Source organism: Paenibacillus sp. FSL W8-0187, from assembly GCF_037969755.1.
Lineage (GTDB): Bacteria > Bacillota > Bacilli > Paenibacillales > Paenibacillaceae > Paenibacillus_AQ.
Genome location: NZ_CP150206.1, coordinates 2,529,385 through 2,644,727 on the forward strand (window position 1 = coordinate 2,529,385; position 115,343 = coordinate 2,644,727).

At 49.1% G+C, this 115,343-nt stretch carries 119 protein-coding genes, 1 riboswitch and 1 other annotated feature (2 of these 121 only partly in view); of the genes, 106 read left to right on the forward strand and 13 right to left on the reverse strand.

All coding sequences use genetic code 11. The features are described 5' to 3' along the window. The 7 genes from MKY48_RS11190 to MKY48_RS11220 form a co-directional block, all read left to right on the forward strand. Nucleotides 1–180: the 3' portion of a ThuA domain-containing protein gene (locus MKY48_RS11190; RefSeq protein ID WP_339272084.1), read on the forward strand. 543 nt of this gene lie to the left of the window's left edge; only the last 180 of its 723 coding nucleotides appear in the window; its start codon lies off the left edge, out of view; its stop codon occupies nucleotides 178–180. A 176-nt stretch (nucleotides 181–356) separates the two neighbouring features. Beyond that, entirely contained in the window at nucleotides 357–1,025 is a 669-nt protein-coding gene (locus MKY48_RS11195) for a uracil-DNA glycosylase (protein WP_213645198.1), read from the forward strand. Nucleotides 1,026–1,172: 147 nt separating this feature from the next. After that, nucleotides 1,173–1,493, forward strand: coding sequence for a helix-turn-helix domain-containing protein (locus MKY48_RS11200; protein ID WP_076320841.1), 321 nt, complete (start codon nucleotides 1,173–1,175; stop codon nucleotides 1,491–1,493). Between the two features lie 181 nt (nucleotides 1,494–1,674). Further along, a complete protein-coding gene (locus MKY48_RS11205) occupies nucleotides 1,675–2,352 on the forward strand; it encodes a hypothetical protein (protein WP_339272085.1) in 678 nt (225 codons plus the stop codon). 178 nt (nucleotides 2,353–2,530) lie between these two features. Then, entirely contained in the window at nucleotides 2,531–4,969 is a 2,439-nt protein-coding gene (gene nirB, locus MKY48_RS11210) for a nitrite reductase large subunit NirB (RefSeq protein WP_339292932.1), read from the forward strand. Nucleotides 4,970–5,063: 94 nt separating this feature from the next. Further along, nucleotides 5,064–5,381, forward strand: coding sequence for a nitrite reductase small subunit NirD (gene nirD / locus MKY48_RS11215; RefSeq protein WP_339292933.1), 318 nt, complete (start codon nucleotides 5,064–5,066; stop codon nucleotides 5,379–5,381). Between the two features lie 47 nt (nucleotides 5,382–5,428). After that, nucleotides 5,429–6,217 carry a formate/nitrite transporter family protein gene (locus MKY48_RS11220; RefSeq protein ID WP_339272088.1) on the forward strand — a complete coding sequence of 263 codons (789 nt, stop codon included), beginning with the start codon at nucleotides 5,429–5,431 and terminating at the stop codon, nucleotides 6,215–6,217. 518 nt (nucleotides 6,218–6,735) lie between these two features. Here MKY48_RS11220 and MKY48_RS11225 read toward each other — a convergent pair. Next, nucleotides 6,736–7,851, reverse strand: a complete 1,116-nt coding sequence (locus tag MKY48_RS11225; protein WP_339292934.1) for an IS110 family transposase — start codon at nucleotides 7,849–7,851, stop codon at nucleotides 6,736–6,738. Between the two features lie 577 nt (nucleotides 7,852–8,428). On the opposite strand from MKY48_RS11225, the gene MKY48_RS11230 reads away from it, so the two are divergent. Further along, on the forward strand, nucleotides 8,429–8,854 hold the full coding sequence (locus MKY48_RS11230; RefSeq protein ID WP_339292935.1) for a transposase: 426 nt from the start codon (nucleotides 8,429–8,431) through the stop codon (nucleotides 8,852–8,854). Between the two features lie 161 nt (nucleotides 8,855–9,015). On the opposite strand, the gene MKY48_RS11235 is transcribed toward MKY48_RS11230, so the two are convergent. Then, entirely contained in the window at nucleotides 9,016–9,174 is a 159-nt protein-coding gene (locus tag MKY48_RS11235; RefSeq protein ID WP_071223816.1) for an asparagine synthase, read from the reverse strand. A gap of 88 nt (nucleotides 9,175–9,262) precedes the next feature. Next, a complete protein-coding gene (locus tag MKY48_RS11240) occupies nucleotides 9,263–9,991 on the reverse strand; it encodes a Crp/Fnr family transcriptional regulator (protein WP_098742928.1) in 729 nt (242 codons plus the stop codon). Between the two features lie 276 nt (nucleotides 9,992–10,267). Here MKY48_RS11240 and adhE point away from each other — a divergent pair, with 276 nt between their 5' ends. From adhE to MKY48_RS11340, 20 genes are all read left to right on the forward strand, one after another. After that, nucleotides 10,268–12,877, forward strand: a complete 2,610-nt coding sequence (gene adhE / locus MKY48_RS11245) for a bifunctional acetaldehyde-CoA/alcohol dehydrogenase (protein ID WP_076320847.1) — start codon at nucleotides 10,268–10,270, stop codon at nucleotides 12,875–12,877. Between the two features lie 319 nt (nucleotides 12,878–13,196). After that, a complete protein-coding gene (gene pflB, locus MKY48_RS11250) occupies nucleotides 13,197–15,443 on the forward strand; it encodes a formate C-acetyltransferase (protein WP_339272092.1) in 2,247 nt (748 codons plus the stop codon). A 43-nt stretch (nucleotides 15,444–15,486) separates the two neighbouring features. Next, nucleotides 15,487–16,230, forward strand: a complete 744-nt coding sequence (pflA, locus tag MKY48_RS11255) for a pyruvate formate-lyase-activating protein (RefSeq protein ID WP_213645194.1) — start codon at nucleotides 15,487–15,489, stop codon at nucleotides 16,228–16,230. 205 nt (nucleotides 16,231–16,435) lie between these two features. Continuing rightward, entirely contained in the window at nucleotides 16,436–17,794 is a 1,359-nt protein-coding gene (locus MKY48_RS11260) for an extracellular solute-binding protein (protein ID WP_339292936.1), read from the forward strand. Nucleotides 17,795–17,885: 91 nt separating this feature from the next. Continuing rightward, nucleotides 17,886–18,770: a sugar ABC transporter permease gene (locus MKY48_RS11265; RefSeq protein ID WP_076320851.1), complete on the forward strand. Its 885-nt coding sequence runs from the start codon at nucleotides 17,886–17,888 to the stop codon at nucleotides 18,768–18,770. Further along, the gene (locus MKY48_RS11270) at nucleotides 18,770–19,597 is read left to right on the forward strand and encodes a carbohydrate ABC transporter permease (RefSeq protein WP_213645192.1); all 828 of its coding nucleotides are present in this window, start codon (nucleotides 18,770–18,772) and stop codon (nucleotides 19,595–19,597) included. Before MKY48_RS11265 ends, MKY48_RS11270 begins: the two co-directional genes overlap by 1 nt. Before the next feature lie 22 nt (nucleotides 19,598–19,619). Then, entirely contained in the window at nucleotides 19,620–21,476 is a 1,857-nt protein-coding gene (locus MKY48_RS11275) for a sensor histidine kinase (RefSeq protein WP_098743108.1), read from the forward strand. Beyond that, nucleotides 21,454–22,239 (forward strand): response regulator, encoded by a 786-nt coding sequence (locus MKY48_RS11280; protein ID WP_076320853.1) that lies wholly within the window; start codon nucleotides 21,454–21,456, stop codon nucleotides 22,237–22,239. The genes MKY48_RS11275 and MKY48_RS11280 overlap by 23 nt, the downstream gene beginning before the upstream one ends. Nucleotides 22,240–22,338: 99 nt before the next feature. Next, on the forward strand, nucleotides 22,339–23,979 hold the full coding sequence (gene nagZ, locus MKY48_RS11285; protein ID WP_339293497.1) for a beta-N-acetylhexosaminidase: 1,641 nt from the start codon (nucleotides 22,339–22,341) through the stop codon (nucleotides 23,977–23,979). A 155-nt stretch (nucleotides 23,980–24,134) separates the two neighbouring features. Beyond that, nucleotides 24,135–26,864 carry a copper amine oxidase N-terminal domain-containing protein gene (locus MKY48_RS11290; protein WP_339292937.1) on the forward strand — a complete coding sequence of 910 codons (2,730 nt, stop codon included), beginning with the start codon at nucleotides 24,135–24,137 and terminating at the stop codon, nucleotides 26,862–26,864. Nucleotides 26,865–27,095: 231 nt separating this feature from the next. Beyond that, nucleotides 27,096–27,566 (forward strand): Fur family transcriptional regulator, encoded by a 471-nt coding sequence (locus tag MKY48_RS11295; protein WP_076320855.1) that lies wholly within the window; start codon nucleotides 27,096–27,098, stop codon nucleotides 27,564–27,566. Next, nucleotides 27,563–27,820, forward strand: a complete 258-nt coding sequence (gene yidD, locus MKY48_RS11300) for a membrane protein insertion efficiency factor YidD (RefSeq protein WP_076320856.1) — start codon at nucleotides 27,563–27,565, stop codon at nucleotides 27,818–27,820. The genes MKY48_RS11295 and yidD overlap by 4 nt, the downstream gene beginning before the upstream one ends. 126 nt (nucleotides 27,821–27,946) lie before the next feature. Then, nucleotides 27,947–28,206: a binding site (T-box leader), on the forward strand. Nucleotides 28,207–28,294: 88 nt separating this feature from the next. Beyond that, entirely contained in the window at nucleotides 28,295–30,283 is a 1,989-nt protein-coding gene (gene metG / locus MKY48_RS11305) for a methionine--tRNA ligase (protein WP_339292938.1), read from the forward strand. Between the two features lie 395 nt (nucleotides 30,284–30,678). After that, nucleotides 30,679–31,737 (forward strand): zinc ABC transporter substrate-binding protein, encoded by a 1,059-nt coding sequence (locus MKY48_RS11310; protein WP_339292939.1) that lies wholly within the window; start codon nucleotides 30,679–30,681, stop codon nucleotides 31,735–31,737. Between the two features lie 101 nt (nucleotides 31,738–31,838). Beyond that, complete coding sequence (locus tag MKY48_RS11315; protein ID WP_076320859.1) at nucleotides 31,839–32,588, forward strand: metal ABC transporter ATP-binding protein; 750 nt, start codon at nucleotides 31,839–31,841, stop codon at nucleotides 32,586–32,588. A 45-nt stretch (nucleotides 32,589–32,633) separates the two neighbouring features. Next, the gene (locus MKY48_RS11320; RefSeq protein WP_076320860.1) at nucleotides 32,634–33,440 is read left to right on the forward strand and encodes a metal ABC transporter permease; all 807 of its coding nucleotides are present in this window, start codon (nucleotides 32,634–32,636) and stop codon (nucleotides 33,438–33,440) included. 17 nt (nucleotides 33,441–33,457) lie between these two features. Next, nucleotides 33,458–34,171: a cytochrome c biogenesis protein CcdA gene (locus MKY48_RS11325; RefSeq protein ID WP_076320861.1), complete on the forward strand. Its 714-nt coding sequence runs from the start codon at nucleotides 33,458–33,460 to the stop codon at nucleotides 34,169–34,171. A gap of 153 nt (nucleotides 34,172–34,324) precedes the next feature. Then, nucleotides 34,325–34,750: a transcriptional regulator MntR gene (mntR, locus tag MKY48_RS11330; RefSeq protein ID WP_076320862.1), complete on the forward strand. Its 426-nt coding sequence runs from the start codon at nucleotides 34,325–34,327 to the stop codon at nucleotides 34,748–34,750. 116 nt (nucleotides 34,751–34,866) lie between these two features. Beyond that, nucleotides 34,867–36,426, forward strand: a complete 1,560-nt coding sequence (locus tag MKY48_RS11335) for a family 10 glycosylhydrolase (RefSeq protein WP_339292940.1) — start codon at nucleotides 34,867–34,869, stop codon at nucleotides 36,424–36,426. A gap of 78 nt (nucleotides 36,427–36,504) precedes the next feature. Next, a complete protein-coding gene (locus MKY48_RS11340; protein ID WP_339292941.1) occupies nucleotides 36,505–37,428 on the forward strand; it encodes a patatin-like phospholipase family protein in 924 nt (307 codons plus the stop codon). 48 nt (nucleotides 37,429–37,476) lie between these two features. On the opposite strand, the gene MKY48_RS11345 is transcribed toward MKY48_RS11340, so the two are convergent. After that, complete coding sequence (locus MKY48_RS11345; protein WP_339272100.1) at nucleotides 37,477–37,809, reverse strand: hypothetical protein; 333 nt, start codon at nucleotides 37,807–37,809, stop codon at nucleotides 37,477–37,479. Between the two features lie 6 nt (nucleotides 37,810–37,815). Continuing rightward, a complete protein-coding gene (locus tag MKY48_RS11350; RefSeq protein WP_076320866.1) occupies nucleotides 37,816–38,808 on the reverse strand; it encodes a DUF1385 domain-containing protein in 993 nt (330 codons plus the stop codon). Between the two features lie 163 nt (nucleotides 38,809–38,971). On the opposite strand from MKY48_RS11350, the gene MKY48_RS11355 reads away from it, so the two are divergent. The 31 genes from MKY48_RS11355 to spo0A all read left to right on the forward strand — a co-directional run bounded on the left by MKY48_RS11355 (nucleotide 38,972) and on the right by spo0A (nucleotide 65,222). After that, on the forward strand, nucleotides 38,972–39,469 hold the full coding sequence (locus MKY48_RS11355) for a YqhR family membrane protein (protein WP_215156068.1): 498 nt from the start codon (nucleotides 38,972–38,974) through the stop codon (nucleotides 39,467–39,469). Nucleotides 39,470–39,546: 77 nt separating this feature from the next. Then, nucleotides 39,547–39,993, forward strand: coding sequence for a type II 3-dehydroquinate dehydratase (aroQ, locus tag MKY48_RS11360; protein WP_076320868.1), 447 nt, complete (start codon nucleotides 39,547–39,549; stop codon nucleotides 39,991–39,993). Nucleotides 39,994–40,023: 30 nt separating this feature from the next. Continuing rightward, nucleotides 40,024–41,094 (forward strand): Xaa-Pro peptidase family protein, encoded by a 1,071-nt coding sequence (locus MKY48_RS11365; protein WP_339292942.1) that lies wholly within the window; start codon nucleotides 40,024–40,026, stop codon nucleotides 41,092–41,094. Between the two features lie 91 nt (nucleotides 41,095–41,185). Continuing rightward, on the forward strand, nucleotides 41,186–41,743 hold the full coding sequence (gene efp / locus MKY48_RS11370; RefSeq protein WP_076320870.1) for an elongation factor P: 558 nt from the start codon (nucleotides 41,186–41,188) through the stop codon (nucleotides 41,741–41,743). 241 nt (nucleotides 41,744–41,984) lie between these two features. Beyond that, complete coding sequence (locus tag MKY48_RS11375) at nucleotides 41,985–43,238, forward strand: aspartate kinase (RefSeq protein ID WP_076320871.1); 1,254 nt, start codon at nucleotides 41,985–41,987, stop codon at nucleotides 43,236–43,238. Between the two features lie 202 nt (nucleotides 43,239–43,440). After that, nucleotides 43,441–43,707, forward strand: a complete 267-nt coding sequence (locus MKY48_RS11380) for a YqhV family protein (RefSeq protein ID WP_076320872.1) — start codon at nucleotides 43,441–43,443, stop codon at nucleotides 43,705–43,707. 98 nt (nucleotides 43,708–43,805) lie between these two features. Next, complete coding sequence (gene spoIIIAA, locus MKY48_RS11385; protein WP_076320873.1) at nucleotides 43,806–44,804, forward strand: stage III sporulation protein AA; 999 nt, start codon at nucleotides 43,806–43,808, stop codon at nucleotides 44,802–44,804. Continuing rightward, complete coding sequence (gene spoIIIAB / locus MKY48_RS11390) at nucleotides 44,797–45,315, forward strand: stage III sporulation protein SpoIIIAB (RefSeq protein ID WP_076320874.1); 519 nt, start codon at nucleotides 44,797–44,799, stop codon at nucleotides 45,313–45,315. Before spoIIIAA ends, spoIIIAB begins: the two co-directional genes overlap by 8 nt. A 16-nt stretch (nucleotides 45,316–45,331) precedes the next feature. Then, complete coding sequence (gene spoIIIAC / locus MKY48_RS11395) at nucleotides 45,332–45,535, forward strand: stage III sporulation protein AC (protein ID WP_007129715.1); 204 nt, start codon at nucleotides 45,332–45,334, stop codon at nucleotides 45,533–45,535. Between the two features lie 10 nt (nucleotides 45,536–45,545). Next, on the forward strand, nucleotides 45,546–45,935 hold the full coding sequence (spoIIIAD, locus tag MKY48_RS11400; RefSeq protein WP_071223846.1) for a stage III sporulation protein AD: 390 nt from the start codon (nucleotides 45,546–45,548) through the stop codon (nucleotides 45,933–45,935). Nucleotides 45,936–45,950: 15 nt separating this feature from the next. Further along, entirely contained in the window at nucleotides 45,951–47,159 is a 1,209-nt protein-coding gene (gene spoIIIAE, locus MKY48_RS11405) for a stage III sporulation protein AE (protein ID WP_076320875.1), read from the forward strand. Nucleotides 47,160–47,200: 41 nt separating this feature from the next. Next, nucleotides 47,201–47,923 (forward strand): stage III sporulation protein AF, encoded by a 723-nt coding sequence (gene spoIIIAF / locus MKY48_RS11410; RefSeq protein WP_339272105.1) that lies wholly within the window; start codon nucleotides 47,201–47,203, stop codon nucleotides 47,921–47,923. A gap of 14 nt (nucleotides 47,924–47,937) precedes the next feature. Beyond that, nucleotides 47,938–48,582 (forward strand): stage III sporulation protein AG, encoded by a 645-nt coding sequence (spoIIIAG, locus tag MKY48_RS11415; RefSeq protein ID WP_339292943.1) that lies wholly within the window; start codon nucleotides 47,938–47,940, stop codon nucleotides 48,580–48,582. A 65-nt stretch (nucleotides 48,583–48,647) separates the two neighbouring features. Next, a complete protein-coding gene (locus tag MKY48_RS11420) occupies nucleotides 48,648–49,520 on the forward strand; it encodes a SpoIIIAH-like family protein (protein WP_339292944.1) in 873 nt (290 codons plus the stop codon). Between the two features lie 169 nt (nucleotides 49,521–49,689). Then, nucleotides 49,690–50,193 (forward strand): acetyl-CoA carboxylase biotin carboxyl carrier protein, encoded by a 504-nt coding sequence (accB, locus tag MKY48_RS11425; RefSeq protein WP_076320879.1) that lies wholly within the window; start codon nucleotides 49,690–49,692, stop codon nucleotides 50,191–50,193. A gap of 54 nt (nucleotides 50,194–50,247) precedes the next feature. After that, a complete protein-coding gene (gene accC, locus MKY48_RS11430) occupies nucleotides 50,248–51,591 on the forward strand; it encodes an acetyl-CoA carboxylase biotin carboxylase subunit (protein ID WP_339292945.1) in 1,344 nt (447 codons plus the stop codon). A 118-nt stretch (nucleotides 51,592–51,709) separates the two neighbouring features. Further along, on the forward strand, nucleotides 51,710–52,123 hold the full coding sequence (locus MKY48_RS11435) for an Asp23/Gls24 family envelope stress response protein (protein ID WP_009591235.1): 414 nt from the start codon (nucleotides 51,710–51,712) through the stop codon (nucleotides 52,121–52,123). Between the two features lie 72 nt (nucleotides 52,124–52,195). Further along, the gene (gene amaP / locus MKY48_RS11440; protein WP_076320881.1) at nucleotides 52,196–52,735 is read left to right on the forward strand and encodes an alkaline shock response membrane anchor protein AmaP; all 540 of its coding nucleotides are present in this window, start codon (nucleotides 52,196–52,198) and stop codon (nucleotides 52,733–52,735) included. Between the two features lie 15 nt (nucleotides 52,736–52,750). Then, entirely contained in the window at nucleotides 52,751–52,984 is a 234-nt protein-coding gene (locus tag MKY48_RS11445) for a DUF2273 domain-containing protein (protein WP_076320882.1), read from the forward strand. Between the two features lie 175 nt (nucleotides 52,985–53,159). After that, a complete protein-coding gene (gene nusB, locus MKY48_RS11450; protein WP_076320883.1) occupies nucleotides 53,160–53,618 on the forward strand; it encodes a transcription antitermination factor NusB in 459 nt (152 codons plus the stop codon). Between the two features lie 61 nt (nucleotides 53,619–53,679). Continuing rightward, nucleotides 53,680–54,540 carry a bifunctional methylenetetrahydrofolate dehydrogenase/methenyltetrahydrofolate cyclohydrolase FolD gene (gene folD / locus MKY48_RS11455; RefSeq protein ID WP_076320884.1) on the forward strand — a complete coding sequence of 287 codons (861 nt, stop codon included), beginning with the start codon at nucleotides 53,680–53,682 and terminating at the stop codon, nucleotides 54,538–54,540. Nucleotide 54,541: 1 nt separating this feature from the next. After that, entirely contained in the window at nucleotides 54,542–55,912 is a 1,371-nt protein-coding gene (xseA, locus tag MKY48_RS11460) for an exodeoxyribonuclease VII large subunit (protein WP_339272108.1), read from the forward strand. Further along, the gene (gene xseB / locus MKY48_RS11465) at nucleotides 55,902–56,162 is read left to right on the forward strand and encodes an exodeoxyribonuclease VII small subunit (protein WP_076320886.1); all 261 of its coding nucleotides are present in this window, start codon (nucleotides 55,902–55,904) and stop codon (nucleotides 56,160–56,162) included. Before xseA ends, xseB begins: the two co-directional genes overlap by 11 nt. Nucleotides 56,163–56,184: 22 nt before the next feature. Beyond that, nucleotides 56,185–57,060: a polyprenyl synthetase family protein gene (locus tag MKY48_RS11470; protein WP_179090584.1), complete on the forward strand. Its 876-nt coding sequence runs from the start codon at nucleotides 56,185–56,187 to the stop codon at nucleotides 57,058–57,060. Nucleotides 57,061–57,169: 109 nt separating this feature from the next. Continuing rightward, nucleotides 57,170–59,077, forward strand: coding sequence for a 1-deoxy-D-xylulose-5-phosphate synthase (gene dxs / locus MKY48_RS11475; RefSeq protein WP_339272109.1), 1,908 nt, complete (start codon nucleotides 57,170–57,172; stop codon nucleotides 59,075–59,077). 19 nt (nucleotides 59,078–59,096) lie between these two features. Next, nucleotides 59,097–59,969, forward strand: coding sequence for a TlyA family RNA methyltransferase (locus MKY48_RS11480; protein ID WP_339292946.1), 873 nt, complete (start codon nucleotides 59,097–59,099; stop codon nucleotides 59,967–59,969). Between the two features lie 68 nt (nucleotides 59,970–60,037). Further along, nucleotides 60,038–60,529 carry a hypothetical protein gene (locus MKY48_RS11485; protein ID WP_339292947.1) on the forward strand — a complete coding sequence of 164 codons (492 nt, stop codon included), beginning with the start codon at nucleotides 60,038–60,040 and terminating at the stop codon, nucleotides 60,527–60,529. A 17-nt stretch (nucleotides 60,530–60,546) separates the two neighbouring features. Further along, nucleotides 60,547–60,996: a transcriptional regulator ArgR gene (argR, locus tag MKY48_RS11490; RefSeq protein ID WP_076320891.1), complete on the forward strand. Its 450-nt coding sequence runs from the start codon at nucleotides 60,547–60,549 to the stop codon at nucleotides 60,994–60,996. Nucleotides 60,997–61,047: 51 nt separating this feature from the next. Then, entirely contained in the window at nucleotides 61,048–62,787 is a 1,740-nt protein-coding gene (gene recN, locus MKY48_RS11495; RefSeq protein WP_339292948.1) for a DNA repair protein RecN, read from the forward strand. A 100-nt stretch (nucleotides 62,788–62,887) separates the two neighbouring features. Further along, nucleotides 62,888–64,222: a SpoIVB peptidase gene (gene spoIVB, locus MKY48_RS11500; RefSeq protein ID WP_339292949.1), complete on the forward strand. Its 1,335-nt coding sequence runs from the start codon at nucleotides 62,888–62,890 to the stop codon at nucleotides 64,220–64,222. 196 nt (nucleotides 64,223–64,418) lie between these two features. Continuing rightward, complete coding sequence (gene spo0A / locus MKY48_RS11505) at nucleotides 64,419–65,222, forward strand: sporulation transcription factor Spo0A (RefSeq protein ID WP_076320894.1); 804 nt, start codon at nucleotides 64,419–64,421, stop codon at nucleotides 65,220–65,222. Nucleotides 65,223–65,467: 245 nt separating this feature from the next. Here the strand turns inward: spo0A and MKY48_RS11510 are convergent, their stop codons facing one another. Beyond that, nucleotides 65,468–66,370, reverse strand: a complete 903-nt coding sequence (locus MKY48_RS11510) for an ArsR family transcriptional regulator (protein ID WP_076320895.1) — start codon at nucleotides 66,368–66,370, stop codon at nucleotides 65,468–65,470. Between the two features lie 286 nt (nucleotides 66,371–66,656). On the opposite strand from MKY48_RS11510, the gene MKY48_RS11515 reads away from it, so the two are divergent. From MKY48_RS11515 to MKY48_RS11540, 6 genes are all read left to right on the forward strand, one after another. Beyond that, on the forward strand, nucleotides 66,657–67,895 hold the full coding sequence (locus MKY48_RS11515; RefSeq protein ID WP_339292950.1) for an extracellular solute-binding protein: 1,239 nt from the start codon (nucleotides 66,657–66,659) through the stop codon (nucleotides 67,893–67,895). Nucleotides 67,896–67,977: 82 nt separating this feature from the next. Then, on the forward strand, nucleotides 67,978–68,853 hold the full coding sequence (locus MKY48_RS11520; RefSeq protein WP_213645168.1) for a sugar ABC transporter permease: 876 nt from the start codon (nucleotides 67,978–67,980) through the stop codon (nucleotides 68,851–68,853). 54 nt (nucleotides 68,854–68,907) lie between these two features. After that, complete coding sequence (locus MKY48_RS11525; RefSeq protein ID WP_339292951.1) at nucleotides 68,908–69,819, forward strand: carbohydrate ABC transporter permease; 912 nt, start codon at nucleotides 68,908–68,910, stop codon at nucleotides 69,817–69,819. Nucleotides 69,820–69,898: 79 nt separating this feature from the next. Then, the gene (locus MKY48_RS11530) at nucleotides 69,899–70,873 is read left to right on the forward strand and encodes a family 43 glycosylhydrolase (RefSeq protein WP_339292952.1); all 975 of its coding nucleotides are present in this window, start codon (nucleotides 69,899–69,901) and stop codon (nucleotides 70,871–70,873) included. 243 nt (nucleotides 70,874–71,116) lie between these two features. Continuing rightward, nucleotides 71,117–72,004, forward strand: coding sequence for an NAD-dependent epimerase/dehydratase family protein (locus MKY48_RS11535; RefSeq protein ID WP_076320900.1), 888 nt, complete (start codon nucleotides 71,117–71,119; stop codon nucleotides 72,002–72,004). 67 nt (nucleotides 72,005–72,071) lie between these two features. After that, nucleotides 72,072–72,284, forward strand: a complete 213-nt coding sequence (locus MKY48_RS11540) for a hypothetical protein (RefSeq protein ID WP_098742967.1) — start codon at nucleotides 72,072–72,074, stop codon at nucleotides 72,282–72,284. Nucleotides 72,285–72,458: 174 nt separating this feature from the next. Here the strand turns inward: MKY48_RS11540 and MKY48_RS11545 are convergent, their stop codons facing one another. Continuing rightward, complete coding sequence (locus MKY48_RS11545; protein WP_339272118.1) at nucleotides 72,459–72,764, reverse strand: DUF2627 domain-containing protein; 306 nt, start codon at nucleotides 72,762–72,764, stop codon at nucleotides 72,459–72,461. Nucleotides 72,765–72,921: 157 nt separating this feature from the next. On the opposite strand from MKY48_RS11545, the gene lpdA reads away from it, so the two are divergent. The 5 genes from lpdA to lipB all read left to right on the forward strand — a co-directional run bounded on the left by lpdA (nucleotide 72,922) and on the right by lipB (nucleotide 78,759). Further along, on the forward strand, nucleotides 72,922–74,343 hold the full coding sequence (gene lpdA, locus MKY48_RS11550; RefSeq protein ID WP_339292953.1) for a dihydrolipoyl dehydrogenase: 1,422 nt from the start codon (nucleotides 72,922–72,924) through the stop codon (nucleotides 74,341–74,343). Between the two features lie 179 nt (nucleotides 74,344–74,522). Then, nucleotides 74,523–75,551 carry a thiamine pyrophosphate-dependent dehydrogenase E1 component subunit alpha gene (locus tag MKY48_RS11555; RefSeq protein WP_339292954.1) on the forward strand — a complete coding sequence of 343 codons (1,029 nt, stop codon included), beginning with the start codon at nucleotides 74,523–74,525 and terminating at the stop codon, nucleotides 75,549–75,551. A 3-nt stretch (nucleotides 75,552–75,554) separates the two neighbouring features. After that, a complete protein-coding gene (locus MKY48_RS11560; RefSeq protein ID WP_339292955.1) occupies nucleotides 75,555–76,541 on the forward strand; it encodes an alpha-ketoacid dehydrogenase subunit beta in 987 nt (328 codons plus the stop codon). 17 nt (nucleotides 76,542–76,558) lie between these two features. Then, nucleotides 76,559–77,965 carry a dihydrolipoamide acetyltransferase family protein gene (locus tag MKY48_RS11565; RefSeq protein ID WP_339272121.1) on the forward strand — a complete coding sequence of 469 codons (1,407 nt, stop codon included), beginning with the start codon at nucleotides 76,559–76,561 and terminating at the stop codon, nucleotides 77,963–77,965. A 113-nt stretch (nucleotides 77,966–78,078) separates the two neighbouring features. Continuing rightward, entirely contained in the window at nucleotides 78,079–78,759 is a 681-nt protein-coding gene (gene lipB, locus MKY48_RS11570; protein ID WP_339292956.1) for a lipoyl(octanoyl) transferase LipB, read from the forward strand. Nucleotides 78,760–78,785: 26 nt separating this feature from the next. On the opposite strand, the gene prli42 is transcribed toward lipB, so the two are convergent. Then, nucleotides 78,786–78,887: a stressosome-associated protein Prli42 gene (gene prli42, locus MKY48_RS11575; protein ID WP_144023401.1), complete on the reverse strand. Its 102-nt coding sequence runs from the start codon at nucleotides 78,885–78,887 to the stop codon at nucleotides 78,786–78,788. A 109-nt stretch (nucleotides 78,888–78,996) separates the two neighbouring features. On the opposite strand from prli42, the gene MKY48_RS11580 reads away from it, so the two are divergent. Further along, the gene (locus MKY48_RS11580) at nucleotides 78,997–80,127 is read left to right on the forward strand and encodes a tripeptidase T (protein WP_339292957.1); all 1,131 of its coding nucleotides are present in this window, start codon (nucleotides 78,997–78,999) and stop codon (nucleotides 80,125–80,127) included. Nucleotides 80,128–80,206: 79 nt separating this feature from the next. Here MKY48_RS11580 and MKY48_RS11585 read toward each other — a convergent pair whose 3' ends face one another. Further along, on the reverse strand, nucleotides 80,207–81,418 hold the full coding sequence (locus tag MKY48_RS11585; protein ID WP_339292958.1) for a tetratricopeptide repeat protein: 1,212 nt from the start codon (nucleotides 81,416–81,418) through the stop codon (nucleotides 80,207–80,209). Nucleotides 81,419–81,521: 103 nt separating this feature from the next. Further along, on the reverse strand, nucleotides 81,522–81,680 hold the full coding sequence (gene mciZ / locus MKY48_RS11590) for a Z-ring formation inhibitor MciZ (RefSeq protein ID WP_076320910.1): 159 nt from the start codon (nucleotides 81,678–81,680) through the stop codon (nucleotides 81,522–81,524). A 93-nt stretch (nucleotides 81,681–81,773) separates the two neighbouring features. Here mciZ and MKY48_RS11595 point away from each other — a divergent pair, with 93 nt between their 5' ends. The 7 genes from MKY48_RS11595 to MKY48_RS11625 all read left to right on the forward strand — a co-directional run bounded on the left by MKY48_RS11595 (nucleotide 81,774) and on the right by MKY48_RS11625 (nucleotide 87,224). After that, nucleotides 81,774–82,355, forward strand: a complete 582-nt coding sequence (locus MKY48_RS11595) for an NUDIX hydrolase (RefSeq protein ID WP_076320911.1) — start codon at nucleotides 81,774–81,776, stop codon at nucleotides 82,353–82,355. Between the two features lies 1 nt (nucleotide 82,356). Continuing rightward, the gene (locus MKY48_RS11600) at nucleotides 82,357–83,574 is read left to right on the forward strand and encodes an endonuclease Q family protein (protein ID WP_339292959.1); all 1,218 of its coding nucleotides are present in this window, start codon (nucleotides 82,357–82,359) and stop codon (nucleotides 83,572–83,574) included. Nucleotides 83,575–83,660: 86 nt separating this feature from the next. Next, nucleotides 83,661–84,284, forward strand: coding sequence for a stage II sporulation protein M (gene spoIIM / locus MKY48_RS11605; RefSeq protein WP_076320913.1), 624 nt, complete (start codon nucleotides 83,661–83,663; stop codon nucleotides 84,282–84,284). A 109-nt stretch (nucleotides 84,285–84,393) separates the two neighbouring features. Next, nucleotides 84,394–84,858 carry a Fur family transcriptional regulator gene (locus MKY48_RS11610; protein ID WP_006209405.1) on the forward strand — a complete coding sequence of 155 codons (465 nt, stop codon included), beginning with the start codon at nucleotides 84,394–84,396 and terminating at the stop codon, nucleotides 84,856–84,858. 335 nt (nucleotides 84,859–85,193) lie between these two features. Next, nucleotides 85,194–85,427, forward strand: coding sequence for a YqzK family protein (locus MKY48_RS11615; protein ID WP_098742979.1), 234 nt, complete (start codon nucleotides 85,194–85,196; stop codon nucleotides 85,425–85,427). Nucleotides 85,428–85,469: 42 nt separating this feature from the next. Next, nucleotides 85,470–86,354, forward strand: a complete 885-nt coding sequence (locus MKY48_RS11620; protein WP_339272127.1) for a site-specific tyrosine recombinase — start codon at nucleotides 85,470–85,472, stop codon at nucleotides 86,352–86,354. Nucleotides 86,355–86,399: 45 nt separating this feature from the next. Further along, nucleotides 86,400–87,224: a purine-nucleoside phosphorylase gene (locus MKY48_RS11625; RefSeq protein WP_339292960.1), complete on the forward strand. Its 825-nt coding sequence runs from the start codon at nucleotides 86,400–86,402 to the stop codon at nucleotides 87,222–87,224. A 107-nt stretch (nucleotides 87,225–87,331) separates the two neighbouring features. On the opposite strand, the gene MKY48_RS11630 is transcribed toward MKY48_RS11625, so the two are convergent. Both MKY48_RS11630 and MKY48_RS11635 read right to left on the reverse strand, forming a co-directional pair. After that, nucleotides 87,332–87,559: a transposase gene (locus MKY48_RS11630; RefSeq protein WP_339272128.1), complete on the reverse strand. Its 228-nt coding sequence runs from the start codon at nucleotides 87,557–87,559 to the stop codon at nucleotides 87,332–87,334. Continuing rightward, entirely contained in the window at nucleotides 87,537–87,719 is a 183-nt protein-coding gene (locus MKY48_RS11635) for a transposase (protein WP_339273477.1), read from the reverse strand. The genes MKY48_RS11630 and MKY48_RS11635 overlap by 23 nt, the downstream gene beginning before the upstream one ends. 519 nt (nucleotides 87,720–88,238) lie before the next feature. Between MKY48_RS11635 and MKY48_RS11640 the strand changes: the two genes are divergently transcribed. The 10 genes from MKY48_RS11640 to MKY48_RS11685 all read left to right on the forward strand — a co-directional run bounded on the left by MKY48_RS11640 (nucleotide 88,239) and on the right by MKY48_RS11685 (nucleotide 97,983). After that, nucleotides 88,239–89,354, forward strand: a complete 1,116-nt coding sequence (locus tag MKY48_RS11640; protein WP_339292961.1) for an IS110 family transposase — start codon at nucleotides 88,239–88,241, stop codon at nucleotides 89,352–89,354. Nucleotides 89,355–90,128: 774 nt separating this feature from the next. Further along, nucleotides 90,129–91,319, forward strand: coding sequence for a D-alanyl-D-alanine carboxypeptidase family protein (locus MKY48_RS11645; RefSeq protein WP_339272129.1), 1,191 nt, complete (start codon nucleotides 90,129–90,131; stop codon nucleotides 91,317–91,319). Between the two features lie 88 nt (nucleotides 91,320–91,407). Further along, nucleotides 91,408–91,761 carry an anti-sigma F factor antagonist gene (gene spoIIAA / locus MKY48_RS11650; RefSeq protein ID WP_076320918.1) on the forward strand — a complete coding sequence of 118 codons (354 nt, stop codon included), beginning with the start codon at nucleotides 91,408–91,410 and terminating at the stop codon, nucleotides 91,759–91,761. Next, on the forward strand, nucleotides 91,758–92,216 hold the full coding sequence (gene spoIIAB, locus MKY48_RS11655; protein ID WP_339272130.1) for an anti-sigma F factor: 459 nt from the start codon (nucleotides 91,758–91,760) through the stop codon (nucleotides 92,214–92,216). Before spoIIAA ends, spoIIAB begins: the two co-directional genes overlap by 4 nt. Nucleotides 92,217–92,227: 11 nt before the next feature. Beyond that, entirely contained in the window at nucleotides 92,228–92,983 is a 756-nt protein-coding gene (gene sigF, locus MKY48_RS11660) for an RNA polymerase sporulation sigma factor SigF (RefSeq protein ID WP_006209412.1), read from the forward strand. A 180-nt stretch (nucleotides 92,984–93,163) separates the two neighbouring features. Further along, nucleotides 93,164–93,808: a stage V sporulation protein AA gene (locus MKY48_RS11665; protein ID WP_339272131.1), complete on the forward strand. Its 645-nt coding sequence runs from the start codon at nucleotides 93,164–93,166 to the stop codon at nucleotides 93,806–93,808. Beyond that, nucleotides 93,805–94,233: a stage V sporulation protein AB gene (locus MKY48_RS11670; RefSeq protein WP_339272132.1), complete on the forward strand. Its 429-nt coding sequence runs from the start codon at nucleotides 93,805–93,807 to the stop codon at nucleotides 94,231–94,233. The genes MKY48_RS11665 and MKY48_RS11670 overlap by 4 nt, the downstream gene beginning before the upstream one ends. Before the next feature lie 23 nt (nucleotides 94,234–94,256). Further along, a complete protein-coding gene (locus MKY48_RS11675) occupies nucleotides 94,257–95,891 on the forward strand; it encodes a spore germination protein (RefSeq protein WP_339272133.1) in 1,635 nt (544 codons plus the stop codon). Nucleotides 95,892–96,009: 118 nt separating this feature from the next. Continuing rightward, nucleotides 96,010–97,341, forward strand: a complete 1,332-nt coding sequence (gene lysA / locus MKY48_RS11680) for a diaminopimelate decarboxylase (protein WP_339292962.1) — start codon at nucleotides 96,010–96,012, stop codon at nucleotides 97,339–97,341. Nucleotides 97,342–97,551: 210 nt separating this feature from the next. After that, nucleotides 97,552–97,983, forward strand: a complete 432-nt coding sequence (locus tag MKY48_RS11685; RefSeq protein WP_009595227.1) for a peptidylprolyl isomerase — start codon at nucleotides 97,552–97,554, stop codon at nucleotides 97,981–97,983. Nucleotides 97,984–98,053: 70 nt separating this feature from the next. On the opposite strand, the gene MKY48_RS11690 is transcribed toward MKY48_RS11685, so the two are convergent. Beyond that, a complete protein-coding gene (locus MKY48_RS11690; RefSeq protein ID WP_339272135.1) occupies nucleotides 98,054–98,455 on the reverse strand; it encodes an acyl-CoA thioesterase in 402 nt (133 codons plus the stop codon). Between the two features lie 202 nt (nucleotides 98,456–98,657). Beyond that, nucleotides 98,658–98,841, forward strand: a riboswitch (FMN riboswitch). Nucleotides 98,842–99,108: 267 nt separating this feature from the next. Between MKY48_RS11690 and ribD the strand changes: the two genes are divergently transcribed. The 18 genes from ribD to MKY48_RS11780 all read left to right on the forward strand — a co-directional run. After that, entirely contained in the window at nucleotides 99,109–100,209 is a 1,101-nt protein-coding gene (gene ribD / locus MKY48_RS11695; protein WP_339272136.1) for a bifunctional diaminohydroxyphosphoribosylaminopyrimidine deaminase/5-amino-6-(5-phosphoribosylamino)uracil reductase RibD, read from the forward strand. Between the two features lie 23 nt (nucleotides 100,210–100,232). After that, on the forward strand, nucleotides 100,233–100,901 hold the full coding sequence (ribE, locus tag MKY48_RS11700; RefSeq protein WP_339272137.1) for a riboflavin synthase: 669 nt from the start codon (nucleotides 100,233–100,235) through the stop codon (nucleotides 100,899–100,901). Between the two features lie 47 nt (nucleotides 100,902–100,948). Continuing rightward, the gene (locus MKY48_RS11705) at nucleotides 100,949–102,187 is read left to right on the forward strand and encodes a bifunctional 3,4-dihydroxy-2-butanone-4-phosphate synthase/GTP cyclohydrolase II (protein WP_076320927.1); all 1,239 of its coding nucleotides are present in this window, start codon (nucleotides 100,949–100,951) and stop codon (nucleotides 102,185–102,187) included. A gap of 260 nt (nucleotides 102,188–102,447) precedes the next feature. Continuing rightward, a complete protein-coding gene (gene ribE, locus MKY48_RS11710; RefSeq protein WP_006209422.1) occupies nucleotides 102,448–102,915 on the forward strand; it encodes a 6,7-dimethyl-8-ribityllumazine synthase in 468 nt (155 codons plus the stop codon). Between the two features lie 65 nt (nucleotides 102,916–102,980). Beyond that, on the forward strand, nucleotides 102,981–103,772 hold the full coding sequence (locus MKY48_RS11715; RefSeq protein WP_071223898.1) for a segregation/condensation protein A: 792 nt from the start codon (nucleotides 102,981–102,983) through the stop codon (nucleotides 103,770–103,772). Further along, nucleotides 103,741–104,346 carry an SMC-Scp complex subunit ScpB gene (scpB, locus tag MKY48_RS11720; RefSeq protein ID WP_098742993.1) on the forward strand — a complete coding sequence of 202 codons (606 nt, stop codon included), beginning with the start codon at nucleotides 103,741–103,743 and terminating at the stop codon, nucleotides 104,344–104,346. Before MKY48_RS11715 ends, scpB begins: the two co-directional genes overlap by 32 nt. A gap of 189 nt (nucleotides 104,347–104,535) precedes the next feature. Next, nucleotides 104,536–105,216 (forward strand): DUF2953 domain-containing protein, encoded by a 681-nt coding sequence (locus tag MKY48_RS11725; protein ID WP_339292963.1) that lies wholly within the window; start codon nucleotides 104,536–104,538, stop codon nucleotides 105,214–105,216. Further along, complete coding sequence (ytfJ, locus tag MKY48_RS11730; protein ID WP_076320931.1) at nucleotides 105,189–105,638, forward strand: GerW family sporulation protein; 450 nt, start codon at nucleotides 105,189–105,191, stop codon at nucleotides 105,636–105,638. Before MKY48_RS11725 ends, ytfJ begins: the two co-directional genes overlap by 28 nt. A gap of 236 nt (nucleotides 105,639–105,874) precedes the next feature. Next, nucleotides 105,875–107,056 (forward strand): D-alanyl-D-alanine carboxypeptidase family protein, encoded by a 1,182-nt coding sequence (locus MKY48_RS11735; protein ID WP_339292964.1) that lies wholly within the window; start codon nucleotides 105,875–105,877, stop codon nucleotides 107,054–107,056. 63 nt (nucleotides 107,057–107,119) lie between these two features. Further along, the gene (locus MKY48_RS11740) at nucleotides 107,120–107,752 is read left to right on the forward strand and encodes a nucleoside recognition domain-containing protein (protein WP_076320933.1); all 633 of its coding nucleotides are present in this window, start codon (nucleotides 107,120–107,122) and stop codon (nucleotides 107,750–107,752) included. Between the two features lie 6 nt (nucleotides 107,753–107,758). Then, nucleotides 107,759–108,292, forward strand: coding sequence for a spore maturation protein (locus MKY48_RS11745; RefSeq protein ID WP_076320934.1), 534 nt, complete (start codon nucleotides 107,759–107,761; stop codon nucleotides 108,290–108,292). A 125-nt stretch (nucleotides 108,293–108,417) separates the two neighbouring features. Continuing rightward, on the forward strand, nucleotides 108,418–108,756 hold the full coding sequence (locus MKY48_RS11750) for an N-acetylmuramoyl-L-alanine amidase (RefSeq protein WP_076320935.1): 339 nt from the start codon (nucleotides 108,418–108,420) through the stop codon (nucleotides 108,754–108,756). Between the two features lie 21 nt (nucleotides 108,757–108,777). Beyond that, a complete protein-coding gene (locus MKY48_RS11755; RefSeq protein ID WP_339292965.1) occupies nucleotides 108,778–109,533 on the forward strand; it encodes a pseudouridine synthase in 756 nt (251 codons plus the stop codon). A 125-nt stretch (nucleotides 109,534–109,658) separates the two neighbouring features. After that, the gene (locus MKY48_RS11760; protein WP_076320936.1) at nucleotides 109,659–110,186 is read left to right on the forward strand and encodes a redoxin domain-containing protein; all 528 of its coding nucleotides are present in this window, start codon (nucleotides 109,659–109,661) and stop codon (nucleotides 110,184–110,186) included. Next, nucleotides 110,183–111,886 (forward strand): cytochrome c biogenesis protein ResB, encoded by a 1,704-nt coding sequence (locus MKY48_RS11765; protein WP_339292966.1) that lies wholly within the window; start codon nucleotides 110,183–110,185, stop codon nucleotides 111,884–111,886. The genes MKY48_RS11760 and MKY48_RS11765 overlap by 4 nt, the downstream gene beginning before the upstream one ends. Beyond that, nucleotides 111,873–113,126: a c-type cytochrome biogenesis protein CcsB gene (ccsB, locus tag MKY48_RS11770; RefSeq protein WP_076320938.1), complete on the forward strand. Its 1,254-nt coding sequence runs from the start codon at nucleotides 111,873–111,875 to the stop codon at nucleotides 113,124–113,126. Before MKY48_RS11765 ends, ccsB begins: the two co-directional genes overlap by 14 nt. Nucleotides 113,127–113,226: 100 nt before the next feature. Continuing rightward, the gene (locus tag MKY48_RS11775; RefSeq protein WP_009595176.1) at nucleotides 113,227–113,943 is read left to right on the forward strand and encodes a response regulator transcription factor; all 717 of its coding nucleotides are present in this window, start codon (nucleotides 113,227–113,229) and stop codon (nucleotides 113,941–113,943) included. A 1-nt stretch (nucleotide 113,944) separates the two neighbouring features. Then, on the forward strand, nucleotides 113,945–115,343 hold the 5' portion of the coding sequence (locus tag MKY48_RS11780) for an ATP-binding protein (RefSeq protein ID WP_076320939.1). The gene runs 35 nt beyond the window's last position; only the first 1,399 of its 1,434 coding nucleotides appear in the window; the start codon lies at nucleotides 113,945–113,947; its stop codon lies off the right edge, out of view.

Sequence of the window (115,343 nt, forward strand, 5' to 3'; positions counted from 1 at the left end):
TTCAAGCGCGGTCATGGGAACATTTTCTACTTCCGTCCGGGGCATGAGACCTATCCAACCTACTACAACCCCGAAGTGCTGAAAGTGATCACCAATGCGATTAACTGGGCTTATTCCACGGCAGGCAAGCAAACCTTCGGCAACAGTCAGCCGGTTCGTGCGCTTCCCGTTTTAGTCTAAGCTATGAGCAGCATTTTTTAAAAAGCAATGAGTTCACGAGTCGTTCAGGGTGTAGTCCTTGAGCGGCTCGTTTTATCGTTAACGATGAATGTTTACGGAAATGTTTTTGCCGGCTAGGGATAGAATATACCTAAGTATGGGGTATTGTATGATATACAAGAAGGGGGGCTGTACACATGAGTGAAGTACAAAGCGCACCTGTAGATCCCGCAACCATCGCCATATGCCAGGCCAAGCTGGCCCATCAACCTGTTGAGGGCTTCCTGCTCGGAAGAGGAGTCCGCTTCGCAAAAATTATGTTTATTGGAGAAGCACCCGGGGCCCATGAGGTTCTGGAAGGCTTACCTTTTGTAGGGCAGGCCGGACAAGAGATGAACGCCTACCTGGAACGCCTGAACCTGACCCGGGAGCAAGTGTATATTACCAGTGCCATGAGAAGCAGGCCTTATAAGGAAAAGGTAATCGTGAGGTCCACGGGCGAGAGTGTCATCAGCCGTTCCAATCGCACACCGACGAAGGCGGAAATATTGGCCCATGCACCTTTGCTTGATGAAGAGATTCGATGGGTTCGCCCGCACATTATCGCACCCATGGGAAATACGGCGCTGCACCGGTTAATCGGAAGCCATGAAACGGTGACATCGCTGCACGGCAAACTGATGGAGGGGCCGGTCCAGCAAGCAACCGATCCGGAGAATCCAGATAGGGGTTATATGTTCTCGGCGGAAACCTATAAGATATTCCCTCTATTCCATCCAGCGGCGGTACTGTATAATAGGAAATTATCCACTTGGATCGAGAAAGATTTGGATATTTTGGCTCGTATATTATGGGATAAGCGCTGATTTTATGGGAAAAAGGGGCTAGGTGGTTTTCAGTTTCTCGGAAATGTGCTAAAATGAAACATACTTACAATTCGTAAGTTTTCTAGATTTTTAATTAAGCTTATGAATTTCTATAAACAAGGTGACTTCGTAAAGAGGTGAAGGGATATGGAAGTTACAAATGTTACGATGTGTCCCCGTTTTGAATCTGCATTTTCTTTTCTGGGCAAACGGTGGAACGGTTTGATTATTCAAACGTTGATGAGCGGGCCTAAGCGCTTTAAGGATATTTCGAATTTGATTCCGTCCATGAGCGATAAGATGCTCTCTGAGCGGATGAAGGATTTGGAATGCGAAGGCATTTTGATTCGTCATGTTTATCCTGAAACACCGGTACGTATTGAATATGAACTGACTGAAAAAGGCAAGGCACTTCGTCCGGTGATGGAGCAAATTTCATTCTGGGCGGAACAATGGGTCGAAAGATGAGTCATCTTAAGACTCCCCTTGATGATTAAACCCTGGCATGAGACATCCTCATTTCAGGGTTTTTTTCTAAATGGAAGTATGATTCCTGTTTCTTTACGGTAAGAATAGGTGGACATGCACCAAGCGGACGCAGCTGCTATATGATGTAAATAACCCAGCAGCATATCAAGGAGGCGAGCCTATGACCAAGCGAACGTATATCTCCCGTTTTCATTATGGACAAGAGGACATCTCAGAACTTGAAAACGCTTCATTAAAAGTGCTTCATATTTTTGAGAAGACCAAACGGATGCTGAGCCAGTATGTGCCGGATTCCTTGTGGTTAGCTGCGTCTGGAACAAGCCCGGAATCTGCAGAATCCGTTAGCCATAGCGGTGCCGATGCTGTTGATATGTTTCAGAAATGGGTCAAAGCCCCCGGCGGATGGAAGTTCATTGGTTATGAAACCGATCGATTTCATGCGTCCACCGGGCAGAATATAGGACGAACGGGAAGATTTCTGCAGATGATCATCTGGTCACTCTATGAGAAAATCGTAATGCTGCATCCTTTCCTTGGCAGCGAGCCGTTTTTTGACGGGGAAGAGCTGGATGTGATCGCAAATTATTTTGTGCCTACGTATATCAGCGCCGTACCGTTGGTGGAACAAGGAAAAGCCTTTAAGACTATTCAGGCGGGCATCGTTCTATATCAGGAGCATATCCAGGCACCTGCCGTCATTATGCAATCGGATCGAGGCTTATTGGAGGGGAACTGGATGACCGGGGTGAACCTGGACGCGAAGGGATTTGCCGGGATTCGCCCTTATTTGAAAGTTCCTAGCGGCGAACGAGCCTATATGGAAGCCGATATTATATAGAGAGCAAGCCTCCTCATAACCTTGTTCGATGTGGACAGGGTTATTTGGCATTTTTATTTTAAATTTTAATGATTTATGTGAAATATATCACAAAAATTAATGCGATCAGACGATATAATTTATGTGAAAGCAACGGAATGCCACGATCTAGATAAATGTGTTGGGGAGGAATCAATCGATGTCCAATATAAAGAGAGAAAAGTTAGTTGTCATTGGCAACGGTATTGCCGGGATTAGTACGGTCGAGCAAATCATTAAATTGGGTGGGAATTTTGACATCACCGTCATTGGACAGGAGCCTCATCCGAATTATAACCGCATCATGCTGTCGTATGTGTTGGAAGGCAGCAAAACCTTGGATGATATTGTATTGAATGATTGGAAATGGTACGAGGATAACCACATCACTCTGCACACGGATGCCACTGTAACTGCCATCGATGGGGAACGCAAGGTCGTGACCGCCAACAACGGATTGACTGTGCCTTATGACAAAGTCATGATAGCAACGGGCTCGAAGCCCTTTATTTTACCCGTGCCGGGCAGTGACAAAGAAGGCGTTATCGGTTTCCGAAACATTGCCGATTGCACGCAGATGCTACAAGCCGCTAAGGCGTACAAGAAAGCGGCTGTCATTGGCGGGGGACTTCTGGGTCTGGAAGCTGCCAAGGGATTGGTCAGCCTGGGCATGGAGGTGACGGTTGTTCATCTCATGCAGGATTTGATGGAGAGCCAGTTGGATTCGATGGCATCCGGCATGCTGAAAAGGGAGCTTGAACAGCAGGGTATCAACTTCTTATTAGGCAAACAAACAACCGAAATATTGGGAGATACCAGAGTTACGGGACTCCGCTTCAAGGATGGGGATGAGCTTGATGCCGACCTGGTGGTCATGGCAGTGGGCATCAGAGCGAACACCGAGATTGCTAAAGCGAGCGGGATCGAAGTGAACCGGGGAATCGTCGTTAATGATTATCTTCAGACTTCCTGGCCGGATGTGTATGCGGTTGGCGAATGCTGCGAGCATCGGGGCGCATGCTACGGCCTGGTTGCACCGTTGTTCGAGCAGGGACAGGTATTGGCGAAGCATCTATGCGGTGTGGAAGGCAAGCCTTACGAGGGAAGCATTGTATCGACGAAGTTGAAAATCAGCGGTGTGGATGTATTCTCTGCCGGAGAATTCATGGAGCAAGCCGAGCACTCGGTGATCACTGCAAAAGATGATTGGCGCAAGACCTATAAGAAAATATTAATTCGCGACAATATCATCGTTGGGGCGATATTGTTCGGAGATGTGAGCGATTCGGCAAGCCTTCAATCCATGATTCGGAAAAAGACAGCCATGACGGATGAGATTTACGATTCGATCATGGGTACTGACAGCGCAGGAACAGGAAATGGCAAGGCATTTTCACTGGAGAAGATGCCCGATGATGAAATCGTGTGCGGCTGCAACGGCGTAACCAAAAAAGCCATTGTGGATGCCATTACTCTAGAAGGTCATACGACAGTGGATGAGATTAAAGCTTGCACAGGAGCTACCCGCTCGTGTGGCGGCTGTAAACCTGTCGTGGAGCAAATACTCCAGAGCGTATTGGGCGATGGCTTTAAGGCGGCAGGCAAACAAGGCATATGCTCGTGCACAACGCTTGATCGGGACGAGATTGTCGCCGAAATCCGTGCCAAAGGACTCAAGACAACGAAAGAAGTCATGCATGTTCTAAACTTCAGCAATCCGGAAGGCTGCTCGAAATGCCGCCCGGCCATTCATTACTATCTGGCGATGCTGAACCCGGTAACCCATCAAGAAGAGAGGGAATCCCGTTTTGTCAACGAACGGATGAACGCCAACATTCAGAAAGACGGCACGTACACGGTCGTCCCAAGAATGTACGGCGGCGTTACCACACCGGAGGATTTGAAGAAAATCGCGGATGTATCGCTTAAATATAATGTGAAGGTTGTAAAGGTAACCGGCGGACAGCGTCTGGACCTCATCGGTGTTAAGAAGGAAGATTTACCGAGCGTTTGGGAAGAGCTCGATATGCCGTCGGGTTATGCTTATGCCAAATCGCTGCGGACCGTGAAGACCTGTGTAGGTTCCCAATTTTGCCGTTTCGGTACGCAGGATTCGATGGGCATGGGGGCATTCCTAGAGGAGAAATTCGAAAGACTGGATTTCCCGGCGAAATTTAAATTGGCAGTCAACGGGTGTCCGCGAAACTGTGCCGAGTCGTGCACGAAAGATATCGGGATCGTAGGCAATGACGGTGGATGGGAAATATTCGTTGGAGGCAACGGCGGAACGAAGGCACGTCTGGCTGATTCGTTCTGCAAAGTGAAAACGGATGAAGAGCTGGTCGAAATCTGCGGAGCCTTGATGCAGTATTACCGTGAAACCGGCAAGTACCTGGAGAGAACATCAGAGTGGGTAGAGCGCTTGGGACTGGAACAAATCCGAGCGGTTATCCTGGACGATACCAAGCAGCGTAAGGAACTGGTGGAGAGAATCGAGCTTGCCTTGCAGCAAGTCGAGGATCCGTGGAAGAAAGTGCTGAACGACGAGAAGCTGCGCAATACGTTATTTGAGGATGCAAAACCGGTCAGCAGCAAATAAAAGAGGGAGGAATCTACTTCCTCTTGCCGCCTGAACATGGAGAGCTTTTCGCAGTATGGATGGGGATAGAAAAGAGAAGTGGAGGTCGAATGTTATGGAAATCAAAAAATTTATTATGGTAGGGAATGAACATGATTTTCTATCACAGATCGGAAGGGTGGTCCAACTCGGAGATCGGGAGATTGCCGTCTTCCGGACTTCGGATCATCAATGGTTTGCGCTGGACAATCAAAGCCCTCATCCCAAAGGTGGGCCACTCTCGGAAGCCATCGTATCCGGGCACTACATCTACGATCCGTTATATGACTGGAAAATCGAGCTTTCAACCGGGCTCGTACAGGCTCCGGATAAGGGTCAGGTTCGTGTATACCCGATTCGCGCCGTGGACGGGAAGGTTGAAGTGGGTGTTTAAGGCCAGCAATCGCATAATAAACAGACGAAATCAAGGGGTGGTATCCCATGTTTAAAACAGATGTGGAAGCCGTTGTCAATGCCGCCGTCGGTAAAAAAGAGCAGATGAATCATAATCTGCTGCGCTATATGGTATCGGCTATGCTGGCCGGCGCGTATGTCGGCATAGGGATTGTATTAATCTTTAAGCTGGGGGCGCCGCTCGCAGCTGCCGGTTCACCTTTCCAATCCCTCGTCATGGGAGCTGCATTCGGGATCGCGCTCACGTTGGTGGTGTTCGCCGGGTCAGAGCTGTTTACTGGAAATCACATGTTTTTTACGATAAGCACATTATCCGGACGCACGACGATGGGGGATACGCTGAAAAACTGGGTACTCGTGTTTATCGGCAATCTGGCTGGAGCGATTCTGCTCAGCTATCTGGTGTATGCTTCCGGCCTGTTCAATGGCCTGCCGCCGGACCATCTCATCTTCACGGCTGCTGCCAAGAAAATGAATGATCCGTTTATGGAGCTGTTCTTCAGAGGCATCTTGTGTAACTGGCTTGTCTGTCTGGCCTTGTGGATGGGAATTCGGGCCAAGGGAGAAACGACAAAGCTGATCTTAATATGGTGGTGTCTGTTTGCCTTCATTGCAACAGGGTACGAGCATAGCGTAGCTAATATGACACTTCTGACACTCGCGACGATTTTACCGGGGCATCCCGAGACCATTTCCATTAGTGGATGGATCAGCAACATGGTGCCGGTCACGCTGGGGAACATCCTTGGCGGCGGATTGTTTGTAGGGATGGCTTATTGGTTTATCTCGTCGGGAAAAGGGAGCAAGCAAAAGTAGGTTTTGTAGGCGACATCGATGAGAAGGAGCAGTTCCGTAAGCAGGTTTGCTCACTTGATAGACAGCCGAAAAGAAGGGGGTGTCCCAAAAGATCTTAGATCTGGCGGAATGCCCCCTTTTCCTGTGAGGAGACGCTCCGTGTACGAATCGATCCTCCCGATCGCTGATATGAACGAGACCTGTCAAATAGCAGTTTGTAACTCCCTTGTTTTTCCCAATCCCCCTTTATACAAGAGAGGGTGTGAAAACTGAACTAGAAGGCAAAAGCTATCAACGGTGAGCAGTCTGATATCCGCGGGTTTTGTATACCGCATGTTTTCTCTCCGTCTGCAGAGAGTGCACCACGAACTGTTGTCGTGCGTCGTTTCCTTTGGAGGGATGGCACATAGCGATGGACGTGGATTCTCTCTTACGGCTTTTCCCTTTGCCTTCTAACTCAGTTTTTCATCTTCCACCTGTTTTTGGGGGAACGGGATCACCTTGAATACAATACGACTAGATTCCAATAGGAATGGTGATCACCTATTTATCCTTTTCTCTTCAAGTTCTCGGGCAATCGACCAAATAAATCCACTTAGTTCACGCGCCACGGCCACAACTGCTTTGCCACTAGGCTTACCCTTTGACAGCATTTTCGTGTATTTTCGATGTAGTCGATGCTGTGCCTTCCAGGATATGGCCTGAATTTCAGGAGATTTTCCTTGTTGACGTTTCTTTAACTCTCCTTGTAGCGCAGGTTTATAGCGGTAACTCCAAGCGGATTCGACCAATAAACGACGAAGGTGGGTATTCCCCGATTTCGTAATGTTTCCCTGCCATCGGCTTTGGCCACTTGAGTATTCCCTCGGCACCAAACCTGTGTACCCCATGAAAGCCTTCGCATTACCAAACCGGGTAAATGAACACACTTCCGCTACGATTCCTGTTGCTGTCGTTTCAGCTACTCCACGTAAGGTTTGAAGGGCTTGTATTAAGGGGGCGTGGTGCCCTTCCGTGGCTTCTTCGTGAATGGCTGCTTCCATACGCTTCAGACGTTCTTCATTTTCATCCATCTGATGCAGCATTTCCTGCAGAACCAAACGTTGAGAAGCGGACTCGAATGGAATACGTCCTAACCATAACCGGTATTTAGCCGTCCAACGGCGAAGTGGCTCTTTAGGTGCAATCTGATGACGAAGGAGAAACTTCCCGATCCGCTGCCGGATTCGAGCTCGATCTTCCTTAACATCTTCACGCATTCGTACCAAATCACGAAGCGCTTCTTCCTCTGGAGTAGGTACATGCACACGTGTTAATTCACCTGCTCGAAGTAATTGTGCCAGACGCATCGAATCCCTACGATCCGTTTTTACCCGTTCTCCTGGACGACTAGGCATAAGTGATGGGGCGATAACAATGCAGTCATATCCATGTGCAGTTAGCAAACGAACTAAAGGATATCCTGTTGGACCTGCCTCGTAACAAACGCTTAATTCATTGGGTTGGCCTAACTTCCTCAATACTTTCAAGATGTGATACTCGGTATGAGGAATCGTGCCCAAATACCGAGCGCCTTCTCTTCCTGGATCAGCTACAGATACAGCAATATTTTCCTTCGACACGTCTAAGCCTACGTATTTTATGGTATCCTTCATAGTACAGACTCTCCTTTGCAATTTAGCTCTGATTTTGGTTTTGGTTTAGCTTCTACTACACCATTATTCCCAAAATTAACCTAAGATGTTGCAATTACGGGGAGTCTGTCTCGTTCATGATAACTGTTGCCCCCAAATTTCTTGAAATGGTACTAGGCAAGGATGAAATTCGGGGACAAAGGCGACCGCTCTCGCTTGTCCGGAATCGTTTCGTCCTCTCCGCTACGTTGTGCGAAAACATACTCTAGACATACGAAAAGAAACCGTTTCTTGGTAAAATGGAAGTGCGACCCACCATCTACGAAAGGAACAATTTCTTTGTACATTCAATATACCATGGACCAACTTTATCTGCCAATGGACTTGGTGGATGACATTCCTCCTTATCATCTTGTTCGCATCGTCAATGAATCGGTCAACCGAAGTGGCAACAAGATATCAGCAAGCTAGACAACTGGCAGTACGACGAAGCAGAAGATACATGGACGTGTGCGGCTGGGCGAAAGCTGCGGTTTCGCTATGAAAGCAAGGAAACGGATGGTAAGGGATATGAAATACGGAAGGACACTATCGAAGCGTGAGCTGCGAAGGGTGTTCATGCAAAGCTACTTGCACGAAAGCTCAAGGGAACCGGGAAATCAGCGTAAGTCTCAGGTATCTTCGTTACAAGCAGCAAGTGAGAGAGAAACTTCGAAGTGAGGAAGGCTATGCGTTGTCGGTGCGGCGAATGGTCGAACCGGAGAGTGTGTTTGGGCAGTTGAAGAATAACCGGGGATTCTGGCGATTTCTGCTTCGAGGACTGACGAAAGTGAGCCTAGAGGTCGGATGCCTTTCGCTTGCCATAATCTGCTCAAGCAAGAGGCAACGGACCGAAAAGCAAGAAATGGCGGTGCAAGGAGATAACATCCTGAGCACCGCCATTTCTTTATTTGACACATTTTTTAATCGGACGAACCGTCCGTCAAGTGAGCAAACCTACTTATGGAGACAGCTCCTTCTTTAACGATATACGAACGAGATGTTTTGGAGGCTTTACCTCCAAGCCAAGCAGATGAAGTGGAACCTAATGAGTAAACAAAGAAATCGTTCCATTGGTAAATGGTGAGTTGTCCTTCCATTTACCAAGAAACGGTTTCTTTTTGTGTACCTTGTCTTCCAAATCCTTTACCGATGTTCCACCAGGTCAATCGCACCAAGCACAATATGAGCCAGTCCGAAGCCGAGAATACCGGTTGCGGCAAGTTTATACTTGCTGCCAAGCAGAGCGGCACCCGAAGCAGAAACCACAGTTCCAAGAACAGCAGGAATCAATCCTTCACGCATGCTGAGCACTCCCTTTAATTTGGTTTGGAAAGACAAGGTTTATTGTAAGCAGATGACTGTATATTATGCACAGAAGGGAGAAGGCCGATTAAATCCGGCAGATTTCGTTCGGACACAGCTCGCAATGGCAGATTTCCTGCAGCATCGGAAGATCTTTAATGACAATCATTCCGCCGGCATATTCGATGGCATCTTTTTTGCGTAAGTCACTCAGCATCCGGTTCACGCTTTCGCGGGTGGCCCCAATCATGTTCGATAGATCGGTGTGGGTAATCTTCTTGTTGATGAGAATGGTATCATCCGCTTGATGCTGTCCGTAGGTGTTGCTCAGACGGATCAGTGTCGATGTTAAAGCACCGGGCTTACCGTACATCATGAGATCCCGGAATTTGGTCTGGGTGATGCGGTGGTGTATGCCCATCCACTTCATAAAATCAATGGCGAAGTCGCAATGCTGACAGATCAGCAGCTCCAGATCCTTGTGCTCGATGACACCGACAACACTATCCTCCAGCACCTCTGCCGAGAAACTGTGATTGTTGCTGAAGAATGGATCGGCTTGCCCGACCATGTCTCCTGGATGGTACATATATAGAATGAGCTCTTTGCCTTCATCAGTCGATTTGGTTAATTTAATTCTTCCTTGTTTAACGTAGTACAGCTTGTCGGCAAAGTCGCCTTCCCAGAACAAATGGGATCCTTCAGGGAGTACCCTTTCCTTCATGCTGACCAGCAGACGGTTGCGGTTTTGTTCCGAGAAGCACTGCGTGTTCCCTAAGTTTTCGATTTCCATTACATGGTCTACAGTAGTATTCATGTTGGTATCCCCTAACATCCTAAAATTTGATCTGTTTAATCTTTAAATACATTATAACGTGAAAACATTCACTTTTGGGGGAGAATAAGAAGGAAATCGTGGCAAATTTTCAAACTTTGTGATCTCTTTCACTTAAAAGGAGGGAAAGACAGGCATAAATTACACAGAAAAGAAAAATATTTATATTGTGAAATATTTCACATGAATTTAGAGAAGGCTGTGTTACGATCAAAGCGTAGACGAGAAAGAAACATGAACCATGGGAGGATGAGAGATATGGCTGTGAGCAAAGGAACGGTTGAAGTTAAAGGACAAACAGCATCGGAGTACATTCAAGGGCTGATTGACAAGGCGAATCGAGCCAAAGAAAAGTTTATGGAATTGAATCAGGAGCAGGTCGACGGGATTGTACAGGCGATGGCCATGGCAGGCCTTGAGAAGCACATGCAGCTGGCGAAGATGGCGGTTGAGGAAACGGGACGCGGCGTGTACGAAGACAAGATTATCAAGAACCTGTTCGCCACAGAGTATATCCACAACAGCATCAAGTACGACAAAACGGTGGGTATTATTGAAGATAACGCCTATGACAGCTTTCAAAAAATAGCAGAGCCGATTGGGATTATCATGGGGATAACACCGGTAACCAATCCGACCTCCACAACGATATTCAAGGCGCTGATCTCCATTAAAACAAGAAACCCGATCATCTTCGGATTCCATCCTTCCGCACAGGCATGCAGCCGGGAAGCCGCGCTGATACTGCGGGATGCCGCCGTGAAACAAGGTGCTCCTGCCGATTGCATCCAGTGGATCGAAGCTCCTTCCATGGATAAAACCAATGCACTCATGAATCATCCTGACGTCGCCTGCATTCTGGCCACGGGCGGTTCGGCAATGGTCAAAGCGGCATACAGCTGCGGCAAGCCGGCCCTCGGCGTAGGACCAGGTAACGTGCCTTGCTTTATAGAGAAGAGCGCGGATCTGGATCAAGCAGTGAACGATTTGATTTTATCGAAGACCTTTGATAACGGCATGATCTGCGCTTCGGAGCAGGCTGTCATTATCGAAGAGCCTATCTATCATACAGTGAAGAAAAAAATGATTGCCAGCGGCTGTTATTTCGTCAACAAGGAAGAGCTGGCGAAACTGACTGCGCATGCGATGGTATCGGAGAAATGTGCGGTTAATCCGTCCATTGTCGGAAAGCCGGCAGCTAAGATTGCCGAGGCTTGCGGTTTCGAGGTACCGGAAAGCACCAAGATCCTGATTGCCGAGCTGGAAGGGGTCGGTCCGGCTTACCCGCTGTCCGCCGAGAAACTGAGTCCGGTTCTGGCCTGTTATAAGGTGAAGGATGCCGAGGAAGGCATAACACGCGCTGAAGAGATGGTTGCTTTTGGCGGCATGGGCCACTCGTCGGTGATCCACTCGCACAATGAGGACATTATTATGAAATTCTCGGATCGGATGAAAACCTGCCGCATCCTGGTGAACCAGCCTTCTTCGCAAGGCGGTATCGGGGATATCTACAACACGAACCTGCCATCGCTGACGCTGGGTTGCGGCTCGTATGGACGTAATTCCACTTCGTCGAACGTGACGGCTGTCAATCTAATCAACGTGAAAAGGGTGAACCGCAGAACCGTGAATATGCAGTGGTTTAAAGTACCGGACAAAATTTACTTTGAAAAAGGCTCCACGCAGTATCTTGCGAAAATGCCGGAAATCACCCGTGTTGCGATCGTTACCGACCCCATGATGGTGAAGCTGGGTTATGTGGAGCGGGTAGAGCATTATCTGCGTCAGCGCAGAGTGCCAGTGGCCATCGAGGTCTTCTCGGAGGTCGAGCCGGATCCTTCAACAACGACAGTAGAACGCGGAACGGAGATGCTTGCTAGGTTCCAGCCGGACTGCATTATCGCCCTCGGCGGCGGATCGCCAATGGATGCAGCGAAAGCGATGTGGCTGTTCTATGAATACCCGGATACGGACTTTAACAATCTGAAGCAAAAATTTATGGATATCCGCAAGCGGGTCTATAAATATCCGAAGCTTGGACGGAAAGCGAAATTCGTTGCCATTCCAACAACGTCGGGAACCGGCTCGGAAGTGACTTCGTTTGCCGTCATCACGGACAAAGGGCTGGGGAATACCAAGTACCCGCTGGCTGATTATGAGCTGACACCGGATGTGGCGATTATCGATCCGGAATTTGTATACACGCTGCCTAAAACAGCGGTAGCTGATACCGGTATGGACGTTCTGACACATGCTATTGAAGCCTACGTATCGGTGATGGCCAGCGATTATACGGATGGGCTTGCCATCAAAGCCATACAACTGGTGTTCCAATATCTTGAGCAGTCGGCGCTTACCGGTGACAAACTCGCCCGCGAGAAAATGCATAATGCTTCGACGCTTGCCGGCATGGCTTTTGCGAATGCGTTCCTTGGCATCAACCACAGTCTTGCGCATAAGTGGGGCGGCCAGTATCATACGGCACACGGACGCACCAATGCGATCCTGATGCCTCACGTCATTCGTTACAACGCCAAGAAGCCAACAAAATTCGCGGCATGGCCTAAATATACCCACTTTGTGGCTGATGAGAGATATGCTGAAATCGCACGGATTCTCGGGCTGCCGGCAAGAACAACGGAAGAGGGCGTAAACAGTCTGATTGGCGCGATCCGGGAGCTGAACAGCAAGCTCGGTATCGAAGAGTCGTTCCAGCAGCTTGGCATCGATCCTAAAGATTTCGAGAAGAATGTTGAGCATTTGGCGGACCGGGCTTTTGAAGACCAGTGCACAACGAGCAATCCGAAGCTGCCGCTGGTGACAGAGCTCGCAGAAGTTTACCGCAACGCATTCTACGGTCGGTTCTAAATAGGATAGGCTCTGAATGCCGATCATGAAGATCCGGGAATATGTTGAGGTAAGTGATGCAAGACTAGACTCGGAGTGATAAAAATCACGGGAAAAGATAACTTTGTGATTAATATCACAGATGCGAGGGATCAACAGGACTACAATAAAGGTGTAGCAAGAAGCTGAATCTCAGGTCTTTGATAAAGAAGCTTGAAGGTACAAGGCGGGGTAGTGGCATCATTGATCGTGAAAATAATCACATTTAAAGATCTGAGATAGATCAAGGTGTGGCCTCGCCTGTCCTTGCAAGCCCCAGCAAATCTAGGAGGGATTCAATATGTCGGTGATTGAAAAAGAAACAGGCTGGAAAGGTTTTAAATCAGGTAAATGGACCAAGCAAATTGACGTTAATGATTTTATTGCAGAGAACATTACTCCCTATTATGGCTCTGATGAATTTTTGGCAGGACCCACGGATAACACCAAAGCATTGTGGGATATCGTATCGGATTTAACCAAGAGAGAACGGGACAACGGCGGGGTACTGGACGTGGATGTCCATACACCTTCAACCATCACTTCTCATCAACCTGGCTATTTGGATAAGGATAAAGAACAGATTGTCGGCGTTCAGACCGATGAGCCGTTCAAGCGTTCGATCCAGCCTTTTGGCGGGATCCGGATGATGATTGATGCGTGCAACGCATACGGCTTTGAAATGCCGCAGGCCGTTGTAGATATCTTTAACGGCATACGCAAAACGCATAACCAAGGCGTGTTTGATGCCTATACTCCAGAGATGAGAGCAGCGCGCAAGGCCGGAATTATTACGGGACTTCCCGATGCGTACGGTCGCGGACGTATCATTGGTGACTATCGCAGAATATCGCTATACGGTGTAGATGCTCTTATTCAGGACAAATTGAGAGAACTCGGTGAGCTTGAAGTGGATGCTATGGATGAGCCGGTTATCCGTTTGCGGGAAGAATTGTCTGAGCAAATGCGGGCCCTCAAGGAACTGAAGGAAATGGCGGGTATGCACGGTTTTGACATTTCCAAACCTGCAAATACGGCGAAGGAAGCATTCCAATGGTTGTATTTCGGTTATTTGGCCGCGATCAAGGAGCAGAACGGTGCTGCGATGTCGCTTGGCCGGGTATCTTCTTTCCTTGATATTTATATTCAACGGGATCTGGCTGAAGGCAAGCTAACGGAAGAAACAGCTCAGGAACTGGTCGACCATTTCGTTATGAAACTTCGGATCGTGAAATTCCTACGTACGCCGGATTATAACGAGCTGTTCAGCGGGGATCCAACGTGGGTAACGGAATCCATCGGCGGCATGTCGATAAACGGTGAGACGAGAGTGACCAAGAACAGCTTCCGTTTCCTGCATACCTTGTATAATTTGGGACCTGCTCCAGAACCGAACTTGACGGTGTTATGGTCGGAGAAGCTGCCGGAAGCCTTCAAAAAATATTGTTCGAAAGTTTCCATCGAAACCAGCTCGATTCAATACGAGAATGATGATCTCATGCGTCCGATTTACGGAGACGATTACGGCATCGCCTGCTGCGTATCCGCCATGCGCATCGGGAAACAGATGCAGTTCTTCGGAGCCAGAGCAAACCTTGCCAAAGCGTTGCTCTATGCGATCAACGGTGGTAAGGATGAGAAATCAGGCGCCCAAGTTGGACCGGAATATCCGGCTATCGCTGCCGAGGTCCTGAGTTATGATGAAGTCATGAAGCGATTCAAGCCGATGATGGAATGGCTCGCGAAGCTCTATATGAATACACTTAACGTTATCCATTACATGCATGACAAATACAGCTATGAACGGATTGAGATGGCGCTTCACGACCGGGATATCCTGCGCACGATGGCATGCGGCATCGCAGGCCTGTCCGTAGCAGCGGATTCACTGAGTGCAATTAAATATGCAAAGGTGAAGCCGGTACGCAATGAGCAAGGAATTGCAGTGGATTTTGAAATCGAAGGCGAGTTCCCTTGCTATGGCAACAACGATGATCGCGTGGATAGCATCGCCGTTGAATTGGTCGAGACCTTCATGAGCATGATTCGCAAGAACAAGGCTTACCGTGACGCAATGCCGACCCAATCGGTGCTCACGATTACGTCGAACGTCGTATACGGCAAGAAAACAGGAACCACGCCGGATGGACGTAAGGCAGGCGAGCCGTTTGCGCCGGGCGCAAATCCGATGCACGGACGCGATAAGAAGGGAGCTCTCGCTTCGCTGACTTCCGTGGCCAAGCTGCCTTATGAGGATAGTCTTGATGGCATCTCGAACACGTTCTCGATCGTGCCGAAAGCCCTTGGTAAAGAAAGTGATATCCGTGTGAACAATCTGGTTGCGATGTTGGACGGTTATTTTGGCAGCAAGGCACACCATCTGAACGTCAACGTATTTGACCGGGAGCAGTTGATCGATGCGATGGAGCATCCGGAGAATTATCCGCAGTTAACGATTCGGGTATCCGGTTATGCAGTTAACTTCGTCAAACTGACGCGTGAGCAGCAGCTCGATGTCATTAACCGTACGTTCCACGGATCGATGTAAGGATGGAAGACAACCCTAGCGGATACAGAAAGGATGACGCACCATGCTAAAAGGTCATGTACACTCCATAGAAACGTTCGGAACGGTGGACGGTCCGGGTATCCGCTTTGTGCTCTTCATGCAGGGCTGTCTCTTGAAGTGTCAATACTGCCATAATCCGGATACCTGGGGACTGCATGAAGGACGCGAGATGACGGTGGAGGACGTGCTGGCTGAGATTGAACCTTATCTGAGCTACTACCGTTCATCGGGCGGCGGGTTAACCGTCTCCGGTGGTGAGCCGACATTGCAGTATCCCTTTGTCACGGAGCTGTTCAAGGAAGTGAAGCGCCGCTGGAATTTGCATACGACGCTGGACAGCAACGGCTATAATGAACCGGAGAAAATCTCGGAATTGCTGGAGTTTACCGACTTGGTGCTGCTTGATCTGAAGCATATCAACGACGAGAAGCATATCAAGCTCACCGGGAAGTCGAACGAAAGGACGTTAAAGACGGCCCGCTGGCTGTCTGACCATGATCGGAACATGTGGGTCCGCCACGTCTATGTGCCGGGCATCCATGACAGCGAAGAAGACTTGATTGCGCTCGGTCAATTTATTCGGACGCTGCACGGCGTCGAGAAATTCGAAATCTTGCCTTACCATCAGATGGGCGTTTACAAATGGAAGGAGCTCGGCATGGCTTATCCATTGGAGGGCGTACCTTCACCTTCCGAGGAAGAAGTGGCACGCGCTTACCGATTGATTGGTGAGATACCCAAGAAAATAGAGACTGTCCAGAGCTAATAGATTTCTAATTAATTTCATATATGCGTTACGATTACTGACAACAACCTTTCCCCATATGGAAAGGTTGTTGTTTTTTTTGTAGAAGATTTTATCCCTTGGCAAGAAAAATATCGGCCTATCGAAAAATGGAATCGCTTTCTATAATGAAGATGTGAGGAAAACGCCTATCAAATAAACAAACACTTCGGGAGGGTCAAAGACAATGAAGAAAAAGGGTCTGGCATTATTAATGTCGCTTCTGTTCGTCTCATCCACGCTTTTGTCTGCATGCGGCGGCGGTGACAAGGCAGCAGAAAAACCGTCAGGTGGTTCGGAAGGAACGGCCAGCAATGAGCCGTTTGAAATCACCATTCGCCATACGCAAGTAGGTGAATCCAAGAAATTCCGTCTCGCATTGCTGAACGATGTTGTCAGTAAAACCGAAGAGGCGGTGCCCGGGCTGAAAATCAAGCTGGACGCTGTGGACTCTGAAGTGAACCGGAAAGAGAAACTGAGAGGCGAGATGGCAGCCGGTAAGCCGCCGGAAGTATTCGATGTGTTCGGCAGCCCGGATGCAGGCGTATATTCCAAAGAAGGCTTAATGCTTGATTTGACCCCAATTTTGGATGAACTGGGCATTAAAGACAAATTTACGACACTGGATCCATTTACACATGACGGCAAGATCTACGGATTGCCGATTGGGGGTTCCATTGAGGGTATTTTCTATAACAAGGATTACTTCACCCAAAAAGGTTTGAACGTTCCTAAAACATTGGCTGAATTGGAGCAAATTGCTGAAACGATAAAGGCCGACGGGAAGATTCCTTTTGCCCAATCCTCCAAGGATGCTTGGATTCCGCTCATGACCACGAACAACCTGTGGAGCTATTACGCAGGGCCAGAGGTTACTTACGGCTTCAAAACCGGGGAAACCAAATGGACCGATCCAAAAGTCGTGGAAGGTGTGAAGAAGCACCAGGAATGGGTTGAGAAGGGATACTTCAAAAAAGGCGAGCTTGGCTTCGAATATGCGGACATGAGAAACCAAATGATCACTGGCGAAGCCATCATGATGATGGACGGATCGTGGGCAAACTCCGTATTTAGAGATCCGGCTCAAGCAGGTGATTTGGTAAATAAGGTCGGATACTTCAACCTGCCTCCGGTTAATGAAGGCGACCCTGTCATCGTCATGCAGGACGCAAACAACGGATATGGATTCTCGGCAGCGGTAGCAGAAGATCCTCGTAAACTTCAAGCGGTTAAAGAACTCATTAAAAATATGTGGACAGATGAAATGCAGCTGCGCGGTCTGAAAGAAGACGGTGTACTGCCGGCAATGAAGATGGATCTGGCAACAATGAACTCCACTTCGGATGATCCGCTTATGCAGGACATTTTCAAAGGCGTCAGTGAGATCAAAAAATCCTTCCCTGCCTTTGATGCACTTGTTCAAGCCGACGTAAACACTGCACTGAGCATGGGCATACAGCAGGTCATCGGCGGAGAGCTTGATGCCGAGAAGATGCTGGAGAATGTGCAAGCAGCGCAAGAAGCGGCCAATGCTTCAGAGGAATAACTAAAATTCTAGACGAAAGGGCGCCACCCGCTGCGGTACATGGGGGTGCCCTTTCGCCTAAACAACATCAGACATAAAAACGGAGGTTACCATGAACAAAGCGCTGAGAAATCCTCTGATTTACATCGTTTTTGTGCTGCCGGCATTCTTATTGTTTCTGGCTTTTTTCATATACCCGATCTTTACTGCGTTTGACAACAGCTTTACGAGCTGGAATGGCATCTCCAAAGATGTGAAGTACATTGGGCTCGATAACTATGTGACAGCCTTGAATGATGATGCTTTTTGGAAGGCTGTCAGGAACAATGTTTATTTCATTCTCTTTTCCTGTTTGATCCAGGTTCCGACGATCGTATTCTTCTCCCTGTTAATCGCAAACGTGAAGCGTTTGAAGGGACTTTATAAAACGGCGGTTTTTGCACCATCCATCATGTCGACGGCTGTGATCGGCATTTTATGGGGATTCATTTACAACCCGGACTTTGGTCTGATGAATGAGATTTTAGGGCTGGTTGGAATTGAACCCATCTACTGGTTATCGGATAGCAAATGGGCCATGATTGCCATCCTGATCACGAATGCATGGCAATGGACTGGCTTTTACATCGTGATGGTTCTTGCCGCAATTCTATCCATACCCAAAGAGCTGGATGAGGCTGCGGCAATTGATGGCGCGACAGGGGTCCAAAGAGCAACCAAAATCACGCTTCCATTAATTATGCCAATTATCTCTGTTGTGATCATGCTTTCGATCGCGGGAGCCATGAAAGCGGCGGACATTATACTGGTTATGACCAAGGGCGGGCCGGCCGGCTCAACCGACGTTATGGCGACATATATGATTCGATATGCGATCACGAGCTTCAAGCATGGCTTTGGCAACTCGATCGCCGTGCTGATCTTCCTCTTCACGATTATCGTAACGGTGCTCTACCAGGTGCTGGTCGCAAGACGCAACGAAAGGATTGAATACTGATGAGAGCAATAAAGAAACTGATCCCGCACATTTTTCTGATGGCTTACTTGCTCGTCATACTATATCCTTTCCTGTTCGTCCTGTTCTCTTCCGTGAAGGTGGATAACCAGTCTATTGCAACGAACCCTTTTGGTTTGCCAAGCACGCTGGTATTTGATAACTATGTGAACGCATGGGTGAACGCCAAGATTAGCACGTATTTCTGGAACAGCTTATACATCGGCGTGCTGTCAGCCTGCTTGTCGATTCTGTTTGCAGCGATGCTGGCCTTTGCCGTGACGCGGATGAGATATAACCGGATTAGCGCCATCGTCTTTCAATGTATTTTGATAGGCATGCTGATTCCGAATAACTCTCTCATGCTGCCGATATATGGCATCATGAGGCAGTTGGATATTTTGAACACGCACATGGCCCTGATTCTACCTTATGTTGCCAATGCCATCCCGTTCTCGGTTATTATACTGGCTGCCTTCATGCGGTCGCTGCCCGGTGAAATCGAGGAGGCTGCGGTTATTGATGGATTGAGGTCCGGAGGGTTGTTTGCTAGAATTATCTTACCTCTGACTGTTCCGGCTATCGTTACCGTATTTATTATCAATTTCCTGGGTAACTGGAACGAATTCTTGCTTGCTAACTACTTCCTATCGAATGATGAATTGAGAACACTGCCTGTCGGCATGGTCGGTTTCAGGGACGCCTACAATATGAACTACGCACAAATGTCTGCGGGTATCATATTCAGCGTGCTGCCGGTCCTTATCATTTATGCCGTTCTGCAAGAGAAGATCATTGAAGGCGTCACCGCAGGAAGTGTCAAGGGGTAATACTAGGAGCAGGAGCATGCGTATGAATTTGCGGAACAAACTATTCACAGCCTTTTTGGGGCTCATTATTATTCCGTTATTTGTGCTGGGCCTATTTACATTCTTTATTACCTACAATTCGATTGAGAAAAAGTACAGCCAGCAAGCCGAATATTCCCTTAAAGCAATCAGCTACAGCATTCTGAACGTGTTTAAGGAGATGGAGTACGTCACGGATAACGGGATTGCCACCTCCGTCTTCGCCATGGCGCTGAACGCCAAGGATCCCGATGCCCAGAACCTGATTAAGGAATCCAATGCGGACCAGCTGAAATTAAACGACAGACAGCGAAGCTTTCGGAATCTTCTATATAATCATCCTGCGATCAGCTATGCGTTTTTATATCATTTTAATAAAGAATCATCACCGATTCCTATATTCAGTAAAGAAGATTTCAGGACGCTGCCTTATGAAAAGTTTAAGAATAGTCCTTTATATGAAGAGGTGGTTCAGCTTAACGGAATTCCCAAATGGCTGGCTCCGCACGAATTTCCGGAGTTGACGGGAGCGGATCCGGTATTCACCCAGATCCGGCTGATTAAGGATGTCACGACACTCCGCAAGCTGGGCATTCTAGTCGTCCAGATCAAGAGGTGGGAGTTTGAAGAAATTTTCCGCAATTTGACACTCCCTAACAATCTGCAGAACACATCTTTTATGTTGGTCAACAATGAAGGCTTCATTCTATTTGACCCCAATAACGATATGGATGGTCAAAATATCAGTCAATATATGAAGCATGACGTTGAGTTTAAGCAAGGCTACCAAAGTTTTAAAGCCAAGTTTAACGGCAAAGAGAATATTGTTTCTATCTATCATCTGAATGATTACGGCTGGAATCTCGTCTCGGTGACTGACTGGAACTCGTTATCGCAAGAGGTTACTTCCTTTGCCAAGTGGTTCTTCGTCATTATGGGCCTCTGTCTGGTTACCGCGATTGTGTTCAATCGTCTGTTTATGAATCGGATTACCGGGACGATCGCTGTTATCGTGCGGTTTATGCGCCGTGTTGAAGATGGGGATTTGAACGCGAGAGTTGAAGAGAAGGGAGAGGATGAACTGCTGCTGCTGTCGAAAGGGTTCAACAACTTGATGAACCGGATCAACAATCTGTTTGCGCAGATCAAGAAGGAGCAGAGGCAGAAGACCGACGCGGAGATGCGTGTGCTGCAAGCGCAGATCAAGCCGCACTTCCTCTTTAACACCTTGGAATCAATCAATGTTCTCGCTGTCCAGAATGAAGGACGCAAGGTCAGTGAGATGGTTTACCGGCTTGCCAGCATCTTGCGGATCAGTATTCAGGAGAAGGAAGAAATTACGCTGGATGAAGAAATCAAGCACTTGCAGAGTTATCTTGAAATCCAGAAGTTTCGGTTTGAGGACCTGTTCGAATACGAGATTGACGTGCCGAAAGAGCTTATGCACAGCCGTATCCTGAAGCTGACGCTGCAGCCGCTGGTTGAGAACAGCATACAGCATGGCTTTGAAGGCATTTCTTATACGGGATGGATACGCATCTCTGCATGGAAGGAACTCGGTAATGTCATTATTCGGGTCGAGGATAACGGACTCGGCATGACCGCTGAGCAGTTGTCCATGTTTGAATATATGGTGTCCGAGGATAACGGATCCGAACAGACGACGTTGCAGAATCTCAAAGTGAACCAGGAACGACGGGGACTTGGGCTGCGGAGCGTGGCTGACCGACTTAGAATTCAGTACGGGGATTATTACGGTCTGTTCATATGCTCAAGCCGCCCCGGCGGCACCGTTATACAATGCGTCATACCCAATTATGACAGGGGGGAAGGGCAGCATGTTGAAGGCATTATTAGTTGATGATGAGGCTCCCATCCTGAACAATCTCAGCAAGGTTCTGCCTTGGGAAGAGATGGGCATGAAGGTTGTCGGACTTGCCCGAAGCGGGATGGAAGCACTTGAAGTAGCGGATCAGTACAACCCGGATCTGATCCTGTGTGATATCCGGATGCCCGTCATGGACGGACTGACCTTTATAACGAAGATTCGGGAGAAAGGAAGCCGGGCGGAGATCTTTTTGCTGACGGGATATCAGGAGTTTGAATATGCCCGGGAAGCAATTAAGCTGGGCGTCAAGGATTACATCAGTAAGCCAATTCATTACGGGGAACTCGAGATGAAGATTCGTGATATCGGGGAGGAAATCCGCAAGAAGAGGGCGAAAGAGAAGTATTACAGCACCGTTTCGCTAATTGATGAGGCTCCGAATCCCGAAGCCGTAAAGAAAACGCCGGAACAATTGGTAACGTCTGCTCTGGAGTATATCAATACCCATATGGGGCAGGATTTGGGGATTGAGGAGCTTTCGGAGCATCTGGGCATCAGCTCCAGCTACTTCTGTTTATTGTTTAAGAACCATGTCGGACTCACCTTTGTGGAGTACTTGACGAGACAGCGGATGGAGGCAGCCAAGTTCCTGCTGGTGAACAGCGATAAGAATATCGCTCAGATCGGCTCCTTCGTCGGTTATCATGAGCGGCGGTATTTTACCAAGGTATTTCAGAAGGCTACCGGCATGACGCCATCCGAATTCCGGGAAATGTCCGGAGAGGCAACGGTATAGGTTTTAATAGGACCCATGCAGGCTGCTAAAGTCATCACTAGATCAATCCCGCCTGGCTTGCAAAGTCCTTTAAATTGATAGAAGGCAGGTATGAAATCAATGAAATGGACGGCAGCAGATTTATCGTTAGAACAAAAGGTAGGACAAATGTTTATATGCGGCTTCAACGCGCTGACGCCGAATGAGCATGCCAAGATACTGATTGAACAATATCAGGTCGGGGGCATCTGCTATTTTCGCCGGAATGTGAAAACGCTGCCTCAGCTTGCCGAACTGTCGGAGTCCTTACAGCAGCTCGCATCGGACAGCCAGAAGTTCCCGCTTCTGATCTCGATTGATCAAGAGGGCGGTATGGTTGCACGAATTGATCATGAAGGCATCAGCCGCATTCCGGGGAATATGGCGCTTGGAGCAGCGGGCAGCGCGGAGGATTCGTACAGGGTAGCACAAATCGGGGCACGCGAATTGCGTTCACTTGGTGTAAATATGAACTTCGCTCCTTGTCTCGACGTGAACAACAATCCACGTAATCCGGTCATCGGCGTGCGTTCCTTCGGCGAAGATCCTCAAGCTGTTGCCGCTCTTGGGACTGCGGCAATGAAGGGATACCAGGAAGAAGGTGTATCCGCTACGGCCAAACACTTCCCGGGCCATGGCGACACCAGCGTCGATTCTCATCTCGGGCGGGCTTCTGTACCGCATGATTTGGAACGGCTCCGCAGCGTGGAATTGTATCCGTTTGCGCAAGCGATCCAGAACGGAGTGGACGCCATCATGACGGCTCACGTCAGTTTCCCGGCGATAGAGCCGAGCGATCTGCCGGCGACGCTCTCTCATGCCGTGTTAACGGGTTTGCTGAGGGAGGAGATGGGGTTTGAAGGTCTGATCATAACGGACTGCCTTGAGATGCACGCAATCTCCAAAGAGTACGGGATTCCGGAGGGCGCGATACGCGCGATCGAAGCGGGTGCGGACTGCGTACTGGTCAGCCATAATCTATCGGAGCAGACGGCGGCGATTACGGCCGTCATTGAGGCTGTCCGTAGCGGGAGACTCCCGGTAGAGCTGATCGACAAGGCTGTAGATCGGATATTGGCGCTTAAGCAGCGTAATGCAAAGCTCGCTGAGGAGCTTCCGGTCTACCCGATTGGCGAGGTTGCGGAAGAGACCAAACAATTGCTGGCTCAAATTGCAGGCAGAGGAATCACGCTGGTGAAAGACGAAGGGCAGCTGCCTCTTAAGCCGGAGCAGGCCGTTGCGGTGATCTGGCCTGAGCTGCTTCAGGCAACCCAGGTGGATGAAGCATGGAGCAAGAGCTACACCTTAGGGGATGCCTTGAGAAGTTACGGGGTTCAGGCAGACGATCTGCGTGTCGGAACGGATATGTCCGACGAAGAGGTAGAGCAAGCCGTTAAGGTAGCTGAAGGATATAAACAGATTATAGTAGCTACGTACACCTCCGAGAGCCGCCTTCCCGCCGGCCAGCAGAAGCTGGTGAACAAGCTGGTTGAACTTGAGGATGTGGCACTTGTTATCGTCGCTACCCGTAATCCCTATGATATCAATGATCTTCCGCCGGTTCCGACGTATTTGTGCAGCTACGAGAACACACCTTATTATATGAATGCAGCCGCGGGTGTCTTAATAGGACGGGTTACGCCTGAGGGCAAGCTCCCGGTAGGAATCAGCGAGACTTATCCGCTTGGCTGGAGCGGTAATCAGGACTATGTCAATAATTAAATAAGGGTTGCTCAAACCGGAGTCTTCCTACCCAGGAATGCTCCGGTTTTCCTATTTTCCAGCCTTTTCTGAGCAACTTTTGGGGAAAGTCCGCGTCTAATAGTATGTCCAATAGAGGCAGACAGACTATACTGAGAGTTTTAAAGGAGTAGAGAATGAATTTCAAGAGAATCTCGATGATTACAGTCCTTGCCGCGGCCCAGGTATCCATGGCATTTCCCGCGGCAGCTGAATCACCGGATATTACAGCTCCGGCGCTAAATAGCCAATCAGCGCTGCAGTCCCCGGTGGAAGGACAAAGCCAGCAGAGTGGAGAACAACAGACGGACTTGCAGCAAGCGGAGGAAACATCAGCAACGCCAAAGGAAACATCTTCTGATTCAGTCGAAGGTACGATTAGCGATCCGAATGCCGAACCTTCTGCACCCAATGAGCAGCAGGAGGATACGGAAAACGATCCTTCCGATAATGAGGTTTCAGAGAACGAAGAGGGCAGCCCATCCGGAGAGCCCGAAGTCAGTACTTCCAAGTTTTCTGCGAATGAACTTGTACTGATGATGAACAGCAATGTGATGTACCATAACGGCAAGAAATACAAAGCGGGTCAGCCGATGGCTGTGAAGCAAGGGGTATCCTATGTCGCCATTCGCGCCATGGTTGAACGTGCAGGACTGAAGCTGTCTTACGATAATAAAACGAAGGAAACCATCATCCTTAAGGATGGTAATGAACTTCGGTTTACGACAGGAAGCAGCAACTATAAAGTCAATGGACAGGTACGTTCGATGAAAGGCCCTGCCTACCAGAGCAACAATGTGTTTATGGTTCCGTTAACCGCGATCACGCAAGCGCTTGAAATTCCATACCAGGTGAACCAGCCCGAGAAGAAGGTTATTCTCGATCTATCCGGTATGGGCAGCGGCAACGGTAATGGTGAACAGCCAGGCGGAAATAACGGCGGGGGATCTGGCAGCGAGGTTCCGCATATACCGAATCTCGGGCCCAATGACCTCATCTTGATGATGAACAGCAACAAGATGTATCAGAACGGGAAAGCGTATACGGCAGGTCAGCCGATGGCAGTTAAGAACGGCGTATCCTATGTTGCCATTCGCTCCCTCGTTGATCGTGTCGGCCTGAAGCTGACCTATGACGGAAAGACTAAGGAAACGATTATTATCCGCGGTAACGATGAGCTTCGTTTTAAGACGAACAGCAGCGTTTACACCGTGAACGGGGTCAGAAAATCGATGAAGGGACCGGCTTACCAGTCCAACAATACGTTCATGGTGCCGCTGACCAGCATTACGCAGGCGCTGGACATCACCTATCGGGTGGACCAGCCGAATAAGCGGGTTATCCTTAGCTTGAGCGCAAAGCCCGTAGCTTCCTTCACGGTGCAGCCTGGTGAGATCCTCGCCGGACAAACAACGGTTACGTATAAGACGAATGCCTATTCGCCGACGGGCCTGGCTATTGTTGACGAGCATTGGGAAGGCCGGGAAGAGATTTTTGACGAACCCGGCGTGCATACGGTTTCCTACTCGGTACAGGATTCCAGCGGGGAGTGGAGCGACCCGTATATATTGAGCATTCAAGTATCCGCTCCGAATACGCCGCCTGTTGCCATGTTCGAAACGGATAAACAGGAATATAAGATCGGTGAGAAAATAACGTACATGAATATGAGTTATGACAACGATCCTGGCGATGAGCTTACGTATAAGTGGGAAAACAACGATCAGGCCTTTTTTACGGCAGGACCGCATAAAGTGCTGTTGATTGTTACTGATAAACATGGAGCGACCAGCTCATACGAGAAGATTATCAACGTAACGAGCGAAGTATTGTATACGCGTGATCAATTCAATCAATTGTTTACGGGCATCGGCGACAAATACACCTTTGACGGATCCGCTGTGCCGACATGGAATCTGATGCCGATTACAAGAAGCTCCGAACCTTATTTGTTGATTCGCAGCAACTCTCCGGAAACCGTCTATCAAGAGGGTATCGTCTACCGCGAGGTCGGCAATGCCAGCACGCGATTCATGATCCACCACTTGAACGCAACCGGGAAGAACATGAAGATGTACGTCGTCGCCACTAACATCAACACTATGACGGCGCGTCTGACAACCGAGTATACGGGAATAGGCGGTCCGATTAATATACCGACTGCCACGGGAAAAGCAGCTGTTCAGCGTTACCTCGAGTCTATGCAATCAGCTGATTCATTCAAGACGATCTCGCTCGCGCCTGGGGAAAGCCGGGTCATTCTGCAAGACTTGAGCGCGCAAACCTTGAAGAATCAGCAGGTGCTGTCCATGTTTGCTGATCTCTATTCGGATTCACCGATCCGGTATGATGTCATCATGATTGATGAAGCCAAGGATCCGATTCAAAAGCTTCCTTACCTGAAGCTCCATCCGAGCGATGGCGTTCATAACCGGGGAACGTACCCGGACTCGACACGGATCATTGAATCCCATGATCTGGTTGGCAACACGCCTACCCGTCTAGCGCTCGGTGACAAGACAAACGATCCGAATCTGGAAGGGTATGACGGCATTAACGGTTCATATCAATCCAATGCCGGGAACTTCGGTGTGCTTTACAAAATCAAGCTGCACCGCGTAGCGCCCAATACGCTGATCACGCTGAATCCGCGTGGAGGCAAGTACATGGGTGCGCTGATGGTGAACGGAACTATCATTCAGACGCCGAATACAAGCGGAGGCGCTATATCTGCACCGAATGAAGCTGCCGTTCTCTATCGTACGGGGAATTACGAGCAGACCGTGGAAATCCTGTTTACGGCGGCGCCGGGAAGCAGCTTGCCAATCAACTTCCTGTTCCAGCCGCTTCCGCAAGTGAAGAACTAATCCACTATTTATTCATAACAAAGGGACAGCCTTACAGCCAGCACATGGTTAGGGCTGTCCTTTTTGTTGGCTCTTGCCAAGGGATCTCGTCAAATGTCAAGTGTTTCGCGTTCCGGCCGGCGCAGTACCTTGCAGGGGTTTAGTCTATCCACAACCGCTTTCATTGACGCTGTCTTATTTTTCAGGCATTATAAGGAGAGAGTATCTTCAAGTAGAGGAGGTTACCTCCGTATGCTTACGACGGAACAGATCATCGACGCCATGTCGGAACATGGGCTGCGCATTACCGATCAGCGCAAGACGCTTGCCAAATTGTTTGGGGAACATCCTGGATATTTGACGGCCAAGGATGTGTACGAATATATGGGCCGGAAGTACAGCGGTTTGAGCTTTGATACAGTGTACCGGAATCTTCGGGTATTGTACGAACTCGGTGTATTGGAGCAGGTAGTGTTCGAGGAAGGCATCAAGTTTCGAGGACGATGCAGCGAAGAGCATCATCATCATCACATGATTTGCCTGCAGTGCCAGAAGACGTACCCGATTACGTTTTGCCCGATGCAGCTGACCGATGCACCGGATGATTTCCAGGTGGTTCAGCATAAATTCGAAGTGTTCGGTTACTGCCGGGACTGCGGCAAGGACAATACCGATAAGGAAACTTCACCAGCCAGTGGAGGAAAGCGGGACAGCCGGGTATGAGCACGGCACGTAGGGTAGTGAAGGTGCCGATACACTTCTATCGGAAATTCATTTCTCCGTTGAAACCGGCGACTTGCCGATTCTACCCGACTTGCTCGGCCTATGCACTGGAAGCGATTGAGGTACACGGCGCGCTGAAGGGCTCCTGGCTGGCGGCCAAGCGAATAGCAAGATGCCATCCGTTTCATCCAGGCGGCATTGACATGGTTCCACCGCGCAAGGATAAGGTGTCGTCTTCATTGACAGAGAAATAGCGTTTTTGGGGTATCCTAATCGATACGAAGCGGAATGGCATGCTGTCTTTGGACATAGCCATCCCACGGAACGCGACTCACCTTGACACACCGCAGCCCGTTTGATTAAAATGTAAGAAATTATAGGTATATCCGAGGAAGAGATAAGTACGAAAAGCTTGCCTTGAACAGAGAGCCGGAACAGCTGGAAACCGGTCTTGGCGAATTTCGGAAAATGGTCTTGGAGGATCCGCTTTTGAGCGCTGCAGTCCAGGTAATAAGGCTGCCGTAAAGAAGCGGCGTGAGCCAGCGTTAATGGACGGCCGGATGACGGCAGATGAGCCTGTTACCCGTAAGGGGACAGGGAATTTGGGTGGTAACACGTGAGAACAACTCTCGTCCCATGGGGACGGGGGTTTTTTGCTGTTTACTGCTGTTTTTCAATAAGAGATTACTTGGTACAAACAATCAATTTCACGGTAAAGGAAGGTTACTATGGCAGACAAAAAGACGTTTTATATTACAACGCCAATCTATTACCCAAGCGACAAGCTGCATATCGGCCATGCTTATACTACGGTGGCCGGCGACGCCATGGCTCGTTACAAACGGCTTCGTGGATACGATGTCCGTTATTTGACGGGGACCGATGAGCACGGACAGAAGATTGAACGCAAAGCGGCGGAGGCTGGGAAAACCCCGCAGCAGTTCGTTGACGACATCGTGGCAGGCATCAAAGACCTGTGGAAGAAGCTGGACATATCCAACGAAGATTTCATTCGCACAACGGAGCAGCGCCACACCAAGGTTGTGCAGGAGGTATTTGAACGTCTGCTGAAGCAAGATGACATCTACAAGGGTGAATACGAAGGCTGGTACTGCACGCCTTGTGAGTCGTTCTTCCTGGAACGTCAGCTTGTCAACGGCAACTGTCCGGACTGTGGCCGACCAGTAGAGCTTGTGAAGGAAGAGAGCTACTTCTTCCGCATGAGTAAATATGTGGACCGCCTGCTCCAGTATTACGAGGAGAATCCGGATTTCATTCAGCCGGTATCCCGCAAGAATGAGATGATCAACAACTTCATTAAACCGGGTCTTGAGGATCTGGCTGTGTCCCGTACGACCTATGAGTGGGGCGTGAAGGTGAAGAGCGATCCAAAACACGTGATCTATGTGTGGATTGACGCACTCCTGAACTATATAACGGCACTCGGATACGGTACGGAGGACACCAGCCTGTATGACAAATACTGGCCGGCCGATGTTCACCTGATGAGTAAGGAGATCGTCCGTTTCCATACGATCTATTGGCCGATCATTCTGATGGCGCTCGATGTTCCGCTTCCGAAAAAGGTGTTTGCTCATGGCTGGCTGCTGATGAAGGACGGGAAAATGTCCAAGTCCAAGGGGAATGTGGTCGATCCGGTTACGATGATTGACCGGTATGGTCTCGATGCGCTTCGTTATTACCTGCTGCGTGAAGTTCCATTCGGAGCGGACGGCACCTTTACGCCGGAAAGCTTCGTGGAACGGGTGAACTCAGACCTGGCCAATGACTTGGGTAACCTGTTGAACCGTACCGTGGCCATGGTCGATAAATATTTTGACGGAGTCGTTCCGGCTTTCTCCGCTGGCGTAACGCCGTTTGATGCAGCGATCGAGGAAGCAGCTAAGTCGGTTTATGAGAAAGTCGAAACCGCTATGGAAAATATGGAATTCTCGGTTGCGCTGACGGCGATCAGCCAGTTTGTCAGTCGCAGCAACAAATACATTGATGAGACACAGCCATGGACGCTGGCCAAAGACGAGAGCAAACGAAATGAACTGGCATCTGTCATGAGTCATTTGGTGGAGACGCTCCGTGTGGCATCGATCCTGCTGCAGCCGTTCCTGACCCGTACGCCGAAGAAAATGTGGGATCAGCTCGGTCTGGCGGAAGGCGAATGGACGACTTGGGAAAGCGGACGCCAGTTCGGAGCCATACCAGCTGGAACGAAGCTTCAAAAGGGCGAGCCGATATTCCCACGCCTGGATACAGAGCAGGAAGTGGCCTACATCGCAGAGGCGATGACAGGCGGTACGAAGGCCGCCCAGGAGGAACCTACGACCTCGGCAGCAGCTTCGTCCGCCGAAAGCACGGAGGAGCCTGTAGAGCTTAAAGAGGAAATCGGCATTGAGGATTTTGCCAAGGTCGAGCTGCGCGTAGCGCAGGTAATCGCTGCTGAGCCGGTTAAGAAAGCAGATAAGCTGCTCAAACTGCAGCTTGATCTCGGATTTGAGCAGCGGCAAGTGGTATCCGGCATTGCGAAGTTCTACAAGCCGGAGGAATTAGTCGGACGCAAAGTGATTTGCGTAACGAACTTGAAGCCGGTGAAACTTAGAGGTGAAATGTCGCAAGGTATGATTCTGGCCGCCTCCTACGGCGACCAGCTGACGCTTGCAACGGTGCCGGATGGCATGCCTAACGGTGCCGTTGTCAAATAAAAAGCTCTCTCATTGAATTAAGTCGCGATAGACGGTGTACCCTGTTAAAGGGTACGCCGTTATTTTTTCCTTTAAGAGGTTGTTCAAAAAGTCCGCTTTTGATCACGAAGCGAATCAGGAAGTAGTTCGGCATCGAATCTTGAATTCAGCCGGGCCTTCCGGTGCTCACGTACCCAAAACGTACGCTCCGCTCCTGACGTCCCTAGCTTCATCCAACCTTCTCGGTGCTGAAAATCGACCTTTTTGAACACGCACTTTAATAAGGGGGATATAACATCTCTATTGAAAATTAATAGTAATTTTTACGATTTGGTTGACAATGATGTTTGCCTGCTCTTATAATCTTGTTAGTAAAGATTACGATTAATTGAACGGAGCGGATATGGGAGATGAACATGAACAAGAGAAAGAGAGAAAGCAAACTTAACAGTTGGACCTGGAGTGTAACCTCTATATTGTTGGCGGTACTCATCCTGTCGGGGTGCGGAAGTAAATCTGGCGGCAGCATTGTCGAAGGCAAGGTAAACGTCATTACGACCTTTTATCCAATCTATGAGTTTACGAAGGAAATTGGCGGGGACGACGTCAATGTTGTAAATCTTCTGCCAACGGGCGTGGAACCGCATGATTGGACACCGCGCAGCCAGGATATCGTGAATACTTCCAAGGCCCAGCTGTTTCTCTATAACGGTGCCGGATTGGAAGGCTGGGTACCTGGGTTTCTGAAGGGACTTGATAAAGATACGCAAGTTAAGCCGGTTGAAGTCAGTCACGGGATCAAGCTGATTGATGCCGTGGGAGACGATGGTCATGGACACGGGGCAGCAGCTAATGAAGAAGAGCACGATCACAGCCATGAGGAAGGCACGGAAGAAGACCATGCGGGCCATGAACACGAGGAAGCGGCCGCTGGGACTAGCGCCGACACACATCATACGGATCCGCATACATGGGTAAGCCCGAAATCGGCACTGATCATGGCAGAGAATATCAAGAATAGTCTTGTCGAGGTGGATTCCGAGCATAGGGACGGCTACGAACAGCGCTTTGAAGCCCTGAAAGAGAAGCTGGTCAAACTGGATAACGATTTCACAAGCGAGTTGTCCAAAATGCCGAAAAAAGACATTGTCGTTTCCCACCAGGCATTTGGCTATCTGTGCCGGGATTATGGCTTGACGCAGCATGCGATTATGGGACTTTCGCCGGACGCTGAGCCCAGAGCGCAGGATATAGTAAACCTGACCAAAACGGTGAAAGAGAAGGAAGTCAAATATATTTTCTTCGAAGAGCTCATATCGGATAAACTTGCCAAAACGCTGGCAAATGAAGCGGGCGTGGAAACCTTGGTATTGAATCCCGTGGAGGGACTGACGAAGGAGCAGGCAAGCGGCGGTGACAATTATTTCACGCTAATGGAGAAAAATTTGCAAAATCTAACGAAGGCTTTACAATAAGGAAGATGGGGGAGCATATCCCCCTCTTCTTTCGTGTTATGAACGTTTATGATGTTCATATATTTAGATAGAAAGACTACAGAGAGAAAGGCGGCCTGGTTATGGAGCCGGCAGCACAGGATTGCCACCAACCTATTGTACAAATCAAGGATGTATCCTTTCATTACCGCGAGCAACAGGTGATCAAGGATCTCAATTTCACCATAAAAGAGCGGGACTTTGTAGGTATTGTCGGGTCTAATGGGGCAGGCAAAACCACGTTGCTCCGCATGATCGTTGGATTGCTGCCTGCCGCGGAAGGGTCTATCGAACTCTTCGGTCAGCCGATCCGTAAGTTTCAGGACTGGGAGCGAATCGGGTACGTTCCGCAGAAAAATTCGTTTAATCCGCTGTTTCCCGCCACTGTGCGCGAAGTCGTCATGTCCGGGCTATATAATCGGAAGAAAATGTTTCGCCGTTTGAACCGTCTGGACCACCAGAAATGTGAGGATGCTCTGGAAGTGATGCGCATTCAGGATATTGCTGATAAGCGGATAGGCGCTCTGTCCGGTGGACAGCAGCAGCGCGTTTTTCTCGCTCGGGCGCTCATTAATCGTCCGGATCTGCTCATACTTGACGAGCCTACGATCGGCATTGATGCCGATACCCAGGCCGGATTCTTTGAATTGATTACCCATATGCATGCCCATCATCGCATGACGTTTTTGATGGTTACCCATGATTTGGACATGGTTAAAGACTACTTGGGAGAATCGCCGGTATCGCAGAACGGAAAAATTCAGTTTTTTGTCAGACATTCTCATGATATCGAAAACTGCGCAGAAGTGGATCTGCAGCATTCGCTCGTATAATGTATAGAAACAAACTTTTTGAAGCAGGAGAAGGGGACGTTATCATTGCTTGATATTTTGTTTAGCGATTTTTTTCAGCGGGCGCTGATCGGAGGAGTTCTGATTGGTATCACAGCCCCGCTAATCGGGATATTCCTCGTGCTGCGGAGGCTGTCCATGATCGGCGATACGTTGTCACACGTCACGATTGCGGGTGTGGCACTCGGATTTCTGATTGAAGTATATCCGCTTGCCGCAGGGCTTGTGTTTGCGGTGCTGGCCTCGTTTGCGATTGAGAAGCTGCGAAAGGCATATAAAAGTTATGCCGAGCTGTCAATCGCCATTATTATGTCTGGCGGCGTTGCGCTTGCTTCGCTGTTTTTCACCTTGGGAATGGGCTATAATACGGATGTTATGAGTTATTTGTTCGGCAGCATTTATACGCTGGATTCCACGGATATTTATATGGTGGGCGGTGTAACCGTCGTTGTCATTGCGGTTGTGGTTATGTTCTTCAAAGAGTTCTTCCTGCTCAGCTTCGAGGAGGATGCAGCCAGTGTCAGCGGCCTGCCTGTCAAAATGATGAACATGATCATTACGGTACTGACCGCGCTTGTCGTAAGCACCGCCATCAAAATTGTGGGTGCGCTTCTGGTCTCCGCATTGTTGGTGATTCCGGTAGCGATCAGTTTATTGCTGGCGAGAAGCTTCCGAAGCTCCATCGTATTATCGGTTATCATCTCCGAAATTGCCGTTATCGGGGGACTGATGCTTGCGGGCATATTTAATTTGGCACCTGGTGCGACTATCGTGCTGCTGCTAATCAGCTTGCTTATCATTACGCTTGTCGGCAAAAAGGGCTTTACGACATAAGGGGGTTCTGAAATAAAATGGCTGATATTAATATCGGCATCGCGTTTGCTGCCGGTTTTGCTTCTTTTATATCTCCATGCTGTTTACCGCTGTACCCGTCCTACTTATCTATTATTACAGGCATGTCGGTCAATGACCTGAAGAGCGAACAGAACCGCAAGGAGGTCCGATTCCGGACCATGACGCATACACTCGCGTTCATCCTTGGATTTTCTGCCGTTTATTATACCCTCGGTTGGGGTGCTGGCCTATTTGGGGAGTTCTTCACGGAATATCAGGACCTGATCCGTCAGCTGTCCGCGCTGCTTATCATCGTGATGGGACTTATGCTGATTGGTATTTTCCAGCCCAAGTTTTTAATGAAGGACCGGAAATTCAATTTTAAATCCAAACCGACCGGATACATAGGAACATTTCTGTTTGGCATCGGGTTTGCTGCAGGCTGGTCGCCATGTGTCGGACCGATTTTAACGGCCATCATCGCACTGGCAGCTTCCGATCCGGGAACCTGGTTCCCGCTGATTACCTCTTACTCTTTGGGGTTTGCAGTACCGTTTTTTATCCTGGCCTTTTTCATTGGCTCCACCCGTTGGATTCTGAAGTATTCAAACATCTTGATGAAGGTCGGCGGTATATTGATGATTCTGATGGGGGTTCTGCTATTCACGGATCAAATGTACAAAATTACGATTTGGCTGCAAGGCATTACGCCGGAGTGGCTTAAATTCTAAAGCTGGGGGGGAAGGCTGGTCCAATTTATAAGTCATTATTGGCATAGGATTGGACCAGGACTTGCCAACCGGTCTCAAAAACATGTATCATTACTAGTGCAGGTAAAACAGTTTTTTGCACGGGTTATGTAATTATAGAAAAGAGGGAATAAGATGCCGACACCTAGCATGGAGGATTATTTGGAGCGCATCTACAAGTTGATCGACGAAAAAGGATATGCGCGCGTTTCGGATATTGCCGAAGGCTTGGAGGTTCACCCCTCATCCGTCACGAAAATGATTCAAAAGCTGGACAAAGACGAATATTTGATCTATGAAAAATATCGTGGTTTGGTTTTGACCAGCAAAGGCAAAAAAATGGGCAAACGGCTCATGGAACGTCATCATTTGCTTGAGGAATTCCTTGAGATGATAGGTGTACAGGATGAAAATATTTATAGGGATGTTGAGGGAATCGAGCATCATTTAAGCTGGGATTCCATTATGAGAATTGAGACGCTTGTGGAGTATTTCAAGCGCGATGAGAATCGACTTCAGGATTTGCGTGACGTTCATAATGAATTAGTCAACGAATCGTAATGTGGCATCTGTCCGCTTGTGACAGATGCTTTTTTAAACTGAATCGTCATATTTCTAGTGTTATACTAATAAGTTAGATTACCTGCAAATTTCATATTTTCGGAGGATTAATAGAAATGAAGCTTCGTAGATGGTTTTTGGTGCTCATTATGTTACTATTGTGTCTCCCGTCGGTGGTCCCAACTGCGCAAGCGAAGGCAGCTCCAATCAGTATTCAGTTGGACGGCGTAACCTTAAACAGTGACGTATCTCCTTACATATTGCCGAAGGTTAACGTAACCATGGTTCCTACGCGGATTATCAGTGAAGGCCTGGGCGCTTCGGTAGCCTGGAATCAGAAGTTAAAGACAGTAACGATCGGGATGGACGGTTCGAGCCTCCAATTGACATCCGGCAGCAAAACTGCGCTTGTGAACGGCTCATCCATACCGCTGGATGCATCGGTTGAAGTTAAGACCGGCCGGGTTATGGTGCCGCTGCGGTTTATCAGCGAGAACCTGGGTGTGCAAGTTGAATGGAACCAAGCGGCACAGCGCATCTCGCTAACGACAGGCACGGACGTCGTTCTTCCACCACCGGTATCCACGGGGGATGAAGTCAGAGGGGCCTGGATATCCACGGTGTTCAATCTGGATTGGCCGAAAACAAAGACCAGCGCAGAACAGCAAAAGGCATCTTACATCGCCTTGCTGGATTCGCTCCAGGAAGTGGGCATTAATACCGTGTACGTGCAGGTACGTCCGGCTGGCGATGCATTGTATCCTTCAACTATAGTGCCATGGTCCAAGGTGCTGACAGGCATTCAAGGCCTTGATCCGGGGTATGATCCGGTAGCTTTCATGGTCGAGGAAACGCATAAACGGAATATGGAGTTCCACGCATGGTTCAATCCTTTCCGGGCAAACACCGATATTTTGACAGCATCACTCGATCCATCCCATGTTGCGCTCAGCCACCCGGATTGGATCGTGAACATAGGTAAGCAGCTGTACATTAATCCAGGGATCCCGGAAGCTCGGCAGCATATCATCGATACCATTATGGAAGTCGTGAACGGATACGATATTGACGGTATTCACCTGGATGATTATTTCTACCCATCCAATACGGTCTTCAACGATGATGCGGCATACCGCCAATATAACCAAGGTGCTTATTCCAGCCTTGCGGATTGGCGCCGGGGAAATATCAATGCATTTGTGCAAACGCTCGGAGAGAGCATACACCGTGTGAAACCTAATGTGGAATACGGAATCAGTCCTTTCGGCGTATGGCGTAACCAATCCGTGGATAAGACGGGATCGGATACAAAAGCGGGTGTGACGGCTTATGACAGCATGTATGCCGATGTGAGGGCCTGGATTCAGAACGGCTGGATCGATTACGTAGCTCCGCAAATCTACTGGAGCATGAGTAACCCTGCCGCCGATTATGATAAGCTGGTTGACTGGTGGGTCAGTGAAGTGCAAGGAACCGGCGTAGACCTTCTGATCGGTCATGCGCCCTACAAACTGGGAACCAGTGAGATCGGTTGGCAGAGCGCATCGGAAATCATCAATCAACTGAAGTACAATCAGAATTATGCCGAGGTTAAAGGCAGCATTTTCTTTAGAGCAGAGAATATTTTAAACAATCCGTTAGGCATTAAAGATCAATTGCAATCATATTATAGATAAATCGGCACGTCCTATAGGTATGAAACATCCCCCGCGCTCATACATAGTCATTAGACCATGTGAGGCGGGGGATTTTATATGCAAATCAATGCGGTATTTGAAGGTGGGGGAGTCAAGGGAATCTCGCTTGCCGGGGCTGTCAAGGCGGCGGAGAATGCCGGCATGGAATTCAGCCGCGTTGCCGGAACGTCCTCCGGATCCATCGTGGCATCCGTGCTGGCAGCAGGTTACCGAGCAGATGAGATCAAGCGCATCATTGAGGAGACGCCTTTTCATTCGTTTCTCCAGCGAGCACCTATCTTTAACACGAAGTTGATCGGTCCTGCCTTGCGGGTGTTGATTAAGAAGGGGCTGTATTCCGGAGAAGCCCTGGAGAACTGGATTCGGGAAATCCTGCTTGCCAAAGGGATATTTACTTTTTCGGACATCCCGGCAGGTAAACTATATATTGTGGCTTCCGACATCACGAATGGAAGGCTGCTGGTGCTTCCGGACGATCTTCGCCAATATGGCATAAACCCTGCAACATTTCCCGTGGCAAAGGCTGTGCGCATGAGCTGCAGCATTCCGTATTTTTTCGATCCCGTCATTCTTCGTTTATTGGGCAGGGCTGCCAAGGGCAAATCGTTTGGAGAACAGTTTGTTTATATCGTGGATGGGGGGCTGCTGAGCAACTTTCCGTTATGGCTTTTTGACCGTGAGTCGAAGGGAGGGCCTAAGCCGCTGCCAGTGCTTGGCTTTCAGATGGTCGGAAAGAATAGTAACTTGCCCCATCTGATCGATGGCCCGATCGGCATGTTAACCGCCATGTTCGAGACGATGCTTTCCGCTCACGATGAACGCTATATTGAACAGCAAAATCGCAATCGAACGATCAAAATTCCGACGCTTGGCATTGGCACCACTCATTTTAATCTGACCAAGGAAGAGAGCGAAAATTTGTACAATTCGGGATTAACGGCAGGTACGATGTTTTTCACCCGCTGGAAATCCGAACATTAAAAAAACCGTCCAACCGGCATGAGTTTGCGCGGTTGGACGGTTTTCTTGTTAGTGATATTTAGGAACATCATCGGATGGGTCGGATTTTCCTTTTTGCCCATCGATCACTTGAAACGGGTACTGTTTACGTTTTGCAGTTGGACTGCTCTTCCGTACGGTGCTGTTTTTTGCCGCTAACTTTGCTGCCGTTCGCTTAGAAGGCTTCACCTTGGGCCGCTTGTTCAAACGGCGAGGCGGAAACTTGTAGAGCACATACACGACAGCAACAATAATGAGTGGAATCAAAATATTCAGTCTTGAACCAGGGTCTAACAGGAGTACCAGTAGCCCTATGGCGGCTAACGTGATCGCCGTCCAAAAAATGATCGCATGCCTTCTCATGGATTATCACCCTTTCGCGGGATCCAGCACACTTCCTGTCACAGATTGGTGAACTGTAACATTCTCGTATTGAGCATCTAACTCACGCATTCTGTTAAAGGATGCGATGGATACTTCAACTTGATCATCATTAGGTTCCTTCGTCGTTAGAAGCTGCAGCCACAGACCGGGATAACCGAGGAAACGGAGTACCGGCATGTCTCGCATGGCATTGGTAAGTTTCAGGAACTCAAAGGAAACGCCAAGCACGACCGGAAGAAGCGCGATTCTTTGAATGACCCGTTGCGTCATGGTATCCCATGGCACCACCGAGTAGACAACAACGCCGAGAACAATGGTCAGCATCATGAAGCTGCTGCCGCAGCGATAATGCAGTCGTGTATATTTCTGAACATTCTTCACCGTCAACTCTTCGCCAGCTTCAAATGCGCTGATGACTTTATGTTCAGCACCGTGGTACTGGAACAGTCTTTTAATGACAGGTGTTTGGGAGATCGCCCATAAATATACAAGGAGCAGTATTAATTTAATTACGCCTTCAATCAGGTTATGCACAATATAGTGATCAAATGTATTGCCAAAAAAGAAATCCTCTACAAAAACAGGAACGAGTGTAAACAGCAGCTTGCCGAATACAAAGGAAAGCACACTGACGGCGGCCACACCGATAATCATGCTTAAACTCCAGCCAGAGTCTTCTTTCTCTTTCTGTTTCTCACGTTCTTCCGGCTCCAGGGTATCGTCAGCATATGCATCCGCAGAGTAATTCAAATGTTTGGAACCCTTAATTGTAGAATCTATGAGACTGACGATGCCGCGAAGAAGCGGAATCTTCCGCAGCTTCCGAACCCATGTCTTGTCTTCGCGAGGCACCTCGAGAAACTTGATTTCGTTATTTTTACGCCGTACGGCCGTCACATTCACATGCTTTCCGCCGAACATAACGCCTTCGATTACAGCTTGGCCTCCATAGCTGATCGGGGTTGACTTATCGGACAACCAGTTCACCCTCCCTGACATGTTTTTCGTTCTATGAACTATTGTATCGAATTTTGAAAGTAATTTCTAGTTGGATTAGCCGTAAGGGAAGCGGAGCATACTACTTTCAGAGAAGAACGGGGTAAGAGCAATAGTTCGATGACTTAGAGAGGAGAATCATTAGATGCATGAACATCGATTTCGACAGCAGAACCAAGTCACCAATCCATTTGTGTTTGCCCTGGAGCTGGGCTATTACGCAGGTCTGATTTGGGGGGGCGTGGTCTGGATATTTTACTGGTTAAAATTCACGAAAGTGCTGCCGGGCTTTTTGCTGGAGCCATTCTTCAAGCATGAGTTCCTAAAGACGACTGCCGGACAAATCGCCGGTTGGCTGTCCTTTATCGCGTTTTCCGTCATCGCTTCCCTCATCTATGTCACCTTGTTCAGGAAGCTGAAGGGCCCGTGGCCCGGTATTGCTTACGGAATCATATGGTGGGCGGTGCTGTTCGTCGCGCTCAATCCATGGCTTCGGCTGACGGACCCGGTGAAGAAGCTGTCGTGGGATACAAACATCTCAGAGGTTTGTATTTTTATATTATGGGGACTATTTATCGGTTATACGATTGCGCAGGAATTCACCGATGAGAAACTGCGCGAACCGAAGAAGGTGACAGGCTAAGCAATAAAAACTTCTCAACCCTATGCCGCCTATGGTAAAATAGCTTTTGGTTATTTGACGAAAAGGTGGGAAGCCCTATGAAATCCATATGGGTGATAAACGGACCGAACTTAAACCTGCTCGGCTTCCGTGAACCGGGCATTTATGGTTCACTCAGCTTGCAGGCGATCGAAGATAATTTGCGTAAACAGGCGGATCTCGCCGGTATCGGTATTACCTTCTATCAGTCTAATCATGAGGGTGCTATCATCGACCGTATTCATGAAGCTATTGGACAGGCGGACGGCATACTACTTAACCCGGGAGCACTGACCCACTACAGCTACGCTGTACGTGATGCCATCAGTTCTGCCCGTATTCCGACAGTGGAAGTTCATCTATCGAACATTCATGCCAGGGAGGAATTTCGTCATACCTCCGTCATCGCACCTGTTGCTGTCGGACAAATCGCGGGTTTTGGCGCAGCGAGTTACACACTGGGCTTGTCGGCCCTTTTGCAAGTCCTGAACGACCCAGAAGGATAGCTTGGGAAATGGGTGAGAGGAGAGGTTAGAATGAGTAACAAACGAGTGGTTAAACTGCGCGAGAAACTTCAAGGCAAAGGCGTAACGGCTATGCTGGTTGCAAGCCCGATTAACCGCAGATATTTGACAGGCTTTACTGGGTCTGCCGGCTATGTGCTGATCACACGGGATAATGCCTATCTCTTGACGGATTTCCGCTATATGACTCAAGCTCCACAGCAAGCCGTCGGCTTTCAAGTGGTTGAGCATGGACCGAAAGTTATGGAGACGGTCAAGGATTTGCTATCTTCCGAGGGGATTACATCGCTTGGATTTGAACAGGACCATGTTACATACGGCGTATTTTCCACCTATTCGGAACAGCTCGCGCCAATTAGCCTGGTGCCGGTTTCGGGTCTTGTAGAGGATTTGCGGATATTCAAGGATGAGGAAGAATTGAGCATTATGCAGCGGGCTGCCGATTTGGCTGATCAAACGTTCAGCCATGTGCTGACCATTCTGGCTCCCGGCAAAACGGAGCGGGAAATCGATCTGGAGATGGAAATGTTCATGCGCAAGCATGGCGCCACAGCGTCTTCCTTTGATACCATTGTCGCTTCCGGTGAGCGTTCGGCTCTTCCGCACGGCGTTGCCAGCGAGCGTGTCATTCAAGGGAACGAATTCGTTACGTTTGATTTCGGTGCGCTGCTTGACGGATACTGCTCTGATCTCACAAGAACCGTTGCGCTCGGAAGTCCTGATCCTAAACTGAAGGAGATTTATGATATCGTGCTGGAAGCACAGCTTCATGCACTGGATCATATTAAACCTGGTATGACAGGACGCGAGGCAGACGCCTTAACTCGTGATATTATTACCCGTTATGGATACGGGGAATATTTTGGCCACAGCACGGGGCATGGTTTGGGTATGGAGGTTCATGAATCTCCGAGACTGTCCAAGCTGAGTGATGATGTGCTGAAGCCGGGTATGGTGGTAACGGTGGAGCCGGGCATTTACTTGCCTGGGCTTGGCGGTGTCCGAATTGAAGATGATATCGTCATTACGGAATCGGGTATTCATATACTAACAAGCTCGTCCAAAGACTACACTGTGCTATAAAAGGCTGTTCAAAAAGATAGCTTTTTGAATTTGTACTTTAGGAAAATGATGTACTATATTAATTAGACCGCATCCTTAGGAGGGAATCTTAGTGATTTCAGTTAACGATTTTAAAACAGGTTTGACCGTAGAAGTAGATGGCGATATATTCACCGTTTTGGATTTTCAGCACGTAAAGCCCGGTAAAGGCGCAGCTTTCGTACGTTCCAAATTGAAAAACCTTCGCAACGGCAACACCGTAGAAAAGACGTTCCGTGCAGGTGAAACGATTGGCCGCGCGATCATCGACAATCGTGGTGTACAGTATCTTTACGCCAGCGGTCAAGAGCATGTATTCATGGATAACGAAACTTACGATCAGTTCAGCTTGACTAGCGAGCAGCTGGAATGGGAACTGAACTTCCTGAGAGAGAACATGAATGTAAACATCATCAGCTACCAAGGGGAAATCCTCGGGATCAACCTGCCTAACAGCGTGGAGCTGAAAGTTGTTGAAACCGAGCCGGGAATCAAAGGCAACACGGCTACGGGCGCAACGAAGAGTGCGAAAGTGGAAACCGGCCTGAATGTACAAGTTCCGCTGTTCATTAATGAAGACGATGTGCTTCTGATCGATACACGCGAAGGTAAATACATCTCCCGTGCATAGCAGGCTTTAAACGGGACCCTTCAACGATTGACGGGGTGCCAATATCTTCTAAACAACGAGACTCCTGTACGTATGTACGGGAGTCTTTTTTGTGATGGGCGAAAGTCGATGCGGTAAGCCCGAGTTCTTTTTGCCTTGAAAAGCCTTGACGGGATGACTTACTTTCGTATTATACTGTTTTAAAGTGAGAAACCACCTGAATGCTGTTACATACTGATATTAGTGGGGAGTGAAAGAAGCATTGTCACTGTACGTCATGAAATTCGGAGGCAGCTCTGTAGGGGATACAGAACGTATGAAGCGTGTTGCCAGAAGAATTGTAGAGAAACAAGATGAAGGTCATCAATGTGTAGTCGTGGTGTCTGCTATGGGGGATACGACAGACGATTTGATTGACCAGGCAAAGCTGTTGAACGAGAATCCGCCGGCGCGGGAAATGGATATGCTGATGACCACGGGAGAACAGATATCCATATCGCTGCTATCCATGGCCATTCACGGTCTCGGACGCAAGGCAAAGTCTTTTACCGGCTGGCAGGCGGGGTTCCGAACGGAAGCGGTCCATGGCAAAGCCCGCATTACGGATATTATGCCAGAGCGCGTGTTTAAAGCGCTTGACGAAGGGAATGTCGTCATTGTAGCGGGATTCCAGGGAATGTCTGAGGACGGAGAGATTACAACGTTTGGACGCGGGGGATCAGATACCACGGCGGTTGCTCTAGCGGCTGCCATCCAAGCGGATGTATGCGAAATATATACAGATGTGGACGGAATTTACTCCACGGATCCGCGGGTTGTTAAATGTGCGCGGAAGTTGAAGGAGATTTCCTATGACGAGATGCTGGAGTTAGCCAATCTTGGAGCAGCTGTTCTTCACCCGCGTGCGGTTGAGTATGCGAAGCATAATCAAGTCAAGCTTGTCGTCAGATCCAGCTTTAATCATAACGAGGGTACAGTTGTTAAGGAGGAAACAAGCATGGAACAAGGTGTGGTTGTCAGCGGAATTGCATTTGACAAGAATGTGGTAAGAATTAGTATTCTGGGCGTTTCCGATACGCCAGGCGTTTTGGCTCAAGTGTTCGGAGAACTTGCAAAAGAAGCGATTGATGTTGATATTATCGTACAGAGCGGTGTGCAGAACGGCGAAGCAGACTTTTCCTTTACCGTTTCCTTGGCCGATCGGGAGCGTGCGTTGTCAGTTATTGAACAAATCCGGAGCAAAACTCCGTATCGTGACGTTACCTCGGAAGACCATCTGGTGAAAGTATCGATTGTTGGCGCTGGCATGGTCAGTCACCCGGGTGTGGCCGCGCAAATGTTTGATGTAATCTCCCGGCAGGGGGTCAGCATCAAAATGGTCAGCACGTCCGAAATCAAAGTATCCTGCGTCATTGAAGGAACCAATCTGGAAGGTGTCGTACAGGCGCTTCATACCGCGTACGGATTGGATACGGATCAGCAGGCTTCCGTTGGCGGACCGCAGGTTCGGCGATAGCCTGTTTTTATGTAATCATTTCTGCAATCATATCGATATTAAATAGAGTAATCCCGGTCCATAGCGGCCGGGATTTTTTGCGTTGTCCGAAAGATTCAAAGTTCGCTTCTATGAAATTGAAAAAAAATAGAGATAAAACGAGAGTACCTCGCATATTTTTAAACATCACACATGTGAACAAGGAATAAGGAGGATATATAGCATGCTGGACAAGTTTGTCGCTAGTATGGCCACGCTTCGTTTTTTCTCTGGCAGTCTCGAGATTGTGGCGGCCATCATCATGCTGCGTCTGAACCAAGTTGACAAAGCGCTGGCTGTGAATTCGGCCCTGGCTTTCATGGGCCCGCTGGTACTGATTCTGACAACAACGATTGGCCTTGTGGGAATGGCAGATAAATTGTCGTGGGGGAAGATCGGCTGGATTTTGTGCGGCGTCTCCTGTCTCTTATACGGCGTTCTAAAAAAATGATAGATTCGCTGCATATTTTTCAGGTACAAGCATACACATGGGATATGAAGTTCTCTTATTAGAAGATGATCAAAAAGGACAACCTGGGGGAAATTGATATGACATTGAATTGGTTAGACCTGTTTCCCGAAACCGTAAAACGAATGCTGCTGAGCCTGTCGAATGAGCTTCTCAATCATGTAGAGGAGGTACGTATCCGGGAGGAACGTCCGCTGGAAATTAATTCGGCGGGCAAGCATCATTTTCTGGACCGGCGGGGCGGGCTTACACTGCGGCCTGATGAAGCGTATAAGCCGACGCGTGAAGATACCCATCGGTTGCTGGATCTAATCAGTAACCATTCCCTCTACACCATGGAAGAGGAATTGCGAAAAGGGTTTATCACGATACCTGGGGGGCATCGGGTCGGGCTCACCGGCCGGACGGTGCTCAGCGGGGGTAAGGTTGAACACATTCGGGATATTAGTGGATTTAATGTCCGGATTGCCAAGGAGGTTCAGGGAGCGGCGGATGACATCATCCCGCATTTACTTGACCGGAAACGGAAAAGGGTGATGCACTCGCTGATCTTATCCCCGCCTCAGCAGGGCAAAACAACGCTGCTCAGGGATCTGGCGAGGCAGATCAGTTACGGCAAGTGGGGGAATTCGGCCGTGCATTGGCCGGGAATGAAGGTAGGCATCATCGACGAACGTTCTGAAATCGCCGGTTGTTTGCGCGGAGTCCCTGGATTCGACGTAGGTCCGCGTACGGATGTGCTGGATGGTTGTCCGAAAGCTGAAGGGATGATGATGATGATCCGTTCAATGTCCCCGGATGTGCTGATTGTGGACGAGATCGGACGGCCTGAGGATGCGGAAGCTGTCATTGAAGCCTTGCATGCAGGAATTAGCGTGATTGCAACGGCACATGGCTCATCCATACAAGATATGCGGGGGCGACCGGCACTCGCCGGTCTTTTGGAGAACCGAATGTTTGAAATGTATGCCGTTCTCAGTAGAACAAGCGACCAAAGATCATACAAGCTGTATGACGGAGGTCAGCGAACGCTTCAGACGGCTGCAGTCGGTCCGCCGGGCGGTGATGCCTATGCTTAAATTGGTCGGGGCTGTGCTTGTGCTGGGAGCAGGAACTTTAGCCGGATTTTTTCAGGCCCAGCAATTCGCAGCAAGACCCAGGCAGCTGCGAGAACTTATTCTCGCGCTTCAACGGCTGGAAACGGAGATCAGCTACGGTTTGACGCCGCTACCCGATGCGCTGGAGCGAATTGGCGATTCCCTTCGTGAACCGCTCAGATCCTTATTTGCCTCAGCCGCGCTTTACATGAGACCCGATTATGGGTTATCCGCACAGGACAGCATCCGCAAGGCACTGGGCGAATACTGGAAGCGAACATCAATGAAAAGTGCCGAGCGTGAGGTGTTGGAGCAGCTAAGCGGCGTTCTTGGCACCAGTGACAGGCAGGACCAGATCAAACATATCGCTCTGGCCGTGGGACAGCTCAAGCATGAAGAAGCAGCGGCAAGGGATGACCAGGTCAAATATGAAAAGATGAGCAAAAGTCTGGGACTGCTCATTGGAGCATTGATCGTCATTTTGATCTTTTAGCGAGGTGCCAAGGGAAATGAACATTGAAGTGAACGCCATCTTCCAGATTGCCGGTATCGGGATCATCATTGCCATGATTCATACCGTCCTGAAACAGATGGGGAAAGAGGATATGGCACATTGGGTAACCCTGATCGGGTTTGTGGTTGTGCTGTTTATGGTAGTCAGATTGCTCGACGATTTGCTTAAGGAAATCAAAAGTATTTTTCTATTCCAGTAGGTGGACTTATATGGAAATTATCCAGGTGGTAGGACTGGGCATCATCGCTACCGTGCTGATCTTGGTTGTCAAGGAACAGAAGCCGCTCTTTGCCTTTCTTCTGGCAGTGGCAACCTCACTTCTCATCTTCCTGTTCCTGATCGGGAAGATTGGAAATGTCTTATCCATGCTGGAAGATTTGGCGGAGAACTCCGGTGTCCAGATCATTTATCTGAAGACCGTTCTGAAAATCATCGGTATTGCCTATATTGCGGAGATGGGGGCCCAGATCGTACGAGATGCCGGACAGGAATCGATCGCATCCAAAATAGAACTGGCGGGAAAAGTGCTCATATTGGTGCTCGCTGTACCGATTATCGGGATCATCATCGAGACGGTCCTGAAGCTCCTCCCGGCTTGAAAAAGGTGGGGGGACATGGTTACAGGAGTTATACTTCGAAATGGCTTGGCTGTGTTTCGTCTACTGATCCTGATGTTGTTTATGTCCGGATTGTTCTGCGGAACAATAAGTGCGACCGCCGCGGCAAATCCGGCCGATGAGTGGGTAGAGCAGCAGACGCAGCAGCTGCCGACAGACCAGGTCGAGAAATACTGGGACCGGCTCATGAAGGATTACGGCGGTTTCTTCCCGGATGGAAAGACGCCGTCCCTGATGGATATGCTGCTGCCGGGCGGCGATGGTCTTAGCTTCAAAGGGGTTATGTCCGGAATCGGAAAGTATTTGTGGCACGAGGTGCTTTATAACGGCAAGCTGCTGGCGACCATTGTGATGCTGAGCATCATGAGTCTGATCCTTGAGAATCTGCAGACGGCCTTCGAAAAAAGCACCGTGAGCCGGGTTGCCTATACCATCTGTTACATGGTTGTCCTGGTCATTGCCGTTAACAGCTTCAGCATCGCGATTGGATATGCCCGGGACGCCATTACCCAAATGATCGATTTCATGATGGCGATGCTTCCCTTGCTCTTTGCACTGATGGCTTCGATGGGCAATGTCGTGACTGTCTCGGTGGCTCATCCGCTAGTCATCTTCATGGTACATACGGTAGGTACGCTGATCAGCACGATTGTGTTCCCGCTTCTGTTCTTCTCGGCTCTGCTGCATCTGGTTAGTTCGCTATCCGAAAAGTACAAGCTGACCCAGCTGGGCAACCTGCTGCGAGGAGTTTCAATGGGCGTTCTGGGCGTGCTGCTTACCGTGTTTCTGGGGGTTATCTCCGTCCAAGGACTTACCAGCTCGGTTACGGACGGTGTGACGATCCGGGCAGCCAAATATGTAACCGGCAATTTCGTTCCGGTAGTCGGCAAGATGTTCGCAGATGCAACGGATACCGTGATCTCGGCCTCATTACTCGTCAAGAATTCCATCGGGCTGGCAGGGGTCATCATTATTTTGTTCCTTTGCGCATTCCCTGCGATCAAGATCTTGACGCTTGCCTTGATATATAACGTCGCAGCGGCCGTCATGCAGCCGCTCGGAGACACCCCGATCGGCACCTGCCTGCAGACGATCGGAAAGACGATGCTGTATGTTTTTACAGCTTTGGCCGCAGTCAGTATGATGTTCTTCCTGGCCATCACGATTCTGCTCACGGCAGGCAACATTACCGTCATGATGAGGTGAGGCAGAATATAGCGGCGGCTAATCTTTAGGAGGAATGACGAATGGACTGGCTTGGAGGTTGGTTGAAAAGCGTCATCATGGTAGTTCTCTTTGCAGCCTTCGTTGATTTGATACTTCCCGGCAAAGCGCTTGAACGATACGCCAGATTAGTCCTGAGCCTGTTGATTCTGCTTACGCTGCTTAGCCCGATTATCACATTGATAACGGATCCCCCTGAGAATCAACTGGCGATGGAGCTGGAGCGGCAGGAGAAAGGTCTGCCGGATGAGGTTCAGCTGGAGCATATTCTGGCACAGGCCGAGAAGCTGAAGGAAACGCAGCAGAGTCAAAGCCTTCAGTGGGCAGGCAACGAATTGGCCCAGGTGATGAAAGAAGAGATTGCGGCAGAAACGGGGGAAGCGGTTCAGGAGGTCAAGGTGGTACTAGCTGCAGTTGCTAGACAGGACAAGGGATATGCAGGCGCTACGATACGATCTGTTGATGTAAGACTGGTTGGAGGTGAATCGGAGAATGCAGAGGTAGAGAACAGCGATGATAAGCAACCCATCGGCATAGAACCTGTGGATTCCGTTCAGGTGAATGTTGAATCCATGCAATTGGAACGGGATGGGAAGGCTGCGGCGAAAGCGAATGCAGAAGCAGTGAGCAAGGCCGAGGAAGCAAGAGCAGAGCCGGTTCGGAAATACATTAGCCGTCGGTGGGATTTGGAGCCGGATCTGATTACGATCTATATGCCAGGGCAGGAGCAGGATAAGAAGCTGTAGCGGAGGTGAGTATGATGGGAAATTGGTTGAAGCGGTTGGAACAATGGCTGGGCGGAGGTGCTGGCGGAGCAAGAAAAATGCAAACCTTCAGGTGGTTGATCATTCTTGGTCTGATCGGCGTTGCGATTATGCTGTTCAACTCCTTCGTCAATGTGAAGAAGCTGGATCATGAGAATATCGGTCGCGAGCCGCCGCCGGAGACGGCTGCGGTCTCAACGACCCAAGGCGGGACTTCAACCAGCGGCAGGGGTGAGTTTGAAAGTATCGAGCAGGATTTTGAAATGCGCACTAAAACCATGCTGGAACAGATTGTTGGGGTTGGGTCCGTCGATGTCATGGTGACTGTGGAATCTACAGAGGAATTGGTCGTTCAGCGTGACATGAAAGATACACAGGAACTGACGGAGGAAACCGATGCTAACGGAGGTAAGCGCCATGTCACAAGTTATCAGCGTGATGGCCAGATTGTCACTTATGAATCTTCCGGAGAAGAAACGCCGATCGTCACCAAGAAGATCAAACCTCAAGTCCGGGGGGTGCTCGTCGTAGCCAAGGGAGCCGAGAATGATGTTGTTAAGAGCTTGATCGTGGATGCGATCCAGCGAGGCCTCAATGTCCCGTCTTATCGTATATCCGTTGTCCCGCGTAAACAGGAATAACCGCAGCCTCTCGAATGATCCGATCATTCGTGCCAAGGTTTTCATTCAAAGGAGGAAACGTTCAAATGAATAACAAAAGACAAACCATATGGTTAGTATCCATGCTCAGTTTGATGGTCATCCTGTCAGCCTACTACTTATTCACCGACGATTCGGGAACGAAAGCGCCGCCGGTTGCCGAGAGCACGCAAGTGGACGGTCAGAAGCCAGGTGCCGGACAAGAAGCAAACGGAACCGCAGGCACTGGCGACGAACTGGTTGTGAACGAAGTGCTTGAAGAAGGTACTGACGGTGATTCCGGTGCCAATGAGCAAGGAACTGCAACAGGCGATACAGGTGCGGCCGGTACAGAAGACTCTGCAGAAGCAACACAGGGTGAGCAAGGGGATCAAGGAAAAGCAAGCGGCGAAGCCGGTAAAACGGAAGAGCCGGAAGTGAAGGAATCCCAAGAGGGTGCCGGGAATTCCAAAGACGCTAGCAGCACAGACAAAGAGGGCGCCAAGGACTCCAAAGACACAAGCAGCACTAGCAACGGTAAGAAATCGGATGAAGAAGTGCTGGAGCAAGTGGCTGCCAATGCAACATCTGCAGCAGCCCAGTTGGAGTCCTATAAATTGGACCGCTCACAAAAAAATATGAAATTATACGATGAGTTAATGACAAAGATCGACAATCATGAAAACAAGCCGGAGCAAACAGCTCAAGCTACCGAGCAGCTGAAATCGGCCGAAGCGAGAGAAGAAGTGATTCTCAGCATCGAAGAAGCCCTTCAGCAGCAATACGGAAACGCCGTTGTGAAGGAAGAGAGCGAGAAGTATAACGTGGTCGTACTGAGTGAGAAACTCGATGCCAAAGGTGCAGCCGGCATCGTGAGTCTTGTGATGAAGGAACTGAAGGTTTCGCCGGATAAAGTAACCGTTCAATATGTTGCGCCATAAGCTTGTCCGCAGATTTCAACATAAATCACGGATATATTATAAAACCGAAAGAGTCTAAGGATTGCCTTGGGCTCTTTCTATTTCGCTCGATTGTGATATAATACTCTAAGCTATTGACTGACTGTCCTAAGCAAGGGCTTCCAAGAAAGTGAAGGAGTGAACGTCGATAATGTTTAAATTAAACGAAATCAAGGAACTTATTAAGCTGGTGGATCAAACATCCGTGCATGAGCTGGAAATTGAGAGCGAAGGTACACGCTTATCCATTAAGAAACCCAATGCAGCCGAGGTGGTTAACAACTATCAGGCGGCGCCGCAAGCGTTCCTACCGGCACAGCAAGTGATGGCACCACAAATCGTACAGCCGAATACGGGGAATCAAGCACCTGCAGCTGCACCACAGCAGGATTCCGTGGAGGATGGCAACAGCTCATTACATAAAATCGTATCACCGATGGTAGGAACTTTTTATCGTTCCCCATCGCCTGAGGCTGGGCCATTTGTCAGCCCCGGGGACAAGGTGACTGATAAATCAACGGTCTGCATCATTGAGGCCATGAAGCTGATGAATGAACTGGAAGCAGAGATCAAAGGCGAAATCGTAGAGGTTCTCGCACAGAACGGTCAACTTGTAGAATTCGGGCAGCCTCTGTTTCTGGTGAAACCGGAGTAATATGGAGGGACTCGCCAAGAACGAGAGTCGCAAGAGTCCGAAGGAGGTTACTGCATGACATTTCAAAAAGTGCTAATCGCAAACCGGGGAGAGATTGCCGTTCGTATCATCCGGGCTTGCCGGGAACTTGGCATCGCAACGGTGGCCGTATATTCGGAGCCGGACCGGGAATCCCTGCATGTTCGCTTGGCGGATGAGGCCTATTGCATCGGCCCTACGTTATCGAAAGACAGCTATTTGAATTTTACCAATATCATGAGCGTTGCTACACTGACCGAGTGTGACGCCATTCATCCCGGGTATGGCTTTTTGGCCGAGAACGCGGATTTCGCGGAGATTTGTGAATCCTGCAACATTACCTTTATCGGTCCTTCCGCTGATGCGATCAACCGTATGGGAGATAAGGCTGTTGCGAAGCAGACGATGAGGGATGCAGGTGTTCCGGTTATTCCGGGATCCGACGGATTGGTCGAGGATTTAAATGAGGCCGTTATGCTTGCCCGGGATATCGGATATCCAGTCATTATCAAGGCTACTGCAGGTGGCGGAGGTAAAGGAATTCGGATCGCCGAGGATGAAGAATCGCTGGTTAAACAGATTACAAACGCACAGCAGGAAGCCCAGAAGGCCTTCGGCAATGCAGGCGTCTATCTGGAAAAATATTTGACTGGCATGAAGCATGTAGAGATTCAAATTATCGCCGACAAACATGGCAACGCCGTGCATCTCGGGGAGCGTGACTGTTCTGTGCAGCGCCGGAGACAAAAGCTTGTTGAGGAAGCTCCTTGTCCGGTGCTAAGTGAAGAGGTACGCAGCCGGATGGGCGAAGCCGCCGTTCGGGCCGCAAAGGCCGTTAACTATTCCGGTGCAGGTACGCTTGAATTTTTGCTCGGCCAAGACGGTCAGTTCTACTTCATGGAGATGAACACGCGGATTCAGGTGGAGCATCCGGTGACCGAGATGGTGACCGGGGTTGATCTGATTCAGGAAATGATCTCCGTTGCCGAGGGCAACACGCTTTCTTTCACGCAAGAGGAAGTAGTTATTAATGGCTGGTCCATCGAATGTCGGATTAATGCCGAGAATCCGGACAAGAACTTTATGCCTGCGCCTGGAACCATTCAGTTCTATTTGCCTCCAGGAGGTCCTGGCGTGCGGGTAGACAGTGCGGCATATCCCGGTTATACCATTTCGCCTTATTATGATTCGATGATTGCCAAGCTGATTGTATGGGCGCCGACCCGCGATGAAGCCATCGCGAAGATGAGCCGCGCACTGGCTGAATTCGAGATTGAAGGGATCTATTCAACGATCCCGTTCCACCAGAAATTGCTCAAGCATCCTACCTTCTTGAAGGGTGACTTCGATATTAAATTTTTGGAAGAAAATGAGATTTGAAACCTTTGGCCAAGTTTGTCATAAACTTGGCCAAATGGTATAGTATGAGTAATAAGAGCGCATGCCTTAAGCAGTTGGGGTGCATCCGCTAACTTATTCCGAAAGGTGTGTTGAGACAATGGCGGAAACTTTGCCTACAGAATTTGAACGTACAGATATTGGTGAAATTCAGATCGCTCCGGAAGTTATTGAAGTCATAGCTGGACTTGCTACGGTAGAAGTACGTGGGGTTGCAGGGATGAGCGGAGGCTTTGCAGGCGGCATTGCCGAGCTGCTCGGACGCAAGAATTTATCCAAGGGTGTTAAAGTGGAAGTTGGACAACGGGAAGCTGCTGTTGACGTATCCGTTATCGTGGAGTATGGTCATCGTCTTCCTGAAGTAGCCGGAGAAATCCAGCGCAACGTGAAACGTTCGATTGAGAATATGACAGGGCTTACGGTGATTGAAGTCAATGTACATATTCATGATGTCCATTTCATGAAATCCGTAGAGAAGACGGAAGAATTGGATCTGGCTCAACGCGTGAAATAAGAATACTTTCAGGCTAGCCCTGGGCAGCGATGTCGAGGGTTTAATCTAATTTTAAGGAGGCTGTGCTAAATCGTGGCCAAATTAATGGACAGACTTTTGCTGTTTATCTACAGCTTAAGTATCGGTGTCATATCCGTAGTTGCCATCCTCCTGTTGAGTGGCGCTGTTCCGTATGAATTAACAAGCGTTCAGGAACAACGCCTTTTCTGGGCTGGAATTATCGTAGCTGCGGTTCTGTTTTTGCTGAGCATCCGTTTCTTCTACATCTCCGTAAGGCGCGATCGCTCGAACCTGAATTCCATCGATCAGCGCACGGAGTTTGGTGACATTCAAATCTCTGTGGAGACGATCGAGAATCTCTGTCTCAAGGCGGCTTCTCGCGTCCGTGGAGTCAAGGATTTGAAATCCCGGATCAAGGTATCCCAATCGGGTCTTGATATTGCGATACGCGCCGTGGTCGATGGTGAGGAATCGATTCCTACACTGACAACGGAAGTACAGAAGCAGGTGCACGACTTTGTTGAAGATACAACAGGAATACCCGTGTCATCCGTATCCGTATATATTGCTAACGTGGTTCAGGCACCAAGCTTCAAGAGCCGCGTGGAATAGAGGTGAGCTTCCCCAATGCCTTGGAAAGAAATATGGGAGAGTCACAGAGGAAGAATTGCCGGGGTGACCGGCGGGCTTGTGTGCGGACTGATTTACTTATTATCCGGTTTTTGGGATATGCTGTTCTTTGCATTAGTGGTATTTATCGGCTATATATTTGGCAAGCGCAAGGATCTGAAGCAGGGCTCCGTATTCCACTTTCAGGAATGGGGACGATGGCTTTCCGAGCGCTGGCGGCCGTTTAAATGAACCCTGTGATATGCTTTCTCCGGAAAAAATGCTGAGGACAGGTGTAGTGCGCCTTTTTTGCGGAGAGAGATATTCACAGGTTTTTTTTGGCCTTTTAATTGTTGTCAAGTCTTGACGGCAAATGGATCATACTAATTAGAAAAATGGATTCAGCAGGGTCCACAGGAGGAACAAAATGAAAAGACGTGTAGTAAGAGAGATTGTCGTTCAAAGCCTTTACCAGATGGAGATGAACGAAGTCGACAGTGTGGAAGCCGTGTCGATGCTGCTCTCGGAAGCGGCCGAAGAAAATGAGACCGAGCGGGTCATCGGCGACGAAGTTCAAGTGAAGGAGTATGTGCTGCAATTGGTCAATGGAACCTGGGAATCCAAGGATTCAATTGATGAACTGCTCGCTCATTATTTAAAAGGCTGGCAGGTAAGCCGTCTTTCCCGTGTGGATCGTCAAATCCTGCGTTTGGCTGTATATGAACTGACATCCCGTGAAGATGTGCCTGGCAAGGTAGCTGTTAATGAAGCGATTGAGTTGTCCAAGCATTTCGGAACCGAGGAGTCAGGGAAATTCGTCAACGGCGTACTGGGCCGGATGATTCAGGAGCTGGATCAAGTCAAGGCGAAGCTGCGTCAGTCTTAATCTGTACGCTTAAGCTCAGCTTGAAACGATATCATTCCATCATATTGGAGGAGAGATTAGGATGACAGCAGCAACGATAATTAGCGGAAAACAGATTTCTGAAGAAATTCGCAAGGGGATTGCGTTAGAAGTAGAACAATTGTCCAAGCAGAATGTACGTCCTGGTTTGGCTGTTGTACTTGTAGGGGATGATCCGGCTTCGCATGTTTACGTTCGTAACAAGGAGAAAGCATGTCAGGATCTAGGTTTTTATTCCGAGGTGCATCGTCTTTCCGCGGAATCCAGCCAGGAAGAAGTGCTGGCGCTCGTGGACAAGCTCAACGCCCAGGAATCCATTCACGGAATTTTGGTCCAGCTCCCTTTGCCCAAGCACATCCATGAGAAGGCCGTCATTGATGCGATTGCAGTGGAAAAGGACGTTGACGGTTTCCATCCGGTTAATGTGGGTAACCTCGTGATAGGCGACGACAGTCTGCTGCCATGCACACCTGCCGGCGTGATTGAAATGATCAAGCGGACAGGCATTGAGATTGCAGGCAAGCATGCTGTTGTAATCGGGAGATCCAATATCGTTGGCAAACCGGTATCCCTTCTCCTCCAGCGCGAGAACGCCACTGTTACGATGTGTCACTCCAGAACGGGGAATATGGCTGAAATCGCTCGTCAAGCGGATATCCTGGTTGTAGCGATCGGCAGAGCGAATATGATTGATGCCAGTTACGTGAAGCCTGGCGCGGTCGTGATCGATGTCGGCATGAACCGTTTGGAGAACGGAAAGCTTGCCGGGGACGTTGACTTTGAGAGCGTGAAGGAAGTGTCAGGTCCGATTACTCCGGTTCCCGGAGGGGTGGGACCCATGACCATTACGATGCTCATGCAGAATACCTTGATAGCCGCCAAAAGGCTGAATGGGTTGAACTGATATGAAGTCGGCAGATCCAGGACGAGTATTATCCGTTAAAGATTTAAACCGTTATATCCGCATGAAAATGGAAGGCGACTCCAGGCTCTCTGACGTATGGATCCGCGGTGAAATTTCGAATTTCACCCATCATTCCAGCGGACATATGTACTTTACCTTAAAGGATGAAGGCAGCCGGATTCGTGCGATCATGTTTGCGACTCATAACCAGAGGCTCCCTTTTATACCGAAGGAAGGCTCTCGCGTTATTGCCAGGGGTAATGTGTCGGTATATGAACGGGATGGTCAGTACCAATTCTATGCGGTTCAAATGCAGCCTGACGGGATCGGCAGTTTGTACCTTGCTTATGAACAGCTGAAGTCGAAGCTTGAGGAAGAGGGTTTGTTTGCAGCCGAGCGCAAGCGGCCTTTGCCGCGTTATCCTAAGACGATTGGTGTTATTACCTCGCCAACGGGTGCCGCTGTTCGGGATATTATGATTACGATCCGGAGACGGTACCCTCAGGCAAGAGCGATATTGTATCCGGTGCTGGTTCAAGGCAAAGGGGCTGCTCCTTCAATCGTGAAGGCTATTCGAACGATGAATGACATGGCTGAGGCCGATGTGCTCATCGTTGGGCGCGGCGGCGGATCACTCGAAGAACTGTGGGCATTTAATGAGGAGATCGTTGCAAGAGCTATTTATCAATCCAATATTCCTGTTATTTCCGCCGTTGGACACGAAACCGATTTTACGATTGCCGATTTTGTAGCGGATTTACGAGCCGCTACGCCAACGGCCGCCGCGGAACTCGCGGTACCGAGCAGTGCGGAACTGAGGGGACAGCTTGTACAAAGACAGCGCCAGCTAAACCAGGGACTTCAGCAGCGTCTTAAGCGAAGTCGTGACCGTTTAGTTTCGCTCCAGCGTTCCCCGGTTCTGGTTCATCCTCGCCGGTATATGCTGCAGCATGCCGAACGGTTGGACATGCTGTCCCAGCGGCTGCAGGGCAACCTGAAATCCCAGCTGTCCCTGGTCCGCCAACGGCAAAAATCACTGCATCAGGGATTAATCCGGTATAATCCGCGAACCCAAGCGGAGTTCGCGGCGAGAAGAAAAGATCAGGTGAGCCGGCAGTTAATGAACGCGATGCAGTCGATCATGAAATCCAAGATGTCGCAGTTGCAAACCGAAATGCGGCATCTCGATGCGCTCAGTCCGCTGAAAATTATGTCCAGAGGATATAGTCTCGTGTATGACGAGCAAGAGCAAAAGCTTGTCAAATCCATCGAAGATGTTCAGTTAGGCGATTTGGTTAACGTGAGGGTCAGCGATGGACAACTGCAGTGTCAAGTGTGGGGAATGAAGGAGGATGAAGAGAATGGCGAATGAAACATTGGAGATCAGTTTTGAAGAAGCGATGGCTCAGCTCGAGACGATTGTAGAGCAATTGGAAGATGGAGACGTGCCGCTGGAAAAAGCCATCGATTTGTTTCAACAGGGCATGAAGCTGTCGCAGATGTGCAGCAAAAAGCTGGAGCAGGTGGAGCAAAAAATCGAAATGATCGTAGAAGAAGGCGGAGAACTGAAGCGTAAGCCTTTTGGTGGATCGCTTGATGAGACAGGTGAACTAGGTGAATAACAGACTTCCGATTCATCAATATATGAATGATATTTGGGACAGACTGGATAGCGAGCTTACCAATCTTTTTCCGCCGGGTTGGAAAGTTCCTGAAACCCTTCGCCAGTCCATGTCGTATTCTTTAATGGCAGGCGGAAAGCGAATGCGTCCCCTTCTTGTCATTGCTGCATGCGAGGCGGGAGGCGGCAACCGTGACGCAGCCCTTCCGGTCGCTTGCGCCGTTGAGATGGTTCATACATATTCCCTTATACATGATGATCTGCCAGCGATGGATGATGATGATTATCGCCGCGGCAAGCCAACAAATCATAAGGTTTTTGGCGAAGCAAGCGCTATTTTGGCTGGTGATGCCTTGCTGACACATGCTTTTTACAGCGTAATCCAGGCTTCCAGAAAGCATGGAATTCCGGCTGAGCGTGTGCTGTCGATTGTGGAGGATCTTGCAGAGTATGCAGGTCCGCGGGGAATGGTAGGCGGGCAGGTTGCCGATATGGAGGGTGAACAAGGGATAACGACGCTAGAGCAGCTTGAGTATATCCACCTGCACAAGACGAGTGATCTGATCATGTTCTCGCTGATGGCAGGCGGGCATCTTGCCGGGTGTTCGGAGTCCCAGATTGAATCCTTGCGAACTTTTGGGCATCATATCGGCCTTGCTTTTCAGATTCAAGATGATATCCTGGATCTGGTCGGGGATGAGTCCAAGCTTGGGAAGCCGGTGCAAAGCGATGTGAAACAGGAGAAAGTAACGTATCCGTACTTCATCGGTTTGGACGCATCCAGGCGTGAAGTTGAGCGCCTGACAGCAGAAGCGAAGCGGGTCATTTCTGAAGGGAATTTCAATGATCCCTCCAGATTGCTGGAGATTGCAGATTTTTTGATGGCGCGGGACCACTAAGCACGCTTTACATGCAAACGGTTTTTTTATGATATAATGTCTGTTAATGGCTGAATTCATATCAGCTAAAGAAACGTAAACTTAATCAAGGAAAGCGGGGAGATTCTTCGTGCTTCTTCCAAATATCAAGCATCCCGAACAAATTAAACATCTATCGGTGGACGAACTCGAGGATTTAGCAGGACAAATCCGTCATTTTCTAATCGAAAAGCTGTCCGTTACCGGTGGCCATCTTGCACCGAATCTGGGAGTGGTTGAACTCACGCTGGCCTTGCACTATTGCTTTGACAGCCCTCGTGACAAGATGATTTTTGACGTGGGCCATCAAGCCTATGTACACAAGATCTTGACCGGACGGATGGATAAATTTGATACGCTCCGTAAATACAAAGGCTTGTGCGGCTTCGTAAAGCGTTCTGAAAGCGAGCATGATGTCTGGGAAGCCGGACACAGCAGCACCTCGCTGTCTGCTGCAATGGGTATGGCGATGGCGCGCGATCTGAAAGGTGACAACAACCGGGTTATCGCCATGATCGGTGACGGTGCCCTTACCGGCGGCATGGCGTTTGAAGCGCTCAACCATATTGGCCACGAGCAGAAAAAGCTGATGGTTATCCTGAATGACAATGAAATGTCGATTGCACCGAATGTGGGTGCCATGCACAATTACCTAAGCAAGATCCGTTCCGATCGTTATTATCTTCGTGCCAAGGACGAAGTGGAAATGCTCCTGAAGAAAATTCCTGCCATCGGCGGCAAACTCGCCAAAACGGCAGAGAAGATGAAGGACAGCCTTAAATATATGATGGTTCCCGGCGTTTTATTCGAGGAACTCGGACTTACCTATCTGGGCCCTGTAGACGGACATGATCTAAACAAACTGATCGATACGTTAAAGCAGGCCGACAATGTGGACGGACCCGTTCTGATTCATGCCGTCACAACCAAAGGCAAGGGATACCGGCCGGCTGAATCCGATTCTCATAAATGGCATGGAATCACGCCTTATAAGATTGAATCCGGCCAAGTTCTTAAAGCGGTAGGAAATCCGATGTATACGGAAGTATTCGGACAGACGCTGGTTGAGCTGGGGGAACAGGACAATCGGATCGTGGCCGTCACGCCGGCGATGCCGGGAGGCTCCGGTTTGATCCCGTTCAGCAAGAAATTCCCTGACCGTATGATCGATGTAGGGATTGCCGAACAGCACGCCGCGACCTTGTGCGCAGCATTGGCAATGGAAGGCATGAAACCTGTATTTGCGGTGTATTCCACGTTTATGCAGCGTGCGTACGACCAAATCGTGCATGATATTTGCCGCCATAACGCCAACGTGATGTTTGCGATTGACCGTGCCGGCTTTGTTGGTGCAGATGGCGAGACTCACCAAGGGGTATACGACGTAGCCTTCATGCGCCATATCCCGAATATCGTCATTATGATGCCAAAAGACGAGAACGAGCTTCGTCATATGATGAAAACAGCACTCGATTATAATGAAGGACCTATCGCATATCGTTACCCTCGGAACAATGTGCGCGGCGTTCCAATGGACACCGAACTGGTACCGATTCCTATCGGAACTTGGGAAGTCGTTCGTCCTGGTGAAGGATACGCCATTCTGGCAGCGGGTCCTATGGTTCAATTGGCTGAAGAAGCGGCGGAGCAGCTCAAACGGGAAGGAATTACGGTACAAGTCGTAAACGCCCGTTTCCTTAAACCGCTGGATGGAGGTATGCTGCGGAATCTGGCCGAGACGGGGACGTCCATGCTGGTTCTGGAGGAAGCTTCGCAAGCGGGTAGTATGGGCAGCGCGGTTTTAGAGTTTTTTGCGGAGCAGGGAATCCATGATGCGGTTGTATCTTTAATGGGGATCGAAGACCGGTTTATCGAGCATGGAAGCATACCGCAGCAGCGTGAAGAAGTAGGGCTGACATTGGATTCGGTTTGTCAGGAGATCCGGAGCTTGAAGAATGCTCGGACAGCCGTACTCGGCAAGAGAAGTTTTATGTCTTAGTAACCATCAGGAGTATAATATGGATTCATCTCAGAAAGAACGAATTGATGTCCTGCTCGTGGAGCAGGGATATTATGAGAGTCGCGAAAAAGCCAAAGCCGCGATTATGGCGGGTCTGGTCTATGCCGGAACCGAGCGGATCGAGAAAGCCGGCATGAAAATTCCAAGGACGTCCGAACTGAAAGTCAAAGGCTCGGTTCATCCCTATGTCAGCCGTGGCGGATTAAAGCTTGAGAAGGCGATTCGTTCATTCGATATCGATATGAAGGGGCGTACGATGCTGGATATCGGCTCTTCGACTGGCGGCTTTACGGATTGCGCGCTCCAGCACGGAGCAAGTTATGTATACGCAATCGACGTCGGTTATAACCAGTTGGATTGGTCGCTTCGTAACGATGAACGCGTTTGTGTCATGGAGCGAACCAATTTTCGCTATATGATGCCGGACGACCTGAATGGCCCTCAGCCGGATTTTGCCAGCATTGATGTTTCGTTTATATCCCTTCGCATTATTTTGCCGCCTCTGAAAATGCTCCTGGGTAAACCGGGAGATGTGGCTGCTCTGATCAAACCTCAATTTGAGGCAGGTCGGGAAAAGGTTGGTAAGTCCGGCGTGGTTCGGGATCCGAAGGTTCACAGGGAAGTCCTAACGCAAGTGCTGACTTTTGCAGATGAAATTGGGTTCAAATTAAAGAATCTTACGTTCTCTCCGATTACGGGAGGGGAAGGCAATATAGAATTCCTGGCCCACTGGCGATTAGAGCCGGAGGATTCTGAAAGCTCGGAAGAACCGACTCAGGGAGATGGACAAGAATCTGTCCATTTGAGTCAATGGATTGATACCGTCGTAACACAAGCGGCTCATACATTCACAGGAAACTCATCGAAATGATGGGTTTCTTTTGCTGAAAAAGAGGAATTGATGTTCTCATCCGCGAATACAAAATTCGAGGTGAGAGGATGAATGAGCGTTATGATTGGTTATTAATGATATTGCTTGGTGTCGTCGTTGCCTTGCTTATCGGTTATAGGCTGAATCGTTGGCTGATGTCGCCATCACCGGATCGACTGCCGGGCATCCCGATCAATGAACACATTCCAGATCACCCAGCCATTGGGATGCTCGAACAAGAAGGATATGACGTGGTTGGGGGTAAAGTAAAAATAAACTTATCGTTTAAAACGGGTCAGAGACCCATTTTGAGTCGGTTGTTTATAGATTACGTTGCATCCGATGACAGTGGCGAGCTGTACATGGTCAAGCTGGCACGGGAACGGATGCCGGTCGATTGGACGGGGGCCGGCATTCGTGATCGGTTGATGCCTTTTTTGCTGCTGTATCCCGAATGTGCCGGTCTGCTCTATATTGATGTAAACGAGAAGTCGATTCACCGTTTAAGCATGGATTGGTCGGACGAAGAATGGATTGGTCAAGATGATTACAACAGTTAATACTCAGGAGGCTCTTTATGAAGGGACAACGCCATATTAAAATCAGGGATATTATTACCCACCAGGATATTGAGACACAGGATGAGCTTGTAGACGCATTGCGTGCGGAAGGTTTTCAGGTTACTCAAGCTACAATTTCACGTGATATCAAAGAACTGCTGCTCATCAAGGTGCCTACGGATGATGGGCGATATAAATACTCTATGCCGACAGATCAGCGTTACAATCCTGTACAGAAGCTCAAAAGAGCGCTTATCGATAATTTTGTTTACATTGACCGTACCGGTAATCTTGTCGTCATGAAGTGCTTGCCTGGAACAGCTAATTCCGTAGCCGTGCTGCTCGATAATATGGAATGGACCCAGATCATGGGGACCATATGCGGCGATGACACGATATTGCTCATTTGCCGAACGGAAGATGACGGAGAACATGTGGTTGCCCAAATTAAAAATTTCATTTCGTAATCAATGTTGTGACTCATTGGCAGTTTTTAAGCAGTAGCGGAGGTGGGAAACATGTTAAACACGCTATCCATTCGGAATCTGGCGGTTGTAGAAAGCGTGGATGTGCATTTTTATCCGGGATTTCACGTTCTGACAGGGGAGACCGGAGCTGGTAAGTCCATCATAATCGATGCGCTGGGATTAATTGCCGGCGGCCGCGGCTCGGCTGAACTAATTCGCTACGGCTGCGACAAAGCAGAGATTGAGGCTTTATTCGAGCTGCCTGTAGGGCATCCCGTATGGGATACGCTGAAGAAGCTGGGTGTTGAAGCGGATCCAGAAGAGCATTTGTTGATACGGAGAGAACTGACAGCTCAAGGGAAAAGCACCTCACGTATTAACGGCCAGCTGCTGAATTTAAGCATGCTGCGTGAGGTTGGAGAAAAGCTCATAAATATCCATGGTCAGCATGAACATCAAAGCTTGCTCCGTTCAGAGCAGCATATGAGCCTTCTGGATACGTACGGAGATAAGGTCATAGGGCCTGTCAAACGGAAATATCAAGAATTGTACGGGGAATTCAGCAAAGTGGAGCGAGAGCTCAAGGACCTGCAGGAGACCAGCCAGAAGGCGTATCAAATGCTCGATATGTATCGGTTCCAGCTGGAGGAGATTGCAGCGGCGGAGCTAAAATCCGGTGAGGACGAGGAATTGTCCGAGGAAAGAACCAAGCTGTCCCACAGCGAGAAGATGATGGATTCCGTTGCCGGAGCATACGACCTATTGTACGGATCCTCGGGATTGGAGTCCGTCAGCCGTGCCCTATCCAAATTGGAGGATGTGTCAGGTTACGATGAGAAGGGTTTAAAGCCGCTTGTTGAGCAGCTGCAATCGGCTTATTATCAGCTGGAGGATGCCGTTTTCCAGCTAAGGGATTACCGCGACAGCATTGAATTTAATCCGGAACGTCTGAACGACATTGAGCTTCGTTTAGATATGATCTCCGGATTGCGCCGAAAATATGGGGATAATGTTGAGCAAATTTTGGAATACTACGTGAGAATTCAGCAGGAAACCGATATGCTGGAGAATAAGGACGAATTTATCCAAGCATTGGAACAGCGTCGTGACGAGTTGTTAAGCGTGCTGTTGGTTAGTGCTAAAGAGCTTAGTATTGCCCGCAAGCAGTGTGCGCAAGATTTAGCACGGCAAGTGGAGGGAGAACTGAAGGATCTGCAAATGGAGCGCACCTCCCTTGAGGTTCGTATGGAACTACAGCTGGATCCTAACGGTTACGAATATGAAGGACATAAAGTAAGGTTGACCAGACAGGGGATGGATACGGCAGAATTCCTCATATCCGCCAATCCGGGTGAGCCTCTGCGTCCGCTTGCCAAAATTGCTTCGGGTGGAGAAATGTCCAGAATTATGCTGGCGATGAAGAGTATATTTGCCCGTCATGATCAAATACCGGTCTTAATCTTTGATGAAGTCGACACAGGTGTCAGTGGAAGGGCTGCCCAATCGATTGCGGAGAAGCTGTTTTTGCTGGCCAAAACCTGTCAGGTGTTCTCCATTACGCATTTGCCGCAGGTTGCATGCATGGCAGATCATCAGTATTTAATCGAGAAGAAGCTGGAAGCCTCCAGAACGATGACGCAAGTAGAAAACCTGAATGAAGAGGGGCGCGTAAAAGAGCTTGCACGGATGCTTGGCGGAGTCGAGATCACCGAAAAAACACTTCATCATGCCCAAGAAATGCTCAATCTGGCGGCAGCGCAAAAGGCTTCCAGAAAGGCTCTGGGTCAATGATTGACAGTAATAAATCCATAAGGGCAGGGTAACTTAAAGGTACGCAATTGGCGACCACCTTTTCGTCAAGCGAAAGAAGAAAAAGGGAGCGTGACAGCCATTGAAGCCCAACCTCAGGAGAAAACTGCTCGGTTTCGTTCTTGCTTTCCTTCTTTGTTTCATTGGAACTGCTGATCCTGTCCAGTCTTTTGCTTCATTGCCTAATGAGCTGAGATTGATTTCCGGTCAGCAGTCCCGTCTTGATGTTGCCATGCCTGTTCAAGCCCTCGCTTCAGTTGATCGCCCGGATGTCCTGCAGCTCAACGGCTCCCGCGAGTCAAAACTTCAAGTATCGCTAAAGTATCCACTTCAGCTGAATCCCCAGCAAAGCGGAAATGCCGAAGTTACCCTGAAATTATTTGGTAAAATTCCTCTGAAGACAGTTCATGTGAAGGTGATCCCCGAGCTCAAGGTGATTCCTGGAGGTCAGACCATCGGCGTCAAAGTGAAATCCTCTGGTATACTGGTCGTTGGACATCATCTGGTACGCGTTCAAAACGGTGCTAAAGTATCCCCTGGAGAAGCGGCCGGCCTGAAGGTTGGCGATCTGCTGACGACGATGGATGGAAAGCCGCTTAATGATGTAACAAAGGTTGCTGATATCGTCGAGAAGGCCGGTAAAGCCAATAAGCCATTGGATATCTCCTTCAAGAGGGGCGGCAAAGAAATGACAACCAAGCTGAGCCCGGCATATGATGAAGAAGATCAAAGCTGGCGCCTTGGTCTGTATATCCGTGATTCTGCAGCAGGTGTAGGCACTTTAACTTTCTACGCACCTCACCAGAAAGTCTACGGGGCTTTGGGCCATGTCATTACCGATATGAATACTCAAACACCCATTGATGTTGGAAGCGGCCAGATTGTTCAGTCCAACGTTACATCCATTAGCCGAAGTGAAGAAGGCGAGCCGGGAGAAAAACGGGCAACTTTCACAAAAGACGGCAAGATTTTGGGCAATGTTGAGCGCAATACCCATTTTGGCATCTTCGGTAAAATGAATAATCTTCCTGAGCATGGTTTGTATCAGGAGCCAATTCCGATAGCCTTATCTCATGAGGTCAAGGAAGGACCGGCAGAGATTTTAACGGTCGTTGAAGGACAAGAGGTTGAACGATTTACAGTGGATATCGTTCATGTATCTAAACAGGATGCTCCCGCAACGAAAGGGCTTGTACTCCGTATTACCGATCCAAGACTGCTTAAGAAGACAGGCGGGATTGTACAAGGCATGAGCGGTAGTCCAATCGTTCAAGATGGCAAGCTGATTGGAGCGGTTACGCACGTTTTTGTAAATGATCCTAAATCGGGGTATGGATGCTTTATTGAATGGATGCTTCAGGACTCCGGCGTACTACAATCTACAGAATCAACTCCTCAAAATCTTAAGGCGGGTTAATGCCTTGAGATTTTTTGTCGTAAAATAACGAAATAGAGATTAATTTGAAACAAAATATTTAATTATAAATCAACTTCAAAAAAAAATAAAGAAAAATAATTTTCGACAGAAGGAATTTAAATCACTATGTCGAAAACTTTATACACAAGAAAAATATTCTAAAATAACAACTGATCTGATAAAGGAGGAGCACGAATTGCAAAAGATCGAAGTATTATTGGCAGACGACAACCGTGAGTTTACAAACCTGCTTGGTGAATACATTTCGGATCAACAAGATATGGTGGTATCCGGAATCGCTTATAATGGCGAAGAAGTACTGAGTATGATTGAGGAAACGGGAAAAGTACCGGATGTGCTGATCCTTGACATTATTATGCCTCATTTGGACGGCCTTGGCGTACTTGAACGATTACGCGATATGAATTTGTCTCCGCAGCCGAAAGTCATTATGCTTACGGCATTTGGTCAGGAAAATATTACGCAGCGAGCTGTACAATTAGGTGCTTCCTATTATATTTTGAAACCGTTTGATATGGAGGTGCTCGCCAGCCGCATTCGTCAACTTGTTGGCTCGTCCAGCAGCATTTCTTCAGGCGCGTCATTTACAAGTATGAAATCCAATGTGGTTCCTATGGGCAAAGGCAAAAATTTGGACGCGAATATCACTTCGATTATCCATGAAATAGGTGTTCCTGCTCATATCAAGGGCTACCAATATTTGCGTGAAGCCATTACCATGGTATACAACAATATCGAAATTCTTGGGGCGATCACCAAGACTTTGTATCCAGCGATCGCAGAGAAATTCAAAACAACGCCTTCTCGTGTGGAACGTGCAATCCGTCATGCTATCGAAGTAGCCTGGACTCGCGGAAACATCGATTCCATTAGCCATCTGTTCGGCTACACCATCAACATCAGCAAATCCAAGCCAACCAACAGCGAGTTTATCGCGATGGTCGCTGATAAGCTGAGAATTGAGCATAAGGTGTCTTGAAAGGGTAAGGATGAGGAAGGGATTTAGGGTAATGTAAGTGGTTGCCCTAAATGTCTACCTGCGCGGAACATTGAAATCACTCCTTTATTGGTTGCGATGTCGTAATCTGTGAAGGAGTGATTTTATTGTTTGGTCATGGACTTTCAACAACAAAAACAAACCAGCCGTTAATCCGGCTGGTTTGTTGTCATTTCGGTAACTTTACCCGGTAAACGTCCTTCGATGTTACGTACCTTCGATTGCCCTCACAGATAATACATTTTGAACTGGATATCCTGCTCGTGGTTTCCGAACTTCTTCCCGAATAAGGTGGCGCCTCCAACGTGTCTTGCATCTTCCTTCACTTCAATTCGGAAGGTCCAGCGATCACAGGTTGCATCCAAATCATCTACAGATACAGCAGAGAGCGGGTCTCCATCGATATACGTACCGTGGCTCGTAATTCGTATCGTCTTTAGCAGTCCATATTGGTTGATGTTGTGCGGCCACCATGCAGGCGTATATTTCCCCCGCGTATCTGCAAAATCCCCCGGGCTTGTCCAGGTGCCAAGTTCGACCCCGTTTAAGGAGAAGGTAATGTCGGAAGGCCAGACATCATTGGAAAAAGGAAATTCTGAGGAAATCTCTAAACTGATTTCGAACTGCTGCAGCTTTTCATCCTTTTGAAGGAAGTTAGCGATGTTGTATTGGATAAAGCCCTCGGTAAACCACAGGATTTCTGCATCCACTCGCTTGGGATCCATGAAGTATTTGGGTTCGTCTACCCGCCCAATAAATTCCTTCTCGGTCGCAAGGCCGCAGGTAGGCTTCAAGTCATAGTCCGTGTAATGTCCGATCGGCACGGAAGCCTCATATGAAGCAAAGGAATGAAAGATTTTTTTCGGGAAGTTGATTTCGATATGATCCACCTTCAGGATCGAAATTTTCTGTTGGCCCGATTTCCCCGGTACTTTTTCTGTGCGGATAATGCCTGCATCTTCGAGTTTTTTAATATGTTTTGTCACAATCGGACTGCTGATTTGAAGTTCTTGGGCCAAATCTTTGATATTCATTTTGTTTTTGGAGAGCAGCTGAATAATCTTGATTCGAACTTCGCTGGCCAAAGCCTCGTAAACCACAAGCGATGACTTGTCTATTTCCAATTGCATATGACCACTTCTTTCAACAAGTTTTTTCATTCAAAATTCATTAACTAATATGCATCATACCACATGCTTTATTAACCTGCATATAAATCTCGCCATTTAATACAACAAAATTTCAACATCATGATTAACATATATGTTAATCAAATAAATTATTATCGATTAAGATTTATATTAATGTTATTGACACCGTTTTCAAAACGAGTGTATACTGAACCAAAGTTAATCGTTTTCATAATCCAGGCAGGTGAATGATTAACCAAATGATTAGTAATAGGAGGAGAGTTAGTTGAAGAAAAAAATGGGGGTTTCACTGATACCTGTATTGTTAGCGGTAGCGGTATTAGGGGGATGTGGCAACGGGGATAAGAACACCATTACCTTTTGGACGCCTTTGACGGGTGATGACGGAGCTTACATGGATCAACTTGTGAAGGATTACAACGCCACCAATCCCGAGTACAAAGTGAAACATGTGATTACCTCGGATATGTATACAAAAATATCAACTGTTCTTAATTCAGGCAAAGGCGTTCCTGATTTGTCCATTATTCATGCGGATCGCGTTCCAAGTTTCGTGAAGCAAGGTGTGTTGGAGCCGATGACGGCAGTCATGCAAGCACAACCAGAATTGAAAGCGGATAACTATTTGCCGCAGGCCTGGGCAACCGGAAACGTAGAGGGCACCCAATATACAGTACCGCTTGATATTCATAGCAATGCGATGTATTACAATAAAAACTTGCTCAAAAAATACAATGTTGAAAGCTTCCTGGATGATGATGTCGTGACCATTGATGAAATTTTGTCGCTGCAAGGCAAGTTGGATGAAGGCGATTACGTGATCAATGACGCTCTCTTGGGCTGGGTTGTGTTAGCGCAAATCCAGAACCTTGGCGGCGACATTCAACAAGACGGCAAGCCGGCCGTGAACACAGAAGCCATGAAACAAGCGTTTACGGAGATTAAAAAAGTATCGGATGCGGGCTTGATGACCCCATTTGGTGAGGACGGCTATCTGATGTTCCAAGCTGGAAACGTTTTATTTTCCACAGACGGTACATGGAGCTCGACGGCACACGCAACAGTGGATGGATTGGACTTCGGCGTAACCAACATTTATTCGACGAGTGCAGACAAGTATACAAACCGGGCCTCTTCGCACTTATTCTCCATGCTGAAGAACGATAAGAGAACGGACGAAAAAGAGCAAGCCATTGGTCAATTCCTGGAATTCATCCGCCAAAACTCGATTGAGTGGGCAAAAGCGGGACAGATCGTAGCGAGTAAACAAGTCATTGAGAGCCCGGAGTACAATAACTATATTCAGTCATTCTTTACCTCCAACGAAAAAGAAATTGAATCCTTGTATATTTACACCTACGAGTACTATCCATACGTAGCGGAGGCTGTAGATACATACGCAGCGGATATCGTACGGGGCAATGTTGACATCGACGAAACCCTGGCGACGATGCAGAAATTTGTAGAGGACAAAATCGCGGAAGGAAGCAGTGCCGCAAAGTAAATGACAGCAGAGCAGATTGAAAAAAAGAAAAATGTCCTTGCTTTCATGACACTTTTCTTTTCCAAAGGAGAAATGAAAGGGTATGAATAAGAAGTCGTTGACGCCTTATTTCTTTGTAGGTCCCCATCTGATACTTTTTATCGTATTTATTCTATTGCCGACCCTATACGGGATCTATGCTTCCTTTACGCAGTGGAATCTGATCAATGACCCTGTGTGGGTTGGGTTGGCCAACTATAAAACGATTCTGTTTGACTCGGAGTCCACCTTCTACACCCAATTTATGAACGGATTAAAAAACACGCTGATCTTTGTTGTTCTAAGTGTACCTATATTAATCATCATTCCGTTAATGATTGCCGTATCGCTGGAACACAAAAAAGTGAAGATGAAAAATGTCATCCAGTCCATTCTCTATATTCCCGGACTCATTTCGATCTCCGCAGCGGCACTGATCTGGTCTTTAATCTTCAATAAGCAGCTTGGGATCACGAATAATATCTTCGGCTCTGAAACAGTCTGGGCAGCCAACCAGCCCTATGCCTGGCTGATCATTATTGTCATTACGGTGTGGGGCGGAGTCGGTGGGAACATGATTATCTACCGGGCTTCCATCAGCGGGGTATCCAAGGATTTATATGAATCGGCCGAGATGGATGGAGCGGGGCCTGTCCGCAGATTTTCAAGCATTACGCTGCCTTCCATTCGTTTTCCGCTGATCTATACCTTTGTTATGACGACAGCCGGAGCCTTTAACGTATTCGGTCAGCCATTAATGATGACGGACGGAGGACCTAGACAGAGCACAACCGTGTTGATGATGTACATCCGGCAGTTAGCCTTCGGTCACGGGGAATCGATTGCCGGCATGGCTTCCGCGATGGCAGTTTTGCTCGGACTGGTCATTCTCGTCATTTCAGCCCTTCAGTATTATGTGATGAACCGAAACGCGTCCTAGCGGCACGTTCAGCTTGCAAACAACGGAAACGATAAAAGGTAGGTGTACTGTGCAATGTCGAACCCGGTAGTACATGAAGTAAACACGGATTCCAAGCTTGGTCGCTCGGGTCCGAAGAAGGTTTCATCCAACATAAGCGTGTCCAAATATATAGCTTACGCATTTCTGATCCTCCTGTGTGTGATATGGGCAATTCCGGTCATATTTGGCATCACCACATCTTTTCGGTCCCAGGCGGAGGTGGTTTCCAGTGGTTTTCGACTGCTGCCCGATAACTGGATTTTCGATAATTATGTCACAATCCTGCAAAACACGTCGACCGCGCCCATCCTGCGCTGGTTGATGAACTCCGTATTTATTGCAACGATGCATACGCTGCTCGTGATCGTTGTCATTTCCATTACCGGTTACGGATACTCGCGCATGAACTTTAAAGGAAGGGATACCTTATTCTTTACCTTGCTTGGGATTTCCTTCTTTCCCGGGGTGGTGAATCTGATTCCGTCTTATAAAATCATTGATGCACTGGGATGGGTGAATACATCTTGGGCGATGATCATTCCAGGTTTGGCCGGGATGGGGAACATTTTTTTGGTCAGACAATTCATGATGGGCATTCCCAAGGATCTGGATGAATCGGCGCGTGTTGATGGCGCGGGAGATTTTAGAATCTATTCCTCTATTATTTTGCCACTCATGAAACCTGTATTGATTGTATGCGGATTGTTTTCATTTACGGGTTCCTGGAATGATTTCCTCTGGCCCGTTATCGTGTATACCGATGTAGAGAAGATGCCCGTCACAGCAGGACTGCTGTTGTTACAGGACATTTACGGCAATTACCGCATGATCGGACAATTGATGGGTTCTGCGATTCTGGCCATTATTCCGACGCTGCTGTTGTTCCTGTTTGCCCAGAAATATTTTGTCCAGTCGATCAACTTAAACGCAGGCATCAAAGGGTAGCAATAAGATTGGATTCATAGAAACAAGTAAAAATAGAAAGCTAGCGGAAGTCAAACTATAAGGTATAGGAGTCGTCACCATGTCTGAATTAAATATAAAAAATCCCCTGATCGAACAGCGGGCAGATCCGTGGATCTATAAACATACCGATGGTTATTATTATTTTACCGGTTCCGTGCCGGAATACGATCGAATTGAGCTTAGACGCTCGCAAACGATACAAGGACTCGCGGATGCCGAAGGAATTACGATCTGGCGCAAGCATGAGTCAGGCCTGATGAGTGCCAACATATGGGCACCCGAGATTCATTATATGGATGGAAAATGGTATGTATATTACGCAGCTGCCCATACTTCAGAAACGAGAGGCGGATTGTTCGATCATCGGATGTTTGTATTGGAGAACGTTTCGGCGAACCCGCTTGAAGGGGAATGGGTGGAGAAGGGGCAAGTGATCACGAAGTGGGAATCTTTCGCCCTGGACGCAACAACGTTTGAGCACAAAGGCAAACGGTATTATGTATGGGCACAGAAAGATCCGGGCATTCCAGGCAATTCCAATCTGTACATCTCATTGATGGAGAATCCCTGGACCTTGACAGGGGAACAGGTATGCATATCGATTCCCGAGTACGACTGGGAGAAGATCGGGTATCTTGTAAATGAAGGGGCCGCCGTTCTTAAACGCAACGGGCGCATATTCATGACTTATTCCGCGAGCGCCACAGACCACAACTATGCGATGGGGCTGCTGACAGCCGATGAGGACAGTGATTTGCTGAATCCGAGCTCCTGGGTTAAATCGCCTGTACCCGTATTTAAGACATCTGAAGCCAATGGCCAATATGGGCCGGGACACAACAGCTTCACAATTTCCGAGGACGGCTCGCAGGACATACTGGTGTACCATGCAAGAAGTTACAAGGAGATCGTGGGAGATCCACTATATGATCCGAACCGCCACACGCGCGTACAGGTCATCGGGTGGAACGAAGACGGAACACCGAATTTCGGGGTGCCGAGAGCGGATCATGAACCGGTCTCCAAGCCATGATGCCGACTTTGTAATTGGGGTTATAGACCGGATGGATTTGCAAACATCAGACCGACTGAGCTTAATAGCTTGGTCGGTTTTTTACATTTTAGGAGGTAAGGAGCATAATATAAAGTAGGAAAAAAGAAGGAGTCTTCGATATGGATGGAGAAAAAAGGACAGATCGATTTATGAGATGGTTAAGGATGTATTAAGCGTAGTTCTATTAACATATTCTTATTTCCTGGTAAGGAGGAATTATAAATGGCAAAGATATTAGTATTGGGCGGTACCCGCTTTTTCGGTAAAAGGCTGGTTAACCGGCTGCTGGCTAAAGGCGATGCCGTTACGATTTTGACGCGTGGACATCACCAGGATTCATTCGGAGGTGCCGTTGCGCGGCTTACCGTGGATCGGAAGGATCCGGAATGCTTAAAACAGGCAGTGGGAAGCCAGGACTTTGATATCGTATATGATAATATATGTTATACTCCGGAAGAAGCGGGACAAGCTGCAGACATCTTTGCCGGACGAATTGGACAATACGTGCTGACCTCCACGTTATCGGTATATGATTTTGCGGATCATCCGGTGAGGGAAGAGGAGTTTGATCCCTACAGATACCCTGTTATGACAAACGAAAGCAGGGACTACAGCTATAAGGAAGGCAAGCGCCAGGCAGAGGCGGTATTATTCGGTCGCCATAATCTGAATGTTACGGCTGTCCGGTTGCCGATTGTGCTGGGACCGGATGATTACACGCGAAGACTGCTTTTTCATATTGAGCATGCAGCGCAAGGAGAAGCGATTGGATTGCCTGATCCAGACGCACAAATCTCGTTTGTGCATGCCGAGGAAGCAGCGGAGTTTCTGGAATGGGCAGGTCAAGTGCAATTGGAAGGTCCGGTAAATGCTTGCTCCAGCGGAACGATTTCGGTCCGGGAAATGATGAACTTGATTCAGCAGGAAATTGGTAGTGCGGCACCCCTGCAGTCTTCAGCAGCACCTGATCACATGTCTCCGTTTGGAATTCCGGGAGATTGGACGATGGATCATGGCAAAGCGGCAGCTGCCGGGTTTAAATTCTGGGATTTGCACGACTGGATGCCGAAATTGATTGCGGAATTGTCCGCCGATTTAAAGGTTCGCTAGCGAAAGTGGCAGGATTGTTATCATTTGAAGAAAGATAAGAGGGAAGTGCCCTGAAAGGAAGATCAGCATGAGCGACAAGATGGAAGCATGGAAAGAGCGTATTCGAGAGGTAGAATCCAAGGGAGACTTATCTCCGGAAGCCCTAACGTTAATCCATGCGATGTATGAAGAGCTGGAAGCTTTGACGAAGCAAAATTTCAATCTGCGGAAAACCGCACTGAAAGCGACGTCCAGAGAAACAAGAATGTCGAGTAAACTGAAGGACGCACTGATGGAATAAACGGCGGAGTCCAGAACATATGATAAACACCGGGGAGGGCTCCCCGGTGTTTTTTTGGAAGATATCATAAAGTGTAAACATACGAAGCATGGGCTTCCTGATATCGCAAGAAAAATGACAGCTAACGGCAGTCTGTCTTCTTTGAAGTACGTCGATAGACATTTTTCTTATGAGTTAGTTTTTAGATGGTGTTCCTGACTTTGGCGCCTGGCGCTTCTTTTTGAATCTTGGTCCAACGTAATTTCGCTTGCGGTCCCGGAAAAGAATCCAGCCGCCCAAGAATCCGATACCGATGACAAACAGCGCCAACCCGCCTAGAAAAGGTAGCCAACCGAAAGTGGGGTTTGCCACACTGTCATCCCCATGAACGGAAATATATAGAAAAACCGCATCTTTCATCATTAAGAAACCCATCATTGCCATAAAACCCGGGATAACCAAAATCAAGATGGCAATAAAGCGGGAAATTAACATTTTCATAGAAGATTCCTTCCTGCGACTGATGTAATGAACTACCGTTTATCATACCTTTTTCATAGGGTAATGTCTATTTCGATTATGGGTGATGATTTTGTAATCCGAAAAAAAGAGAGTACAATGAAAGGGTATAATTGGACTTATTATGGAGGTGCCGTTTGTGGCGATAACATGTGATGTAGCAATTCTTGGCGGGGGAACCGGTGGATATGTTGCGGCCATCCGTGCAGCCCAGCTCGGTAAAAATGTGGTCATCATCGAGCAGGACAAACTGGGGGGAACCTGCTTGCACCGCGGCTGTATTCCGAGCAAATCATTGCTTCGGAGTGCCGAGCTGTATGCGGAAATGAAGGATAGCGAGAGCTATGGAATCGAGACAGACGGGGTCCGGCTATCGTTTGACAAAGTGCAGAAGCGCAAAGACGGTATCGTCGATAAGCTGCACCAGGGCGTTCAATATTTGATGCGCAAAAATAAAATTACCGTCGTGCAGGGCAAAGGGAGAGTTATCGGCCCGTCCATCTTCTCTCCACGCAGCGGGGCCGTAGCGGTTGAGCTTCCGGATGGCGAGATGGAAACGGTGGTTCCCACTCATCTGATCATCGCGACCGGCTCGCGTCCGCGTCACTTACCGGGGCTTGAGCCTGACGGCATACATATACTAACAAGCGACCATGCACTTCAGTTGGATGAGCTTCCTACATCCATCATCATCGTAGGCGGTGGCGTAATCGGCGTGGAATGGGCTTCGATGCTGAATGATTTTGGCGTTCAGGTCACAATTGTAGAAGCTTCATCCCATCTGCTGCCAGCAGAAGACGAGGAGATTGGACGTGAGCTGACAAAGATGCTCACCGCCAGAGGCGTAGAGGTGATCACCAACGTATCACTTCAAACCGACAGCTGTGAGATTCGGAATCAAAGTGTGTCCATCACGATCGAGCAAAAGGACGATAGAAGAACATTGTCAGCGGACAAGCTGCTCCTCTCTGTCGGAAGAATCGGCACTACTGAAAATATTGGGCTTGAAAATACCGACGTTCGGGTTGCAAATGGCGCTATTGTGGTAAATGCCAATATGCAAACAACGGAGCCCCATATTTACGCAATCGGCGATTGCATCGGGGGTCTTCAGCTTGCTCATGCGGCAAGCCACGAAGGGATTGCAGCCGTGAACCATCTGGCAGGCGAGAAGACGGAAGCCTACCGCAGCGAATGGATCCCTCGCTGTATCTATACCCGGCATGAGGTAGCTAGCGTCGGACTGACGGAGAAGCAGGCCAAAGAACGCGGACATGAGACCCGGATCGGAAAATTCCCGTTCTCTGCGATTGGCAAATCGTTGATCCACGGAACGAAGGAGGGGTTCGTGAAGGTCATTGCCGATCAGAAGACGCAGGATATTCTGGGCGTGCATATGATTGGACCGCATGTAACCGAGCTGATCGGCGAAGCGGCACTGGCACAAGTACTGGATGCAACTCCATGGGAAGTGGGAGCGGCAGTACACGCCCATCCATCATTATCCGAAATCATCGGCGAAGCGATGCTTGCGGTGGATGGACGAGCCATCGGTTTGTAGGGATAAGAACATCCTTTTGTGGAATCCCTCATTTCTTTTTGCCGAGAAAGGGATTATAATAACATTAAGCCAAGTCTTAGTACCAGGTTTTAATACTTGATCAAACACGCCCTTTAACCTCATGTTATGAGGCCGATGATCAAGCCTGAAGTCATGGCTCACATAAAGGAGGGATCTCCATGAAAAAACATGAAACGGTTACGGCAAACAACAATAGGCATGAGCAGCTTGGACTGACCGACGGACAAGTGCTAGACATGTACAAATATATGGTGCTGGCGCGAAAATTCGATGAGCGCAACCTGCTGCTGCAGCGTGCGGGCAAAATTAATTTTCACGTATCCGGTATCGGGCAGGAAGCATGTCAGGTTGCTGCTGCTTTTGCCCTTGACCGGGAGAAGGATTACTTTTTACCCTATTACCGCGACTATGGATTCGTATTGACAGTGGGCATGACGCCTCGCGAACTGATGCTGTCGGCTTTTGCTAAGGCCGAGGATCCGAATAGCGGTGGACGGCAGATGCCGGGGCACTTTGGTAGTAAACGACTGCGAATTGTGACTGGCTCCAGCCCTGTAACAACACAGCTTCCGCATGCAGTGGGTATCGCGCTGGCGGCGAAGATGCAGAAGAAGGACTTTGTATCGTTTGTTACGTTTGGCGAAGGCTCGAGCAATCAGGGGGATTTTCATGAGGGCTGCAACTTTGCGGGCGTTCACAAGCTCCCTGTCATTATCATGTGCGAGAATAACCAATATGCCATTTCGGTGCCGCTTCATAAACAGATTAGCGGGAAGGTAAGCGACCGCGCTCTAGGGTATGGATTCCCGGGCATTCGAGTAGACGGCAACGATGCGCTTGAGGTGTATGCGGCCGTGAAGGAAGCGCGTGAACGTGCGATTCGCGGAGAAGGCCCGACGCTGATCGAATCCATGATGTACCGTTTGTCTCCGCACTCCACATCGGATAACGATTTGGCGTACCGGACAAAAGAAGAGGTCGAAGAGAACTGGAAGAAAGACGGTGTCGCCCGCTTTAAGAATTATTTGGTCGACTGCGGGCTCTGGGACGAAGCACGCGATCAGGATTTGATCGCCCAATTAAACCTGGAGATCAAAGAAGCGACGGAATCTGCAGACTTGGCTCCATTTCCGAAGCCAGAAGATACGCTTCTTCACGTATATGCCGATGACGAAGGGAGCGTGTAAAGGATGGCAGTAATGGAATATATCGATGCAATTCGTCTAGCCATGAAGGAAGAGATGGAGCGTGACGAGTCCGTATTTGTGTTAGGCGAGGACGTAGGCGTCAAAGGCGGCGTATTTACAACCACCAAGGGTTTGATGGATCAGTTCGGAGAAATGAGGGTGCTCGATACCCCGCTCGCGGAGTCCGCGATTGCCGGTGTGGCTATCGGCGCAGCCATGTATGGCATGAAGCCGATTGCCGAGATGCAATATTCGGACTTCATGTTCCCGGCAACCAATCAGATTATTAGCGAAGCAGCGAAAATCCGCTATCGTTCCAATAACGATTGGAGTTGTCCTGTCGTCATTCGTGCACCGATTGGCGGCGGAATATTCGGGGGGTTGTACCATTCGCAGTGCCCGGAATCGGTGTTCTTCGGAACGCCGGGACTCAAAATCGTTGCGCCGTACTCGGCCTATGATGCGAAGGGGCTGCTGAAAGCCGCGATACGCGACCCGGATCCGGTATTGTTCTTTGAGAACAAGAAATGCTACAAGCTGATTACTGGCGATGTACCGGACGATGATTACGTTGTACCGATCGGCAAGGCGAATCTGCTGCGCGAAGGATCGGATATTACGGTGATCAGCTACAGCATGCCGCTGCACTTTGTGATGCAGGCTGCTGAAGAGCTAGAGAAGGAAGAAGGCATTAGCGCGCATGTACTGGATCTGCGTACCATACAGCCGCTTGATCGGGAAGCGATAATTGAAGCGGCCCGTTCAACGGGTAAAGTGCTGATCGTTCATGAAGATAATAAAACCGGCGGCGTCGGCGGGGAAGTATCCGCGATTATTGCGGAGCACTGCCTCTATGACCTGGATGCCCCGATCATGCGCTTGTGCGGTCCAGATGTACCGGCTATGCCAATCAGTCCGCCGATGGAGAAATTCTTCATGCTTAACAAGGACAAAGTCAAAGAATCCATGCGTCAATTGGCGCTTTATTAAGAACAGGGAGTGTGAGCATGTCCGAAAATCAGAAATTGACCGATGTTACGATGCCTCAGCTAGCGGAATCCCTTGTTTCGGCGACCATTGCCAAGTGGCTGAAGAAGCCGGGGGATGCCATCGAGCAGTACGAACCGATCTGTGAAGTCATTACCGACAAAGTCAATGCCGAGATTCCATCCACCCTGGACGGCGTCATGGGAGAGATTCTTGCCCAGGAGGGCCAGACCGTCAATGTTGGCGAGATCATTTGCCGGATCTCTGTGGCTTCTGGTCAAGGTGGAACTCCTTCGCCACAGCCAGCAGCAAGTGCTCCCGTGAGTCAGCATCAGGGAAACGGCAGCGAAGAGGGTTCGATGCGTTTCCGGTATTCGCCTGCTGTGCAGACGCTGGCAGCCGAGCATCAGATTGACCTTTCGCAAGTACAGGGATCAGGCATGGGCGGCAGAATCACCCGTAAGGACGTACTGGCTTATATTGAAAAGGGAGGAGCAGCCCAAGGCCAAGGCGCTCCTGCCGGAGCAGCACCTGCCCAGAGCGCCCAAGCGCCGAAAGAAACGGTACAACCTAGTGGGACTTCGCCGTTTCAGGGGCTGCAGCATCAGATGCCTGCCGAACCGTCGCCTCCTCTCGGTACAGCCATTCCGAATGTGCGTCATTCCGGGCTGCATTTGACGGAATCGCCTAAACTTCCGACCATTGAAGTGGAAGGGATGGAAGGCGGAAGATCCGAATACTTTATTGATGTTACGCCGATGCGTAATGCGATCGCCAGAAACATGCGTCAAAGCGTTACGGAAATTCCGCACGCATGGACGATGATTGAGGTCGACGTGACCAACATCGTATTGCTGCGTAATCAGCTGAAGGACGAGTTCAAGCGTAAGGAAGGGGTTAATCTGACCTACCTCGCCTTTTTGCTGAAAGCTGTTGTGAACGCAATTAAAGATTATCCGATCATGAATTCCTTCTGGGCCGTGGATAAAATCGTCGTGAAGCGCGATATCAATCTGTCCCTGGCCGTCGGAACTGAGGATTCCGTGCTGACGCCGGTGATCCACCGTGCCGATCAGAAGAATATTGCCGGCTTGGCAAGAGAGATCGAGGAACTCGCACGGAAGACCCGTGAAGGCAAGCTGAAACTAGACGACATGCAGGGCGGTACCTTTACGGTGAACAACACTGGATCCTTCGGTTCAATTCTGTCCTATCCGATTATCAACTATCCGCAGGCTGCAATCTTGACGTTTGAATCGATTGTCAAAAAGCCGGTGGTTATCAATGACATGATCGCTGTCCGTTCGATGGCGAATCTGTGTTTATCTCTGGATCATCGGATTTTGGATGGGGTAATTTGCGGAAGATTCCTGCAGCGGGTTAAAGATAACCTGGAAGGTTATACCCTGGATACGAAGCTGTATTAATTTCGTCTTTGATCTGATTCTTCGGAAAAAGGTTCGCAGACGTCATTCATACCGACGTCAATCGCAGGACATTCATTGGTTAGTGGGAACCCTATGAAAGAAGGCGTTAGCACATGAACAAACCGTTAGATGTATCGTACACGCCGATTGTAGATTATGGCATGGCTTGGGAGCTTCAGAAAAAATATGTTTCCGCCATCGATCAGGGAGAGCAGCACGAGCGATTAATGCTCCTCCAACATCCTCCGACCTATACCATGGGGTCACAGCGTCATCCGGAGCACTTGCTCTTAAGTAAAGAGGAATTGGAAAAACAGGGCATTGGCCTGTTTGAAATCGATCGTGGCGGAGACATTACATATCATGGTCCAGGGCAGCTTGTCGGGTATCCGCTGTTACTGCTGGATGGCGGCAAAAATTTGAATCTGCACGGATTTCTGCGCGATGTGGAGCAGGTCATCATCGAATACCTGGCATCATACAACATCGAAGCCGGCCGCAAACCCGAATACACCGGGGTATGGGTAGGGGATTTGAAGATTTGCGCCATCGGCGTTAAATTCAATAAAGGCCGCCAGCATCGCGGATTTGTGACGAGTCATGGTTTTGCGTTTAATATTAAATCCGGAATCGCAGACGCGGGTTTCGCAGGCATCATTCCTTGTGGTATACAGGAATACGGTGTAACTTCATTGGAGGACTGCACGGGGCGGATTTTTGAAGTAGAGGAAGTAGCCCGGGAGATCGTGCCTTTCTTCACCCGGGTATTTCCATATGAGGCTCGTTGGTTGTAACTTAAGGCGTTCGTAAATGCAGAGTATCAGCGAAAGAACAATGGCTCAAGGATAACCAGCAGTGTTGATCCGACCATAGCAACCAGCATGAGATAGATAACAATTCGAAACCACTTTTTACGTTGCATTGTGTAACTCCTTTGAAATAGGTTTAATGATGAACATACATGCAGCAGCATCATTTAATTGAGATAGATATAAACATTGTATCGTATCTGCGAAAGAGAGGGAAGTCCAGTGATCTCAGAAGAGCGTATCATCCAAGAGTTTATGGAATTGGTTCAGGTCGATAGCGAAACCAAGCATGAAGAGGAGATCTCCAACGTTCTCAAACATAAATTTTCCAGTCTTGGTTTTGATGTCATCGAAGATGATGCCAAGGAAAAGACAGGACACGGAGCAGGGAACCTTATTATTACCTGGAAAGCGGACGAGGCGGCCCAGCAAGCGCCTAAGCTGCTATTTACCTGTCATATGGATACGGTAACGCCTGGTAAAGGCATTAAGCCGACGCTAGGTGATGACGGCTGGATTCGAAGTGACGGAACGACCATCCTTGGTGCGGATGACAAAGCGGGCATCGCGGCATTGCTGGAAGGTATTCGGGTCATCCAGGAAAATAACATCCCTCATGGACAAGTCCAATTTGTCATTACGGTAGGTGAGGAGTCGGGTCTGGTGGGAGCTCGGGCGCTTGACCCTGATGTTTTGGATGCGGATCTCGGTTTTGCCCTGGATTCCAATGGTGAATTAGGATCGATCGCAGTGGCCGCACCGACCCAAGCGAAAATCAAAATGATCGTCAAAGGCAAGTCAGCTCATGCCGGAGTGAATCCGGAGGATGGCATCAGTGCCATCCAGGTCGCTTCTAAAGCGATAGCCAAAATGAAGCTGGGACGCATCGACAAAGAAACCACCGCAAATATCGGCAAGTTCCAGGGCGGGGGCGCAACCAACATCGTCTGTGACCATGTTCAGATTGATGCTGAAGCACGCAGTATCGTTCAAGAGAAAGTGGATAAGCAAGTGAACGATATGCGTGAGGCGCTCGAAACCACCGTTCGTGAGTACAACGCCAATTGTGAGTTTATTAGCGAAATCGTATACCCTGCCTTCAGTTTTAACGAACATGATGAGGTTGTTCAGCTTGCGCAGCGGGCCATCGGCGGCTTGGGCTTGCCAACCCGTACGTTCCGGTCCGGAGGCGGTAGTGACGCCAACATTTTTAACGGCCTTGGAATCCCAACCGTCAATTTGGCAATTGGATATCAAGACATTCATACCACGAAAGAGCGTATTCAAGCTTCTGATTTGATCAAGGCTGCCCAGATCGTGGTGGGGATCATTCAGGAAACGGCTAAGGCTTAGTTGATCATTAGATCATATGAAAATGCATAAAGCCCGCAGCGGACGTTTTACATCCGCTGCGGGCTTTTAGATTTGTATATTAATTCAAGGATGACAAGGGCGAGTGGTTCTCCCGTCTTTTTTGGGCAGGCGACCAGGTGGTATGCCAGTTCGTGTTCTCGACCACATGCAATGCGGCATTGATGTTGTCCAGGTATTGTTCGATCTCTTTCCTCGCCGTTGCTGAGGCATATTGCTCCTCAAGGCGGGCAGAGAGGGAGATCAAGGCTGACTGTAAATAACAAGCGGCTTCGCCGAATCGTATCTCTGTACGCCCGGGGTAAGCCAGTCTAAGCTGCTCGAGCAGAGATGCAGCCTCATCATATCTCCCTTGATCATATAAATTTTCCGCGGCTATAAAGCATACTTTCAGACTGTGGCTGTCTTGCTCTTGAAACGGCAGCGCTTCCAATTGGTTTAATTTTGAAATCGCGAGTCCTCTGTAGCCTTCATCATAAAGAAAACAGATCAGAGCATAATAAGCATGGTCGCCGCTATTGGTTAGCAGATGTTCGGCTATGGAAATCATATTTAGTGATACAGCAGCGCGTGCTAATTCTAAAGTTTCCGACATGACGATAAATCGGTCAGGAATTGAATTCTTTATGTTCCACTCGCAGAGCTGCCTGATTCTGGCCAGCTGAGCCCCTTCAACTGTTCTTGGACGAGGCAGTTCGCGCAGGTGGTGTGTCAAATCGCGAAGGTAGCTATCGATGAACTGCATGGCGTCAGATACTTGACCCGTCATGACGAGGCAAGTCACATATTGGATGCAGGTATCTGGATATAAACTCCCCTGTTTAGCAAAACAATGGGCAGCATGTGGATAAGCTCCGATGTAGAATAGTGACCTGCCAACCATGATGTTGGAGGATGGAAAGTTCCTCGTTTCGTCCAGGAGCCGTTCACCAATCGTTTGATCCGAAATCCCCTGCATGTGCAGGAGTGCGGCCCATTGATTCAGCGCCTCTTGGACGTAGGTACCGGAATGCTGTACGACGGTTCTGAAAGCTTCCTCCGATTTGCCGAAGGAGCGCATCCGCATGCTCAATAACCCGTATTCGAGCCAGCTTAAATCAACTTCCTTCCATCCCGAGCTCGCCTTATCGGTTGGAGTGGATTGTGCAGCTTCCTTGAAGCTCTTTAGCGCCTTCTCAAGATACCCGCGTCTTTTGTACCATTTTCCGCGCTCATATTCAGTTGAAGGTGGATTAGTAATTGGTTCGGTTTCAATAATAGGTATATGTCGCATGTCGAAGCCTCCCAATGATATAACACCCGTATAGGTGTAAAGGTCATGGTTCATATTCGAAAAAAATAGAAATAAGTCGAAAAACAAGTCCAAAGACCTAATTTCACGTCCTGTTTTCGTAAATGTTTTTAGAAGAGTTAGAAATAATATCCATAATCTTCGTTTCCGAGCCCCATTGCTGTTGCCACTGTTTCAGCATGATCCGTATCTGCCAGGCCTGTCCTACCATATGTATTGAATGATCCCCTTTGTAGCTTTTCATGGGCAGTTCCTTCTTTCTTGGAAATTTTGATATAATACACCTTATGCAATAGCATGGTCAGTCATGCCGTTTTTAAACAAAGGAGGTCATTTTGTGAGCGATATCGGCAGTAAGAACCGAGAAGCCTCGGATAATTTGCTGGAAGAAACCACACTATCTACCCAATCGATTTTTGAAGGGAAGATTATTTCACTGCAGGTCGATACGGTGAAGCTGCCAAATGGGCAGACCGCGAAACGTGAAGTTGTCAGACATCCTGGTGCAGTAGCAGTGCTCGCCTTAAAAGGCGACAAAATGTTGGCCGTAAATCAATTTCGACAGCCGCTTGGGCGCTGTGAGGTTGAAATTCCTGCAGGCAAGCTGGAGCGGGGAGAAGATCCGCTGGAAGCCGCGAAGCGCGAACTACAGGAAGAAACGGGTTATACGTGCGGTTCCATTCGTAAGCTGCACTCCTTTTATACATCTCCGGGGTTTGCGGATGAGATCATTCACTTATATTTGGCAGAGGATCTGGTCAGCGGCGACATGAACCCGGACGAGGATGAATTTATAGAGATGATGGAAATCTCGCTGGAAGAGGCGTATTCACTCATACAAGAAGAGAGAATCAGCGATGCCAAGACCATTCTCGCCGTTTATGCTTGGAATATGTATAGCCTGACAGGAAAGATCTGATATGCTGCAGTCTGAAAAGAACATGTCAACCGGGCAGAAGCTTCAGTCCTATTACTGCGACATGCATATTCACATAGGGCGGACAAGCAGCGGACAAGCTGTGAAAATTAGCGCAAGTAACAATTTGACCTTTGAAAATATAGCCGTGGAGGCCTCGGAACGGAAAGGCATCCAAATGATTGGCATCATCGATTGCCATTCTCCTTCGGTACAGCACGATATTCTCCAGTGTTTGGACAGCGGCGTCATGCAGGAGATCGATGGAGGCGGAATTGCTTATCAGGATACGGTGATCCTGCTTGGAAGCGAGATTGAAATTCGCGAAAGCGGCCGTGGTGCTGCCCATGTACTGGCCTATTTCCCTGACCTGAACACCATTCAGGAGTTCACGGCCTGGATGGCAAAATATATGAAGAACGTACAGCTTAGTTCGCAGCGTATCTATGTCAGCCCCCGTGAGCTGCAGCAGGAGATACTAGACCGCGGCGGGCTGTTGATACCCGCCCATGTCTTTACGCCTCATAAAGGACTGTACGGCAACATGGCGGATCGAATGAGCGAAGTGCTGGACCTGAACGGTATTGCGGGTATAGAGCTTGGGCTCAGTGCTGACTCCTCGATGGCAGGGCGGATAAGCGAACTGGACGCCTACTCCTTTCTGACCAATTCGGATGCGCATTCGCTTGGGAAAATCGGCAGGGAATACAACCGAATCGATATGGCAAAGCCTTCATTTGCAGAATTTCGCCAGGCGCTTGGAACAAGTAACGGCAGAAGAATCAGTGCGAACTACGGGCTGAATCCCAGACTTGGAAAATACCATCGTACTTACTGCAGCGGCTGCGACAGCATACTGGATGAAGGCAGCGATATTCATGAATTGGTGCGATGTCCATTCTGCGGCAGTACCAAGCTGGTACAGGGTGTGTTTGATCGGATTCTGAACATCGCGGACCGCAAAGAGCCCGTTGTACCGGAAAGCCGACCGGCATATCACTATCAGGTTCCGCTAGAGTTCATTCCGGGCCTGGGCAAATCGGCGATGGCGAAGCTGCTGGGGGCTTTCGGTACCGAAATGAAAATCCTTCACCAGGCTACGGAAGCGGAGCTTGCCGCTGTTGCGGGAGAGGGGCTTGCTGCAAGCATTGTGATGGCCCGAAACGGTACATTGTCCTTATCGGATGGCGGCGGAGGCTCTTACGGAAAGGTTCTCCGGTAAATCAATCAACTCTTTCAATCGCAGGTCATACAAGGAGGGTGATGGTCATAGAGTAGAGTAGAGACACAGAAAGGAGACTCTATTCTATGCAATCATTCCGCCAAGCCTTTAAGGATCAGACCATGCTCTATGTATTCGTAGGCGTCTTGTTTTTAGTTGGGGTGCTGTTTGGAGCGTTAATGGTCAATGCACTTTCATTAGAGCAGCAGCAAGAAATGGCTCGATATTTAAACCACTTTTTTGTAAACGTGCAGGATGGTGGAGAAACCATGAGTCAGTCTTCTTACTGGAGCATCGCAGCCCTTCATCTGAAATGGATTGGTTTGATATGGATTCTGGGATTGTCCGTCATTGGGCTTCCGGGAATATTGATATTGGACTTCTTAAAAGGAGTGCTTATTGGGTTTACGGTCGGTTACTTGGTCGGACAGTATTCTTGGAAAGGCCTGCTGTTCGCCCTGGTGTCGATTGCACCGCAAAATTTGCTCATCATCCCCGTGCTCATGATGTGCAGTGTAGCGGCAATAACCTTCTCTCTATACATCATCAGGGACCGATTTATTATGAATCGGGGCGGGAGCATGGTAAAGCCCTTTGCTTCGTATGCGATGCTGACCTTTTTCATGGTCCTGTTAACGCTCGGAGTCGCTTCATTTGAAACCTGGGTAACCCCGGCCATGATGCGCTGGGTCACGCCAATGTTGCTATAATCCGCGAATTTTTCCATAAAGCAAAACCGTTTGACTTTGTTTGTCAAATCCCCCTATAATGAAGGAAGTGAACAATAACGTGCAGTGATTTCCAAGGGGGAGGGAAACGATGGAAGCGCGGATCGACAAAATTAAGCAGCAGCTACAATCCCAAGGATACAAATTAACGCCCCAACGGGAAGCCACGGTAAGCGTATTGTTGGAAAATGAAGACGACCACCTTAGCGCAGAGGATGTATTTATGCTCGTGAAAGAGAAGGCTCCGGAGATCGGTCTGGCAACCGTGTACCGTACCCTAGAGCTGCTCAGTGAGCTTCATGTTGTCGAGAAGATAAATTTTGGCGATGGTGTCGCCCGTTATGACTTGCGGACGGATACTTCGAAGCATCACCATCATCATTTGATATGTACTCAATGTGGAAGCATGGATGAAATACGCGAGGATTGGCTCGGTCCATTGGAAGAGCGGTTAGAGCGAGAGTTCAACTTTACCGTTCATGACCATCGGCTTGATTTCCATGGTATATGCTACCGTTGCAAAGAGAAGGGCAAGAATGACCAGGACAAATCATAAATTTATATCATGCAACAAACCGCAGTGATGACCATCACGGCAAGCCCTCTACGGCGGTAAGCCGGGAGGGTTTTTTAGATGGTAACCTAATATAGATGGAACATGCACGAATCCGTATCGTTCACGCAAGAACAATCTAGCTTTTTACATCAACGTACGTCGAGAAGACGTTTTTTTTATTCTATCCCAATACCACTCAAGTCCAATGACTAAAGAACGATCAGCGAAAAGCCGTCATAATCCTGCAGCTTGTATCATATGCTTTACGTGAAGTGATCCTGTAATACCCACTTTCACTTGGTGATCATTGCAAAGATGAAAGAGAGGCGCTGCCAGTGATTATATCGATCCGAAAAATAGGCTCATTGATCCGATTTATTACGATGTTTGCCGTTCTGACGATGTTTTTTTACTTCGTGCTGGGATGGGTGGGAGATTGGCTGACCCCAATGGATCCTTACCGTGCACCTTCCGGTCAAGCGGTTAAGGCTTTTCAGCCTGAAAGCACCATGGACTCCCGATATTCGCCGGCGGAACGTCTGCGATTGTACTACTGGTATGGGGAGTGATTGTGCTTGTAAAGGGCACACGGGAATAGGAGCAAAAAGATTATGAAACAATATCTGGACGAATATGTAACCTATCTGGAAGACGTGAAGGGACTATCCCGAAGTACGATTGAATCATACCGGGCCGACTTACAAGCCTTCATGGCTTTTGCCGCGGAAAGAGACGTTATCCATCCGCAGGAAGTTACACGAACAATGCTTGGATTATACATGGGCAGACTGAGGCAGCAGGGCAAGGCGGCGTCGAGCCTGCTTCGCTGCACGGCGTCCTTGCGTTCCTTTTTTCAATATTTGGTGCGTCAAGCCGTTATAGGATTAGATCCGACCCAGTTGCTAGAAAATCCGAAGCCGGAACGGAAGCCGCCTAAGTCGCTAACCGTTGAGCAGGTGGACAAGCTGCTGTCGGCCCCGGATTCCGGAACCCCTCAGGGGGCCCGGGACAAAGCGATGCTGGAGCTGCTGTATGCTTCAGGCATCAAAGTGTCGGAACTGGTGAACTTGAGCACGCATGACATCAACATGGATATGCGCTTCCTGCGCTGTGCCGTTTCCGGAGGGAAGGAGCGAATTCTTCCGATTACCCAGATCGCAGCCGAGAGCGTGGCTTTTTATATGCAAGATATGCGGGACAAGCTGATTCGAGATGCTGATGAGGATGCATTATTCCTGAATTCACTCGGTACGCGCTTGACACGGCAGGGATTTTGGAAAATTATTAAAAAGTATGGCAAGCTGGCCGAAATCGATGAGGAGATCACGCCGCATACCCTTCGTCATTCGTTTGCCATTCATTTGCTGCAGAACGGTGCCGACTTACGTTCGGTTCAAGAGATGCTGGGTCACTCGGCATTATCCACCACCGGCATATATCAATCCACCAAGAAAAGCATGAAGGAAGTATACGATCATTATCACCCGAGATCTTAGTCTACTAGGATCTACAACTTATTCTCAGTTAGGAGAGGTATGAACATGAGTTCAATTCATCAACAAAGCATTAAGGAAGCAGCGGCATACATACGCGGGCAGAAGGGTGTCGAGCCCGAGGTCGGCCTGATTTTGGGTTCAGGACTCGGCGTGCTGGCCGAACTGATTGAGAATCCGGTCTCGATCCCGTACACGGACATTCCTCATTTTCCCGTATCGACTGTAGAAGGCCATGAAGGAGAATTGCTGCTGGGCACCATTCACAATCGACCTGTCGTTCTGATGAAGGGCCGGTTCCATATGTATGAAGGCTATGGTCCGGAAGTGACTGCTTTCCCGGTGCGCGTCATGAAAGAGCTGGGTGTGAAGAGTCTGCTCGTTACCAATGCGGCCGGCGGCATCAACACGTCCTTCGAGCCGGGTGATCTCATGCTGATCTCCGATCATCTGAACATGACAGGCACCAACCCGTTAATCGGGCCTAATGATTCGGATCTTGGCGTCCGGTTCCCGGACATGTCCCAGGCATACAGCCGTCAGCTTCGCCAATTGGCAAAAGAAGTTGCCGTGGGTCAAGGCGTTGCGCTGAGGGAAGGCGTCTATGCAGGTCTGCTTGGACCAACCTATGAGACACCTGCCGAGATCGTCATGCTGCGTACGCTAGGTGCGGATGCGGTTGGTATGTCCACCGTGTCTGAGGTCATTGTGGCCAGACATGCCGGCCTTGAAGTGCTGGGCATCTCTTGCATCAGCAACATGGCAGCCGGCATATTGGATCAACCGCTATCCCATGACGAGGTTATGGAGACAGCGGAGAAGGTCCGGGAGAAATTCCTTGCGCTTGTCATGGCCATTATCCCAAAAATGTAACATCATTCTAGTACGGGGGAGCTGTCTCATAAGTAGGTTTGCTCACTTGACGGACGGTTCGTCCGATTAAAAATGTGTCAAATAAAGAAATGGCGGTGCTCAGGATGTTATCTCCTTGCACCGCCATTTCTTGCTTTTTGGTCCGTTGCCTCTTGCTTGAGCAGATTATGGCCAAGCGAAAGCCATCCGACCTCTAGGCTCACTTTCGTCAGTCCTCGAAGCAGAAATCGCCGGAATCCCCGGTTATTCATCAACTGCCCAAACACACTCTCCGGTTCGACCATTCGCCGCACCGACAACGCATAGCCTTCCTCACTTCGAAGTTTCTCTCTCACTTGCTGCTTGTAACGAAGATACCTGAGACTTACGCTGATTTTCCCGGTTCCCTTGAGCTTTCGTGCAAGCAGCTTTGAATGAACACCCTTCGCAACTCACGCTTCGGTAGTGTCGCTTCCGTATTTCATATCCGCTTACCATCCGTTTCCTTACTTTCATAGCGAAACCGGAGCTTTCGCCCAGCCGCACACGTCCATGTATCTTCTGCTTCGTCGTACTGCCAGTTGTCTAGCTTGCTGATATCTTGTTGCCACTTCGGTTGACCGATTCATTGACGATGCGAACAAGATGATAAGGAGGAATGTCATCCTCCAAGTCCATTGGCAGATAAAGTTGGTCCATGGTATATTGAATGTACAAAGAAATCGTTCCTTTCGTAGATGGTGGGTCGCACTTCCATTTTACCAAGAAACGGTTTCTTTTCGTATGTCTAGAGTATGTTTTCGCACAACGTAGCGGAGAGGACGAAACGATTCCGGACAAGCGAGAGCGGTCGCCTTTGCCCCCGAATTTCATCCTTGCCTAGTACCATTTCAAGAAATTTGGGGGCAACAGTTATCATGAACGAGACAGACTCCCCGTAATTGCAACATCTTAGGTTAATTTTGGGAATAATGGTGTAGTAGAAGCTAAACCAAAACCAAAATCAGAGCTAAATTGCAAAGGAGAGTCTGTACTATGAAGGATACCATAAAATACGTAGGCTTAGACGTGTCGAAGGAAAATATTGCTGTATCTGTAGCTGATCCAGGAAGAGAAGGCGCTCGGTATTTGGGCACGATTCCTCATACCGAGTATCACATCTTGAAAGTATTGAGGAAGTTAGGCCAACCCAATGAATTAAGCGTTTGTTACGAGGCAGGTCCAACAGGATATCCTTTAGTTCGTTTGCTAACTGCACATGGATATGACTGCATTGTTATCGCCCCATCACTTATGCCTAGTCGTCCAGGAGAACGGGTAAAAACGGATCGTAGGGATTCGATGCGTCTGGCACAATTACTTCGAGCAGGTGAATTAACACGTGTGCATGTACCTACTCCAGAGGAAGAAGCGCTTCGTGATTTGGTACGAATGCGTGAAGATGTTAAGGAAGATCGAGCTCGAATCCGGCAGCGGATCGGGAAGTTTCTCCTTCGTCATCAGATTGCACCTAAAGAGCCACTTCGCCGCTGGACGGCTAAATACCGGTTATGGTTAGGACGTATTCCATTCGAGTCCGCTTCTCAACGTTTGGTTCTGCAGGAAATGCTGCATCAGATGGATGAAAATGAAGAACGTCTGAAGCGTTTGGAAGCAGCCATTCACGAAGAAGCCACGGAAGGGCACCACGCCCCCTTAATACAAGCCCTTCAAACCTTACGTGGAGTAGCTGAAACGACAGCAACAGGAATCGTAGCGGAAGTGTGTTCATTTACCCGGTTTGGTAATGCGAAGGCTTTCATGGGGTACACAGGTTTGGTGCCGAGGGAATACTCAAGTGGCCAAAGCCGATGGCAGGGAAACATTACGAAATCGGGGAATACCCACCTTCGTCGTTTATTGGTCGAATCCGCTTGGAGTTACCGCTATAAACCTGCGCTACAAGGAGAGTTAAAGAAACGTCAACAAGGAAAATCTCCTGAAATTCAGGCCATATCCTGGAAGGCACAGCATCGACTACATCGAAAATACACGAAAATGCTGTCAAAGGGTAAGCCTAGTGGCAAAGCAGTTGTGGCCGTGGCGCGTGAACTAAGTGGATTTATTTGGTCGATTGCCCGAGAACTTGAAGAGAAAGGGATAAATAGGTGATCACCATTCCTATTGGAATCTAGTCGTATTGTGAGAATGGTTGATTCAAGGTGATCCCGTTCCCCCAAAAACAGGTGGAAGATGAAAAACTGAGTTAGAAGGCAAAGGGAAAAGCCGTAAGAGAGAATCCACGTCCATCGCTATGTGCCATCCCTCCAAAGGAAACGACGCACGACAACAGTTCGTGGTGCACTCTCTGCAGACGGAGAGAAAACATGCGGTATACAAAACCCGCGGATATCAGACTGCTCACCGTTGATAGCTTTTGCCTTCTAGTTCAGTTTTTACACCCTCTCTTGTATAAAGGGGATTGGGAAAACAAGGGAGTTACAAACTGCTATTTGACAGGTCTCGTTCATATCAGCGATGGGAGGATCGATTCGTACACGGAGCGTCTCCTCACAGAAAAAGGGGGCATTCCGCCAGATCTAAGATCTTTTGGGACACCCCCTTTTTGCTTAAGATTCTAGAATGTATAGGTTTTCAGCGAAGCTATTTGCATTTATATGTTTTTGGGGCCCTCGCAAAGTATTTGGAATAAGTATCGAAGCATAGGCTCCACTTTGTTGGGGTATGGTATTGGGGTCCCCGCAAAGTATTTGGAATAAGCATCGAAGCATAGGCTCCACTTTGTGGGGCTATTCTGCGTTCCCTTAAGTTCAGGGCGATAATATTTCCTTGAAAACTGGAATAATTTGTTTTCATCCTGACGACAATGAATATCAGACCCGTTTCTTTTCGGGATGCTATTACGAATGTCAGGAGGGGATGGAAGTGAAAAAAGCGTTAATAGCTGGATTTCTGGTTCTATTTGTAGGGTTGTCCAGTGTAGCTGTACCAAGTTATGCAGAAAATAGCAAACCCGGCGAAGGATCATCTCAAGAGGAACTGGCACCAGGTGCTCGTTCTGCTATATTGCTGGATGCGGATACCGGAACCATTATTTACGAGAAAAACAGCCATGATAAGCTGCCTCCGGCGAGCATCACCAAGATCATGACGATGTTGCTTACGATGGAGGCCATCGACGAAGGACAATTGCAGTGGACGGATAAGGTGCGTACCAGCGAATATGCGGCCTCCATGGGCGGATCCCAGATCTTTCTTGAGCCTGGTGAAGAAATGACGGTGGATGAGATGCTCAAAGGCATTGCCATGGCATCAGGCAATGATGCTTCCGTCGCAGTGGCGGAGAAAATTGCCGGCTCGGAGGAAGCCTTTGTGAAGCTGATGAATGAGAAAGCAGCCGAGCTGGGAATGAAGGATACACATTTTGTGAACTGCAACGGCCTTCCTGCTGAGAATCATTATACTTCGGCCCACGACATTGCGGTCATGAGCCGGGAGCTGCTGAAATACGACCAGATCACCAAATATACGGGCGCCTATCAAGATTATTTGCGTAAAGATTCGGACAAACCGTTCTGGCTGGTCAATACGAACAAGCTGGTTCGATTCTACACTGGTGCTGACGGATTGAAAACCGGATACACGTCAGAGGCCAAATTCTGTTTATCGGCAACGGCCAAACGGGACGGACTGCGCGCTGTTGCTGTTGTGATGGGAGCTCTGGATACGAAGACGCGGAATAATGAAGTATCTCGCATGTTTGACTATGCCTTTTCCCAGTATTCGATGCATTCCATCTATAAACCGGGTGAAGTGTTAGGTATCGTGAAGGTCCAGAAGGGAACCGTGCCCGAGATCTCGATTCAAGCGGATAAAGATTACAGCGTGCTGGTTAAGAAGGGCGTAAAGAGTCCGGATATCCGTCATGAAATTCAGATGGAACCGAATTTGAAGGCGCCGGTAGCCGCCGGACAAGTTGTCGGCAAGCTAACCGTCTATCAAGGTGAACGCGTGGTGAAGGAGTTCGAGCTGACATCTCCTGTCGAGGTGAAGAAGGCCGGGTTCTGGAAGCTGTTCAAGCGGACAACCGGCAAGTTGTTTCATGTAGATTCATAGGAGTTTTCTTCTAGTTTTGTCGGGATGCAGGAATGTCTTTTTCAAATGTAGAAATCTTTGTTCATGTCAGGGAGGAGAGTGAGCAAACATGAATCTGCATGTTGATATGGAGCATCACAGGCATGTACTGATCGTCCGACTGTCCGGGGAACTGGATCATCATACGGCCGATCATGTCCGGATGCAGCTGGATGAAGCTATTCAGAGACGTCAAACAGAGCACTTGGTACTGAGCTTAAAGGACTTGGACTTTATGGACAGCTCAGGACTTGGGGTCATCCTGGGACGCTATAAATTCATCAAGCAAAAGGGCGGAAAGATGGCGGTATGCGATGTCAAGCCGCAGGTTTACCGCTTGCTTGAAATGTCGGGGCTGTTCAAGATCATGCCGATATATGAGAACGAGGGCACGGCACTCTCGGGTTTGGAGGTAGTGTCATGAGTGAAGGAAAAGCACAGCATAATTTTATGACTCTGCAGTTTGCCGCAAAGTCGGAAAACGAATCCTTTGCCCGTGTCGCCGTGGCTGCGTTCATCTCCCAGATGGATCCCAACATGGATGAGCTGAGTGATCTCAAAACGGTGGTCTCCGAAGCGGTCACAAACAGCATTATCCACGGGTACGATAGTGATTCGGAAGGGATTGTCAGGATTGAAGCCTCCATAGACGGGGATATGATTACGCTGTGCATTGAAGATTCCGGCCACGGGATCGAAGACTTGGAAATGGCCAAGCAGCCGCTCTATACATCAAAGCCAGAGCTGGAGCGATCCGGTATGGGATTCACCATCATGGAAAATTTCATGGACGAATTTGAAGTGGTCAGCGAACCAGGCAACGGTACGTCGATCAAAATGAAAAAGAGGATCGAATCTAAGAAAGCTTTATATAATTAGGGGTTGGACAAATGGATGCCGATGTGAAGAAAACTTCGCAGACTTATTTGGACGACGCGGAGGTCAAACGACTCATTGCACTTAGCCAAAGCGGGGATAATGTCGCCCGGGACACGCTCGTCAACTGTAATATTCGTCTTGTCTGGTCTGTCGTTCAGCGGTTTATGAACCGGGGGTATGAGCCTGATGATCTGTTTCAGATCGGCTGTATCGGTCTCCTCAAATCCGTGGACAAGTTCGATCTCAGTTATGACGTAAAGTTCTCGACCTATGCCGTACCGATGATCATCGGAGAAATTCAGCGTTTCTTAAGAGATGACGGGACCCTCAAGGTCAGCCGATCGCTTAAGGAAATGGCCAACAAAGTCAGGAAGAAGCGGGACGAGCTGTCCAAGCAGCTCGATCGTCTTCCAACGGTGAAAGAGGTTGCCGAAGAGCTTGGGGTAACCCCCGAGGAAGTGGTGTTTGCCCAGGAGGCGAATAAACCGCCAACCTCGATTCATGAGACCGTATTTGAAAATGACGGGGATCCCATAACGCTAATGGATCAGATAGCTGATGAATCGCAAGAACGATGGTTCGACAAGCTGGCCTTGAATGAAGCAATAGGTGGCTTGACCGAACGGGAGCGGCTCATTGTTTATCTGCGGTATTACCGGGATCAGACGCAGTCGGAAGTTGCCAGCCGGCTGGGCATATCCCAGGTGCAGGTATCGCGACTTGAGAAAAAAATATTGCAGAGCATACGGAACGAGATCGCGCAGTAGCGGGCCTCAGCCGTTATTCGAAAGTCTGCTCAAACTTAACGCCGCCCTTAGGGACGGCGTTTTTTCATTTTTTAGTAAACCTTTTGGTCGTTTGGCGGATAAGAAAGTATGGTAAATCCGAGTAGAAACGAGAGAGATTTCCCATACTAACGGTAATCTAGCAGTAAAGGAGTGTTTCGGATGAAGGTTAATCCCACTCCGACGGTGTTTCTGCAGCTAAGGAGCCGCATACGGTTACCAAGAGACCAGACCGTCAAACTAGGTGATGTCGCCTTCATTGTCTGCGAACCCGAATGGGAGAGACGGCTTAGAGCCCTGCCGCTTACGCAGCCGAAGGATATCGATGGCAACCGCCTTGTCATGGATCTGATTCAAATCATCCCGAAGATTCAAGCCTTGATTCCGGGTGCCCATATCGAACCGATGGGAAACCATCATACCCTGGTGGAGCTTGTCGGTCCAGAGAGCAAGCGATCAAAATTGTGGTTCCCGCTCATTTGGCTGCTCTTGTTTTTCGGTTCGGCTCTGACCATTATGAATTTCCATGCCGACGTCAACATGCTCGAGGTACAGATCCGAATCGTCGAAATGGTGACGGGGAAAAGAGACGAGCATCCCTATTTGTTCCAGATTGCATACTCGCTGGGGCTCGGATTCGGCATGACGGTGTTCTTCAATCATTTGTTCAAGAAAAAATGGAATGAAGAACCGACCCCGCTTGAGGTGGAAATGTACCTCTATCAGGAAAATCTGGATCAGTTCGTGGTCGCCGAAGAATATCGGAAAATGAACGCCGGAGCCGATACGACAGGTAAGGAACCATGATGTTGTCCATTCTGCAAGGGATATTCACCTGTGTTCTTGGCGTAGCTGGGGGCATCGCCGTCGGCGGGGGAGTCATTGCGCTCATCATCGTGCTGGACATCATCCCGAGATTGTCCCAACTGACGGCAACTTATAGCCGGGTCCATTGGTATGAAGGGGCTTTAATAGCGGGATCTTTTATCGGCACGGTGGCCGATTTCTGGAGATGGTCCGTTCCATTGGGACCGGTTGTGAGTACCGTGATCGGATTGATGTGCGGGATTTTCATCGGCATGCTGGCAGCGGCATTGACGGAAGTATTGAACGTATTGCCGATTCTGGCCAAGCGGCTCCGGTTGACGGGGTATTTGTTTGGTCTTCTTATGGCGATGGTGGCAGGCAAGGTGGCGGGCTCTCTGTTCGACTGGTTTGTTTACAACAAGTGATAGTTATGGCTAGGAGGTAGGTTATGGACGAGAAAACAACACATAACGGCGAACTGGAAACCGATATTCCGATCATTCCCCCATCGGAGATCAAAGCGTTGGAGGAAAAAGAGCTGAGGGAGAAGAGGGAGGCCGAAACCTCCGACAGTACCGAGGAATCCGTCATCTACTGGCAGCAAACGGACCATGTTCCCGCGAAGCTGAGTGAACTGAAAAAAGTGCTTAAGGAAGTTATCGGTCTTGGGGTTTCTTTTGATGTGATATTCCGTGAAATGAACTTTGCCGGCAGAAATGCGGGGCTTCTCTTCTTAAACGGCTTCACGAATGATGTCGTGGTGACGGATATATTGACAAGGCTGACGTACCTGACACCAGAGGATGTGAGCAACCAGGCACTTACCGAGATGATGACCCGCTATATTCCCCATGTCCAAGTGGAGCGGGATACAAGACTCAGCAAAGTGATTAACGAAGTGCTCTCCGGTATATGTGCGCTGTTCATTGAGGATGCGCATTCCGCCATCTTGTTGGATACCCGGAAATATCCTGTGCGCGGGCTCGAAGAGCCTGCGGTGGAACGCGTTGTTCGCGGCGCAAGGGACGGGTTTACGGAGACGCTCGTTACCAACGTGAACCTGGTGCGAAGACGGGTTCGCGATCCGGGACTGCACATAGAGGTCATGAAGGTCGGAAGACGGACGAGAACGGACGTATGCCTGGTTTTCATTGATGACATCGCGGACCGTACCCAAGTTGAGGCGATTCGCAGCAAAATCCAGGAAGTGGATTTAGAGGGGCTTCCTCTCGGTGATAAGCAGCTCGAAGAAGCAATTGTGAACAAAGGCTGGCACCCTTTTCCGCTGGTCAGATATTCGGAACGGCCGGATGTTGTATCCTCCCATCTGCTTGAAGGCCGAATTGTTATCATGGTAGATACTTCGCCGAGCGTAATGATCATGCCAACCACATTCCTGGATCTCTGCCAGCATGCCGAGGAGAATCGTCAGACCCCGTTTATGGGAACGTACCTGCGCTGGATACGTTTTATAGGCATTTTTGCATCCATGTTCCTGCTCCCGCTGTGGATGCTGCTGGTTGTCCATCCTGAACTGAAACCACCGGGACTTGATATCATCGGTCCGCATGAGAATTCTAAAATTCCGATTATCCTGCAGTTTCTGATTGTTGAATTCGGCGTGGATTTGCTCCGCTTGGCTGCCGTGCATACGCCGACACCGTTAGCGTCGGCGATGGGTTTGATCGCTGCGATTTTGATCGGCGATATTGCTGTTAAGACCGGATTGTTTGTTAACGAGGTCGTCCTGTATATGGCGGTGGCGTCCATTGGGATGTACGCGACCCCGAGTTATGAGCTGGGACTTGCCAACCGGATGGTCAGGCTGCTCCTTCTGCTTGCAACAGCCCTGTTCGCGGTCAAGGGCTTTGTCATCGGGACGACGCTTCTGATTCTGCTCCTGACGACCCACCGTTCCTACAACTCGTCTTACTTGTGGCCGTTTATACCATTTAGTGCAAAAGCGATGGGCGAAATTTTGTTCCGCAAACCGCTGCTTCTGTCAAGAAGACGCCCGGCTATCAACAAAACGCGTGACAACACCAAAATGGGCCCTGAAATGAATCCGAGAGGCGAGCATTAACAATAACACAAATGTTGTGTTGAAAAATCCATTTTGATTACCTTCCGTTGTCTGCTATACTGTGAACAATTATTCGATTACCCTAATTTTGAATCAATGGATCGGAGGAATTGTAAGCATGTTTTTACACGGTACTAGCAAGATTAACGATCAGGGGCATTTGGAAATCGGCGGGTGTGACACATCCGATTTAAAAGCTCAATATGGAACACCACTATATATTGTAGACGAGCAGTCGGTCCGTAATCGCTGCCGGGAATACATTGAGGCCTTCAAGGCGTCCGGTTTGAAGTTCCAAGTCGCGTATGCCAGTAAGGCGTTTTGCGTGATGGCTATGTGTCAATTGGCTGATCAGGAAGGGATGTCGCTTGACGTTGTTTCCGACGGAGAGCTGTACACCGCACTAGAGGCCGGGTTTCCGGCGGAACGGATTCATTTCCACGGAAATAATAAAACGCCGGATGAGATTGAGATGGCGCTGGATGCGGAAATCGGCTGTTTCGTTGTCGATAACGTAGTTGAACTGCATATGCTGCAAGCGATTGCTGCCGAGAAGAACCAGAAGGTCAACATTTTGCTTCGTGTGACACCGGGAGTTGAGGCACATACGCATGAGTATATCTCAACAGGCCAAACGGATTCGAAATTTGGCTTCGATATCGGCAACGGCTCAGCTTATGAAGCGGTGAAGCTTGCCGAGGCTCAAGCGAATATTCATCTGATGGGCATTCATTCCCATATCGGCTCCCAGATTTTTGAGGTGGAAGGGTTTCAGATGGCTGTTCAGCGCGTAGCTGAATTTGCAGCTTCCGTGAAAGAAGGTTTGGGGGTTGTATTCAAGGTCGTGAATTTGGGCGGCGGCTTCGGAATCCGTTACGTGGATGGCGATACGCCGCTTCAAGTATCCCAGTATGTAAAAGCGATCACGGATGCCGTGAAAATCCATTTTGCGGGCCTTGGTTCCGAGCTTCCTGAAATATGGGTCGAACCAGGCCGGAGTATTGTTGGTGACGCAGGCACCACCCTCTACACAGTGGGCACAAGCAAGGATATTCCCGGGGTCCGTAAATACGTTGCCGTAGACGGCGGAATGACGGACAACCCGCGTCCGGCGCTGTACGAATCGAAATATGAAGCGCTGCTCGCGAACCGGGCGAATGAGAAGCCGGAAGAAACGGTATCCATTGCCGGCAAGTGCTGTGAGAGCGGAGACATGCTCATCTGGGATCTGGAGCTTCCGAAGGTGGCAACAGGCGATTTGCTGGCCGTATCCTGCACAGGCGCATACAACTATTCCATGGCTAGCAACTACAACCGGATCCGTAAACCTGCGGTTGTATTCGTGAAGGACGGACAGAGCAAGCTGGTGGTACGCCGCGAGTCGCTTGCGGACATCATCAGCCACGACGTAGTGCCGGCAAGTGTAACGAAAGAAACCGTAACGAGCTAAACGGATGTTTGTTTTACGGCTCTAATATCCTAGAGGGCCCGCCAATGCCACCGGCTGCGGTCAGGGCTCTTTGGCATGCCTTGGACTTGATATGGAATGTGCAAACGGGGACAAGATCATTTTGCTTCGAGGCTCAATTCATAGTAAACTATAGAATGCATTGTAAAAAAATCGATTGAAGCGTTCTAATAACGGAAGGAGATAACACATATGGCTAAAAAAGCGAAGATCACATTGGAGAACGGCAAAGAGGTAGTGCTGGATCTGTTTGAGAATGATGCACCGAACACGGTAGCTAATTTTGAGAAATTGGCAAACTCCGGGTTTTATAACGGTCTTGTATTCCACCGCGTAATCCCTGGGTTCGTGGCTCAAGGCGGTTGCCCACAGGGAACGGGAACAGGCGGTCCTGGCTATACAATCAACTGCGAGATCAACCCTAACAAGCATGAGCGTGGCAGCTTGGCCATGGCGCATGCTGGCCGCAACACGGGCGGAAGCCAGTTCTATGTATGCTACGAGCCGCAGCCGCATTTGGACGGACAACATACGGTGTTCGGTAAAGTCGTTGAGGGCATGGAGTACGTGGATGCATTCAAAGGCCGTGACAAAATGGAAAAAGTAGAAGTATACGAAGCATAAAAATAGCTTCTGTACAGGACAGGCTCACTCTTAAGGGTGAGCCTGTTTTTATTGTTATTCCGGGGAGGGATTACGCAGGGTCAGGAAATAATTCACGAAGCTCTTCCGGAACAGGCCGACTTTTACGAGTATGCACATCCATCGCCACACTGGTAACGGCGGCATCGGCGCAAAGCTCTTCCTGTTCGTTGTAAATCTTCTGAATCAGCACATAACTTGTACGACCCATAGAATGCGGTTCGGTCACGATGGTCAGCCGTTCGCCTTGGCCGCACTCCTTGCGGTAGTTGATGTTGATATTGACGGTAACGGTCTGGACGCCAAGCCGTTTCAGCATATCATATTGAAGACCTCCTGCTTCATACCATTCCTCACGGCCCCACTCCAGATATTCCAGGTATTTGGCGTTGTTTACATGTCCGTTCACGTCGATTTCCGTTGGACGGACGATAATGTCCAGCGAAGTTTTCATCGCAGCTCGCTCCTTTTTAACTGTATCTAGTTCCCGTGTTTATCCTACTAAACTGTTCTCTCTATGGGAAGTATTCTCCTTCTGCAGTCAATACACATATTGGCAAATAAAGTTATGAACTATAAAATAGTTAGTTGTTTTTTCTTGCAATTATTAAAAGGTGGTGATAAGATTCTTCATAAGATCAAACAATTTCATATGTTTTATCCTTCGGGGCAGGGTGAAATTCCCTACCGGCGGTGATGAACGCAGTGATTGAGCTTTTGAAAGCAGATGGCTGCGTCTTAGTCCGTGACCCGGATATGCGTGTGTTGTTACACACCGTATGCGGTGGACCTGGTGAAAATCCGGGACCGACAGTATAGTCTGGATGGGAGAAGGAGTGAGAGACACATAAGCAACATGTGCTATTTGTGTCTACGCACACAACGTGATATGCGTTATGTGCAGGTTTTCACATGCAATTCAAACCTGTGCTTGCGATGATTGGATGTCGCCGGTTACGGATTTGGGTCGTTTGTTATAGGCAAAACCTGCATTTATGACGGTTATTTAGTGTGTCAATGATTAACTTCCATCAAACCCTGTTAAGGATTCCCCGAATCTTTGGCAGGGCTTTTTTATGTGAACATTGGGAAAGGGGCATGTTTACCATGGATATCGTCAACGATGAATTCTATATGTCACTTGCGCTGGACCTAGCTGAACGTGCTCAGGGTCAAACCGGGATAAATCCGGTTGTCGGCTGTGTCGTTGTTAAGGATGGTGCGCTTGCAGGGGTGGGAACGCATTTGGAGCGCGGAACACCGCACGCTGAGGTTCATGCCCTAAATATGGCTGGCAGCAAAGCTGCGGGCAGTACGGTGTATGTGACACTGGAGCCCTGCAGTCACTATGGTACGACGCCGCCCTGCAGCGAGAGGCTGATTGCCGAGGGTGTTCAGCGAGTGGTTGTTGCTTGCGAGGACCCTAATCCTCTGGTTGCGGGCAAAGGGATTCAAATGCTGCGCGCAGCGGGAATCCGGGTTGAGACCGGTGTCCTTAAGGAACGTGCGCTTCGCTTGAACGAAACCTTCATTAAGTTCATTACGACGGGTCTGCCCTTCGTAACGTTAAAGACGGCCAGCACGCTGGACGGCAAAATCGCTTCGAAAACCGGCGATAGCAAGTGGATATCCAATGAAGAATCAAGAGAGCTTGTGCATACGCTGCGTCATCGCCATCAAGGCATCATGGTTGGCGTGTCAACAGTTATCGCGGATAATCCGAGCCTGACAACGAGACTTGGTGTGAAAGGTTTGCATCCGATTAGGATCATCGTGGATTCCAGCCTGCGAATCCCGCCCGACAGCCATGTCGTGACAGACGGATCGGCGCCAACGTGGATCTTGACGACGGAGAAGGCCGATGAGTCGAAGCGGATCGGGCTGGAAGAGCTGGGCGTTCAGGTCATCCCCTGCGGGCCAGGTCCACGTGTGGATCTGAAGGCTGGGCTGGCGAAGCTGGGACAGAAGGGGATTGCCTCCATTTTGCTGGAAGGTGGCGGTACTCTAAATGGCTCGATGCTGGAACAGAAGCTGGTGGATCGGCTCATCCAGTTTATCGCCCCTAAGATTATCGGAGGGTATGATGCACCTGGAAATTACATGTTCAGCGGGTATGAACAGATGGACCAAGCGATTATGCTGACAGGACTTGAGACGGAAAGACTGGGCGACAATATTTATGTCACCGGGATTCCGGTCTGGAAATAAGGAGAAAGAAAGGAGGGAAGCCTGTGTTTACTGGATTGGTTGAGGAGATCGGCGAAATGAGGCGTATCGGACGGAAAGGCGAAGCCATGCTGCTGAGCATTTCCGCTAGCCGGATCATGAATGATTTAAAGCTGGGGGACAGCGTATCCGTTAATGGCGTCTGCTTGACAGCCACAACGATTGACAAAGGAATATTTACGGTCGATGTGATGCCGGAAACCTACAGAAATACGAACCTTAAGGAACTGCAGCCAGGCGGAAAGGTGAATCTGGAACGGGCAATGGCGGCCGGAGGTCGATTTGGAGGCCATATCGTTCAGGGGCATGTGGATGGCGTCGGCGTCATTCGGAATGTGCAGGCAGATCAGAATGCCGTAGTATACGAGATTGCGCCCGCGAGTGGGGATGTATTCAAATATATCATTCCGAAGGGCTCCGTCACACTGGATGGAATCAGCTTGACCGTTGTCAAAACAACAGATTCCTCCTTTACGGTATCCATCATCCCCCACACGCTGGCGGAGACGGTGCTGGCATATAAAAAAGCAGGCGATACGATTAATATCGAATGCGACATTTTAGGAAAATATGTAGATCACCTGCTGCATTACGGCTCAGAGAGGGCCGGGAGCAGAGGCGGGACAAAACCGGGAATCAGCAGGGATTATCTTGCAGAGCATGGATTTGCCTAAGCCGAGTGCTTCACATAGAGTCTCCATGAGAAGAAGGAGGAGTAGCGATGGATGAGCGCTTTTCATTTCATACAATCGAAGAGGCGTTAACCGATTTGAAGGAAGGCAAGGTCGTCATTGTCGTAGACGATGAAGACCGTGAGAATGAGGGCGATTTTATCGCATTAGCTGATATGGCAACTCCGGAGGTCATTAATTTTATGATCACCGAAGGCAGAGGGCTGGTATGTTTGCCCATGACGCAGGCCAGAGCTCAGGAGCTCGACCTCAAACCGATGGTTACCCAAAATACGGATTATCATGGAACGGCCTTTACGGTCTCCATTGATCATAAGGATACCACGACAGGCATCTCGGCCTATGAGCGGTCCATCACCGTCAAAGGTATCTTGGATTCGAATGCATCTGCATCCGATTTCCGAAGACCGGGTCATATGTTCCCACTGATCGCAAAAGATGGAGGCGTCCTGCGCCGGGCAGGGCATACGGAGGCCGCTGTCGATCTTGCCAGATTGAGCGGGTCCTATCCGGCCGGCGTCATCTGCGAGGTAATCAAGGAAGACGGTACAATGGCACGGCTGCCGGACCTTGTGGAGATTGCGAAGAAGCATGATCTGAAGCTGATCAGCATCAAGGATCTGATTCATTACCGCAATGAAAAAGAAAAGCTGGTCCAGCGAGAGGTAGCTGTGCGGATGCCGACCGATTTCGGCGTGTTTCAAGCGGTTGCCTACACCAACGACGTGGACAATAAAGAGCATGTAGCTTTGGTAAAAGGGGAGATCGATGGGAATGAGCCTGTCCTCGTACGCGTGCATTCCGAGTGCCTGACAGGAGATGTGTTCCACTCCCATCGCTGCGATTGCGGTCCCCAATTCGAGGCGGCCCTCCGCCAAATCGATGAAGCGGGCAGAGGCGTTCTTCTCTACATGCGCCAGGAGGGGCGGGGCATCGGCTTAATCAACAAACTGAAAGCCTACAAGCTCCAGGAGGAGGGACTCGACACGGTAGACGCCAACCTGAAGCTCGGCTTTGCGGCAGATCTGCGTGATTACGGCATCGGAGCCCAGATCCTGAAGGATTTGGGGATCAGAAAAATTCGCTTGCTGACAAACAATCCACGCAAAATCAAAGGCCTCGAAGGATACGGCTTGGAGGTGGTCGAGCGCGTTCCGATCCAAATGCCGGAGAACGAGGATAACACGGGCTACCTGCATACCAAGCAAGCCAAGCTCGGGCATATGCTGAAATTCAACGATATTGAGCAGAACGAGAGCACCAATTAATCACCACATCACAAAAGGTCAATCATGTGGGGAGGTTTGCCTCATGGAACGACCCAGCGAAGAGGACGGAATGCTGCTGGAGAAGCGGTAGCGGTCGCCTTTAATCCTGATTTCTTCCCTCCAGAAAATAGATCATGAAATCAGGAGTTAACAGCGATCGGAAGCAGCAGCCGTCAGCGCAGCGGACAACCACATCGATGTTATCCCAAATCCCATGTTTGACCTTATATAAACTCCAAACCGAAAGGAAGTTTTCTATTATGGCAACTATATTTGAAGGTAAATTAGTATCCGAGGGATTAAAGTACGGTATCGTCGTAGGTCGTTTCAACGAGTTCATCACCAGCAAGCTGCTGAGCGGCGCACTGGACGCATTGAAGCGACACGGCGCACAGGAGAACGAAGTGGATGTCGCGTGGGTGCCGGGAGCGTTTGAAATCCCGCTCATCGCCCAAAAAATGGCAGAAAGCGGCAAATACGATGCAATCATCACCTTGGGAACCGTCATTCGCGGCTCTACCACGCACTATGATTATGTGTGCAACGAAGTGGCCAAGGGGGTATCCGCAATTAACCTGAAGACCGGTGTACCAACGATTTTCGGTGTCGTCACGACGGAGAATATCGAACAAGCCGTGGAGCGTGCGGGAACGAAGGCTGGCAATAAAGGTTGGGATTCCGCGATGGCAGCGATCGAGATGGCGAACTTGACGAAAAGCCTAAAATAGTGCTTATTTAATGTAGTGCTCTTTTTTAGAGCACTGCATTTTATTTTTTGGCGGGAGGATTCACCGTGACCGTATTATACAAGCTGGAAACGTTTGAAGGACCGCTCGATCTGCTGCTGCATTTGATTGATAAAGCGGAAATCGACATCCAGGATATTCCCGTCAGCGAGATTACCGAACAATACATGGCCTATTTGCACAACATGCAGGAGCTGGAGCTGGAGATTACGAGTGAGTTTCTGGTGATGGCTGCAACGCTGCTGTCTATAAAAAGCAAGTTATTGCTTCCGAAGCCTCCGGTTATCGAGATGGACGAGTTTGATTTTTATGAAGAAGATGACATGGATCCGAGAGCAGAGCTTATTGCCAAGCTGATCGAATACCGCAAGTACAAAGGCATCGCCCGCCATTTGCATGAGAAGGAATGGGAACGCAGTTTAATTTATTCCAAGGAAGCCGAAGACCTCACGCCTTACATGCCGGAAGTGGAAGAGAATCCGGTGCAGGGATTACATATTTCGGATTTGATCGCTGCTTTTCAAAAAGCATTAAGCAAAGCAGTCAAACGCACATCGTATGCCCGCATTCAGCGGGATGAAATATCGGTTAAGGACCGGATTCGTCAGGTCATGGATGCCCTGGAGGAGGTTGGGCCGGGAGGCAGGATCCTGTTCTCCAAGCTGCTTCACGAAGAGATGGTACGGCATGAAATTGTGGTAACCTTCCTGGCCATTTTGGAACTGATGAAAATGAAGCAAATTTTGTGCTACCAAGAGAAGTTGTTTGAAGATATCGTCATGGAGTGGAGAGGGGAAGGACGCATTGATGGATTATCCGAAGCTGAAATCGATTATTGAGGGGCTTCTGTTCCTGTCGGGAGAAGAGGGCTTGTCGGTTAGGCAAATTGCTGAGATCACCGAGCAGTCGGATGGCCTGGTTGGCGAAGCGCTTGAGGACATGAAGGAAGAATGGGAGCGTTACGAGCGGGGGATTCAGATCGTACAGATTGCGGGGAGCTACAAAATCGCTACGCTGGCCGAACATGCTCCATATTTTGAGCGCCTGGCGTATTCGCCTTCCCGTTCTTCCTTGTCACAAGCCGCACTCGAAACACTCTCCATCGTTGCCTATCGTCAACCGATTACGCGTGTAGAGATTGAAGACATCCGCGGTGTCAAGGCCGAACGGGCGATCCATACGCTGGTAAGCAAAGGACTGATCGAGGAAGTCGGACGGGCCGAGGCGATTGGCAGACCGATTTTGTATGGAACAACCAAGTCTTTCCTGGAATATTTCGGACTTGCCAATATCAAGGATTTGCCGGAGCCGTCGCAATTTGAGGATAATGATAATTTGGAAGAGGAAACGCAGCTGTTGTTCGATAAGCTTGACGGTCGTCAACTTACGTTTGATGATGTAGAGGAAAGTTAGCCATTATACAACACAATAGGCTGTAATAGAATCCTGGGCGTGGAGAAATCCACCATCCGGGATTTTTTAATGTCACTTGCGAAAATTTGAAATCAGGGACTTGGAATCGTTTCGCATCATTTGGGGGCACTTTTGCCATACTAAGGCAAGCGGATTACATTTTACTAAGTACGTTTTGGGGGTTACTTCGTGAGGGTATGGATCTTTCTGGCGGTCGGTTTGGTCGTTCTCCTCATCGTATTGCTGGTCGTTGTGCTGAGCTCCAAGGTAACGATTAAGCTGGATGTGGTTCTAAGAAAAGATGAATATAAATTGTTGGCGGAAATTAAAATGATCTTCGGATTGATTACGCGGAAATATGAAGTCCCCTTTCACCTGGCAAACGGTGGGATCGAGTTTAAGAAGGATACCGTTCCCGTAGAGCAGGGGATTCCCCTCCATTCAAAAGAGCAGGAGGATCCTTCAAGCAGAACTATTCGATACAGGGACTATGCGCGGGCATTGTGGTCTACAAAAGGTTTCAAAAAATGGACGAGACAGACGATGGCGGCCGTTCATCTCATGGATGTGCGCTGGTCAACCCGGATTGCGCTTGAGCATGCGGCCGATACAGCGGTAGCGACCGGGCTGCTGCATGGCATCAAGCATACGCTTCTGGGATGGATGTCGTATCGCCTAATCATGGAAGAGATGCCCCAAATCGATGTGGTGCCAATCTTTAACGGTCCTCCGCAAATTTCCACAGAGCTAAACTGCATAGCGAAAATCTCCTGCGGAAAAGCTATGTATGCTGGACTGGTACTTATAGTTCGCGTGTTAAAGGTGAAAGGAGGAATTAGATCATGGCAGAACACCCTATTCAAGGCTTGATGCAAACGGCTATGGAAAACATCAAGGGAATGGTGGACGTTAATACGATTGTAGGCGACCCGGTGAATACGCCTGACGGCAGCGTTATCCTGCCAATCAGTAAAGTGGCTTTTGGTTTCGCTGCCGGCGGTAGCGACTACAACGTTGAGGCGGGAGGCACCCACTCAACTACCACGAACGGGACGCATCACGATCACAGCGCCCTTCCTTTTGGCGGTGGCAGCGGCGGTGGCGTGTCCATTCGGCCGATTGCTTTCCTGGTCGTGGGTAAAGAAGGCGTGCACATCGTGCCGCTCGACAATCAAACCCATCTGTTTGAACGGATTATTGATGCGACACCGTTTTTACTCGATCAAATCCAGTCGATGTTTCAATCAGGCAGCAATGCCGCGAACGACACCACGCCTCCGCCTGCGTACTGATGGAGCAAGCAAATCCCTTTCGTTCACAGCGAAAGGGATTTTTGCTGTGAAGATTAGTGGATTTATAAGCTTTCAGCCGAGGCTAAACTCAAACCGATCATTGCTGGAAAAACTTCACTTTAATGGGGGGCGGTCTTGGTGAAAGTACGTCGACAGACGTTTCTATTGCGAAATGGACATACCTTTAGCGTGAACGACATATACTTGTACAAGATTTCTGAACACCGGAGGATAAGATGATGAAAATGAAATGGACGAACTGCAAGTCTTTGTTATCCATGTTAATTGCCATAAGCTGCTTGCTGGTTACGGCTGTCCCCGTGCATGCAGATCATGAGAATGGCCCCACCAATCATGCGCAGGCAGCTGCACTGATTGATGTCACTTCCGGTAGAGTGCTGTACAGTAAGAACGGGGACGAGCGTTTGAGAATCGCAAGCCTGACCAAGATCATGACGGCCATCGTGGCAATTGAACACGGCAAGCTGGATGATCGCGTCAAGGTCTCCAAAAATGCTTTTGCCAAAGAGGGCTCCTCGATCTTCCTGAAGCTTGGTGAGGAGATGACGCTTGAGAATTTGCTGTACGGCTTAATGCTGCGATCAGGCAACGATGCCGCGACGGCGATTGCCGAACATGTCGGGGGGACGGAAGAAGGCTTTGTGTTGCTGATGAACGAGAAGGCGGCAGGGCTCGGCTTGACGAACTCGCATTTTATGAATCCCCATGGACTGGATCATGATGAACATTACTCTTCTGCTAATGACGTAGCCAAACTGACGGCGTATGCCCTCAAGAACCCTGTCTTTAGCGAGATTGTCAAAACCCCGACGAAGAAAGCGCCCAATCCAAATGAAGCGTGGGACTACAAATGGGATAACAAAAACAAGATGCTTCGTTTCTACGAGGGCGCGGACGGCGTCAAAACCGGTTACACCAAAAAAGCATTCCGCTGCCTGGTGAGCTCTGCCACCCGAAACGGTCAGCAGATTGCGGCGGTCACGCTGAACGACGGCAACGATTGGAATGATCATTCCAAGATGCTGGATTACGGATTTGCCCATTTTCCACTGAAAAAGGTTACGGAGAAAGGGCAGAAGATCCAGGGCTATCCACTCGTCACGGGCAGTTCCTTTACGTATGCGTTCGCGCATGATGAGGAAGCACGCTTGGTGAAGAAACTGGTCTTGCATAAAGCGAGCACACCCGACTTGTCTTTCGGACTACGGGGTCATATTGAACTGCTGCTCGATAATGTCAGCATCGGCAAAATTCCAGTCTATGCGGAAGGAAGCAAGCTTCCTGAAGTCCCTGAGGTCTTGCAGAAGTCCAGAAGCACATCCGGACCACTCGGTTCGTTGTCGCTGTGGCAGTCTGCAGGAGAAGTGCTTAGGCATCTGTTCAGGGCCAAATCATAACTAGCCTTCGCTAAAGAGATCGTGGATTCTCACGGAGCGGGGGCAGCAAACGGGGGCGAAGAGATGATCAATTTGATTTGGATGGGGATGATACTGATCGGCGTTTGCTTTGCGGCAGTGAACGGGAACATCGAAAGTGTTACAAAAGCCGCATTTGACGGAGCCCAGACGGGAGTGACTGTCTCCTTCGGTCTCATCAGCATACTGGTGTTCTGGCTTGGCATGATGCGCCTGGCAGAGGACGCGGGCCTGCTGAAGAAGGTTGCCAAGCTGCTGGGCCCGGTTGTCCGCTTCCTGTTCCCGGATGTACCGAAGAATCATCCCGCTATGGGATATATACTGTCTAACATGAGCGCCAATTTGTTCGGTCTGGGCAATGCGGCAACTCCGATGGGAATCAAAGCGATGCAGGAGCTTCAGAAGTTAAACCCGGATAAGGAAACAGCTTCTCCGGCGATGTGTACGCTGCTTGCATTAAACACGGCCAGCATTACGCTGATACCGACAACGCTAATCGCAATCAGGTTGAATTATGAGTCCGCTAATCCTTCGGAAATCGTCGGTACCACGCTTTTGGCCACTGCGATTGCAACGGCGGCCGCCATAATGGCTGACCGATGGTATCGAAGACGGACGATACGCCGCCAGAAGCCGCCGGGAATCGGTACAAGCCTGAACCCGGATGTGAAGGGGTGATGAGGGTTGCTATCATGGATTAATCTCGTATCCGCTTGGTCTATTCCCATTATTATCGCATTCATTCCGCTTTATGCTTATACGCGCAAAGTGCCCGTATATGAATCGTTTGTGGATGGAGCCAAGGACGGCTTCTCCACAGCGATTGGGATTATCCCGCACTTGGTCGGCATGATGGTTGCCATTAGCGTATTTCGGTCTTCCGGTGCGCTTGAGTTTTTTGTGGGTTGGACGGGCCCCTTTCTGCAATCGCTAGGGGTACCGAGCGAGATTTTGCCTTTGGGAATTCTCAGGCCGTTGACGGGCACAGGCTCTCTCGCTTACACGACTGAATTGATTCGGGCATATGGTCCGGATTCCATGATTGGCCGAATTGCTTCGACCATACAAGGAAGCACGGACACGACTTTGTACGTTCTGACCGTCTATTTTGGCGCCGTCGGAATCCGCAATGGCCGGTATGCGCTGAAGGTGGGGCTGTTCTCCGATTTGATCGGTTTTATTGCGGCGATTGCCGTATGTCTGCTGGTGTTCGGATAATTAAGACATGCGGGCTGTCTGAGTAAGACGGAGCGTTTTTTCTATGTAACAGGACGTATGCCTATACCCTCGATTCCATCGCGTCATATACTGCTGCAGTTACAAATTGTAGTAGGGGTGATGCAATGGAATTCGAGGGTTTTGTTATTCATCATACCGTGTGCGAGCGGGAACCGCGGAACTGGGATTTTAAAATCCATCAGGACGGCTCGGTCTCTTCTTCATCCATGCTGGTTCAGCCGGGACAGATTCACATCTGTCTTGAGGGCGACTTCAATATTGGCTACCAGTCCATGTCGCTGGACCAGAAAACACAGCTGTTTACCGCCAGCAAAATCATTTTGGAGCTATCCAGACTCCATGATATTTCCCCGTTATACTTGTTTCCTCACTCCGACACCTGTCCCGGGGCACATTTTCCATGGAACGCGCTTGTGATTTATCCTGTCGATGGTTATCATTAGGAATGAGGTGACCTAACGAACATGGAGAGATTACAGAAAATTATGGCACAGGCCGGAGTCGCTTCCCGCCGCAAGTGCGAGGAATTGATTCTTGAAGGCAAGGTGCAGGTAAACGGAGAGACCGTTACCGAACTCGGCACAAAGGCCGATCCAGCCCAGGATATCATTACGGTTTCAGGCAAACCGATTAAGAATGAGAAAAAGGTATACATTATGCTGAATAAGCCAAAGGGAGTCATTACAAGCGCTTCTGATCCCGAAGGCCGAAAAATTGTATCGGATTATCTCAAGGGCATTAAAGAGCGGGTATATCCGATTGGACGTTTGGACTATGATACAGAAGGACTCCTGCTGCTGACCAATGACGGCGAATTTGCCAATCTGCTCAGCCACCCTAAATATCATGTACCCAAGACTTATTTGGCTACCGTGAAAGGGGTGCCCCATGGCACCGAGCTGGACAAGCTTCGCCAAGGGATTATGCTGGAAGACGGCATGACGTCTCCTGCCGAGGTGGAGTATAAGGATGTGGATCCGGATAATAAACAATCCGTCATATCGATTACCATTCATGAGGGCCGCAACCGTCAAGTGAGAAGGATGTTCGAAGCGATTTCCCATCCGGTAACGCGATTGAAGCGTATATCTTACGGTGATCTGCTGCTGCAAAATTTAAAACGGGGCTTGTACCGCCATTTGACAGCGAATGAAATCAACCAGCTTTTGCAGATGGCGAAAGCCGCTAAGCCGGGCGGGAAACCGAAGAGAAAACGTTAAACCCGACACATAATATTCAAAATGGCGAGCGGCGTTTATGACAAATTTCGTTATAATTGTTCATAGGATGTTCACACCCGTAGTATACGATATGATGAATGTCATAGAAAGGAAGCTGCTGCTTTATGGGCAAATCAAAGAAAAGCGTACAGATTGTGATTCTGCTTGCCATTATCCTGATCGGAGTGTACGCCGTTGCAACCGTTGTATTCGGCTCTGATGAGGTTCCCAAAGTGGGTCAAAAGGCAGCGGATTTTGAACTTCTAGGCATGGATGGCGGCGTACATACCATGAGTGAATACGAGGGTAAGGCCAGGGTGATTAATTTCTGGGGCACCTACTGTCCGCCATGCGTGCGGGAAATGCCGGCTCTACAAGCTCAGTGGGAGAAATGGAGCAGTCAAGGCGTTGAGATCATCGGAATTAATGTGGGAGAGAACAAAATGACCGTTGAGAATTTCGTTGCTCAAACCGGCGTGAAGTTCCCCATACTGATGGATCCGAAACGGAATGCTGTTGCCAGCTATGGGGTTGGGCCCATGCCAACCACCTTTTTTGTTACGGCCTCTGGCAAGATTGACCATATTCGTATAGGCGAACTGGATTTGAACACCCTTGATAAACAAATTGAACAGTTGGTGAATGCGAAATGAGTCAAGGTCCCAAGCCTTTGATCCAGAACACGAAGTGTGATTGTGGACACCAGAATCCAACGGGGACGGTCCTCTGCGAGGCTTGCGGGAAGCCGCTGACCGAGGAAGCGGAGGCCCAGCCGATTCTGGAAATGCGGTATGACGGCGTTGCTCGTCGATCACAGAAAGAAAACCCCGGTATGATCGATAGGGTATGGAATTTCTTCTCTTCGGTAAAAGTAGCAATATATCTGATATTGCTTACGCTGATTGGCTCCTCGCTGGGGACCATCTTTCCGCAGGAAAGTACATTCCTTAATATTGACCCCTCAGTTTATTACAAAGAGGAGTACGGACAGCTGGGGCATATTTATTACTTGCTCGGGCTGTCTCATACATACACGTCATGGTGGTTCGTGCTGCTGCTTGTCATGATCGGCGCATCGCTTGTCATTTGCAGTCTTGACCGGGTCCTGCCGCTGTACAAAGCGCTCAGCAGACAGCGGATTCCGAAGCACATGTCCTTCCTTACCCGCCAGAAGGTGGTATACCAAGGGCATGTTGATGAAGACGGTGCCGACTGGGTTGAACGGGTGAAGCCAATCATTAAGAAGAAGGGTTACCGAGTGCGAACGGATGGCGGAACCCTACTGGCAGAGAAGCAGCGGTTCAGCCGCTGGGGCCCCTATGTTCTTCATATCGGTCTGATTGTTTTCCTGCTTGCAGTTCTTGGACGGAATCTTCCCGGACTGCATATGGACGAGCACATGGCTTTCCCTCAAGATGAACCGGTGCACATCAAGAACACCAGTTACTATTTATTGAACGATGGCTTTAAGGTGGAGTTCTACACCGAGGACGATATGCCTGAGGAATTCAAAGGCAAGAATAAAGTACTGCCGAAGGAGTTCCAAACCCAGGCGATCCTGTATATGTGCGAGGCCAATTGCGACGATTTTGATAAAAAACCTCAGCTCGTGGAATTGACACGCCATAACATCGAGGTGAATCATCCTCTTAATTACAAAGGGTTAAAAGCTTATCAATTCGATTATGATCTGACCCCGATTCTCCGTTCGGTTTCGCCGGTGCTGATTAACAGTAAGAGCGGGAAGGAATACGGCAAAATCACATTGTCGATCGACGATCCTCAAAGAGAGTATCAGGCGGGAGAATATACGTTAACGCTTACACAATCCTTTACCGATTTTGGACTCGGCGATAATGGCAAACCGGTAAACCTGTCACCTAACCCGAATGCGCCTGCATTCTTATTTCTGATTAAGGGACCTGAACTGCCGAAGGAAGGCATTCAATACTTCTACTTCCCTAAACAGATTGATAAGGAACGCTTTAATCAGGAAGCGATCAATGCACAGCTGGCGGGTGGGGAAGCGCTCGTACAACTGGATGTACGGAGCATGGACGATGTGGACTTTTCGGAATCTACGACTTATCTGAATATTCGTGTGGATAAAGCCATGCCGTTCATTTGGATTGGTTGTTTTATCGGTATGCTCGGCCTGATCATGGGCTTTTATTTCACCCATCGCCGGATCTGGCTGCGTATTGATAACCACACGCTGACCCTTGGCGCACATACGAACAAGAACTGGTTTGGGCTTCGCAAGGAGATCTCCGCGATCCTCAAGCAAATGAATATCGAAGTCGATGAAAAGTCATTGGAGAATAACAGGGGGACTAAGCATGAATCTAATTGATTTTAGCGGCAACGCATTTATCGTTGCTTTTACCTTGTATTGTGCAGCATTTATCATGTATGCACTTGCCGTTATGGGACGACGGTTCCGCAAGCGGGACCCGGAAGCCCATTTGGCTAAATGGGGGAAGATTGCATTTGTGACGGCATCGATCGGTTTGATCGGACATCTGCTGTACTTCTTTACGAGATGGGCGGGCTCTGGACATGTGCCTGTCAGCAACATGTATGAGTTTATGACCTTCTTGTCGATGGCAATCATGATTGCCTTCCTCGTACTTTATTTTATCTACAAAAAATCGCTGCTCGGATTGTTTGCACTGCCGCTGGCTATTCTGATCATGGCGTATGCTGCTGTGTTTCCGCAGGAGGTGCAGCCGCTGATTCCTTCGCTTCAGTCCTATTGGCTGGGGATTCACGTAACCTTGGCTGCGCTGGGCGATGCATTTTTTGCGGTCGGTTTTATCGCCGGCCTGATGCACTTGCTCCGTACCGTTAACTTTAGCGGAACAGACAAAGGCGCGCGCAAGGAACAGCGCTGGCTTGAACTCTGCATGTTTGCCATCGTGATCCTGATCGGATTTATTTTGTCGGTATACAGCTTCCGTGCGAGCGGATATCAGGCTGAATTTAACCAGACTTTGGTTGACCCGAAGACAGAAAATAGTACAATAGTAAAAGTGGAATATAACATGCCACCGCTTGTCGCACCTTATAAAAGCGAAACGGAGAGCATGCAGTCCTTCTTGGGCATGAAATCTCCACTCATGGAAGCTCCGTCCTGGATGCACGGCGTGAACGCTGGACGTAAGCTGAATACGGTGATATGGTCGCTGATCACGGGGTTGATCCTGTACGGATTGCTCCGCCTTATCCTGCGCAAGCCGCTGGCCAAGTTCATTCAGCCTGCCCTTAATAGATTGGATCCGGACGATCTGGATGAAATCAGTTATCGAGCCATTGCGATTGGGTTCCCGGTATTTACACTGGGAGGTCTCATATTCGCCATGATCTGGGCAGAAATTGCCTGGGGCCGGTTCTGGGGCTGGGATCCGAAGGAAGTATGGGCGCTTATTACATGGTTGTTCTACAGCGTGTACCTTCATCTCCGGCTATCGCGCGGCTGGCAGGGTAAATATTCGTCCTGGCTGTCCGTTATCGGCTTTATCGTGGTCATGTTTACGCTGGTCGGCGTCAACTTGATAATCGCGGGTCTGCATTCCTATGCGGGAACCGATTAATGTAAATCGAATAGCAGTGAATGATCAATCAGAAGGGCCCTTTCTTAATCAAGAGGGCCACTTCTGATTTTCCCTATAAAAATGAAGGAGTTGGCTGCCAATGTCAGAGCACGGAAATCGCATACTAGTTGTTGATGATGAAGAACGAATTCGCCGATTGTTAAAAATGTATTTGGAGAAGGAAGGGTATGAAATCGAAGAGGCGGAGGATGGAGAAACTGCTCTTCGCAAAGCAAGTTCCGAAGATTACGGGCTCGTTATTCTGGATGTGATGCTGCCCGGGATGGATGGTGTCGAAGTGTGCACACGTCTCCGTCAGGTAAAGTCTACGCCTATTCTCATGCTGACTGCCAAGGGTGAGGAGATCAATCGCGTACAGGGATTTGAAGTGGGGGCCGACGATTATGTTGTGAAGCCGTTCAGTCCGCGCGAGGTGATCTATCGTGTTAAAGCGATTTTACGCCGCTCGTCTGCTACGGCCTATTTGAGCAAGGAACCGAACCCAAGCAACAGCATTGTTTTCCCGCATTTGATCATTGAACATGATGCTCACCGCGTGACGGCCGGAGGGCATGAAATCAGCTTGACGCCGAAGGAGTATGAGCTTCTGCACTACCTAGCCTCGTCCCCGGACAAAGTATTCTCGCGCGAAGAACTGCTTAAGGACGTATGGAATTATGAATTTTTCGGCGATCTTCGCACCGTCGATACCCACGTAAAGCGGCTGCGCGAGAAGTTAAATAAGGTATCCGCAGAATCCGCAGCGATGATTACGACCGTATGGGGAGTAGGCTACAAGCTGGAGGTACCGAAGTAACGTGAGTTTCTGGAGATCACTCGTCGGCAAGTTGTGGATTACGATAACCTGTTTAGTCGCGTGCGTACTGCTGACGCTCGGATTATTTTTGCTCCCCTATATCGATACCACGTTTGCGAATTCGGATGCCATCAAACGTTTATTTACTTATGTGGCCATTATTGGTTTTTCGATGACCACCTTTTTCGGGTTGTTTCTGTTAACGAAGATTACCCAGCCCATGCAGCAGCTCATTGAGGCAGCCAATGACATCCGTAAAGGGAAGTATGGCACTCGATTAAATTTGGTAACCAGTGATGAGATTGGCGAGCTGGCCAATACGTTCAACCATATGGCAGCAGAGCTGGAAACGAATATCCGCAATTTGAACCATGAGAAGGAGCATCTATCCAGTGTGCTGAGAAGCATGAGTGACGCGGTGATTACTTTTGATAATCATGGTCAGGTCATTTTGGTGAACCCGCCAGGGCAGGAAATCATGAAAACCTGGAAAGGGCTGCAATGGGATGATGAGCTGCAGGGCGGAGGCTGGGCGGCCGATGTCATGCCAAAACCGCTCAGTGAGCTTTATTATGCCACCGTGAACGAAGGAAAAGACCAAAGCGCTGACCTGCATGTGAAGCAGGGAATATGGTCAGCCCATATGGCTCCCTTATATTCGGATGAGGTGATCCGCGGCGCCGTTGTCGTGTTAAGAGATATTACCGAGCAAGTTACGCTGGAGAAGATGCGCACGGATTTCATCGCCAACGTGTCGCATGAAATCCGTACACCGCTGTCCATGATGCAGGGCTACAGTGAAGCGCTGCTTGACGGAATGGCAGCTTCACCGGAAGAGAGCAGAGAATTGATACAGGTAATTCATGAGGAATCGCTTCGTATGGGCCGACTGGTGAAGGATCTGCTGGATTTAACCCGTATGGAAGCGGGGCATGCAGAGCTGTCCCTGCGGAAGATGGATGCAGGTGAATTGTGTGAAAGGGTATATCGGAAGTTTACTGTTCGAGCCAAGGAGCGTGGTATTGATCTTCAGCTTAATAAACTTCACTCGAATCTTCTGCTCGAAGCGGCGGATGAAGATAAGCTAGAACAGGTGCTGACCAATCTGCTGGACAACGCTTTTCGTCATACGCCTTCAGGCAAGCAGATTCGAATCATTGCGGATCGGATTACCGTATCGAACACAGAGGCTCTCCAGGTGAAGATTAGCGACCAAGGCGTCGGTATTCCGCCTGAGGATCTGCCTTTTGTTTTTGAGCGATTCTACAAGGCCGATAAAGCGCGTGTGCGGGGGGAGACGGTGGGAACCGGCATAGGCCTCGCCATCGTGAAAAATATCGTGATTGCGCATCATGGTACGATTAACGCAACAAGTGAAGTAGGCGAAGGAACGGTGTTTA

Bases quoted from the DNA above. Each gene is read 5' to 3' on its own strand.
- MKY48_RS11195 (WP_213645198.1), top strand. From the start codon at position 357: ATGAGTGAAGTACAAAGCGCACCTGTAGATCCCGCAACCATCGCCATA.
- MKY48_RS11200 (WP_076320841.1), top strand. From the start codon at position 1,173: ATGGAAGTTACAAATGTTACGATGTGTCCCCGTTTTGAATCTGCATTT.
- MKY48_RS11205 (WP_339272085.1), top strand. From the start codon at position 1,675: ATGACCAAGCGAACGTATATCTCCCGTTTTCATTATGGACAAGAGGAC.
- nirB (WP_339292932.1), top strand. From the start codon at position 2,531: ATGTCCAATATAAAGAGAGAAAAGTTAGTTGTCATTGGCAACGGTATT.
- nirD (WP_339292933.1), top strand. From the start codon at position 5,064: ATGGAAATCAAAAAATTTATTATGGTAGGGAATGAACATGATTTTCTA.
- MKY48_RS11220 (WP_339272088.1), top strand. From the start codon at position 5,429: ATGTTTAAAACAGATGTGGAAGCCGTTGTCAATGCCGCCGTCGGTAAA.
- MKY48_RS11225 (WP_339292934.1), bottom strand. From the start codon at position 7,851: ATGAAGGATACCATAAAATACGTAGGCTTAGACGTGTCGAAGGAAAAT.
- MKY48_RS11235 (WP_071223816.1), bottom strand. From the start codon at position 9,174: ATGCGTGAAGGATTGATTCCTGCTGTTCTTGGAACTGTGGTTTCTGCT.
- MKY48_RS11240 (WP_098742928.1), bottom strand. From the start codon at position 9,991: ATGAATACTACTGTAGACCATGTAATGGAAATCGAAAACTTAGGGAAC.
- adhE (WP_076320847.1), top strand. From the start codon at position 10,268: ATGGCTGTGAGCAAAGGAACGGTTGAAGTTAAAGGACAAACAGCATCG.
- pflB (WP_339272092.1), top strand. From the start codon at position 13,197: ATGTCGGTGATTGAAAAAGAAACAGGCTGGAAAGGTTTTAAATCAGGT.
- pflA (WP_213645194.1), top strand. From the start codon at position 15,487: ATGCTAAAAGGTCATGTACACTCCATAGAAACGTTCGGAACGGTGGAC.
- MKY48_RS11260 (WP_339292936.1), top strand. From the start codon at position 16,436: ATGAAGAAAAAGGGTCTGGCATTATTAATGTCGCTTCTGTTCGTCTCA.
- MKY48_RS11265 (WP_076320851.1), top strand. From the start codon at position 17,886: ATGAACAAAGCGCTGAGAAATCCTCTGATTTACATCGTTTTTGTGCTG.
- MKY48_RS11270 (WP_213645192.1), top strand. From the start codon at position 18,770: ATGAGAGCAATAAAGAAACTGATCCCGCACATTTTTCTGATGGCTTAC.
- MKY48_RS11275 (WP_098743108.1), top strand. From the start codon at position 19,620: ATGAATTTGCGGAACAAACTATTCACAGCCTTTTTGGGGCTCATTATT.
- MKY48_RS11280 (WP_076320853.1), top strand. From the start codon at position 21,454: ATGTTGAAGGCATTATTAGTTGATGATGAGGCTCCCATCCTGAACAAT.
- nagZ (WP_339293497.1), top strand. From the start codon at position 22,339: ATGAAATGGACGGCAGCAGATTTATCGTTAGAACAAAAGGTAGGACAA.
- MKY48_RS11290 (WP_339292937.1), top strand. From the start codon at position 24,135: ATGAATTTCAAGAGAATCTCGATGATTACAGTCCTTGCCGCGGCCCAG.
- MKY48_RS11295 (WP_076320855.1), top strand. From the start codon at position 27,096: ATGCTTACGACGGAACAGATCATCGACGCCATGTCGGAACATGGGCTG.
- yidD (WP_076320856.1), top strand. From the start codon at position 27,563: ATGAGCACGGCACGTAGGGTAGTGAAGGTGCCGATACACTTCTATCGG.
- metG (WP_339292938.1), top strand. From the start codon at position 28,295: ATGGCAGACAAAAAGACGTTTTATATTACAACGCCAATCTATTACCCA.
- MKY48_RS11310 (WP_339292939.1), top strand. From the start codon at position 30,679: ATGAACAAGAGAAAGAGAGAAAGCAAACTTAACAGTTGGACCTGGAGT.
- MKY48_RS11315 (WP_076320859.1), top strand. From the start codon at position 31,839: ATGGAGCCGGCAGCACAGGATTGCCACCAACCTATTGTACAAATCAAG.
- MKY48_RS11325 (WP_076320861.1), top strand. From the start codon at position 33,458: ATGGCTGATATTAATATCGGCATCGCGTTTGCTGCCGGTTTTGCTTCT.
- mntR (WP_076320862.1), top strand. From the start codon at position 34,325: ATGCCGACACCTAGCATGGAGGATTATTTGGAGCGCATCTACAAGTTG.
- MKY48_RS11335 (WP_339292940.1), top strand. From the start codon at position 34,867: ATGAAGCTTCGTAGATGGTTTTTGGTGCTCATTATGTTACTATTGTGT.
- MKY48_RS11340 (WP_339292941.1), top strand. From the start codon at position 36,505: ATGCAAATCAATGCGGTATTTGAAGGTGGGGGAGTCAAGGGAATCTCG.
- MKY48_RS11345 (WP_339272100.1), bottom strand. From the start codon at position 37,809: ATGAGAAGGCATGCGATCATTTTTTGGACGGCGATCACGTTAGCCGCC.
- MKY48_RS11355 (WP_215156068.1), top strand. From the start codon at position 38,972: ATGCATGAACATCGATTTCGACAGCAGAACCAAGTCACCAATCCATTT.
- aroQ (WP_076320868.1), top strand. From the start codon at position 39,547: ATGAAATCCATATGGGTGATAAACGGACCGAACTTAAACCTGCTCGGC.
- MKY48_RS11365 (WP_339292942.1), top strand. From the start codon at position 40,024: ATGAGTAACAAACGAGTGGTTAAACTGCGCGAGAAACTTCAAGGCAAA.
- MKY48_RS11380 (WP_076320872.1), top strand. From the start codon at position 43,441: ATGCTGGACAAGTTTGTCGCTAGTATGGCCACGCTTCGTTTTTTCTCT.
- spoIIIAA (WP_076320873.1), top strand. From the start codon at position 43,806: ATGACATTGAATTGGTTAGACCTGTTTCCCGAAACCGTAAAACGAATG.
- spoIIIAB (WP_076320874.1), top strand. From the start codon at position 44,797: ATGCTTAAATTGGTCGGGGCTGTGCTTGTGCTGGGAGCAGGAACTTTA.
- spoIIIAC (WP_007129715.1), top strand. From the start codon at position 45,332: ATGAACATTGAAGTGAACGCCATCTTCCAGATTGCCGGTATCGGGATC.
- spoIIIAD (WP_071223846.1), top strand. From the start codon at position 45,546: ATGGAAATTATCCAGGTGGTAGGACTGGGCATCATCGCTACCGTGCTG.
- spoIIIAE (WP_076320875.1), top strand. From the start codon at position 45,951: ATGGTTACAGGAGTTATACTTCGAAATGGCTTGGCTGTGTTTCGTCTA.
- spoIIIAF (WP_339272105.1), top strand. From the start codon at position 47,201: ATGGACTGGCTTGGAGGTTGGTTGAAAAGCGTCATCATGGTAGTTCTC.
- spoIIIAG (WP_339292943.1), top strand. From the start codon at position 47,938: ATGGGAAATTGGTTGAAGCGGTTGGAACAATGGCTGGGCGGAGGTGCT.
- MKY48_RS11420 (WP_339292944.1), top strand. From the start codon at position 48,648: ATGAATAACAAAAGACAAACCATATGGTTAGTATCCATGCTCAGTTTG.
- accB (WP_076320879.1), top strand. From the start codon at position 49,690: ATGTTTAAATTAAACGAAATCAAGGAACTTATTAAGCTGGTGGATCAA.
- accC (WP_339292945.1), top strand. From the start codon at position 50,248: ATGACATTTCAAAAAGTGCTAATCGCAAACCGGGGAGAGATTGCCGTT.
- MKY48_RS11435 (WP_009591235.1), top strand. From the start codon at position 51,710: ATGGCGGAAACTTTGCCTACAGAATTTGAACGTACAGATATTGGTGAA.
- MKY48_RS11445 (WP_076320882.1), top strand. From the start codon at position 52,751: ATGCCTTGGAAAGAAATATGGGAGAGTCACAGAGGAAGAATTGCCGGG.
- nusB (WP_076320883.1), top strand. From the start codon at position 53,160: ATGAAAAGACGTGTAGTAAGAGAGATTGTCGTTCAAAGCCTTTACCAG.
- folD (WP_076320884.1), top strand. From the start codon at position 53,680: ATGACAGCAGCAACGATAATTAGCGGAAAACAGATTTCTGAAGAAATT.
- xseA (WP_339272108.1), top strand. From the start codon at position 54,542: ATGAAGTCGGCAGATCCAGGACGAGTATTATCCGTTAAAGATTTAAAC.
- xseB (WP_076320886.1), top strand. From the start codon at position 55,902: ATGGCGAATGAAACATTGGAGATCAGTTTTGAAGAAGCGATGGCTCAG.
- MKY48_RS11470 (WP_179090584.1), top strand. From the start codon at position 56,185: ATGAATGATATTTGGGACAGACTGGATAGCGAGCTTACCAATCTTTTT.
- MKY48_RS11480 (WP_339292946.1), top strand. From the start codon at position 59,097: ATGGATTCATCTCAGAAAGAACGAATTGATGTCCTGCTCGTGGAGCAG.
- MKY48_RS11485 (WP_339292947.1), top strand. From the start codon at position 60,038: ATGAATGAGCGTTATGATTGGTTATTAATGATATTGCTTGGTGTCGTC.
- argR (WP_076320891.1), top strand. From the start codon at position 60,547: ATGAAGGGACAACGCCATATTAAAATCAGGGATATTATTACCCACCAG.
- recN (WP_339292948.1), top strand. From the start codon at position 61,048: ATGTTAAACACGCTATCCATTCGGAATCTGGCGGTTGTAGAAAGCGTG.
- MKY48_RS11510 (WP_076320895.1), bottom strand. From the start codon at position 66,370: ATGCAATTGGAAATAGACAAGTCATCGCTTGTGGTTTACGAGGCTTTG.
- MKY48_RS11520 (WP_213645168.1), top strand. From the start codon at position 67,978: ATGAATAAGAAGTCGTTGACGCCTTATTTCTTTGTAGGTCCCCATCTG.
- MKY48_RS11525 (WP_339292951.1), top strand. From the start codon at position 68,908: ATGTCGAACCCGGTAGTACATGAAGTAAACACGGATTCCAAGCTTGGT.
- MKY48_RS11530 (WP_339292952.1), top strand. From the start codon at position 69,899: ATGTCTGAATTAAATATAAAAAATCCCCTGATCGAACAGCGGGCAGAT.
- MKY48_RS11535 (WP_076320900.1), top strand. From the start codon at position 71,117: ATGGCAAAGATATTAGTATTGGGCGGTACCCGCTTTTTCGGTAAAAGG.
- MKY48_RS11540 (WP_098742967.1), top strand. From the start codon at position 72,072: ATGAGCGACAAGATGGAAGCATGGAAAGAGCGTATTCGAGAGGTAGAA.
- MKY48_RS11545 (WP_339272118.1), bottom strand. From the start codon at position 72,764: ATGAAAATGTTAATTTCCCGCTTTATTGCCATCTTGATTTTGGTTATC.
- MKY48_RS11555 (WP_339292954.1), top strand. From the start codon at position 74,523: ATGAAAAAACATGAAACGGTTACGGCAAACAACAATAGGCATGAGCAG.
- MKY48_RS11560 (WP_339292955.1), top strand. From the start codon at position 75,555: ATGGCAGTAATGGAATATATCGATGCAATTCGTCTAGCCATGAAGGAA.
- MKY48_RS11565 (WP_339272121.1), top strand. From the start codon at position 76,559: ATGTCCGAAAATCAGAAATTGACCGATGTTACGATGCCTCAGCTAGCG.
- lipB (WP_339292956.1), top strand. From the start codon at position 78,079: ATGAACAAACCGTTAGATGTATCGTACACGCCGATTGTAGATTATGGC.
- prli42 (WP_144023401.1), bottom strand. From the start codon at position 78,887: ATGCAACGTAAAAAGTGGTTTCGAATTGTTATCTATCTCATGCTGGTT.
- MKY48_RS11585 (WP_339292958.1), bottom strand. From the start codon at position 81,418: ATGCGACATATACCTATTATTGAAACCGAACCAATTACTAATCCACCT.
- mciZ (WP_076320910.1), bottom strand. From the start codon at position 81,680: ATGAAAAGCTACAAAGGGGATCATTCAATACATATGGTAGGACAGGCC.
- MKY48_RS11600 (WP_339292959.1), top strand. From the start codon at position 82,357: ATGCTGCAGTCTGAAAAGAACATGTCAACCGGGCAGAAGCTTCAGTCC.
- spoIIM (WP_076320913.1), top strand. From the start codon at position 83,661: ATGCAATCATTCCGCCAAGCCTTTAAGGATCAGACCATGCTCTATGTA.
- MKY48_RS11610 (WP_006209405.1), top strand. From the start codon at position 84,394: ATGGAAGCGCGGATCGACAAAATTAAGCAGCAGCTACAATCCCAAGGA.
- MKY48_RS11620 (WP_339272127.1), top strand. From the start codon at position 85,470: ATGAAACAATATCTGGACGAATATGTAACCTATCTGGAAGACGTGAAG.
- MKY48_RS11625 (WP_339292960.1), top strand. From the start codon at position 86,400: ATGAGTTCAATTCATCAACAAAGCATTAAGGAAGCAGCGGCATACATA.
- MKY48_RS11635 (WP_339273477.1), bottom strand. From the start codon at position 87,719: ATGAAAGTAAGGAAACGGATGGTAAGCGGATATGAAATACGGAAGCGA.
- MKY48_RS11640 (WP_339292961.1), top strand. From the start codon at position 88,239: ATGAAGGATACCATAAAATACGTAGGCTTAGACGTGTCGAAGGAAAAT.
- spoIIAA (WP_076320918.1), top strand. From the start codon at position 91,408: ATGAATCTGCATGTTGATATGGAGCATCACAGGCATGTACTGATCGTC.
- spoIIAB (WP_339272130.1), top strand. From the start codon at position 91,758: ATGAGTGAAGGAAAAGCACAGCATAATTTTATGACTCTGCAGTTTGCC.
- sigF (WP_006209412.1), top strand. From the start codon at position 92,228: ATGGATGCCGATGTGAAGAAAACTTCGCAGACTTATTTGGACGACGCG.
- MKY48_RS11665 (WP_339272131.1), top strand. From the start codon at position 93,164: ATGAAGGTTAATCCCACTCCGACGGTGTTTCTGCAGCTAAGGAGCCGC.
- MKY48_RS11670 (WP_339272132.1), top strand. From the start codon at position 93,805: ATGATGTTGTCCATTCTGCAAGGGATATTCACCTGTGTTCTTGGCGTA.
- MKY48_RS11675 (WP_339272133.1), top strand. From the start codon at position 94,257: ATGGACGAGAAAACAACACATAACGGCGAACTGGAAACCGATATTCCG.
- lysA (WP_339292962.1), top strand. From the start codon at position 96,010: ATGTTTTTACACGGTACTAGCAAGATTAACGATCAGGGGCATTTGGAA.
- MKY48_RS11685 (WP_009595227.1), top strand. From the start codon at position 97,552: ATGGCTAAAAAAGCGAAGATCACATTGGAGAACGGCAAAGAGGTAGTG.
- MKY48_RS11690 (WP_339272135.1), bottom strand. From the start codon at position 98,455: ATGAAAACTTCGCTGGACATTATCGTCCGTCCAACGGAAATCGACGTG.
- ribD (WP_339272136.1), top strand. From the start codon at position 99,109: ATGGATATCGTCAACGATGAATTCTATATGTCACTTGCGCTGGACCTA.
- MKY48_RS11705 (WP_076320927.1), top strand. From the start codon at position 100,949: ATGGATGAGCGCTTTTCATTTCATACAATCGAAGAGGCGTTAACCGAT.
- ribE (WP_006209422.1), top strand. From the start codon at position 102,448: ATGGCAACTATATTTGAAGGTAAATTAGTATCCGAGGGATTAAAGTAC.
- scpB (WP_098742993.1), top strand. From the start codon at position 103,741: ATGGATTATCCGAAGCTGAAATCGATTATTGAGGGGCTTCTGTTCCTG.
- ytfJ (WP_076320931.1), top strand. From the start codon at position 105,189: ATGGCAGAACACCCTATTCAAGGCTTGATGCAAACGGCTATGGAAAAC.
- MKY48_RS11735 (WP_339292964.1), top strand. From the start codon at position 105,875: ATGATGAAAATGAAATGGACGAACTGCAAGTCTTTGTTATCCATGTTA.
- MKY48_RS11740 (WP_076320933.1), top strand. From the start codon at position 107,120: ATGATCAATTTGATTTGGATGGGGATGATACTGATCGGCGTTTGCTTT.
- MKY48_RS11750 (WP_076320935.1), top strand. From the start codon at position 108,418: ATGGAATTCGAGGGTTTTGTTATTCATCATACCGTGTGCGAGCGGGAA.
- MKY48_RS11755 (WP_339292965.1), top strand. From the start codon at position 108,778: ATGGAGAGATTACAGAAAATTATGGCACAGGCCGGAGTCGCTTCCCGC.
- MKY48_RS11760 (WP_076320936.1), top strand. From the start codon at position 109,659: ATGGGCAAATCAAAGAAAAGCGTACAGATTGTGATTCTGCTTGCCATT.
- MKY48_RS11765 (WP_339292966.1), top strand. From the start codon at position 110,183: ATGAGTCAAGGTCCCAAGCCTTTGATCCAGAACACGAAGTGTGATTGT.
- ccsB (WP_076320938.1), top strand. From the start codon at position 111,873: ATGAATCTAATTGATTTTAGCGGCAACGCATTTATCGTTGCTTTTACC.
- MKY48_RS11775 (WP_009595176.1), top strand. From the start codon at position 113,227: ATGTCAGAGCACGGAAATCGCATACTAGTTGTTGATGATGAAGAACGA.